Annotated in this window: 108 protein-coding genes, 3 pseudogenes and 2 riboswitches (1 of these 113 only partly in view); of the genes and pseudogenes, 59 read left to right on the top strand and 52 right to left on the bottom strand. The window is 61.6% G+C overall.

Features of this window, described 5'->3' with window-relative positions; translation table 11 throughout:
- The 4 genes from cobM to ACQKEN_RS09165 all read right to left on the bottom strand — a co-directional run.
- On the bottom strand, positions 1-295 hold the 5' portion of the coding sequence (gene cobM / locus ACQKEN_RS09180) for a precorrin-4 C(11)-methyltransferase (RefSeq protein WP_427685191.1). It extends 452 nt beyond the left edge of the window; only the first 295 of its 747 coding nucleotides appear in the window; the start codon lies at positions 293-295; its stop codon lies off the left edge, out of view.
- A 161-nt stretch (positions 296-456) separates the two neighbouring features.
- A complete protein-coding gene (locus tag ACQKEN_RS09175; RefSeq protein ID WP_427685190.1) occupies positions 457-882 on the bottom strand; it encodes a cobalamin biosynthesis protein in 426 nt (141 codons plus the stop codon).
- Complete coding sequence (locus ACQKEN_RS09170; RefSeq protein WP_427685189.1) at positions 879-1598, bottom strand: CbtA family protein; 720 nt, start codon at positions 1596-1598, stop codon at positions 879-881. The genes ACQKEN_RS09175 and ACQKEN_RS09170 overlap by 4 nt, the downstream gene beginning before the upstream one ends.
- An 11-nt stretch (positions 1599-1609) precedes the next feature.
- Complete coding sequence (locus ACQKEN_RS09165; protein ID WP_427685188.1) at positions 1610-1813, bottom strand: CbtB domain-containing protein; 204 nt, start codon at positions 1811-1813, stop codon at positions 1610-1612.
- A 97-nt stretch (positions 1814-1910) separates the two neighbouring features.
- Positions 1911-2142, bottom strand: a riboswitch (cobalamin riboswitch).
- Between the two features lie 125 nt (positions 2143-2267).
- Positions 2268-2492, top strand: a riboswitch (cobalamin riboswitch).
- A gap of 128 nt (positions 2493-2620) precedes the next feature.
- Between ACQKEN_RS09165 and cobW the strand changes: the two genes are divergently transcribed.
- The 4 genes from cobW to ACQKEN_RS09145 all read left to right on the top strand — a co-directional run bounded on the left by cobW (position 2621) and on the right by ACQKEN_RS09145 (position 9295).
- The gene (gene cobW, locus ACQKEN_RS09160) at positions 2621-3712 is read left to right on the top strand and encodes a cobalamin biosynthesis protein CobW (RefSeq protein WP_427685187.1); all 1092 of its coding nucleotides are present in this window, start codon (positions 2621-2623) and stop codon (positions 3710-3712) included.
- Between the two features lie 2 nt (positions 3713-3714).
- Positions 3715-7479 carry a cobaltochelatase subunit CobN gene (cobN, locus tag ACQKEN_RS09155; protein WP_427685186.1) on the top strand — a complete coding sequence of 1255 codons (3765 nt, stop codon included), beginning with the start codon at positions 3715-3717 and terminating at the stop codon, positions 7477-7479.
- A 95-nt stretch (positions 7480-7574) separates the two neighbouring features.
- Positions 7575-8615: an AAA family ATPase gene (locus ACQKEN_RS09150; RefSeq protein WP_427685185.1), complete on the top strand. Its 1041-nt coding sequence runs from the start codon at positions 7575-7577 to the stop codon at positions 8613-8615.
- A 53-nt stretch (positions 8616-8668) separates the two neighbouring features.
- Entirely contained in the window at positions 8669-9295 is a 627-nt protein-coding gene (locus tag ACQKEN_RS09145) for a vWA domain-containing protein (RefSeq protein WP_427685250.1), read from the top strand.
- 36 nt (positions 9296-9331) lie between these two features.
- On the opposite strand, the gene ACQKEN_RS09140 is transcribed toward ACQKEN_RS09145, so the two are convergent.
- On the bottom strand, positions 9332-9598 hold the full coding sequence (locus ACQKEN_RS09140) for a hypothetical protein (RefSeq protein WP_062381945.1): 267 nt from the start codon (positions 9596-9598) through the stop codon (positions 9332-9334).
- A 388-nt stretch (positions 9599-9986) separates the two neighbouring features.
- On the opposite strand from ACQKEN_RS09140, the gene ACQKEN_RS09135 reads away from it, so the two are divergent.
- Positions 9987-11324 carry a sigma 54-interacting transcriptional regulator gene (locus ACQKEN_RS09135; protein WP_427685184.1) on the top strand — a complete coding sequence of 446 codons (1338 nt, stop codon included), beginning with the start codon at positions 9987-9989 and terminating at the stop codon, positions 11322-11324.
- 51 nt (positions 11325-11375) lie between these two features.
- On the opposite strand, the gene ACQKEN_RS09130 is transcribed toward ACQKEN_RS09135, so the two are convergent.
- Entirely contained in the window at positions 11376-11900 is a 525-nt protein-coding gene (locus ACQKEN_RS09130) for an AAA family ATPase (RefSeq protein ID WP_427685183.1), read from the bottom strand.
- A 5-nt stretch (positions 11901-11905) separates the two neighbouring features.
- Positions 11906-12469, bottom strand: coding sequence for a nicotinamide riboside transporter PnuC (gene pnuC / locus ACQKEN_RS09125; protein WP_427685182.1), 564 nt, complete (start codon positions 12467-12469; stop codon positions 11906-11908).
- A 358-nt stretch (positions 12470-12827) separates the two neighbouring features.
- On the opposite strand from pnuC, the gene ACQKEN_RS09120 reads away from it, so the two are divergent.
- Positions 12828-13658 carry an undecaprenyl-diphosphate phosphatase gene (locus ACQKEN_RS09120; protein ID WP_427685181.1) on the top strand — a complete coding sequence of 277 codons (831 nt, stop codon included), beginning with the start codon at positions 12828-12830 and terminating at the stop codon, positions 13656-13658.
- Between the two features lie 7 nt (positions 13659-13665).
- On the top strand, positions 13666-14106 hold the full coding sequence (locus ACQKEN_RS09115) for a DUF1294 domain-containing protein (protein ID WP_427685180.1): 441 nt from the start codon (positions 13666-13668) through the stop codon (positions 14104-14106).
- A gap of 32 nt (positions 14107-14138) precedes the next feature.
- Here ACQKEN_RS09115 and ACQKEN_RS09110 read toward each other — a convergent pair whose 3' ends face one another.
- The 4 genes from ACQKEN_RS09110 to ACQKEN_RS09095 form a co-directional block, all read right to left on the bottom strand.
- Positions 14139-14483 (bottom strand): MmcQ/YjbR family DNA-binding protein, encoded by a 345-nt coding sequence (locus tag ACQKEN_RS09110; protein ID WP_427685179.1) that lies wholly within the window; start codon positions 14481-14483, stop codon positions 14139-14141.
- An 85-nt stretch (positions 14484-14568) separates the two neighbouring features.
- Positions 14569-15156: a cytochrome P460 family protein gene (locus tag ACQKEN_RS09105; RefSeq protein ID WP_427685178.1), complete on the bottom strand. Its 588-nt coding sequence runs from the start codon at positions 15154-15156 to the stop codon at positions 14569-14571.
- A gap of 193 nt (positions 15157-15349) precedes the next feature.
- Positions 15350-15763, bottom strand: coding sequence for a Cu(I)-responsive transcriptional regulator (cueR, locus tag ACQKEN_RS09100; RefSeq protein ID WP_427685177.1), 414 nt, complete (start codon positions 15761-15763; stop codon positions 15350-15352).
- Positions 15760-18042 (bottom strand): heavy metal translocating P-type ATPase, encoded by a 2283-nt coding sequence (locus ACQKEN_RS09095; protein WP_427685176.1) that lies wholly within the window; start codon positions 18040-18042, stop codon positions 15760-15762. The genes cueR and ACQKEN_RS09095 overlap by 4 nt, the downstream gene beginning before the upstream one ends.
- 175 nt (positions 18043-18217) lie before the next feature.
- Between ACQKEN_RS09095 and ACQKEN_RS09090 the strand changes: the two genes are divergently transcribed.
- Positions 18218-19153, top strand: coding sequence for a LysR substrate-binding domain-containing protein (locus ACQKEN_RS09090; protein ID WP_427685249.1), 936 nt, complete (start codon positions 18218-18220; stop codon positions 19151-19153).
- Positions 19154-19243: 90 nt separating this feature from the next.
- On the opposite strand, the gene ACQKEN_RS09085 is transcribed toward ACQKEN_RS09090, so the two are convergent.
- The gene (locus ACQKEN_RS09085) at positions 19244-19762 is read right to left on the bottom strand and encodes an Hcp family type VI secretion system effector (RefSeq protein WP_065988875.1); all 519 of its coding nucleotides are present in this window, start codon (positions 19760-19762) and stop codon (positions 19244-19246) included.
- A gap of 682 nt (positions 19763-20444) precedes the next feature.
- Here ACQKEN_RS09085 and tssA point away from each other — a divergent pair.
- The 16 genes and pseudogenes from tssA (at position 20445) to ACQKEN_RS09005 (ending at position 40927) form a co-directional block, all read left to right on the top strand.
- Positions 20445-22001, top strand: a complete 1557-nt coding sequence (tssA, locus tag ACQKEN_RS09080) for a type VI secretion system protein TssA (protein WP_427685175.1) — start codon at positions 20445-20447, stop codon at positions 21999-22001.
- A gap of 32 nt (positions 22002-22033) precedes the next feature.
- Positions 22034-22537: a type VI secretion system contractile sheath small subunit gene (gene tssB, locus ACQKEN_RS09075; RefSeq protein WP_427685174.1), complete on the top strand. Its 504-nt coding sequence runs from the start codon at positions 22034-22036 to the stop codon at positions 22535-22537.
- 25 nt (positions 22538-22562) lie between these two features.
- The gene (gene tssC / locus ACQKEN_RS09070; RefSeq protein ID WP_237259679.1) at positions 22563-24038 is read left to right on the top strand and encodes a type VI secretion system contractile sheath large subunit; all 1476 of its coding nucleotides are present in this window, start codon (positions 22563-22565) and stop codon (positions 24036-24038) included.
- 13 nt (positions 24039-24051) lie between these two features.
- Positions 24052-24471, top strand: coding sequence for a type VI secretion system baseplate subunit TssE (tssE, locus tag ACQKEN_RS09065; RefSeq protein WP_427685173.1), 420 nt, complete (start codon positions 24052-24054; stop codon positions 24469-24471).
- 107 nt (positions 24472-24578) lie between these two features.
- Positions 24579-26366, top strand: coding sequence for a type VI secretion system baseplate subunit TssF (gene tssF / locus ACQKEN_RS09060; protein WP_427685172.1), 1788 nt, complete (start codon positions 24579-24581; stop codon positions 26364-26366).
- Complete coding sequence (tssG, locus tag ACQKEN_RS09055) at positions 26330-27352, top strand: type VI secretion system baseplate subunit TssG (RefSeq protein WP_427685171.1); 1023 nt, start codon at positions 26330-26332, stop codon at positions 27350-27352. The genes tssF and tssG overlap by 37 nt, the downstream gene beginning before the upstream one ends.
- The gene (tssH, locus tag ACQKEN_RS09050) at positions 27349-29922 is read left to right on the top strand and encodes a type VI secretion system ATPase TssH (protein WP_427685170.1); all 2574 of its coding nucleotides are present in this window, start codon (positions 27349-27351) and stop codon (positions 29920-29922) included. Before tssG ends, tssH begins: the two co-directional genes overlap by 4 nt.
- A 10-nt stretch (positions 29923-29932) precedes the next feature.
- Positions 29933-31450, top strand: a complete 1518-nt coding sequence (locus tag ACQKEN_RS09045; RefSeq protein ID WP_427685169.1) for a sigma-54 interaction domain-containing protein — start codon at positions 29933-29935, stop codon at positions 31448-31450.
- Between the two features lie 78 nt (positions 31451-31528).
- Entirely contained in the window at positions 31529-31669 is a 141-nt protein-coding gene (locus tag ACQKEN_RS09040; RefSeq protein ID WP_427685168.1) for a type VI secretion protein, read from the top strand.
- A gap of 17 nt (positions 31670-31686) precedes the next feature.
- A complete protein-coding gene (tagH, locus tag ACQKEN_RS09035) occupies positions 31687-32892 on the top strand; it encodes a type VI secretion system-associated FHA domain protein TagH (protein ID WP_427685167.1) in 1206 nt (401 codons plus the stop codon).
- Between the two features lie 5 nt (positions 32893-32897).
- Entirely contained in the window at positions 32898-33404 is a 507-nt protein-coding gene (gene tssJ, locus ACQKEN_RS09030) for a type VI secretion system lipoprotein TssJ (protein ID WP_427685248.1), read from the top strand.
- A pseudogene (gene tssK / locus ACQKEN_RS09025) lies at positions 33401-34733 on the top strand (type VI secretion system baseplate subunit TssK). The gene tssJ and the pseudogene tssK overlap by 4 nt, the downstream one beginning before the upstream one ends.
- A gap of 5 nt (positions 34734-34738) precedes the next feature.
- On the top strand, positions 34739-35626 hold the full coding sequence (icmH, locus tag ACQKEN_RS09020) for a type IVB secretion system protein IcmH/DotU (protein WP_427685166.1): 888 nt from the start codon (positions 34739-34741) through the stop codon (positions 35624-35626).
- Between the two features lie 26 nt (positions 35627-35652).
- Positions 35653-39180, top strand: a complete 3528-nt coding sequence (gene tssM, locus ACQKEN_RS09015; RefSeq protein WP_427685165.1) for a type VI secretion system membrane subunit TssM — start codon at positions 35653-35655, stop codon at positions 39178-39180.
- On the top strand, positions 39180-39908 hold the full coding sequence (locus tag ACQKEN_RS09010; RefSeq protein ID WP_427685164.1) for a PP2C family protein-serine/threonine phosphatase: 729 nt from the start codon (positions 39180-39182) through the stop codon (positions 39906-39908). Before tssM ends, ACQKEN_RS09010 begins: the two co-directional genes overlap by 1 nt.
- Positions 39905-40927 (top strand): serine/threonine-protein kinase, encoded by a 1023-nt coding sequence (locus ACQKEN_RS09005; protein WP_427685163.1) that lies wholly within the window; start codon positions 39905-39907, stop codon positions 40925-40927. The genes ACQKEN_RS09010 and ACQKEN_RS09005 overlap by 4 nt, the downstream gene beginning before the upstream one ends.
- A 463-nt stretch (positions 40928-41390) precedes the next feature.
- Here ACQKEN_RS09005 and ACQKEN_RS09000 read toward each other — a convergent pair whose 3' ends face one another.
- From ACQKEN_RS09000 to ACQKEN_RS08960, 9 genes are all read right to left on the bottom strand, one after another.
- Positions 41391-42446, bottom strand: a complete 1056-nt coding sequence (locus ACQKEN_RS09000; protein WP_427685162.1) for a permease — start codon at positions 42444-42446, stop codon at positions 41391-41393.
- Positions 42447-42530: 84 nt separating this feature from the next.
- A complete protein-coding gene (locus ACQKEN_RS08995) occupies positions 42531-44123 on the bottom strand; it encodes an ABC transporter ATP-binding protein (RefSeq protein WP_427685161.1) in 1593 nt (530 codons plus the stop codon).
- A gap of 8 nt (positions 44124-44131) precedes the next feature.
- Entirely contained in the window at positions 44132-45154 is a 1023-nt protein-coding gene (locus ACQKEN_RS08990; RefSeq protein WP_427685160.1) for an ABC transporter permease, read from the bottom strand.
- Positions 45154-46224, bottom strand: a complete 1071-nt coding sequence (locus ACQKEN_RS08985) for a microcin C ABC transporter permease YejB (protein ID WP_427685159.1) — start codon at positions 46222-46224, stop codon at positions 45154-45156. The genes ACQKEN_RS08990 and ACQKEN_RS08985 overlap by 1 nt, the downstream gene beginning before the upstream one ends.
- Position 46225: 1 nt before the next feature.
- Entirely contained in the window at positions 46226-48178 is a 1953-nt protein-coding gene (locus ACQKEN_RS08980; RefSeq protein ID WP_427685158.1) for an extracellular solute-binding protein, read from the bottom strand.
- 149 nt (positions 48179-48327) lie between these two features.
- Positions 48328-51066, bottom strand: a complete 2739-nt coding sequence (locus ACQKEN_RS08975; RefSeq protein WP_427685157.1) for a TonB-dependent receptor — start codon at positions 51064-51066, stop codon at positions 48328-48330.
- Between the two features lie 217 nt (positions 51067-51283).
- A complete protein-coding gene (locus ACQKEN_RS08970; protein ID WP_133771220.1) occupies positions 51284-51685 on the bottom strand; it encodes an ExbD/TolR family protein in 402 nt (133 codons plus the stop codon).
- Positions 51685-52392: a MotA/TolQ/ExbB proton channel family protein gene (locus ACQKEN_RS08965; RefSeq protein WP_427685156.1), complete on the bottom strand. Its 708-nt coding sequence runs from the start codon at positions 52390-52392 to the stop codon at positions 51685-51687. The genes ACQKEN_RS08970 and ACQKEN_RS08965 overlap by 1 nt, the downstream gene beginning before the upstream one ends.
- A gap of 52 nt (positions 52393-52444) precedes the next feature.
- Positions 52445-53299, bottom strand: coding sequence for an energy transducer TonB (locus tag ACQKEN_RS08960; RefSeq protein ID WP_427685155.1), 855 nt, complete (start codon positions 53297-53299; stop codon positions 52445-52447).
- A 1197-nt stretch (positions 53300-54496) separates the two neighbouring features.
- On the opposite strand from ACQKEN_RS08960, the gene ACQKEN_RS08955 reads away from it, so the two are divergent.
- Entirely contained in the window at positions 54497-55612 is a 1116-nt protein-coding gene (locus ACQKEN_RS08955) for a DUF2817 domain-containing protein (protein ID WP_427685154.1), read from the top strand.
- A gap of 72 nt (positions 55613-55684) precedes the next feature.
- Here the strand turns inward: ACQKEN_RS08955 and ACQKEN_RS08950 are convergent, their stop codons facing one another.
- Positions 55685-56527, bottom strand: a complete 843-nt coding sequence (locus ACQKEN_RS08950) for an NAD-dependent protein deacetylase (RefSeq protein ID WP_427685153.1) — start codon at positions 56525-56527, stop codon at positions 55685-55687.
- A 400-nt stretch (positions 56528-56927) separates the two neighbouring features.
- Positions 56928-57752, bottom strand: coding sequence for an HDOD domain-containing protein (locus tag ACQKEN_RS08945; RefSeq protein ID WP_427685152.1), 825 nt, complete (start codon positions 57750-57752; stop codon positions 56928-56930).
- A gap of 280 nt (positions 57753-58032) precedes the next feature.
- On the opposite strand from ACQKEN_RS08945, the gene ACQKEN_RS08940 reads away from it, so the two are divergent.
- Positions 58033-59052 (top strand): branched-chain amino acid aminotransferase, encoded by a 1020-nt coding sequence (locus ACQKEN_RS08940; protein WP_074887490.1) that lies wholly within the window; start codon positions 58033-58035, stop codon positions 59050-59052.
- Positions 59053-59281: 229 nt separating this feature from the next.
- Positions 59282-60526, top strand: coding sequence for a serine hydrolase domain-containing protein (locus tag ACQKEN_RS08935; RefSeq protein WP_427685151.1), 1245 nt, complete (start codon positions 59282-59284; stop codon positions 60524-60526).
- 141 nt (positions 60527-60667) lie between these two features.
- Here ACQKEN_RS08935 and ACQKEN_RS08930 read toward each other — a convergent pair whose 3' ends face one another.
- The 5 genes from ACQKEN_RS08930 to ACQKEN_RS08910 all read right to left on the bottom strand — a co-directional run bounded on the left by ACQKEN_RS08930 (position 60668) and on the right by ACQKEN_RS08910 (position 64429).
- The gene (locus tag ACQKEN_RS08930; RefSeq protein WP_427685150.1) at positions 60668-61594 is read right to left on the bottom strand and encodes a LysR substrate-binding domain-containing protein; all 927 of its coding nucleotides are present in this window, start codon (positions 61592-61594) and stop codon (positions 60668-60670) included.
- Positions 61595-61629: 35 nt separating this feature from the next.
- A complete protein-coding gene (locus ACQKEN_RS08925) occupies positions 61630-62559 on the bottom strand; it encodes an AEC family transporter (protein WP_427685149.1) in 930 nt (309 codons plus the stop codon).
- A gap of 167 nt (positions 62560-62726) precedes the next feature.
- Positions 62727-63047, bottom strand: a complete 321-nt coding sequence (locus ACQKEN_RS08920; protein ID WP_427685148.1) for an RcnB family protein — start codon at positions 63045-63047, stop codon at positions 62727-62729.
- A gap of 95 nt (positions 63048-63142) precedes the next feature.
- The gene (locus ACQKEN_RS08915; protein WP_427685147.1) at positions 63143-63451 is read right to left on the bottom strand and encodes an RcnB family protein; all 309 of its coding nucleotides are present in this window, start codon (positions 63449-63451) and stop codon (positions 63143-63145) included.
- Positions 63452-63571: 120 nt separating this feature from the next.
- Entirely contained in the window at positions 63572-64429 is an 858-nt protein-coding gene (locus ACQKEN_RS08910) for an SDR family oxidoreductase (RefSeq protein WP_427685146.1), read from the bottom strand.
- Positions 64430-64513: 84 nt separating this feature from the next.
- Between ACQKEN_RS08910 and ACQKEN_RS08905 the strand changes: the two genes are divergently transcribed.
- A complete protein-coding gene (locus ACQKEN_RS08905) occupies positions 64514-64927 on the top strand; it encodes a winged helix-turn-helix transcriptional regulator (RefSeq protein WP_427685145.1) in 414 nt (137 codons plus the stop codon).
- A gap of 115 nt (positions 64928-65042) precedes the next feature.
- Here the strand turns inward: ACQKEN_RS08905 and ACQKEN_RS08900 are convergent, their stop codons facing one another.
- Entirely contained in the window at positions 65043-66227 is a 1185-nt protein-coding gene (locus tag ACQKEN_RS08900; RefSeq protein ID WP_427685144.1) for an MFS transporter, read from the bottom strand.
- 106 nt (positions 66228-66333) lie between these two features.
- Here ACQKEN_RS08900 and ACQKEN_RS08895 point away from each other — a divergent pair, with 106 nt between their 5' ends.
- Positions 66334-67275, top strand: coding sequence for a LysR substrate-binding domain-containing protein (locus tag ACQKEN_RS08895; protein WP_427685247.1), 942 nt, complete (start codon positions 66334-66336; stop codon positions 67273-67275).
- Between the two features lie 20 nt (positions 67276-67295).
- Here the strand turns inward: ACQKEN_RS08895 and ACQKEN_RS08890 are convergent, their stop codons facing one another.
- The 9 genes from ACQKEN_RS08890 to ACQKEN_RS08850 all read right to left on the bottom strand — a co-directional run bounded on the left by ACQKEN_RS08890 (position 67296) and on the right by ACQKEN_RS08850 (position 76897).
- Positions 67296-67763, bottom strand: a complete 468-nt coding sequence (locus ACQKEN_RS08890; RefSeq protein WP_427685143.1) for a GNAT family N-acetyltransferase — start codon at positions 67761-67763, stop codon at positions 67296-67298.
- Entirely contained in the window at positions 67760-71419 is a 3660-nt protein-coding gene (locus ACQKEN_RS08885) for a transporter substrate-binding domain-containing protein (RefSeq protein WP_427685142.1), read from the bottom strand. Before ACQKEN_RS08885 ends, ACQKEN_RS08890 begins: the two co-directional genes overlap by 4 nt.
- An 8-nt stretch (positions 71420-71427) precedes the next feature.
- Positions 71428-72054 (bottom strand): response regulator transcription factor, encoded by a 627-nt coding sequence (locus ACQKEN_RS08880; protein ID WP_065991486.1) that lies wholly within the window; start codon positions 72052-72054, stop codon positions 71428-71430.
- Between the two features lie 364 nt (positions 72055-72418).
- A complete protein-coding gene (locus ACQKEN_RS08875; RefSeq protein ID WP_133771186.1) occupies positions 72419-72808 on the bottom strand; it encodes a response regulator in 390 nt (129 codons plus the stop codon).
- Between the two features lie 297 nt (positions 72809-73105).
- Positions 73106-74437, bottom strand: coding sequence for a deoxyguanosinetriphosphate triphosphohydrolase (locus ACQKEN_RS08870; protein ID WP_427685141.1), 1332 nt, complete (start codon positions 74435-74437; stop codon positions 73106-73108).
- A 109-nt stretch (positions 74438-74546) separates the two neighbouring features.
- Positions 74547-75710, bottom strand: coding sequence for an EAL domain-containing protein (locus tag ACQKEN_RS08865; RefSeq protein WP_427685140.1), 1164 nt, complete (start codon positions 75708-75710; stop codon positions 74547-74549).
- Positions 75711-75852: 142 nt separating this feature from the next.
- Positions 75853-76194, bottom strand: coding sequence for a hypothetical protein (locus ACQKEN_RS08860; RefSeq protein WP_427685139.1), 342 nt, complete (start codon positions 76192-76194; stop codon positions 75853-75855).
- On the bottom strand, positions 76191-76577 hold the full coding sequence (locus tag ACQKEN_RS08855; RefSeq protein WP_427685138.1) for a phage holin family protein: 387 nt from the start codon (positions 76575-76577) through the stop codon (positions 76191-76193). Before ACQKEN_RS08855 ends, ACQKEN_RS08860 begins: the two co-directional genes overlap by 4 nt.
- A gap of 5 nt (positions 76578-76582) precedes the next feature.
- Positions 76583-76897: a DUF883 family protein gene (locus ACQKEN_RS08850; RefSeq protein WP_065991492.1), complete on the bottom strand. Its 315-nt coding sequence runs from the start codon at positions 76895-76897 to the stop codon at positions 76583-76585.
- A 260-nt stretch (positions 76898-77157) separates the two neighbouring features.
- Here ACQKEN_RS08850 and ACQKEN_RS08845 point away from each other — a divergent pair, with 260 nt between their 5' ends.
- A complete protein-coding gene (locus ACQKEN_RS08845) occupies positions 77158-77397 on the top strand; it encodes a glutaredoxin family protein (RefSeq protein ID WP_427685137.1) in 240 nt (79 codons plus the stop codon).
- 54 nt (positions 77398-77451) lie between these two features.
- Here ACQKEN_RS08845 and ACQKEN_RS08840 read toward each other — a convergent pair whose 3' ends face one another.
- On the bottom strand, positions 77452-77718 hold the full coding sequence (locus tag ACQKEN_RS08840; RefSeq protein WP_133771176.1) for a hypothetical protein: 267 nt from the start codon (positions 77716-77718) through the stop codon (positions 77452-77454).
- A 408-nt stretch (positions 77719-78126) separates the two neighbouring features.
- On the opposite strand from ACQKEN_RS08840, the gene ACQKEN_RS08835 reads away from it, so the two are divergent.
- Positions 78127-79017, top strand: a complete 891-nt coding sequence (locus ACQKEN_RS08835; protein WP_427685136.1) for an RluA family pseudouridine synthase — start codon at positions 78127-78129, stop codon at positions 79015-79017.
- Positions 79018-79130: 113 nt separating this feature from the next.
- Here ACQKEN_RS08835 and ACQKEN_RS08830 read toward each other — a convergent pair whose 3' ends face one another.
- Together ACQKEN_RS08830 and mobA are read right to left on the bottom strand one after the other, a co-directional pair.
- Entirely contained in the window at positions 79131-79355 is a 225-nt protein-coding gene (locus ACQKEN_RS08830) for a YgdI/YgdR family lipoprotein (RefSeq protein ID WP_074887297.1), read from the bottom strand.
- Between the two features lie 84 nt (positions 79356-79439).
- Positions 79440-80033, bottom strand: a complete 594-nt coding sequence (gene mobA, locus ACQKEN_RS08825) for a molybdenum cofactor guanylyltransferase MobA (protein ID WP_427685135.1) — start codon at positions 80031-80033, stop codon at positions 79440-79442.
- 78 nt (positions 80034-80111) lie between these two features.
- Between mobA and moaB the strand changes: the two genes are divergently transcribed.
- Both moaB and ACQKEN_RS08815 read left to right on the top strand, forming a co-directional pair.
- Positions 80112-80651, top strand: coding sequence for a molybdenum cofactor biosynthesis protein B (moaB, locus tag ACQKEN_RS08820; RefSeq protein WP_065991499.1), 540 nt, complete (start codon positions 80112-80114; stop codon positions 80649-80651).
- Positions 80652-80657: 6 nt separating this feature from the next.
- Positions 80658-81872 carry a molybdopterin molybdotransferase MoeA gene (locus tag ACQKEN_RS08815; protein WP_427685134.1) on the top strand — a complete coding sequence of 405 codons (1215 nt, stop codon included), beginning with the start codon at positions 80658-80660 and terminating at the stop codon, positions 81870-81872.
- A gap of 36 nt (positions 81873-81908) precedes the next feature.
- Here ACQKEN_RS08815 and ACQKEN_RS08810 read toward each other — a convergent pair whose 3' ends face one another.
- The gene (locus ACQKEN_RS08810) at positions 81909-83744 is read right to left on the bottom strand and encodes a monovalent cation:proton antiporter-2 (CPA2) family protein (protein WP_427685133.1); all 1836 of its coding nucleotides are present in this window, start codon (positions 83742-83744) and stop codon (positions 81909-81911) included.
- Positions 83745-83997: 253 nt separating this feature from the next.
- Here ACQKEN_RS08810 and ACQKEN_RS08805 point away from each other — a divergent pair, with 253 nt between their 5' ends.
- The 3 genes from ACQKEN_RS08805 to ACQKEN_RS08795 all read left to right on the top strand — a co-directional run bounded on the left by ACQKEN_RS08805 (position 83998) and on the right by ACQKEN_RS08795 (position 85192).
- Positions 83998-84186, top strand: a complete 189-nt coding sequence (locus ACQKEN_RS08805) for a hypothetical protein (RefSeq protein WP_122538211.1) — start codon at positions 83998-84000, stop codon at positions 84184-84186.
- A 149-nt stretch (positions 84187-84335) separates the two neighbouring features.
- Positions 84336-84602, top strand: coding sequence for a PepSY domain-containing protein (locus tag ACQKEN_RS08800; RefSeq protein WP_133771168.1), 267 nt, complete (start codon positions 84336-84338; stop codon positions 84600-84602).
- A 158-nt stretch (positions 84603-84760) separates the two neighbouring features.
- The gene (locus ACQKEN_RS08795; protein WP_427685132.1) at positions 84761-85192 is read left to right on the top strand and encodes a GNAT family N-acetyltransferase; all 432 of its coding nucleotides are present in this window, start codon (positions 84761-84763) and stop codon (positions 85190-85192) included.
- A gap of 18 nt (positions 85193-85210) precedes the next feature.
- Here ACQKEN_RS08795 and ACQKEN_RS08790 read toward each other — a convergent pair whose 3' ends face one another.
- Positions 85211-86449 carry an NAD(P)/FAD-dependent oxidoreductase gene (locus tag ACQKEN_RS08790; protein WP_427685246.1) on the bottom strand — a complete coding sequence of 413 codons (1239 nt, stop codon included), beginning with the start codon at positions 86447-86449 and terminating at the stop codon, positions 85211-85213.
- Positions 86450-86647: 198 nt separating this feature from the next.
- On the opposite strand from ACQKEN_RS08790, the gene ACQKEN_RS08785 reads away from it, so the two are divergent.
- Together ACQKEN_RS08785 and ACQKEN_RS08780 are read left to right on the top strand one after the other, a co-directional pair.
- The gene (locus ACQKEN_RS08785) at positions 86648-87679 is read left to right on the top strand and encodes an Ldh family oxidoreductase (RefSeq protein ID WP_427685131.1); all 1032 of its coding nucleotides are present in this window, start codon (positions 86648-86650) and stop codon (positions 87677-87679) included.
- Positions 87680-87841: 162 nt separating this feature from the next.
- Positions 87842-88090 carry a hypothetical protein gene (locus ACQKEN_RS08780; protein ID WP_427685130.1) on the top strand — a complete coding sequence of 83 codons (249 nt, stop codon included), beginning with the start codon at positions 87842-87844 and terminating at the stop codon, positions 88088-88090.
- Positions 88091-88131: 41 nt separating this feature from the next.
- Here ACQKEN_RS08780 and ACQKEN_RS08775 read toward each other — a convergent pair whose 3' ends face one another.
- Entirely contained in the window at positions 88132-88287 is a 156-nt protein-coding gene (locus tag ACQKEN_RS08775) for a hypothetical protein (protein WP_427685129.1), read from the bottom strand.
- Between the two features lie 192 nt (positions 88288-88479).
- Here ACQKEN_RS08775 and ACQKEN_RS08770 point away from each other — a divergent pair, with 192 nt between their 5' ends.
- The 3 genes from ACQKEN_RS08770 (at position 88480) to map (ending at position 89963) form a co-directional block, all read left to right on the top strand.
- Positions 88480-88824: a helix-turn-helix domain-containing protein gene (locus tag ACQKEN_RS08770; protein ID WP_427685128.1), complete on the top strand. Its 345-nt coding sequence runs from the start codon at positions 88480-88482 to the stop codon at positions 88822-88824.
- A 102-nt stretch (positions 88825-88926) separates the two neighbouring features.
- A complete protein-coding gene (locus tag ACQKEN_RS08765) occupies positions 88927-89181 on the top strand; it encodes a ParD-like family protein (protein ID WP_108120136.1) in 255 nt (84 codons plus the stop codon).
- Positions 89178-89963, top strand: a complete 786-nt coding sequence (gene map, locus ACQKEN_RS08760) for a type I methionyl aminopeptidase (protein ID WP_427685127.1) — start codon at positions 89178-89180, stop codon at positions 89961-89963. The genes ACQKEN_RS08765 and map overlap by 4 nt, the downstream gene beginning before the upstream one ends.
- Before the next feature lie 228 nt (positions 89964-90191).
- Here map and ACQKEN_RS08755 read toward each other — a convergent pair whose 3' ends face one another.
- Together ACQKEN_RS08755 and ACQKEN_RS08750 are read right to left on the bottom strand one after the other, a co-directional pair.
- Entirely contained in the window at positions 90192-90461 is a 270-nt protein-coding gene (locus ACQKEN_RS08755; protein WP_427685126.1) for a hypothetical protein, read from the bottom strand.
- Between the two features lie 83 nt (positions 90462-90544).
- Complete coding sequence (locus ACQKEN_RS08750; protein WP_427685125.1) at positions 90545-90898, bottom strand: DUF6555 family protein; 354 nt, start codon at positions 90896-90898, stop codon at positions 90545-90547.
- A 351-nt stretch (positions 90899-91249) separates the two neighbouring features.
- Here ACQKEN_RS08750 and ACQKEN_RS08745 point away from each other — a divergent pair, with 351 nt between their 5' ends.
- Positions 91250-91579 carry a hypothetical protein gene (locus ACQKEN_RS08745; RefSeq protein ID WP_427685124.1) on the top strand — a complete coding sequence of 110 codons (330 nt, stop codon included), beginning with the start codon at positions 91250-91252 and terminating at the stop codon, positions 91577-91579.
- Positions 91580-91671: 92 nt separating this feature from the next.
- Here the strand turns inward: ACQKEN_RS08745 and ACQKEN_RS08740 are convergent, their stop codons facing one another.
- Together ACQKEN_RS08740 and ACQKEN_RS08735 are read right to left on the bottom strand one after the other, a co-directional pair.
- Complete coding sequence (locus ACQKEN_RS08740; RefSeq protein WP_427685123.1) at positions 91672-92748, bottom strand: endonuclease/exonuclease/phosphatase family protein; 1077 nt, start codon at positions 92746-92748, stop codon at positions 91672-91674.
- A gap of 43 nt (positions 92749-92791) precedes the next feature.
- Positions 92792-92992: a DUF1654 domain-containing protein gene (locus tag ACQKEN_RS08735; RefSeq protein ID WP_074887522.1), complete on the bottom strand. Its 201-nt coding sequence runs from the start codon at positions 92990-92992 to the stop codon at positions 92792-92794.
- A 268-nt stretch (positions 92993-93260) separates the two neighbouring features.
- Between ACQKEN_RS08735 and ACQKEN_RS08730 the strand changes: the two genes are divergently transcribed.
- Both ACQKEN_RS08730 and ACQKEN_RS08725 read left to right on the top strand, forming a co-directional pair.
- Positions 93261-93485, top strand: a complete 225-nt coding sequence (locus tag ACQKEN_RS08730) for a YgdI/YgdR family lipoprotein (protein WP_037010898.1) — start codon at positions 93261-93263, stop codon at positions 93483-93485.
- 138 nt (positions 93486-93623) lie between these two features.
- Positions 93624-95234, top strand: a pseudogene (locus tag ACQKEN_RS08725) (PAS domain-containing protein); the annotation flags it as partial.
- On the opposite strand, the pseudogene ACQKEN_RS08720 reads toward ACQKEN_RS08725, so the two are convergent.
- Positions 95145-95516, bottom strand: a pseudogene (locus ACQKEN_RS08720) (DUF520 family protein); the annotation flags it as partial. The pseudogenes ACQKEN_RS08725 and ACQKEN_RS08720 overlap by 90 nt on opposite strands.
- Here ACQKEN_RS08720 and ACQKEN_RS08715 point away from each other — a divergent pair.
- Entirely contained in the window at positions 95448-96242 is a 795-nt protein-coding gene (locus ACQKEN_RS08715) for an ATP-binding protein (RefSeq protein ID WP_427685245.1), read from the top strand. The pseudogene ACQKEN_RS08720 and the gene ACQKEN_RS08715 sit on opposite strands and share 69 nt — an antisense overlap.
- A gap of 67 nt (positions 96243-96309) precedes the next feature.
- On the opposite strand, the gene ACQKEN_RS08710 is transcribed toward ACQKEN_RS08715, so the two are convergent.
- Complete coding sequence (locus ACQKEN_RS08710) at positions 96310-96981, bottom strand: lipopolysaccharide kinase InaA family protein (protein WP_427685244.1); 672 nt, start codon at positions 96979-96981, stop codon at positions 96310-96312.
- Between the two features lie 362 nt (positions 96982-97343).
- Between ACQKEN_RS08710 and ACQKEN_RS08705 the strand changes: the two genes are divergently transcribed.
- The 10 genes from ACQKEN_RS08705 to ACQKEN_RS08660 all read left to right on the top strand — a co-directional run bounded on the left by ACQKEN_RS08705 (position 97344) and on the right by ACQKEN_RS08660 (position 105859).
- Positions 97344-97607, top strand: coding sequence for a DUF1652 domain-containing protein (locus ACQKEN_RS08705; protein ID WP_427685122.1), 264 nt, complete (start codon positions 97344-97346; stop codon positions 97605-97607).
- A 264-nt stretch (positions 97608-97871) separates the two neighbouring features.
- Complete coding sequence (locus ACQKEN_RS08700) at positions 97872-98831, top strand: sugar ABC transporter substrate-binding protein (RefSeq protein WP_192171991.1); 960 nt, start codon at positions 97872-97874, stop codon at positions 98829-98831.
- A gap of 91 nt (positions 98832-98922) precedes the next feature.
- On the top strand, positions 98923-100473 hold the full coding sequence (locus ACQKEN_RS08695) for a sugar ABC transporter ATP-binding protein (protein WP_427685121.1): 1551 nt from the start codon (positions 98923-98925) through the stop codon (positions 100471-100473).
- Entirely contained in the window at positions 100473-101468 is a 996-nt protein-coding gene (locus ACQKEN_RS08690; protein WP_065991522.1) for an ABC transporter permease, read from the top strand. The genes ACQKEN_RS08695 and ACQKEN_RS08690 overlap by 1 nt, the downstream gene beginning before the upstream one ends.
- Before the next feature lies 1 nt (position 101469).
- The gene (locus tag ACQKEN_RS08685; RefSeq protein WP_427685120.1) at positions 101470-102492 is read left to right on the top strand and encodes a LacI family DNA-binding transcriptional regulator; all 1023 of its coding nucleotides are present in this window, start codon (positions 101470-101472) and stop codon (positions 102490-102492) included.
- A gap of 47 nt (positions 102493-102539) precedes the next feature.
- A complete protein-coding gene (rbsK, locus tag ACQKEN_RS08680; RefSeq protein WP_427685119.1) occupies positions 102540-103472 on the top strand; it encodes a ribokinase in 933 nt (310 codons plus the stop codon).
- Complete coding sequence (rbsD, locus tag ACQKEN_RS08675) at positions 103469-103873, top strand: D-ribose pyranase (RefSeq protein ID WP_427685118.1); 405 nt, start codon at positions 103469-103471, stop codon at positions 103871-103873. Before rbsK ends, rbsD begins: the two co-directional genes overlap by 4 nt.
- A gap of 43 nt (positions 103874-103916) precedes the next feature.
- On the top strand, positions 103917-104945 hold the full coding sequence (locus ACQKEN_RS08670) for a nucleoside hydrolase (RefSeq protein WP_427685117.1): 1029 nt from the start codon (positions 103917-103919) through the stop codon (positions 104943-104945).
- 63 nt (positions 104946-105008) lie between these two features.
- Positions 105009-105314: a hypothetical protein gene (locus ACQKEN_RS08665; RefSeq protein ID WP_427685116.1), complete on the top strand. Its 306-nt coding sequence runs from the start codon at positions 105009-105011 to the stop codon at positions 105312-105314.
- A 206-nt stretch (positions 105315-105520) separates the two neighbouring features.
- Positions 105521-105859 (top strand): I78 family peptidase inhibitor, encoded by a 339-nt coding sequence (locus ACQKEN_RS08660; protein ID WP_427685115.1) that lies wholly within the window; start codon positions 105521-105523, stop codon positions 105857-105859.
- 71 nt (positions 105860-105930) lie between these two features.
- On the opposite strand, the gene ACQKEN_RS08655 is transcribed toward ACQKEN_RS08660, so the two are convergent.
- Together ACQKEN_RS08655 and ACQKEN_RS08650 are read right to left on the bottom strand one after the other, a co-directional pair.
- On the bottom strand, positions 105931-106143 hold the full coding sequence (locus ACQKEN_RS08655) for a cold-shock protein (protein WP_065991529.1): 213 nt from the start codon (positions 106141-106143) through the stop codon (positions 105931-105933).
- 297 nt (positions 106144-106440) lie between these two features.
- Positions 106441-106755 (bottom strand): hypothetical protein, encoded by a 315-nt coding sequence (locus tag ACQKEN_RS08650; protein WP_427685114.1) that lies wholly within the window; start codon positions 106753-106755, stop codon positions 106441-106443.
- Between the two features lie 400 nt (positions 106756-107155).
- Between ACQKEN_RS08650 and thrS the strand changes: the two genes are divergently transcribed.
- From thrS to ACQKEN_RS08630, 4 genes are all read left to right on the top strand, one after another.
- Complete coding sequence (thrS, locus tag ACQKEN_RS08645) at positions 107156-109078, top strand: threonine--tRNA ligase (RefSeq protein ID WP_427685113.1); 1923 nt, start codon at positions 107156-107158, stop codon at positions 109076-109078.
- A complete protein-coding gene (gene infC / locus ACQKEN_RS08640; RefSeq protein ID WP_172613086.1) occupies positions 109078-109629 on the top strand; it encodes a translation initiation factor IF-3 in 552 nt (183 codons plus the stop codon). The genes thrS and infC overlap by 1 nt, the downstream gene beginning before the upstream one ends.
- A 60-nt stretch (positions 109630-109689) precedes the next feature.
- Positions 109690-109884: a 50S ribosomal protein L35 gene (rpmI, locus tag ACQKEN_RS08635; protein WP_003442181.1), complete on the top strand. Its 195-nt coding sequence runs from the start codon at positions 109690-109692 to the stop codon at positions 109882-109884.
- Between the two features lie 28 nt (positions 109885-109912).
- Positions 109913-110106, top strand: a 194-nt coding sequence (locus tag ACQKEN_RS08630; protein ID WP_427685112.1) for a 50S ribosomal protein L20, incomplete at its 3' end; no start/stop codon positions are given.

Here is a 110106-nt window from a genome sequence, read left to right as displayed (position 1 = left end):
ACGCGCGCAGGCAGCGGATCTGCTCACCAATGGCGCCATACAGGCTCGGATCGCCGGAATGCACCCGCGCCACATCGTGGCCCTGTGCATGAGCGGATTTCATCAGCTCGATGATCTGCTCCAGGTGCAAAGAAGCGCTGTTGGTCACCTGAACCGCCTGATGGCCCTCCAGCACCGCTTCAGGTACCAGAGAACCGGCGTAGATGATCACCGGGCACATGCGGATCAGTCGCTGGCCTTTGACAGTGATCAGGTCCGGATCGCCGGGGCCGGCGCCGATGAAAAAAACAGTCATGGGGTGTCCTGATTGGAATTCATTTGAGCTTCTGTTTTGCTTTCGTGGGACCGGCTTTAGCCGGGAAGGGGCCTGCAGGTACACCCTCACATTTGCATGTGTGACGCCTGACGCCTTCCCGGCTAAAGCCGGTCCCACTAAAAGCCCGCGTCCAGCGCTTATCACGTGTTGGCACGCTGTGCACTCGCCAGCGCAAATGTCGCGTGGGGGCTTTTTCGGCGGGGGATGATCAGCGTCGCCGGCGAGCCGGTCAAACGGGTCGCCATTGCCAGTGCCGCACTTTCAGCCACGCCGTAGCAACCGGTGCGCTCGAAAGCGATCTCCGATCGATGGCTGAGCTGGGTCTCGTAACCTGCCAGTTCAGCCGCACTGAAAAACCCGATCGTCAGGCCCAGCCCATGACCCAGTTCCGTTAACCCCGCTTCATCCGACTTGCCGTCGATCGAGGCAAGGGCGGCAATGTCCTGCGGTTCAAGCCGACACTCCGGCAAACTGTCTTCGATCAATTGCCGAAGCTCCAGTGCCGAACAGCCGCGCTGGCAGCCGAGGCCGACCACCCACAGCTGTCGATCGCGCACATCATTCACAGGGCGGGGTTCAGACCGGGTCGCGTCGCGGGTGCATCACTGCGACGAAACAGCCAGGCGCTGATCCAGCCCAGGGCAATCCAGAACGCAGCATTGGTCAGCAGCGACGCGATCTTGAATTGCGCTTCGAGGGCTTCCGGGGCCAGTGCCGAATGCACCGCCGGCTGCGGCGCGCCGACAATGTGCGGCACCACCAGAATCACTGCACCCACTGCCTTCAGCAGCCAGTGTTGAGCAAACACTATCAGCGCCAGGCCCACAGCCGTGGAAGCGGCAGTGCCGACCCACCAGATCTGCCGCTGCGTCAGGTCCGCCGCGACGGTACCGGGCAGTTCGGGCGGCAGGCCGAGGGTCGGGGCCAGCACGAACACGGCATAACCGGCCAATCCCCAGAGCACGCCTTCTCTAGCGCTCATCGGCGTACGCAGGGTGTACAGCGCTGCCAGCATCAAAGCGAAACCGACTGCCACCACCAGATTGCCGCCCGCGGTCGACAGCACGCGCTGCCAGCCGTTTTCGGGCTCCCACGCCTCTTCGTCATGGACGTGACCGGCCATGGCGCCCTCGGCATGCTCGTGCATTTCGACGGCGGGTGCTTTCTCGTAGGTCTCTCCCTTCAAAATCAAAGGCGCGACCCAGAAGCTTTGCAACAGCGTCAACAACAGGGCAGCGAGCAGTCCGGTGAACCCGGCCGTTTGCGCGATTCGCTTGAACATGGCGGCAGGTCTCAATGGCAGGGGAAGGCGGAGCTGTGACGGGTGTCGTGTGCCGCGTTGTGCACCGCATCGATATGGGAGAAGCCGGCGAAGTAGACCAGAAACGCGCCGAGAAACATCGCGCTGACCGCGGCGACAAGGCGCTGGCTCAGGGTGGCGGTAACAACCGTCGTGATGGTGGTGCCGGACGTCTGGCGGGGTGTGCTGATGGACATGGCGCTTCCCTCTGAAGTGGATTCAGCGGACGGAAAGGCGCGAAGACACCGCAGGCGAAGGCCGGCAGCGATCAACAGCGCCCGCCCACCGCGGGTTGTTAGGTAACGTTATCGGGCCGGTCTCCGGGCTCGCGAGGGGCGCATGCAACAGCCGTTAAGCCGTCGTGCCTTCAAGAATCCCCTTCCCATGTCGTTGCCGACACAGTGGATCTGATTCTTCACTTGCTTACCGTTGCGGGGGCAGCACCGGACTGATACACACCCGAAGGTCTGCACGCACCGGTTTCCCGTTTCACCCTGTGAAGGGCACCCGTAACAAGGTGTGTAGGAGACCACGGGCTGTTTCACGCGTCAATCGACCCGTCAGTCCATGCATCAGTGGATGCGGCGATCGATGCGTAAATTGGCGTAGCAATCGTTGCAACAGCGCGATTGACCGACTTCCAGTCACTGCGTAGCCTTGCGCACTTGAGGTTCGCCGGCCGCCTGGATGAAGGCCACCGGCGCTAAGAAGGGAATGCGGTTTCAAGCCGCAGCTGCCCCCGCAACTGTAAACGGACAGCTTCATTGCACAGCCACTGCGCGAGCGGGAAGGCGCGATGAATGCCAGTCGCCTGACGATGCCTGTCAGCGACCGGCCGCCGTGAGCCAGGAGACCTGCCTCGAATCGGACCGCCTGCAAGCGGCCGAGGAATTCCACTACAACCGGGCGGGGTGATCCGGTGGCGAATCGAACCGCGCGCCTGCTTCCGCCGGCCCTGCGCTGTTTTCGTCCTCGTTGCCCTGCCGCATGCCTGAGGGCAACCGATGAAAACACTGGCCAAACTTCCCGTCACCATCGTCACCGGCTTTCTCGGCTCGGGTAAAACCACCTTGCTGCGGCACATGCTCGACAACGCCGAAGGCCGACGCATCGCCGTCATCGTCAACGAATTCGGCGAGCTGGGCATCGACGGCGACATCCTCAAGCAATGCACCATCGGCTGCACCGAAGAAGAAGCCGTCGGTCGTGTGTACGAACTGGCCAACGGCTGCCTGTGCTGCACCGTTCAGGAAGAGTTCTTCCCGGTGATGCAGGAACTGGTGGCCCGTCGCGGCGACCTCGATCACATCCTCATCGAGACCTCGGGCCTGGCCCTGCCGAAGCCGCTGGTGCAAGCCTTCCAGTGGCCGGAAATCCGCAACGCCTGCACCGTTGACGCCGTGATCACCGTGGTCGACAGCCCGGCCGTGCTCGCCGGCACCTTCGCCGCGTTCCCGGATCAGGTCGACGCCCAGCGCAAACTCGACCCGAACCTGGACCACGAATCGCCGCTGCACGAGCTGTTCGCCGACCAACTGGCGAGTGCCGATCTGGTCGTGCTGAACAAGGCCGACATGCTCGACGCTGACGCGCTCGCCGCCGTGCGCGCGGAAGTCTCGGAAGAACTGCCGCCGGCAGTAAAAATCGTCGAAGCGAACAGGGGCCAGCTGCCGATCAGCGTATTGCTGGGCCTGGGCGCGGAATCCGAGCTGCACATCGATGGCCGCAAGACCCACCACGACCACCACGAAGGCGACGACGCTGACGATCATGACCATGACGCCTTCGACTCGATTTCCATCACACTGCCCCAGGCTGATGAATCGCTGTTGCTCGATGCCCTGACCCAGGCCGTCGTCCAGCACGGCATCCTTCGCGTCAAAGGCTTCGCCGCCATTCCCGGCAAACCCATGCGCCTGCTGGTGCAGGGCGTCGGCACGCGTTTCGACAAGCATTTCGACCGCGCCTGGAAGACAGACGAAGCCCGTGAAACCCATTTGGTGCTGATCGGCCAGGAACTGGACGCTGGCGTGCTCGAAGCGCAATTGCGCGCCGCGGTCTCATTGCGTGACGCGGTCTCTGGGATCAAAGGCTAACCATGCACCTGCTGCGTACACAGCCCGGCGGCTTCGTTCCCGACGACAGCATTGCTGACCTGGGCCAGACGCCCGCCGAGCTGGTGATCCTGTGCAGCGCCGACTCAAATCTGGCGCTGCTGGCCGAAACTGCGCGGCAACTGCCCGACGACTACCCGAGTCTGCGCCTGGCCAATCCGATGCAGGTGCAAAACCATGCATCGGTGGATCTGTACGTCGACGAGGTGCTGCGCCACGCCAAAGTCATCCTGATTTCCCTGCACGGCGGTATCGGCTACTGGCGTTACGGCGTCGAGCGGCTGGTGGAACTGGCGGCGAAAGGGGTGAAGCTGATTCTGGTCCCTGGCTGCGATCGGCCGGACCCCGAGCTGAGCGCGCACAGCACGGAATCTGTCGAAGACCGCGAGCGGCTCTGGCATTACCTGCGTCAGGGCGGCAAGCACAACGCGCAGTCGCTGTTCAACTTCATCGCCACGCGCTGGCTGGGCGGCGACTACCCGTGGGTCGAGCCGCAGACCCTGCCGCGCACCGTGATTTACCACCCGCAGAACGCCAACGCCGACCTGGCCCGGTGGCAGGCCGACTGGCGCACGGATCAGCCGGTCGCTGCCGTGCTGTTCTACCGCTCCCACCTGCAAGCGGCGAACACCGGGTTCATCGATGTGTTCTGCGAGCGCTTGTCGGCCCAGGGCCTGAACCCGTTGCCGATTGCCGTCGCCAGCCTCAAGGAAGCCGGCTGCATGAGCGCGATACAGGACTGGCTCGACGAGGTGGACTGCGAGGTCATTCTCAACACCACCGGCTTCGCCCAATCCAGCCCGGACGCGCCGGATGTACGGCCGTTTCGCCGGGACATCCCGGTCATTCAAGCCATCTGTGCCCAGGACAACGAACCCGCCTGGCAGGCCAGCGCCCAAGGCCTGGGATCTCGCGATCTGGCCATGCACATCGCGTTGCCGGAACTGGACGGGCGCATCATCAGCCGGCCGATCAGCTTCAAGGACCTGGCCTGGCACAGCGAGCGCAGCCAGTCCGACGTGGTCTGCTACCGCGCCCAGCCGGGGCGCATGGATTTCGTCGCCGAACTGGCCCGGCGCTGGGTGCTGCTGGCCCGTACCGCCAACGTCGACAAGCGGGTGGCGCTGATTCTCGCCAACTACCCGACCCGTGACGGGCGCATCGGCAACGGCGTCGGCCTCGACACGCCGGCGGCCGCGCTGAACATTCTCAAGGCCATGCAGGCCCAGGGTTACCCGGTCGAGGACTTGCCCGAGACCGGCACCGCACTGATCCACGCCTTGCTCGGCGGCGTCACCAACGACCCGGACAGCCTCGATCAACGGCCGTGCCATCAGAGCATGGCCATGGACGAGTACAGGGCGGCGTTTCAAGCCCTGCCCGAAGCCAATCGCGATGCCGTCATCGCGCGGTGGGGCGCCCCTGATACCGATCCCATGTGCCGCGACGGGCGGATGATGATCGCCGGCCTGCGTTTCGGCATGACCTTCGTCGGCATTCAACCGGCGCGGGGCTATAACGTAGACCACAGTGCGGTGTATCACGACCCGGATCTGGTCCCGCCCCACGGCTATCTGGCGTTTTACTTCTGGCTGCGCAAACGCTATGGCGCCCACGCCGTCATCCACGTCGGCAAGCATGGCAATCTGGAGTGGCTGCCGGGCAAAGGCGTCGGCCTGTCCGAGCACTGCTGGCCGGACGCAATCCTTGGCCCGATGCCGAACATCTACCCGTTCATCGTCAACGATCCGGGCGAGGGCGCCCAGGCCAAGCGCCGTACCCAGGCGGTGATCATCGACCACCTGATGCCACCGCTGACCCGCGCCGAAACCTACGGGCCGTTGCGCGATCTCGAACTGCTGGCCGACGAATATTACGAAGCGCAGCTGCTTGACCCGCGCCGTGCCCGGGAGCTGCAAACGGACATTCTCAGGCTGGTGCGCGAAACCCATATCGACCGCGAACTGGCGATGGACGGGGATGCCAACAGCGAGGACGACGCCGCCGTGTGGCTGCCGCGTCTGGACACCTATCTGTGTGACCTGAAGGAATCGCAGATCCGCGACGGCCTGCACGTGTTCGGCGAATCGCCCACCGGGCGGCTGCGCATCGACACGCTGTTGGCGATGGTGCGTGTGCCTCGCGGTGATGGTCGCGGCGGTCAGGCCAGTCTGTTGCGAGCGTTGAGTCAGGCGCTGGCGCTGGATTTCGACCCGCTGGACTGTGATCTCGGCGCGCCATGGATCGGCGATAAACCTCAGGCATTACATGAGGTGAGCACTGATCCGTGGCGCACCACGGGCGATACCCGCGAGCGCCTGGAGTTGCTGGCAGCACAGATGATTGAGCAGATTGCCAGCGCATTACCGCTCAGTAATCGCTTCGAAAACAAAGGCTTGTCAGAGGTTGTTCAGTCTCTGCATGAGGTGGTGATTCCGCGCCTGGACGCCTGCGGGCCTGCCGAAATGGCGAACCTGCTTAACGCGCTAAGCGGTCGCTTTGTCCCCGCCGGCCCGAGCGGCGCCCCCAGTCGCGGTCGGCTGGACGTGCTGCCTACCGGACGCAATTTCTTCTCCGTGGACGTCCGCAACCTGCCGACCATGACGGCTTGGCGCATTGGCTTCCAGTCAGCCAATCTGTTACTGGAGAGGCACTTACAGGATCATGGTGACTATTTACGTCAACTTGGGCTTTCGGTCTGGGGCACGGCGACCATGCGCACCGGCGGTGATGACATCGCCCAGGCCATGGCGCTGATGGGCGTGCGTCCGGTGTGGGCGACGGGCAGCCAGCGCGTCGATGACTTCGAAATCCTGCCGCTGAGCCTGCTTGATCGGCCGCGGGTCGACGTGACCCTGCGGGTTTCCGGTTTCTTCCGCGACGCGTTCGCCAACCTGATCCGCCTGTTCGATGCGGCGGTGCAGGCCGTTGCCGCGCTGGACGAGCCCGACGACATGAACCCGCTGGCCGCCCGCGTTCGCCAGGAGCGCGAACAATTGCTGCGCGACGGTGTGGATGCCGAGCAAGCGGCGAAGCAGGCCGGCTGGCGCATCTTCGGCGCTAAGCCAGGGGCCTATGGCGCGGGGGTGCAGAACGCCATCGACGGGCGCTTGTGGCAGAGCCGCGAGGACCTCGCCGAGGTCTACCTGAACTGGGGCGGCTACGCCTACGGCGGCAGCGACGAAGGCACGCCGGCCCGCGATGGTTTTGCCAAGCGGCTGAGCCAGGTCCAGGCCGTGCTGCAGAACCAGGACAACCGCGAGCACGACTTGCTGGATTCCAACGATTACTACCAGTTTCAAGGCGGCATGCTGGCGGCGGTGGAAAGCCTGTCGGGCGAGAAGGTCGCCAGTTATCACGGCGACCACAGCCAGCCCGATCTGCCGAAGATCCGTACGCTGAAGGAAGAGCTCAACCGGGTGGTGCGATCGCGGGCGGCCAATCCGAAGTGGATCGAAGGGGTCAAACGCCATGGCTACAAAGGCGCCTTCGAGATGGCGGCGACGGTGGATTTCCTTTTCGCCTTCGACGCCACCACCGAGCTGATCGACGATCATCAATACGCGCTGCTGGCCGATGCCTATCTGCTGGATGCCTCGACCCGCGAGTTCATCCAGCAGCACAACCCCGACGCGCTGCGGGACATGACTGAGCGCATGCTCGAAGCGCAGCAGCGCGGCTTGTGGCAGGAACCGGGCGAGTACCGCGAGGCGCTGGAGAATCTGTTGCTGGACATCGAAGAGTCATGAGTCAAACGCCAACGCTTACGGCGCGCGCCTACACCTCGTGCGTCGATCATCGACATGCCACGACCTTACTATCAGATGTGTGAACAGAGCCCGACATGACCGACACCCCACATTTCCCCCTGGCCGCTGTCGTCGGTGCCGATGACCTCAAGCTCGCTTTGTGCCTGACCGCCATCGACCCGAAAATTGGTGGCGTGTTGATCGAGGGGCCGCGCGGCATGGCCAAATCGACCCTGGCCCGAGGGCTGGCGGATCTGCTGGCCAGCGGTCAGTTCGTGACGCTGCCGCTGGGGGCGACCGAAGAGCGCCTGGTCGGCACGCTGGACCTTGACGCGGCGCTGGGCGAAGGCCGTGCGGCATTCTCGCCGGGGGTTCTCGCCAAGGCGGACGGCGGCGTGCTGTACGTCGATGAAGTCAATCTGCTGCCGGACCATCTGGTCGATCTGCTGCTGGACGTGGCCGCCAGCGGAGTCAATCTGGTGGAGCGCGATGGCATATCCCATCGCCACGCAGCGCGCTTTGTGCTGATCGGCACCATGAACCCGGAAGAAGGCGAACTGCGCCCGCAGCTGCTCGACCGTTTCGGCCTGAACGTGGCGTTGAGCGGGCAGACAATCCCGGCGCAACGCGGGCAGATCATCCGCCGCCGGCTGGATTTCGACGCCGCCCCTGAAGCGTTCTGTCAGCAATGGGCCGCGCAGCAGCAGGCGTTGAAAGCCCGTTGTGAAACCGCCCGGGGCCTGTTGCCGAACATTGAACTGGATGATGTCAGTCTGGACCTGATTACCGAGCGTTGCTTTGCGGCCGGGGTCGACGGTCTGCGGGCGGACCTGGTCTGGTTGCGGGCGGCCCGAGCCCATGCCGCTTGGCGCGGCGGTTTGCATATCACCGAGGCGGACATCGACGCTGTGGCCGATTTCGCCTTGCGCCACCGTCGGCGCGAACCGCAACCGCCCCACCAGTCACAGTCCGAACCGCCTGCGCCGTCAGAGCAACGTCCGCCGAAACCCGACAACGGTGCTCAGCCGCAGCCTGACTCGGCAGAAAAAGGCGAGGGCAGTTGGGGTGAGTTGCCCGCCCGCAACGTGCAGGCGGGCAATCGCAAAGAAGTGCCCCGCTGGCCAAAAAAGCCCTAGGCATTCGCCCCCGCCTGTCGAAGGGGGCGAATGCCAGCCCTCGACCGGGCACACTGGGCGGCGGCCGAAGCGGCACTGCCCGCCCTGGTGCCGACGGCGCGATTGCGTGGTTGCCGACCTTGCTCCGAGGTCGCCCTCGGGTGCGCAGCGATCTGGTCCATCAGCCCCGCAGTCGCCGGCCGGAGCAGCTCTGGCTGGTGATCGTCGACGCGTCGGCATCGACCCGGCGTAATCAGGCGCTGAGTCAGGCAAAGGGTTTGTTGGCGGGGGTGTTCGATGATGCGTATCGGCAGCGCGCCAGACTGGCGTTGCTCACCGCCAGCGGCAAGGGCGCGCGCTGGCAGCATCAGGGCCTGAAAGCCGGCGCTGCATTGCAGCCCTGGCTGGATGCATTGGGCGCTGGGGGCGGCACGCCGCTGTTCGATGCCATCAATCAGGCAGCGGACTGGTCTTTGCGCCGGTACAAGCGCTACCCGGCGGAACAGCAACGGGTGCTGATTCTCACGGATGGGCGCGTCAAGGACATGCCGGCGCTATCAGCACGACCGGCGCAGCCGCTTGCCATGTTCGGCGGTCCCGTGCTGTTGATCGATATCGAGCGCGGGCCCATTCGACTGGGCCGCGCGCGGGACATCGCCTTGCAGCTAAACGCTGACTACCGCCACATCGACGACTGCTGACAACGCTTCGTCGGCGGGTGCTTCATCAGCAGGCATTCAGGCAGGCATGGTCCACGGCTCAAGGCTGTAGCCTTCGCCGCTGATCTCGGCACGGGCCTGTTCGAGAAACTGCGCCAGTTGTTTCGGATCGGAGTAAGCGCTGCTCGGGATCTGCTTGCGGCCAATGCGGGTGCTGGTGCGGTCGACGACGGTCAGGCTCAGTTCACCGTTGCCATCCTGCGGGGCCCAGGCCACACACTGGAAGGGTTCAAAGGCGTGGCCGGCAATCAGCAAAGCATCGTTGAAGCGCAAGGGGGCGTTCATGGACTGTCCTCAAAGTGCCCGTATACGTTGTGCACCGGCGGCGGGCGTTTCGCTCGGTGGCTACTGGTGTTCCTACTTGTACTGATGACCGTCCCCCACGACTGAGTCACACCCATTCCTGAAATTTCCTGATTTATTTTAATCGGTGCTTTAGCCGCGCTTCCTCCCCATGCCTGGGCCAAACTCAGGCGAGGCCAGCCTTTCCACGGCCAGGATCGCTGGATGACGCACCCAAGCGCTAAGCACGTTTCGATCTTAGGCTTATAGAGAATCGATCCAAGGGTGCGTCAAAAACCTTGCTATGGTGTCAATCGGCCTTCACAAGCCACTGTTTATAAGAACCTTTTCTCCATGATGATTAAGCGACCCCGGCGCCAAGGAAACTCACATGCATGATCTGGCCTCCATACGCCGCCTGCTGATCGTCGAACCGTGCGAGGAATGCCTGCAACTGGTTCCCGGCTTGCGCATCGCCGGTTGGGATGTCGACAGCTGCACCCTCGAAGAAGCGGCGTTGCGTCCCTGTGACGTCGGCCTTATCCGTCTGCTGCCCGAGCACTTCGAACACCCTGAAGTGGTCAAGTCGCTTATCTCCCGAAGCAACACCGAATGGATCGCCGTGCTGAACAGCGAGGACCTGCGCCGCGAGCACATCGGTGATTTCGTCTGCGAGTGGTTCTTCGATTTCCATACCTTGCCCTTCGACGTTGCCCGAGTGCAGGTCACGCTGGGGCGCGCTTACGGCATGGCGCGGCTGCGTGCCAAAGGCGCCAGCTCTGCCAGCGGTGTCCCTCATGGAGAGAACCCTGGCCAGCAACTGCTGGGGGAAAGTCGGCCAATGCGCGAGTTGCGGCGATTGCTGAGCAAGCTGGCGCCCACCGAATCGCCGGTGCTGATCCGCGGCGAAGGCGGCACGGGCAAGGAATTGATTGCACGCACGCTGCATTTGCAGTCCCAGCGCCGCGAGCGGCCTTTTATTACGATCAACTGCGGGGCGACGCCAGAGCATTTGCTGCAGGAGGCGTTGTTCGGCGTACCGGGCGACGGAGTCGACGCGACACGTCAGCGCAAAACGGGGCGCATCGAAGAGGCCAACGGCGGCACGCTGTTTCTCGACGAGATCGGCGATTTGCCGCTGGAGGTCCAGGCGAATTTGCTTCGGTTCCTGCAGGACCGGCATATTGAAGTGGCGGGCGAGCGGATTCCGGTCGATGTGCGCGTGCTGGCGGCGACCCATGTCGACCTGGAAGCGGCCATTCGCATGAAGCGTTTTCGCGAAGACCTGTATTACCGGCTCAACGTGTTGCAGGTGGGCACCTCGCCTCTGCGCGAGCGGCACGGCGATCTGGCCTTGCTGGCCAATCACTTCGCCCAGTTCTACAGCCGGGAAACCGGCCGGCGGGCGCGCAATTTCAGTCAGGACGCACTGGTCGCCATGGGCAAGCACGACTGGCCCGGCAACGTGCGGGAGCTGGAAAACCGGGTGCGTCGCGGGCTGGTGCTGGCGGAAGGGCGGCAGGTCGAAGCGTTCGACCTGGGGCTGCTGGGGGAAGAGGAGTTCAGCTCCAGCATGGCCACCCTGGATGAATACAAATCCCGGGCGGAACGGCAAGCGCTGTGCGATGTGCTGACCCGTCACAGCGATAACCTCAGCGTGGCGGCCAAGGTGCTCGGTATTTCACGGCCGACGTTCTATCGCTTGTTGCACAAACATCAGATTCGTTGAAAGGGCGTCCGGCGATTTATCCGCCGGCGTTCACCGCCGGCGTGTAGGCATTCAGTCGTCAAGCAGCTGGCCGACCCGCTGTAATGCCCGCTCGCTGCGGTCCCGCCAGCTCCCGCCAATCACCTCGAAAGGCTGCCCGTAGTCCACCAGCCATTGCCGGCTGGCCTCGAAGAATGCCTGGCGTTCGCTCAGGTCCGGTTGGCAACGCTGGCCGTCGCCGATCCATTCGACGCCTTCCGGTGACAGCAACAGGTGCAGATCGTACCGGCGTTGGGCGAGGGCGGTTTCGAGCCACGCCGGGCAGTCGTTGAACAACGTGCGACTCCAGAGGATGTTGCTGAGCAAATGGGTGTCGAGGATCAGCAGCGCCGGCCTGATCGCCCGGGCGGCGTCTTCCCACGCCAGTTGCTCATGGGCGATGACATCGATGTCTGCGTAAACGGTGTCTCGCTGGACTTCATCGATGTACTGGCGCACGTACTCGCCCACCAGCACGCCACCGAACTGCCGCTGAATCTCTTCCGCCAGCCAGCTCTTGCCGCTGGACTCGGGCCCCGTCAGTACCAGCACTTTCATCCCGGTCAACGCGCCAGCGCAGGGTCGGCGCGCCAGTCACGCCAGCCTTGCACGGCGAGCAGGGTGAACAGCGCGTAGAGGGCGGCGGTGAGGTACAACGCCTTATACAGAAACAGCCCGACGAAGATCACGTCCAGCAGGATCCACAGCGGCCAGCACTGCACGCGTTTCTGCGCCATCCAGACCTGGGCCACCAGGCTGTAACCGGTCAGTGCGGCGTCCAGCCAGGGTTGTGCAGCATCGGTGAAGTGGGCCATGGCCGCGCCAAGCACAAGGCTGACCACCGCGCCGGCCACCAGACTCAGCAACAGGCTGCCGCTGCCCAGCGAGGTGACGATACGGCCGCTGTCTACCGCGCCACGGCGGGTCCACTGCCACCAGCCATACACTTGCAGCCCGGCGTACACCACCTGCAGCAACATGTCGGAGTAGAGCTTCACGTCAAAGAAGATCCAGGTGTAGAGCAACACCATGATTAAGCCGATCGGCCAGCACCACGGGTTCTGTTTGACTGTCAGCCAGACGGCAATGACACCGAGTGCAGCGGCGAACAGTTCAAGCCCTGACATGGCAACTCCTGAGGAAACGGTGAAAAAACGGGTCGGCGATTGTAGGCGCTTTATCGCCCGAGGTGGGACGCGATGATGCGTCGGACGCGTCTGAACAGGACGTGCAGAAACAGCCAGAGAACCCCGGGGGGTTCATAGAGGAAATGTAACGACGATGAGACAAACGTCAAAGCCTTCGCGCCAGTATTCATGCTAGCGCGTTCGTCAGAAAGGTCTGCTAGCATCGCCGCGCTCATGCCCGAGCCAGACCGCTTCAGCGTTCATGCTTTTTTTACGCGCGACCGTTTATCGTTCGCGCAACAGTTTGTAATACAAATCAAGAGAGCCTTGCCATGAGCAGGTTCCAGCCGGGGGAATGATGGATCTTTGGACCGCCGCACAGGCGCTGATACTTGGGGTTGTAGAAGGGCTGACGGAGTTTTTGCCGATTTCCAGCACGGGCCATCAGATCATCGTCGCGGATCTGATCGGTTTTGGCGGCGAGCGCGCGATGGCGTTCAATATCATTATTCAGCTCGGGGCAATCCTCGCGGTGATGTGGGAGTTTCGCCGCAAAATCCTCGACGTCGTCACCGGTTTGTCCACGCGGCCCGAGGCGCGCCGATTCACCCTCAACCTCATCGTCGGCGTGCTGCCGGCCATGGTCCTCGGGGTGCTGTTTTCCGATCTGATCCACGAATACCTGTTCAACCCGATCACCGTGGCCGTGGCGCTGGTGGTGGGCGGCTTCATCATGCTCTGGGCCGAGCGCCGCGCGCATGTGGTTCACGCCGACACTGTGGATGAGATGACCTGGGTGGATGCGTTGAAGGTCGGCTTCGCACAATGCCTGGCGATGATTCCGGGTACGTCGCGGTCGGGCTCTACCATCATCGGCGGCCTGCTGTTCGGCCTATCGCGCAAGACTGCCACCGAGTTTTCGTTCTTTCTGGCGATGCCGACCATGGTCGCGGCGTCGGTGTACTCGGGGTACAAATACCGCCACCTGTTCCAGCCCGATGACCTGCCGGTGTTCGCCATCGGCTTCATCGCCGCGTTCATCTTCGCCATGATCGCCGTACGCGCCTTGCTCAAGTTCATCGCCACCCACAGCTACGACGTGTTCGCCTGGTACCGCATCGCCTTCGGTTTGCTGATTCTGGCGACCTGGCAATTCGGCTGGGTCGACTGGTCCAGTGTGCAGGGCTGATCTTCCGATGACTCAACGCTCTGAACCGCAAAACCCGGGTCGGCGGGCCGCTGGCACACCTGTCGTGCGCTTTCTGAAACTCAAGCTGCTGGCGCTGCTGTTGCTGTGCGGCTTGCCGGTTTACGGGGTCGTCACGTATTGGACGAGCGGCGTCAGTTGGCTGCCGGCGGCGATCTACGCGCTGATGAGCGTTATCGCCTTTGCCTTGTACGGCTACGACAAGAAGCAGGCCCGGCAAGACGGCCAGCGCACCCCCGAAAAGCTGCTGCACGCCACTGAGCTGCTCGGCGGCTGGCCAGGTGCGCTGCTGGCCCAGCAAGTGTTTCGCCACAAGACCCGCAAGTTTTCGTACCAGTTGGTGTTCTGGCTGATTGTGCTGTTGCACGAACTGTTCTGGATGGACCGCCTGCTGTTCAGCGGTCGACTGATTTCGCGCCACCTTTTCTGAACGGCTCACCTAAAAAAGCCAGGTGAGCGGTTTTACAACTTCAACGCCACTTGCCGGCGCTTCGACAGTTTGCCGACCACCAGCTGGTGGGAGCGGGTCAGCAACTCCTTAAGCTCCGCCTCGCCCATGGCGAACGGGTAGGTGAGGGTGACCCAGTGGGCCCGGGCCAGGTACGGCGCAGGGCGCACCCCGGGACGGTCGACGTAACCGAGGAACAGCTCGGCGCCGACCTTGAACGACAGGTCATTCCCGGCCAGGCCCATCACCGCGAACATCTTGGTGTCCGCGATGGAGAAAACCCTGACGCCGCCCCATTTGTAATCTTCCCGCGCGCCCGGAAGATTCAGGCAGAACGCGGCGACTGCTTCAATTTGCATGGGTGTTCCCGGGTTCGAAAAACGCATTCTGCCACGGGCGAGCCGGCGTGTTGCAGCATGGAGCGGCTCCTTTCGTGCCACGGCATCAGCGGGAATAACGGGTGAAGATCAGGTCGGTCGCAGGCGGCAATTTGTTGTGGCAGGCGAAGCAACTGTTGGCAAGTTTCTCGCTGGGGTTGGCCTTGCCCTCTTCGAATTGCCCATAACCCCAGCCGCCTGTGCTGGAGAAGCGTTTCGAATCCTTGATTTCAATCTGCACGTTGGTCGGGTCGCCCGCGACGAACGACTGTTCGCGCCCGAAGACCGCGTTGTTCTGCGCCGACACCTCGTAGGTGTAGGCAAGGCGGGCAATGATCGCGCCGTCCGGAAACGGCCGCGTGCCGTCTTTGAAGGCTTGCATCGCGATGTCGTTGCCAAGGATGACGCGGATGTCCTGCTTGTCCCCGGCTTCATGGGCAATGCTCACGAATGGCCAGTCGCGGTAGCCCGGTGGCAGCGTTACGCCGAACACCGGCGAGGCTTCAGCTGGCGCGCCTTGGGATGATTCAGCCTTCGCGGTCTGCGCAAGCCCGAGCCCTGGAGGCCCGAGCCCTGAAAGCCCCAACCATGCCAGACCGGCCAGGGCGCAAAGGGCGCTGGCGGTCACCGAGGCAAAACGCATGTTCCGGGTCATCACGGAATCTCCAGAGGTAAACAAAGGCGAACGCAGGGTTGGATGTCGCTTTCGTCGATGGGGTGAGAGCGTCTGACTGATTTATTGCCGCACTACGATCATCCCCCGATCTGAAAGTCGGCGGAATCAGCCAATCGCGCAATCCAGCATTGCACTGGACGAAATGATCCGGCGGCGCGGGTGCTTTGCAGGCTTACGCGGGCTGATCGGTGCGACCGCCATTCGACGCCAGGTCCGCCAGAATCGGGCAGTCCGGCCGGCGGTCGCCCTGGCAGTGGCTGACCAGATTCTGCAGGGTGTCGCGCAGCCCGGCCAGTTCCTCGATCTTCTGATTGAGCTCGACGATGTGCTTGTGGGCCAGCGCCTTGACGTCGGCGCTGGCGCGGCCGCGGTCCTGCCAGAGGGTCAGCAGTTTGCCGACTTCTTCCAGGGAAAACCCCAAGTCCCGCGAGCGTTTGATGAACGCCAGGGTGTGCAACTCGTTCGGGCCGTACAGCCGGTAGCCACTGTCGGTGCGGGTGGCGGCCGGGAGCAGGCCGATGGATTCGTAATAGCGAATCATCTTGGCGCTCAGACCGCTGCGTTTTGCGGCTTGTCCGATGTTCATGACGCGTCTCCGGTGTCGTTGGGCTGGTCTTTGGTCTTGTCTTTGGGTTCGTCTTTAGGTTCGTCTTTAGGTGTCCAGGTTTTCAACAGCAGGGCGTTGCTCACGACGCTGACGCTGGACAGGGCCATGGCGGCGCCCGCCAGCACCGGATTGAGCAGGCCGAACGCGGCCAGCGGAATGCCGATCAGGTTATAGACGAAGGCCCAGAACAGGTTCTGCCGGATCTTCGCGTAGGTCTTGCGGCTGATGTCGAGGGCGGCGGGGATCAACCGGGGGTCGCCGCGCATCAGGGTGATGCCGGCGGCGTGCATGGCCACGTCCGTTCCGCCGCCCATGGCGATGCCGATATCGGCCGCGGCCAGGGCAGGGGCGTCGTTGATGCCGTCACCCACCATCGCCACCACGCCGGTTTTCTTCAGCGCCACGACAATCGCGGCTTTGTCGGCGGGCAACACCTCGGCGTGCACGTCGGTGATGCCCAGCGCCTCGGCGACCACCCTGGCACTGCCGCGATTGTCACCCGTCAGCAGGTGACTGCTGATGTGCCGGGCATTCAGCTGCGCGATGGCCTCGCAGGCGCCGGGCTTGAGCGTGTCGCCGAAGGCAAACAGGCCGAGCACCTGACGCTGCGGGCTCAATTCGATCAGCCAGGACAGCGTGCGGCCTTCGGCTTCCCAAGCCTGAGCCCGCCCGTGCAGGGCGTCCCCGGTCAAGCCGCTTTCCTGCAGCAAGCCGCTTTCTTCCAGCAGGCCGCTTTCTTCCAGCAAACGCCGATTACCCAGCACCAGCTCGCGCCCCTGCAGGGTTCCTGCGATACCGCGTCCGGCCAGCGCGTGGCTGTTGCTGACGGCCTCCAGATTCAGGCCGCGCTCGTTGGTCGCGTCCAGCACCGCTTTGGCCAACGGGTGTTCGCTGCCCCGCTGCAGCGCCCCGGCCTGTTGCAGCAAGGCGTTTTCGTCACCGTCGAGCGCGGCCATGTGAGCAATGCGCGGCGTACCGGAGGTCAGCGTGCCGGTCTTGTCGAAGACCACCGTGGTGACTTCATGGGCGCGTTCCAGGGCTTCGGCGTCCTTGATCAGAATGCCGTGACGTGCAGCCACGCCGGTGCCGGCCATGATCGCGGTCGGCGTGGCCAGCCCCAGCGCACAGGGGCAGGCGATGACCAGCACGGTCACGGCGTTGATCAACGCGGTCTCCAGCGATGCGCCAACCATCAGCCAGCCGGCCAGCGTCGCGACGGCGATCAACAGGACCACGGGCACGAACACCCGACTGACCTTGTCGACCAGCTTCTGGATCGGCGCCTTGGCTGATTGCGCGTCCTCCACCATCCGAATGATGCGCGCCAGCACGGTTTCCGCGCCGAGCGCCCGGGTGATGATCAGCAGGCGACCCTCGCCATTGATCGCGCCGCCGGTGACCCTGTCGCCGGGCTGTTTCGGCACCGGCAGGCTCTCGCCGCTGATCAGGGCTTCGTCGGCGTGGCTCTGGCCTTCGAGCACCTCGCCATCCACCGGAAAGCGCTCGCCGGGTTTTACCACCACACGGTCGCCAACGCTCAGCGCGCTGATGGCGACGTCCACTTCCTGCCCGTCTACCCACTTGATCGCCCGTTCAGGGCGCAATGCCTCCAGCGCCCGAATCGCGCTGGCGGTCTGGCGCTTGGCGTTGCTTTCCAGGTATTTGCCGAGCAGGACCAGCGCGATGACCACCGCCGACGCCTCGAAATACAGGTGCGGCATCGTCCCGGGCGCAGCGCTTAGCCACTGGTAAACGCTCAACCCATAACCGGCGCTGGTGCCTAACGCGACGAGCAGGTCCATATTGCCCGCACCCCCACGCACGGCTTTCCAGGCGGCGAGGTAGAAGCGCGCGCCGAGGAGGAATTGCACGGGGGTTGCCAGGGCGAACTGCAACCACGCCGGCAGCATCCCGTGAACGCCCAGCGGTTGCAGCAGCATCGGCACCACCAGCGGCAGCGCGAGGACAATGGCGAGTATCAGCTGCCAGCGCTCGGTGTCGTGACGTTTGCGTTGGCCGGCTTGCTGGGCGGCTGAATCCTGATCAAGGCTGGCGCTGTAGCCAGCCTTGTCCACGGCAGCCAACAGCAGGGCAGGGTCCACCTGCCCGCTGACCTCGACGTGAGCCCGTTCGTTGGCGAGGTTGACCGTGGCGACCTGGACGCCGGGCACTTTGCGCAACGCCCGCTCGACCCGGCCTGCGCAGCTGGCGCAGGTCATGCCGGTAATGGGCAGATCGAATGTTGCGGGACTGGGCATCGTGGACACTCCGGTAAGTGGATTGTCAGTAAGGATCAACCTTGCCACGCTGGCAAGGTCAAGGGTCGACAGGCCGATGAATGCAATGCGCCCGAGCGTGGTGAGCGCTGCACAGGACAGCCCATTGGCAACCTGCGACAATCGCAGCCCCTTTCGGCCAGGCGAGCGGCATACCGTGTACGACTTCAACGATTTGTACTACTTCGTGCAGGTGGTGGAGAACAAGGGGTTCGCCGCTGCCGCGCGCAAGATCGAGGTGCCGAAGACCAAGCTCAGTCGGCGCATTGCTCAGCTGGAGGATCGGCTCGGGGTGCGGCTGATCCAGCGCACCACGCGCAAGTTCACGGTGACGGAAGTGGGGCTGGATTATTACCGTCATTGTGTGGCGATGCTGGTGGAGGCCGATGCGGCGGAGAAGGTGGTCGAGCAGTCGAGGTCCGAACCTCAAGGCATCGTGCGCATCAGCTGCCCGCCGGCACTGGGTGCGATGGGGGTGAGCGACACGATCGCGAAGTTTCTGGTGCTGCACCCGAAAGTGCAGATTCAGGTGGAAAGCAGCAACCGTCGGGTGGATGTGTTGGGTGAGGGGTATGACATCGCGCTGAGGGTGCGTTTTCCGCCGCTGGACGACGAGAACCTGGTGATGAAGGTGCTGGGCGAGAGCCATCAGCGGTTGGTTGTTCGCCCGTCATTGCTGGAGGGCAGGTCGATTCGAACGCCGGAGGATCTGGTGGGGCTGCCAAGCATGGACCTGGCACCGGCGAACCGTGAGCACCGTTGGGCGTTGATCGGGCCGGGGGATGCGCGGATCGAGGTTGCTCATCAGCCGCGCTTTGTGACGTCGGATCTGGATGCGTTGCACCGCGCAGCGGTTGAGGGGGTGGGGGTCGTGCAGATGCCGGAGATCATGGTTCGGCATTCGTTGCATGAGGGTCGGCTGGTGGAGTTGCTGCCGGGCTTTCGGCCGCCAAGCGGGCTGATTCATGCGGTGTTCCCGTCTCGCCGGGGGTTGTTGCCGTCGGTGCGGGGCCTGGTGGATTTGCTGGCTGAAGATTTTGGCGCGAATGCGAAGGCGGACCGGGAGGCGTGTGAGTTGGCGGGGCACCTGTAAGGCTGGTGTTTTTTAGATCAGGATCAGGGGCGTCTGCCGAGGGCAGACTCGGCCAGCATCGCCGGCCGAGATTTCAAAGGTCAGCTGAACTTAGCCAGCGACCGGGGAGCGCCAGTCATCGGAACCCGAGGTGCCGCATACTTCGTGGGTCCAGGTGATTTTGCGGTAAGTGAACTCCACGTCTTCCAGGTGTGTGAAGTGGGCGTTCGACGGGTCCTGGCAGTTGTGCATGTAGTCTTTAATGTCGACGATAATCGCGTCTTCGAGTTTGGTGGTGTAGTAGTGCTCCTGTGTGCCCGCTGCCGAGGTGCGATACCACTGGATAGTGATTTCGGTCAGGCGTTCGCCCGACGTCAACGCGGCCAGCAACAGTGGCGAGGATTTGTCGAACACCTTGGTGATCTTGACCGGCTTGTGCACACGTTGACCGGTTGGCTGACCCGACTGCGGGTCGCGCGGGATGATCATTTCATGTTGAAAACCTTGCACCATGACCTGATCTTCGTGGCCTTCCTGAAACGTGTTGCCAACCGAATCTGCGGTGAAAGCGCCTGCGGTGATCAGGCCCTGCTTGGTGCCTGTAATGGACATATATGCTGGTGTCGCCATGAAGATGCTCCTTGCATCATAAATTAAAATGCCCAACAGCGAATTCGCCTGATGGGCAGAAGTGTTATTTCAAGCTTCGTGCCAAGTCAGTAATTGTCCATGTGTAACTTAGGTTTGATGGGTGTTTGACGACGTCTTGCCGTATCGGAAATGACTGTGTGGCGTGAATGTGCGCAAGAAGTTGCACAGCGTTGCGCAACTTCTTGCGCACTCGCCTGCGAGGCCCACGCTATAAGGGCTGCACGGTCTCAGTAAGCGGCTTTTCGATCAGGAAGTGCGCAAGTTCTTGCGCATGGAGGCCACGTGCTATTGCTTTTCGCGAGTGACTGCAGGGCAGTTGAAGAAGAATGCTCGATCGCCCTTACATCTGTTTGCATAATCGAGAGATGCACACGCCTGTGCTCTGGACGGGTGCTCCCCCGCCGCTTAAGCATCGACAGAGAAAGGTACGTGTAAGAAGCTGCTCTGAAGCTCGATTTCTAAAGAAACTTCCTACAACTAGAGTGGAATTATCGCGTTTATAGAAAGCTTGATAGTGTAATTGGCCCTGAGTATTATTCCCGGCCTCTGAGGGGTAGACGTTTTGTTACATATCAAACTGCCCAACTAGCGCTTATTAGTTTCGTTATGCTCGCCGATTTAATTGTCGGTGCCTGGTACGGTTTTACACTGAAGATCTCGAATGTCTTTCTCAAGTCAACTTTCTGAATATTATCTTGAAGCTGCTGGAGCCTCTATAACCACCGAGAGCTTCGCGGGTGAAGACGTTCGTTTTTCAAATGAATACGAGGCGTTGGAAAGTGAAGTCAGCAAAGCTCAATCCATGCACGAAGCGGTTCAGATCGACTGGCTGAAAGTGCGTGAACAAAGTGAACACCTGCTTCGCACCCAATCCAAAGATCTCCGCGTCGCGGCCTGGCTTACGTGGGCCTTGCATCAGCGTGAATCGTTTCAGGGACTGTTGGCAGGACTTGAGCTTCTTCACCATCTTTGCATGCGCCATTGGGATGACGTTTATCCCGTCAAGGCCCGTACCCGTTCCGCAGCCATCGGCTGGCTGCTCCCCCGTCTTGAGCAAGTGCTTTTTGATCACGTTGCAATCAAGGCGCAGTTACCGCTGTTCAGTCGCCTCGTCGAGATACTCGAAGACCTTGATACGGTGTTTACACAGCACATGGGCGACGACGCACCTTTGCTGTTGCCAATCTCCCGGCGTTTGAAAAATATGGCCCAACGCGCGGTTCACGATCTCCCCGACGCCGGGATGGTCGGGAGCGCCGACGCGCCAGTCAAGCCGCCTGCTACCCAGTCACTCCTCCCAAATGCGCCGATCGACAACGAGAAAGATGCGCACAAGTCGCTGCGACTTCAGCAGGACAGCGCGCGCTCGTTGTGTGCCTGGTGGCTCAAGCAGAAAGCCAGCGACCTGCGTGCCCTGCGCCTGAATCGGACACTGCTGTGGTTGCCTGTCGAGGCACTGCCAGAGCGCAACGCAGAGCATATCACCGCGCTGCGCGGGCTTCCGGCAGACAAGCTCAAGGGCTATCGAGACCAATACGATCAGGGCAACTACGCCGATCTGCTTGTCGAACTGGAGGCGAGTGTGGCTAAGGCGCCGTTCTGGTTCGATGGCCAGCGAATGGTCTGGGAGTGTCTGCACGCGATGAACGCCGAGCCGGCAATGCGCGAGGTAGAAGTTCAATTTGCGCTCTTGATTCAGCGGCTGCCGGGAGTGATCGAACTTCGCTTTCACGACGGCACCCCGTTTGCGGATCCGGCGACTCGCGCCTGGATTGGCGCCAGCGTCATGCCTCGCCTGCAGGCCGCCAGTGCGCCTCGCAACGTCGAACCCACCGATGAACCGCCGGCCTGGGAATCCGCCCTGGAGAGCGCGGTCCCGGTATTGCGCAATGACGGACTCAGAGCCGCTGTGCAGCTCCTGAAGCAAGGCCTGCACAGCGCCCGGGGCGCGCGTGCACGATTTTTCTGGCAGTTCGCCCTGGCGCGGCTGTGCTTCACCGCCAGGAAATACGAACTCGCCAAGACCCAGCTCGAAACCCTCGACCAAACCCTGCAGGACTCTGGCATCAATGCCTGGGAACCTGATCTCGCGCTGCAGGTGCTGCATCTCTTGCACAGCTGTTTCGAATTGCTGCCTCAGGGTCATGGATCCCGGGAGCGCAAGGACGAGGTCTATCGCAGGCTCTGCCACCTCGACCTAGAAGTCGTACTTGAATAGGCCTCTGGGCCCTAATTACCAGGAGAACGGCCATGGCCAAAGAAGGATCGGTAGCCCCCAAAGAACGCATCAATGTCACGTTCAAACCCGCCACGGGTGGTGCGCAGGAAGAGATCGAGCTGCCGCTGAAGCTGCTCGCAATCGGTGATTACACCCTGCGTAAAGACGAGCGAAAAGTCGAAGAGCGCAAGCCCATCAGCATCGACAAGATGACGTTTGACGAGGTGCTGGCGAAACAGGCCCTGAGCCTGACGCTGAGCGTGCCAAACCGTCTGCAGGAGGTTGAGAGCAACGAAGAGCTGGCGGTGCAACTGCACGTCAAGTCGATGAAGGACTTCAATCCGGCCTCGCTGGTTGACCAGATACCCGAACTGAAAAAACTCATGGAACTGCGCGACGCCCTGGTGGCGCTCAAAGGACCGCTGGGTAATGCGCCCGCTTTTCGCAAAGCCATCGAAGGCGTTCTCGCCAACGACGAGTCCCGCGGTCGCGTGCTCGGCGAGCTGGGTTTGAACGCAGCCGCCCAGGACACCTGAGTCCATCCGCCAAGGAACCAACATCATGAGTACTACACCTGCTCAGCAGCAGAGCAAAGAATCCGGCGAGTTCAGCATTCTCGACAGCATCATCGCCGAAACCCGTCTGCCTCGAGACGAGGATGCGTATGGCATCGCCAAGCGCGGCGTGTCGGCGTTTATCGAAGAGCTGCTCAAACCCCAAAACGCGGGTGAGCCGGTCAAGAAGGCAATGGTTGACCGCATGATCGCCGAAATCGATGCCAAGCTTGGCCGCCAGATGGACGAAATTTTGCACCACCCGGACTTCCAGTCTCTGGAGTCTTCCTGGCGTGGGCTGCAATTGCTGGTCGAGCGGACCGACTTCCGCGAGAACATCAAGATTGAAATCCTCAACGTGTCCAAAGAGGACTTGCTGGAAGATTTCGAAGACTCGCCCGAAGTCATGCAGGCCGGCCTCTACAAACATATCTACACCGCCGAGTACGGCCAGTTCGGTGGGCAGCCTGTGGGGGCGATCATCGCCAACTACTTCATGTCCCCAAGTTCACCGGACGTGAAGCTGATGCAGTACGTTTCCAGCGTCGCCTGCATGTCCCACGCGCCGTTCATCGCCGCCGCCGGCCCCAGATTCTTTGGCCTGGAAAGCTTCACCGGCCTGCCAGACCTGAAAGACTTGAAGGATCATTTCGAGGGCCCGCAGTTCGCCAAATGGCAGAGCTTCCGTCAGTCGGAAGATGCCCGTTACGTCGGCCTGACCGTACCGCGCTTCCTGCTGCGCAACCCGTACGACCCGGAAGAGAACCCGGTCAAGTCGTTCGTCTACAAGGAAACCGTTGCCAACAGCCATGAGCACTATCTGTGGGGTAACACGGCGTACGCCTTCGGTACGAAGCTGACCGACAGCTTCGCCAAATTCCGCTGGTGCCCGAACATCATCGGCCCGCAGAGCGGTGGCGCAGTCGAGGATTTGCCGCTGCATCACTTCGAAAGCATGGGTGAAATCGAAACCAAGATCCCTACTGAAGTACTGGTCAGCGATCGGCGTGAATACGAACTGGCGGAGGAGGGTTTCATCTCCCTGACCATGCGCAAGGGCTCAGACAACGCGGCGTTCTTCTCCGCCAGCTCGGTACAGAAACCGAAGTTTTTCGGCACCAGCGCGGAAGGCAAGGCGGCGGAGCTGAACTACAAACTCGGCACCCAGCTGCCCTACATGATGATCGTCAACCGTCTTGCTCACTATTTGAAAGTTCTGCAACGCGAGCAGCTGGGTTCCTGGAAAGAACGCACCGACCTGGAGCTTGAACTGAACAAATGGATCCGCCAGTACGTTGCCGATCAGGAGAACCCGAGCGCTGAAGTCCGTGGGCGTCGTCCCCTGCGTGCCGCGCAGATCATCGTCAGTGACGTGGAAGGCGAGCCCGGCTGGTATCGCGTCAGCCTGAACGTGCGCCCGCATTTCAAATACATGGGCGCCGATTTCACCCTGTCGCTGGTGGGCAAGCTGGACAAAGAGTGAAGGGATTCGATGCATGACTGGATACGGCAGCCTTTTCGAACGCCTGGGTGGCGACGCAGACAAGCGCGTCGGCTGGAGCCGCGAAGACGCTGCGACGGCGTCGGTGGCTGCCCATCTGGCCAAGATGCTCAGTACCCGGGCGGGCAGCGTTCAGACGCTTTCGGACTACGGGCTGCCGGATCTCAATGACATGCGGTTGAGCCTTCATGACGCTCTGACGAAGGCACGGCTCGCTATCGAGGTCTTCATCGAAACCTACGAGCCCCGTCTCAGCAGCGTCCGGGTTGTCTCACTGCCCCACGACAACGACCCGCTTCGCCTCGCCTTCACGATCGAAGGGTGGCTGGAAGTTGAGGGTTTCAAGCGTCAGGTGACTTTCGCGGCACGTCTGGAGGGTGGCGGTCAGGTACAGGTCAACCACAGAAAAACCTGATGTCAGGAACCCGCTGCCTGGGGTTGCACTGATGACATAAGGCGCCAGCAGACGGTGTTTCCGCACGCCCACCCTTGAACCAAACAGCTCTGCCCGAAGGTAATGCCATGTCCTTTAACCACTACTACCAAAGCGAACTCACCGCGCTTCGCCAGTTAGGTCGTCGATTCGCCGAGCGCAGTCCGGCGTTAGCGCCTTTTCTGGGGCAGGCCGGGCGAGATCCGGACGTGGAACGGTTGCTGGAGGGTTTTGCGTTCCTGACCGGACGCCTGCGGCAGAAGCTCGATGACGAGCTGCCTGAGCTCAGCCATTCGCTGATGCAACTGCTGTGGCCCAATTACATGCAGCCACTGCCGGCCTTCAGCATTCTCCAGTTTGACCCCTTGAAGCTGGCAGGGCCTGCGCTGAGGGTAGAGCGGGATACGCCGGTGGACAGCGTGCCGATCGATGGCGTGCAGTGCCGCTTTCGCACGTGCTACCCAACCGACGTCCAGGCGCTGGATCTGGTGGAACTGACGTACTCGGTCAAGGGCGAGGGCTCGCTGTTGAGTTTGCGTCTGGAGATGAGCGGCGAAGGCCATTTTGGTGAGTTGGAATTAAGCCGTTTGCGCCTGCATTTTGCTGGCGAGCGCTACATCAGCCAGATGCTCTATCTAAGCCTTCTGCGCAATCTGGAGAGCATAGAACTGGTGCCGCTGGACGGGGACGGCAAGTCCCTACACGGCGTTAACGGAATGCCCTTGGCATTCAAAGTGCCTGGGGATCGTGTCCAGCCCGTTGGGTTTGCCGAAGACGAAGCGCTGATTCCGTATCCGCTGAATACCTTTCGCGGCTATCGCTACCTGCAGGAGTACTTCGCCTTCCAGGACAAGTTTCTGTTCGTGGACGTGAATGGCCTGAACGTGCTCGCCGGGTTGCCGGAAGCCAGGCTCAAACAAGTGCGCGGGCTTGCATTGCGTTTCGACATTCGCAAGAGCGGCGTCCTGCGGCTGCGCCCGACGCTGGACAACGTGAAGCTTCATTGCACGCCCATCGTGAATCTGTTCAAGCATGATGCCTCGCCGATACGCCTTGAGGGCAGACAGGACGAGTACCTGTTGATGCCGTCGCTCTACAGCCCGGAAAATTGCGGCGTGTTTTCGGTCGAATCCGTGATCGGCTGGAAGCCCGGGGGCTTGGGTTACGAGGCCTACGTGCCCTTCGAATCCTTCGAGCATGACCCCAGTTTCGATGTGCCGAACCGCCGTGCCCATTACAGCATTCGCCAGCGTTCATCGTCGCTGCACGATGGCCTCGACACCTATCTGAGCTTCGGCATCCGTCACACCGAAGCCTCTGAAACGCTGTCGGTCGAGATGATGTGCACCAATCAGAACCTGCCGCGCAGGCTCAAGCTGGGTGACATTTGCATCGCCTGCGAGCAGACACCGGAATTTCTGACCTTCCGCAATATCACCCCGGCCACACCCAGTTATGCGCCGCCGCTGAACCGGGACTTTCTGTGGAAGCTGATCAGCAATATGTCGCTTAACTACCTGTCCCTGGCGGACGTCAACGCCTTGAAGGTGATCCTCGAAACATACGACCTGCCTCGCTATTACGACCCCCACGCAGAAAAGGTGAGCAAGCGCCTGCTCGGCGGGCTCAAGTCGATCAGGCACCAGCATGTCGACCGGCTGCACAGAGGGCTGCCGGTACGCGGATTGCGCACCGAGCTGACCATCGACCCGCAAGGCTATATCGGCGAGGGCGATGTGTTCGTGTTCGCCTCTGTTCTCAATGAGTTTTTTGCGCTTTACGCCAGCCTTAATTCGTATCACGAGCTGCGCGTGAAGAGCACACAGGGAGAGGTGTACCGATGGACACCCCGTATGGGCCTGCAGCCCCTGCTTTGAGCGGGCTGATCCAAGGCATACGCGAATACTCGCTGTTTCAGGCCGTCTTGCTGGTCATCGACCGGCTGCGCACTGCGCACCCGCATCTGAACGATGACGACTTGTACGACCTGCTGGAATTCCAGGCCAACCCGAGCCTGGGCTTTCCGGGCAGTGATGTGGACCGTGTGGAGTTTTTTGAAGAGTCCGGGCTGATGCGCGCGCGCCTGCGCTTAAACCCGCTGGGCCTTTTCGGGTCCGGATCACCCTTGCCTGCGTTTTATAGCGAGCAGGCACTGGGCGACAACGAGGAGGGGAATCCGACCCGCCAGTTCCTCGATCTGTTTCACCATCGCCTGCATCGGCTGATGCTGCCGATCTGGAAGAAATATCGCTACCGCGCCTGTTTTGAAAGCGGCGCAACCGATCCGTTTTCGTCGCAGCTGTTCTCGCTGATCGGACTGGGCAGCGTGGAGATTCGAAGTGCGCGGGAGCTGAACTGGAAGCGCCTGCTGCCGTACCTGGGGTTGCTCAGCCTGCGCGCACATTCGGCAGCGCTGATCGAGGCGGTGCTGCGGTACTACTTCAAACATGCCGAGCTGACGATCGAACAGTGCATGGAGCGTCGCGTGGGCATTCTCGAAGAGCAACGCAACAGCCTTGGCCGAACCAATAGCCAGTTGGGGGAAGACCTGGTGCTCGGCGAACACGTTCGCGACCGCAGTGGCAAATTCCGCATTCATGTCCGAGAGCTTGGCTGGCAGCGTTTCCACGAGTTCCTGCCAATCGGCACGGGTTACCAGCCGCTGTGCGCATTGGTGCGATTCACGCTGCGTGACCCACTTGATTACGACGTCCGCCTGGCGCTGCGTCAGGAAGAAATTCGCGAACTGCGCCTGGCCGGACAGAACGCATGTCGCCTGGGATGGACCAGTTGGCTGGGCCGCGAACGTGCGGACGGCATGGTGACCCTGGGTAGTCAATCATTAAGGACAGCCGAACGATGAGTAACGTCAACCTGCAACATCTTATTCAGGCGCTCGACGCCGAAAGCCGTCGCGACCTTGAGCACGCCGCCGAACGCTGTGTGGGACGCGGCGGCAGCAAGGTCCTTGTCGAGGACCTGTTGCTGTGCTTGCTGGAGCGCCCACAGGGCCTGCTGTTCCGCGCACTGCAGGATGCCGGTGTGGACGCGGGCGAATTCGGCGCCGCGTTGCAGATGCGGCTGGAAAACAGCGCGTCCCGCAACCCGGTATTTGCGCCGGAACTGGTGCAGTGGCTGCAGGATGCGTTGCTTGCGGCCAGCCTTGAACTGGGCCAGACCCAGGTTGAGCAAGGGGCGCTGATCCTTGCGCTGTTGCGCAACCCCATGCGCTACGCAGGCAGCCGTTATCAGGCATTGCTCGCCCGACTGAATCTCGAGCGACTGAAAGCTTTCGCCTTGTCGCAGAAGGTGCACTCAGACACAGGCAAACATGGTGCGGCCGGCGAGTCATTACTGATGCGCTTCACCCATAACCTCACCCAACAGGCCCGGGACGGCAAACTCGACCCGGTGCTGTGCCGAGACGACGCCATTCGGCAAATGGTGGATATTCTCGCTCGCCGGCGGAAAAACAATCCGATCGTCGTGGGTGAGGCCGGTGTCGGCAAGACGGCGATCGTTGAAGGGCTGGCGTCGCGCATCATCGCAGGGGAAGTGCCGCAGGCCATAAAGGGCGTTGAGCTGCTGTCGCTGGACATGGGGCTGTTGCAGGCCGGCGCCAGTGTCAAAGGGGAGTTCGAACGTCGCCTCAAGGGCGTGATCGACGAGGTCAAGGCGTCGCCCAGGCCGATCATATTATTCATCGACGAGGCCCACACCCTGATTGGGGCCGGAGGCGATGCGGGCGGTTCCGATGCGGCCAACCTGCTCAAGCCGGCCTTGGCGCGCGGCGAACTGCGCACCATCGCGGCGACCACCTGGAGCGAGTACAAAAAATACTTCGAGAAAGACCCGGCACTGGCCCGTCGGTTTCAGCCGGTGCGGCTGCACGAACCGACGGTCGATGAGGCAGTGACCATTCTGCGGGGCCTTGCTCCCGTCTACGAACGGAGCCATGGCATCTATTTGCGGGACGACGCAGTGGTGGCGGCCGCTGAGTTGTCTGCTCGCTATCTCGCCGGCCGCCAGTTGCCGGACAAGGCCGTCGATGTGCTCGACACGGCGTGCGCCCGCGTTCGCATCAGCCTCGCCGCCGCGCCACAACCTCTTGAGCGTCTGCGCAACGAACTGGCTGAAGGCAGCCGCGAGCGTCAGGCGTTGCGTCGTGACGCCGAAGCCGGTTTGCTCATCGATCATTCGGCACTGGACGCATTGGAAAACCGTCTGCGCGCTGCGGATGCAGAACGCCTTGCGCTCGAATCCCTCTGGCTGGAACAGAAAGGCCTGGCCGAGCGCCTGCTGGATGTGCGCCAGAAACTGGCGCAGGCCCGTGATGCCGATGAAACGCCAGGCCTCGAAGACCTGCAAACCGCGCGTGACGAGATTCACCGCGCCCTGACTCAGGCCCAGGAGCGGCTGGTGAGCTTCGAAGTCTGTCCGCGTCTTGTCGCCGAAGTGATCAGTGCCTGGACCGGCGTGCCCCTGGCGCAATTGGCGCGAGAGCACAACGCCAAAGTCGCCACCTTTGCAACTGACCTGCGTGCCCGCATTCGCGGTCAGGAGCAAGCTGTTCACGCCCTTGATCGCTCGGTGCGTGCCACCGCAGCCGGCCTTAACAACGCTGACGCACCCGTGGGCGTGTTCCTGTTGGTCGGGCCGAGCGGCGTGGGCAAGACAGAAACCGCGCTGGCGCTCGCCGACTTGCTGTACGGCGGCGAGCGGTTCATCACCACCATCAACATGTCCGAGTTTCAGGAGAAACACACCGTCTCGCGCCTGATTGGCGCGCCGCCCGGCTACGTCGGTTACGGCGAAGGCGGCATGCTCACCGAAGCGGTGCGGCAGAAACCGTATTCCGTGGTCCTGCTCGATGAAGTCGAAAAAGCTGATCCGGACGTGCTGAACCTGTTCTATCAAATCTTTGACAAGGGCGTGGCCAATGACGGGGAGGGGCGGGAGATCAATTTCCGCAACACGCTGATCCTGATGACCTCGAACCTTGGAAGCGATCTCATCCATGACCTCTGCGCCGATGGCGCGCGCCCCTCTGCGCAGGTGCTTGAGGAACGTATCCGTCCGGTCCTCGCCAGCCACTTCAAACCGGCGCTGCTGGCACGCATGCGTGTCGTCCCTTATTACCCGGTGAGCGGTTCGGTGCTGCGTGAACTGATCGAGATCAAACTGGGAAGTCTGAGAGAGCGCCTGAACCGCCGTCAGCTGGCGTTCAGCTTTTCCGAGGCGTTGGTCGATCATCTGGCTGAGCGCTGCAGCCAAAGTGACAGCGGCGCACGTCTGATCGACCACTTGCTGGACCTTCACGTTGTGCCCCGGGTGGCTGACCGGTTGCTCGACGCGATGGCGGCAGGTCAACGTCTCACGTCTGTGCACGCAACGCTTGATCACGAAGCCGCCGTGACCTGCGAGTTTGCCTGAGGTGGGCGCGATGTTCATTCAGGTTCCGCAGCCGCTGGCCTACGCAGAAGCGTTGCTGGAGCAATTCGCCCGGCTTGCGTGCGCCGCCGACGATGCTGCGCTGCTGGGCGGCTTCGTGCATGGACTCGCCGAATTGAGCGGCTGCGAGCTGACACAGCTTTATCTTCTGGACGCAGCCCATACGTGTCTGGGCCTGACCGCCGAGTGCCTTGACGGCAGCGTGCAACCCCGTAAGGGACAAAGCCTGCCCGCCGATTACAACGGTGAGCAATTGCTGCAGTTTGCGCTGTGCCAAAACCGCGTTGTGTGCCTTGCCGATTTACCGGGCAGCCTTCACGAAACTAGCTTTCTGCCGACCATGGCCGTGCCCTGGCAGTCGCTGTTGTGCGTGCCCATCGTCAGTGATCAGCAGACGGTGGAAGGCCTGCTCGTCTGCGCGAGCAGTCGACATATCGAGCTGCAGGCCTTTGCCGATTCCCTGGGGCGGCTGGGCACGTTCGTGCTGCGTCAATTGCGCCTGCTTCAGCGCTTGAGGCGACGTACGGATGATTCACAAACCGTGCGCATCAGTGTGCCAAGCATCAGCGCCTACGGATTGATCGGCAGAAGCGCACCCATGCGCCAGACCTGTTCGATGATCAGTAAAGTCCTGCACAGCCCGTATACCGTTTTACTGCGCGGAGAGACAGGCACCGGCAAGGAAGTGGTGGCCCGTGCCATCCACGACTATGGTCCGCGTCGCTCGCAGGCCTTTATCGTGCAGAACTGCGCGGCACTGCCTGAAAGCCTGCTGGAAAGTGAGCTGTTCGGCTACAGCAAGGGGGCATTCACTGGCGCTCTGCGTAATCGCGCCGGACTCTTCGACGCAGCCAACGGCGGCACCCTGTTGCTCGATGAAGTCGGCGACATGCCGCTGTCGCTGCAGGCCAAGCTGCTGCGCGTGCTGCAGGAGGGCGAGATACGCCCGTTGGGCTCAAACGATACGCACAAGATAGACGTGCGCATCCTTGCCGCGACCCATCGGGATTTGTCGGTCATGGTCAGCGAAGGCACGTTTCGCGAGGACCTTTACTACCGCCTCTCGCAATTCCCCATCGAGCTGCCCGCCCTTCGCCAGCGAGGCGATGACATCGTCGATCTCGCCCGACATTTCGCCGACAAGGCCTGCGCATTTTTGCAACGCGATGCACTGTGCTGGTCGGACGCGGCGCTTGACCACCTGTGCGGCTATGCCTTCCCCGGCAACGTTCGAGAGCTCAAGGGGCTGGTCGAACGTGCCGTTCTGCTGTGCGAAGGGGGCGAATTGCTTCCCGAGCATTTCGCCCTCCGCGCGGAGGCTTCCCCTGGCGATGTCCGCCTCAATCTGCGCGAACGCCTGGAGCAGGTCGAACGCGGCTTGCTGCTCGATTGCCTGCGTAAAAACGATGGTAATCAGAGCCTGTCCGCCCGCGAACTCGGCTTGCCCAGGCGCACGCTGCTGTACCGCCTGGGCCGCCTCAATATCAATCTGGGTGAAGTCAATGCGTAGGCATGAACGACTTCTTTCCCACTCGCTTTCCATCGCGCCAACCGTCGGCGCCTTGTGCTCACCTCTGGAGACCCTCTGATGTCTGCTCGTCACCGGCACGCTGTTCTGCTGACCCTTGTTCTTCTCTGCGGCCTGTCGGGCTGCAGGGGCAATTACACGTTCAACGACAACGCCTATCGCCCGCTGGGTGATCCCCAGGTTGCCAACCCCGATAACTGACCGCCAGGAGGATGACCATGGAACTGGTTTTCGAAATGCTGAGCGCCCGGCAGTTTGTGCCTGTGGAGCAGTGCCAGAAGACTTTCAGGCAGGCGGGCGGCGTGATCGGACGGGGTGCGGACTGCGACTGGGTTATTCCCGATCGCAATCGGCACGTGTCCCACCACCACATCACGATCAGCTACCGCGATGGCGGGTTTTATCTTACCGACACCAGCAGCAATGGCGTGCTGAGCGGGGAGAGCAGGGCGCGCCTGCCCAAGGGGCAAGCCGTTCGCATCGAGCATGGCAGTCTGTACGTGCTGGGCGATTTCGAGCTGCGCGCCCGGCTCATAGGTGACCCGTCCTCATTTGACGGTGACGTGGGTCATATTTATGCGGCCGGCAGCATCATCCCGGACGACTCGTTTCTGGACCTCGACCCGCTGAATGCGCTTGACCAGCAGGAGCGCGCGCACTCGGACATCGACGAACTGATTTCGCCAGGCGCCACCATCAAGACCGGCCAACAGCGTACGGACTATGCGCGGGTGGACATGGAAAGCCTGCGCGTGCCCGAGCTGGTCGAAGATCCCGCAGCACAGCCCGATCCGGCACCCGCGCCTGCAGCCAGTGAGGTCGAGCACCAGACCGATGATTTCTGGAGCCGGTTTGCCGAAGCGCTGGGCATCGAATTCGACGAGCTGGATCAGGATGCCCGGGAGGCGCTGGCGCTCAATGCCGGCCGTTTGCTCAGGCAGTGCGTCGGCGGTCTGCAGCAGAACCTGCACACGCGCAGCGAGCTGAAAAATGAATTGCGTCTGTCGCAGACAACCGTGCAGGGCGCCCAACGCAACCCGCTGAAGTCAGCGGTCGATGCTGGCCAGGCGTTGTCGGCGTTGTTGCGACCTGGCAAGCCCGGGCAACTGCCCGCCGAGCTGGCGGTAAGCCGAGCCTTCCATGACGTGCAGGCGCACCAGGTCGCCTTGCTCGCCGCCAGTCGCGCAGCAAGCCGCGCCACGCTTGAGCATTTTTCACCGGAGCAACTGACCCTGCGATTCGAACGCGACAACCCGCCACTGCTCGCGACCTCTGGCAGTCGCTGGAGAGCCTATGGCCGCTATTACCAGGCGTTGCGTCAGGACAATGACTGGAGCGAACGTTTGCTGGCGCGAGACTTCGCTCAGGCCTACGAAGAGCAAATTCGTCTGATTTCCACCCTCCATACAGATCACTTGGGATGAAGCGCATGTTTCGCTGTTCAACCGTCTTTCTACACACGCTGACTGCATTGATTGCTGTCCTCATGCTGGCAGGTTGCTCAACGCTGTCGCCGTATTCACACCTGACCAAACTCAACCTCAGGCTCACGGCCAGTGATCAGCTGAACCCCGATCTGAACGGCCGGCCGTCACCGATCGTGGTCCGCCTGTACGAACTCAAGCATGCGGCGGCCTTCGAGAACGCTGACTTTTTCAGCCTGTATGAGCGGGCCAAAGAGTCCCTGGCCCCGGACATGGTCGCCACCGAAGAGCTTGAGCTGCGTCCGGGCGAAACGGTCGATCTAAAACTCAGTGTGCAGAAGGACAGTCGCTATGTCGGCGTTGTGGCGGCGTACCGCGACCTGTCACAAGCCTCGTGGCGCTCCACGCTTTACCTCGCACCGCAAACCGCTACCGACGTCGATCTGACTCTTGATGGAAGCGGCATTCGGCCGTCACATGAAGTGCTCGCCGAGGCGGTTGACCAGCCATGAATACTCACAAAGTCATCTGGCAGGAGGGCATGCTGCTGCGTCCGCAGCACTTCCAGCACAACGACCGCTATTACGATCACCAGTTGAAGGTCCGTACTCGATTAACGGGTGGCTATGCCTGGGGATTCCTCACGCTGGAGATCGACCTGCCGTTTCTCAATATGGGCAAACTGGTGATCAGCCAGGCGTCCGGCATCCTCCCTGACGGCAGCGTGTTCGAGCTGGGCGGCAACGCAGAGTCATTGGCCCTCGACATACCGCCCAATACCGGCAACACGCCTGTTTACCTGGCGTTGCCGCTGGTCACCGGCAATCACGTGGAGGCCCGGCGTGCGGAGCAGTCCGATGTGCTGGCGCGTTACACCGCGTATGAAGCGCAAGTCGCCGATTCAAATGCAGGTGATGACGCGGCGTGTCAGGTCAGCTGCGGTCGTCCCGATTTCAGATTACTGCTGGGCGAACAGCAGAGCGACCACGCGTACGTCAGGCTGAAGATCTGCGATGTGCTCGACACCTCCCCAGGCGGGGTGGTCAGCCTCGCCCCGGATTTCGTGCCCACCTACCTTCAGGCCCACGCCTCCAGCTATCTGCTGTCCTGCCTGAAGGAAGTCATCAGCATGCTCAGTCACCGGGGCGACAGCATTGCCGAACGTATCCGCTCCAGCGGCACGGTCGCGGGCGCCGAAGTGGGCGACTTCATGATGCTTCAACTGATCAATCGTGCCGAACTGCTGCTGCGTCATTACCTGGGGCTGGAGCATGTGCATCCGGAAGCACTCTACCGCGCGTTGCTGACCCTGCTGGGCGATCTGGCGACCTTCTCGAGTGACAGCAAGCGACCGCGTCTGGACAGCCGATATCGACACAGCGATCAAGGAGAAAGCTTTCGCAGGTTGATGGAAGCGCTGCGGCAGATGCTGTCGATGGTGTTGGAGCAACACGCTAATCGAGCTGGTGCTGCAGCCGCGTCAATACGGCATCACCGTTTCTCCGCTGCACGATCGCACGCTGCTCGGTTCGGCCTCCTTTGTGTTGGCGGCGAGTGCCAATTGCGACTCCGAGGAACTGCGCCATCGTCTGCCCGCACATTTCAAGGTCGCACCGGTGGAGCGTATCCGCCAGTTGGTGAACCTGCACCTGCCCGGCATCAAGCTCACCCCGTTGCCGGTGGCGCCGCGGCAAATTGCGTTTCATTCGAACAAAACCTACTTCGTCCTCGAACTCAGCGCCGAGGACCTGACGCAGCTCGAGCGCTCCGGCGGTTTCGCGTTCCACGTATCCGGTGAGTTCGCCGAGCTTGAGCTCAAATTCTGGGCCATCAGGAACTGACCGCCATGATCAGGGATAACGATTACAGCCAGGACCACAAAACCGTGCTGGTCAGCCGGCAGGGTCACGGCCCGGCATCGAAGCCGATCACGGATTCCACGCCGCCGCCGCGCTTCGAGCAACTGGAGGAACGCATGATCTACGCCGCGCATCTGCGCCCGGCGCAGACGTTCAATGTCGGCATGAACCCGCTTGTGGCCGCTGCATCGGAGTTGTTGTCCGAAGTTGTGCGGCTCAAGAACGGTGACCTCCCCCAGGACATGAGCGCGCTCCATGAGCATCTGAGCCGCGTGATGAAATCCTTTGAAGCCCGCGCACTGCACAACGGCGCCGAGAGCAGTCAGGTCGCGGGCGCTCGCTATGTGCTCTGCACGGCGCTGGATGAGGCCGTGGTCACGAGTGGTTGGGGCAACGAAAGCGAGTGGTCGCAGATGAGCCTGCTCAGCCGGTTTCATCAGGAAACTTTCGGCGGCGAAAAGTTCTTCCAGCTGCTGGATCGACTCTCGAAAAACCCGGTGAAGCATCTGTCGATGCTGGAGCTGATGTACCTGTGCCTGTCGCTGGGTTTCGAAGGCCGCTACCGGGTGCAGACCCGTGGCGTGCAGGAACTCGAGAACATTCGCGACGCGGTCTATCGGCAAATTCGTCAGCTGCGCGGAGATGCGCCTCGCGAGCTGTCGCCCCACTGGGAAGGCCTGAGCAACCAGCGCCGCAACCTGGTGCGCATCGTACCCACCTGGATGGTGGTGGGCTTCACCCTGATCTGTCTGATCGTGATGTATTCGGGCTTCGCCTGGGTGCTGGGCGAGCACCGCAATGCCGTCCTGCAACCTTATCAGCCGTTTGATCAGCCTGTCGTTCACCCGCAATCCGAGCCGCAAGCGCAATCGTAGCCGCCGCCGTAAAACAGAGACGTTTGATGAAAAACCTTTTCAAGAAAACCGGCGCGCTTTTGCGTCAGACATGGGCGTGGACGCTGCTGCTGGTATTACTCGTGGCGCTGATGGTCTGGATCATCGGGCCGGCCCTCGCGGTCGACGACCGAAAGTTCTGGGAGGGTTCAACCTCTCGGCTGTTGACCATCAGTTCGCTGTTCCTGCTCTGGGGCCTTGCCATGGTCTATGTCAGCTGGCGTGCCGGAGAGCGCAAGAAGGCGGTCGAGGACAGCGAGGATGGCCAGGCGCGCCTCCTGCGCGACGATCAGATCCACGAGGAGCAGGCTGAACTGACGGCACGTTTCAAGGACGCGCTGAAAACACTGAAGACCTCAAGCCTGTATCGCGGCCGCAGCGAACACTGGCGCACCGAGCTGCCGTGGTACCTGCTGATCGGACCCGAGGGCAGCGGCAAGACCAGCCTGCTGGACTTTTCAGGGCTCGAGTTTCCGCTCAACAAGGTCGAGCGGACAGTCACCCGTGACCCTCGAGGCACTCGCCATTGCGACTGGTATTTTGGAAACAACGCCGTGCTCGTCGACACCGCCGGTCGCTACCTGACCCAGCCGAGTGCCGACATCGACCGCAGCGCCTGGTGCACACTGCTTGACCTGCTGCGCAGATATCGCCGCAACCGACCTCTGAATGGCGTACTCGTCACACTCCCTGTCGACACGCTGCTCCACGGCAGCGACCTTGAGCTCGAAATCCTCGCCCGACACGTGCGTACCCGTTTGCAGGAGGTGCATCAGAAGCTGCACGTCGAGGTGCCGGTCTACCTTGTGTTGAGCAAAGCCGACAGCCTTCCGGGCTTCGACGCGTTTTTCGATCAACTGACCCGTGAGGAACGTGATCAGGTCCTCGGTACCACCTTCCGGAACGGGCAGAGCGGCACCGACGCTGAAGTACTGCGCAACGAATTCGGCGAACTGCTGGTTCGGCTCAACAGTCAGGTGATCACCCGCATCCACCAGGAACGCGATACATCGCGCCGTGGGGGCATTCTTGACTTCCCCCACCAGCTCAGTCGAATCGGCGAGCGTGTGTGCATGTTTGTGGAACTGGCGTTCACGGGCAATCGCTATCAGTCGGCCAGCCACTTGCGGGGCTTCTACCTGACCAGCGCGCCCGGCTTTGAACAGGACAGGCACGCGCCCGATGTCGGCAGGGGAGTGAGTCCGGGGATGAGCACGGGCACGCTGCCGACCTTCGGCAGCGGCCGATCGCGTTTCATCAATCACCTGCTCAGCAGGGTCATCTTCCCGGAGGCGGACCTTGCCGGGCTGGACATGCGCGAGCGCAGCCGTATCCATTGGGCCCAGCGCGCTCTATATGCAGGCGCGTTGGGGTCACTCGCGCTGTTCGGCAGCCTCTGGGCCGTGAGCTTTTCCGGCAACTATGAACGGCTCGACGGTGTGAGTGCCCTTGCCAGAACCTGGGCCGAGCAGCGGTCGGCGAAAAAGGCCCAGGATGACCTTTTCGCAGCACTGAAAGTGTTAGACACCGGCTATGCAGCGACCCAGGTTTTCCCGGGCAAAGGGGAGGTCGGTTATCAGGCACGTGGTGGCCTTTATCAAGGCGACGCGGTGAACCCGGTCGTCGAAGGCGCTTACGAGCGTGAGCTGGAACGGCTGCTTCTGCCTCAGGTGGCGACGCTGCTGGAAGGGCAAATTGCCGCCAACCTTGAGAGTCGCGAGGGCCTGCTCAAAAGCCTGCGTGCCTATTTGATGCTGGGCATGAAAGACCGGCGTGATGCGGCGTGGCTGAAGGAACGGGTCGCCGCTGGCTGGTCAGAGCTGTACCCCGGCAACGCCGCGGCACAAGGCGGGCTGAACAGTCACTTCGAACGGTTGCTGGAGCTGCCCTTCGTCCATGTCCTAAATGATCAGCGCGTGGCGCAGGCACGGCAGGTGCTGCGCGGTGAGTCCCTGGCGAACGTCGTCTACCGGATGCTGCGCGAGCAGGCCAGCAACTTGCCGGACTACAGCTTCGACCAGCATATCGGGCCGCAGGCGGCGCTGTTCGTCGGCGCCGACTATGCGATTCCGGGGTTCTATACCCGACAGGGCTACGAGCAGTACTTTTCGGTGCAAGGCGCCCGAGTGGTGGCCGATATCCTGCGGGACAATTGGGTGCTGGGCGAAGGATCCGGTCTCAGCGACATGGACATGCGGCGTCTGATGGTTGAACTCGAGCAGCTTTACTTCCGCGATTACGCCGACTACTGGGGCGAGGCGGTGAGCGCGGTCGAGCTGCCCGGGCCGTACGATTTTGCCGACAGTGCCGAGCAGCTGGCGGGCCTGACGTCGGCCCATTCGCCGGTGATCAACCTGCTCAGGGAAGTTCGCGAGCACACCCGCTTCTCGCCTGTCGCCGAGGCACTGACAACTGCCGTGGATGCCACCGCGCTGCTGGTGGACAAGGGGGGCAAAGCCGGCAAACTGGCGATCGCCGCGTCCGGTAAAGCCTCCGAAGGGCTGAGTGCATCCCTCCCGGATACCGCGCGCAAATCACTGCAGAACCGGTTCGATCCGTTGCACCGCTTGCTCGACGAAAAAGACGGCCCGGCTGCAGATCTGATGCCCGTTCTGGCCGTGCTCAACGAGCTGCAGATGCAAATGGCCAGTCTGGGCAGGGCCAGCTCGCCGGAGCAGGCTGCGTTCGACATGGCCAAATCACGCATGGGCGGGCAGCGTGACGCGCTGGGCACTTTGCGTGCGGCATCCATTCGCCTGCCACGCCCGGTGAGCGGGTGGTTCAACACCCTGGCCGAGGACGCATGGCGGCTGGTCCTTCGCGACGCCTATCAACACGTGAACCAGCACTACCAGAGTGAGGTGTACAGTTTCTACGCCAAGGCGATCAGCAAGCGTTATCCGTTCAAGGCCGACAGTGCCAGCGAGGTCGCACTCGGTGACTTTCGCGAGTTCTTCAAGGTTCAGGGCGTTGCAGACCGCTTCTTCGACGGATTCCTTCGGCCGTTCGTGACCGGAGAGAAGGGCAGTTACCGTCTGCGCAGTGTCGACGGGCAAAGCTTGCCCATCTCTCGGCCGTATCTCGATCAGATGAGCGCTGCTCGGGTCATTCGACAGGGGTTCTTCGCGGACAACCCGGCCGAGCCTCAGGTGCAGTTCAAACTTGAGCCTCATTCCCTGGACTCTTCTGTCAGCCGTTCCGAATTCAAGCTGGGCGACAAGACCCTGGAGTATCGCCACGGCCCGATTGTCCCGGTGTCATTCAAGTGGCCAACCGATGCGCAGGCCGGTCGAACCAGTCTGGTGCTCGACAGAATGGCTGGCCGCCCATTGGGCATCGAAGAAAGCTCAGGGCCGTGGTCGTTGTTCCGTTTGCTGGAGTCGATGCAGCGCGAGGACTTGAAGGGTCGCGACGTGCTTGTACTGAAGGCCGACGTGGGGGGACTGCGTGCCAGCTACCTGTTGACGAGCCAGCGCTCGCCGAACCCGTTTGACATGACCGTGCTGCGCAGCTTCCGTATGCCGGCACAACTCTGATGCCAGTCGCCGGCCATTGGCGCAGCGCTGCGCGGACCCACACCGGCAAGGTGCGGAAACGTAACGAAGATGCGTATCTGGAGTGCCCCGAGCACGGACTGTGGGTGGTCGCCGATGGTATGGGCGGTCATCAGGGGGGCGATATCGCCAGCCAGATGATCGTCGCCAGTCTGGCGGAGCTGCCTGTGCACGAAAACTTCGATGACAGGCTTATCGGCATAAGACACTGCCTGCACTGGCTGAATCGCCGGCTGGGCCAGGAGCTGACCGTCAATGCAGGCCGACAGGACAGCATCATCGGCAGCACGGTGGTCGCACTGCTCGTGGAAGGAAACCGGGCGGCGTGCGTGTGGGCGGGCGACAGCCGCTGCTATTTGTGGCGCGGTCAGCGGCTGTACCAGCTGTCCAGGGACCATTCGCTGGAACAGCAGCTGATCGACGAACGTCAGATGAATCCTCGACAGGCCCGGGCCTACCCTGGCGGCCACGCCTTGACCCGCGCGGTGGGCGCTGCCGAGCAACTGACGCTGGAGGTGCTGGAACTTGAGGTGTTTCCGGGCGATGCGTTCTTGCTGTGCAGCGACGGTTTGTATCAGGGGTTGAGCAGCGATGCACTGGGCCGCGCATTGGACGTCGCTCTGCCGGCAATGGCACTCAAGCGCCTTTTCGATGACGCATTGCGTGGCGCGGCCCGAGATAACCTGACGGCGGTGGTGATTCGCGGATGACTGATCCTCTGCAAACAGATCCCGATGGACCGGCGCTCGTTGCTCCCCCCAGCGATGACCAGCCCGGCGATCTCACCTATTACGCCTTCGCTCAGTCGAAAAATCGTGAACCTGCTCGCCTGTCGGCCCCATCGGCCTTCAGCACGATGCCCGACGTTCTCGCAGGCCGTTACTGCATTGAGCGTTTGCTTGGCGCCGGTGGCATGGGAGCGGTCTACCGCGCCCGCGATCTGCTGGCCGAGCAGTACGGCGATCCCGATCCCTACGTTGCAATCAAAGTCCTCAACGAAGACTTCGTCGAATCGCCGGACGCCAGCGCCGTGCTCTACAGCGAGTTCTGCCTCACCCGCTACCTGCGCCATGACAACGTGCTGCGTGTGCACGGGTTTCACGTCGACACCGCCTGCGAGCGCGCTTTCATCACCATGGAACTGATGCGAGGCCTGACGCTGGACAAACTGCTCTGCGAGCGGCCTTTGGGTCTGCCGTGGAAAGAACTGCGACACATCGTGCTGCCCATGCTGGACGCATTGGCGTACGCCCACGCCTGCGGCATTGTTCACGGGGACATTAAACCGAGCAACGTCATGCTCAGCGAGAAGGGCGTGCGCCTGTTCGACTTCGGTCTTGGCAGGGCCGAGGAGGGCGCACTGCCCGGCCTGCCGCACCTGAGCCGCGAACGTTTCAACGCCTGGACGCCGGGTTACGCCGCACCTGAACTGCTTGAACACCGGCAGCTTTCGGCACGCGCTGATATCTACGCAGTGGCGTGTGTGATCTACGAACTGGCAAGCGGCAAACACCCCTTTCGCCACCTGCCTTCGACCCAGGCCCGGGATGAACATCTCGACGTCGGCTTGCAGGCGCCAGCCCGTCTACCGAAACGTTGCTGGCCTGCCCTGCGAACCGCGCTGGCTTTTGACGCCGATACGCGCACGATAACGGCGGGGCAAATGCGTGACGCTTTCACCGGCACCTCGTCCTGGCCGTGGTGCAGGAAAATCCGCCCAGCCTGGTAAGAAAAGCTCGCGGCTGAAGCCGGTCCTGCAGTGCGAACGCGGTACTTTCAGTGGGACCGGCTTTAGCCGGGAATGGACGCAGACCGTCCTGGGATGCATACCCACGCAGAGCGTGGGCACGATCAGAGGATCATGGGCGCTCGGCTTTTGCGTTTGATCTTGATCTTGATCTTCAACCGAGATAGTTCAAACACCGCAAAATGCGACTTTGGTGCAGGCCGAACGCAGACGACGCGCAGTGGGCCGAGCCGCATGGATGCGGCGAGAGCGGCGTCAGGACATGGATGTCCGTTCGGCGCGGGCCCACGGAGCGTCGTCGGAGTGAAGGAACCCTGACGAAGGAAGGGCCAAACCGAGAGCAAGCACTTTTGGTTACTTTTGGTGCTTTTTAAAAGTAACTCGCCGAAGGCGAAACAGTCTGCCCCCAGGCAGACGCTCTTGATCTTGGTCTTGATCTACCCGTTTACAACAAAGCGGCGCCTACCAACCCACTTACCACGCCGACCAGCATGGTCAACAACCCAACGGTCACCAGCACCTTGGCGTCGAAGGATTTGCGCAGCATCAGCAGCGACGGCAGGCTCACGCTCGGCAGGGTCATGAGCAATGCCACGGCCGGCGCGGTGCCCAGGCCCAACGTCAGCAGCGTCTGCACGATCGGAATTTCCGCTGCCGTTGGGATCACAAACAACGTGCCGACGATCGCCAACGGCACCAGCCACAACAGGCTGTTGCCCATCGCGCCGTCAACATGGGGGAACAGCCAGACCCGCGCGGCGCCCAGGATCAGCACGGCGATGACGTAGATCGGGATGGTGGTCCAGAACAACTGCCAGAGCGTCTTGCCCCAACGCACCAGCAGGCTGCCTTCCTCCGGCGTCTCGGCAATGGCCACCGCTTCCAGCGCCTGTTCAGGCACAACTTCCGGACGCGAGATGCGTTGCGCCACCAGCGAAACACCGATCACTAAAACAAGGCCCGCCACCAGTCGCAGCGCGGTGAACCCCCAGCCCAGCACGAAGCCCATGAACACCAGCGTCGCCGGGTTGAGCACCGGGTTGGCGATCCAGAAGGCCAGCGCCGCGCCCACCGAGACGTTCTGCTTGCGCAAGCCTGCTGCCACCGGCGCGGCGCAGCAGCTGCACATCATGCCGGGCAGGGCGAACAGGCCGCCGCGAATGGTCGAACCCAGCCCGGCGCGGCCGAACAGTTTCAGCAGCCAGTCCCGGGGAATCAGCACCTGCAACAGCGAACCGAGGATCACTGCCAGCACGGCGGCTTTCCAGATCGCCAGGAAGTAGACCTGCGCATAGGCCAGAGCGGCGGCCCACGGCGTGGCCGGGTTGTCGTTGATGATCGAGCCGCCAATGTTATGGGTGTCGGCAGCGATGAAGGACTTGAGGTAATACGGCGACCACTTGACGTAGTACAAGCCGATGGCGGCCACCAGCAGGAACGCCAGGGGTTTCCACCAGAACGACCAGCCGCGGCGTTCGGAAGTGAGCGGGAGGGCAGTCATGACAGGCACCAGAGCAGGAAATCGTGGGGGCGGGATGATACGCCGTGGCCGGGCATTATAGTAGGTGTCGCAAGGTATGTTGGCTCACGCCCGTCCGCCGAAATCCAGCCCGGAAGCGCGCAGCAGTTCCTGGGTGTAGGGCTGCCGCGGGTTGCCGAAGATCTCCCGTGCCGGTCCTTGCTCGACCACTTTACCGTCCTTGATCACCAGCACGTCGTGGGCCAATGCGTGAACCACCGCCAGGTCATGGCTGATGAACAGATAACTGAGGCCGTGACGAATCTGCAGATCCCGCAGCAAGGCGATGATCTGTTTTTGCACGGTGCGGTCCAGCGCCGAGGTGGGTTCGTCGAGGAGGATTAGCTCCGGCTCCAGCACCAGCGCCCGGGCAATGGCCACGCGCTGGCGCTGACCGCCGGAGAATTCGTGGGGGTAGCGATGGCGGCTGTCCGGGTCCAGGCCGACTTCCCCGAGCACGCGGATCACCGTCTGTTCACGCTGGGCCGGGGTGCCGATGCCGTGGGTCAGCAACCCTTCGGCGATGATCTGCTGCACCGTCATGCGCGGACTCAGGCTGCCGAAGGGGTCCTGAAACACCACCTGAATGCGCTTGCGCAGCGGCCGCATCAACTGCTGGCTGCGCAGGCTCAGCTCCTTGTTACCAAAGCGGATGCTGCCTTCGGAATCGATCAGCCGCAGGATCGCCTGACCCAGGGTCGATTTGCCCGACCCTGACTCGCCGACGATGCCCAGAGTCTGACCTTTCAACAGCTCGAAACTTATCCCATCCACCGCCTTGATGTACTGCCGCTCGCGCCGCAACAACGGCTTGGGCAGGGGAAACCAGACCTTCAGCGCGTCCACCGACAGCAGCGTCTCGGTGTGCTCGCCGGGCACCGGTTCGCCGTCGGGTTCGGCGTTAATCAGCAAGCGGCTGTAAGGGTGTTGCGGAGCGGCGAACAGCGTCTGGCAGTCAGCCTGCTCGGCGATCTCGCCAGCACGCATCACGCAGACCCGCTGGGCAACGCGCCGCACCAGATTGAGGTCATGGCTGATCAGCAGCAGCGACATGCCCAGCCGTTGTTGCAGGGATTTGAGCAGCTCAAGAATCTTCAGCTGCACCGTGACGTCCAGCGCCGTGGTCGGCTCGTCCGCGATCAGCAGCTCGGGTTCGTTGGCCAGGGCCATGGCGATCATCACCCGCTGGCGCTGGCCGCCGGACAGTTGATGGGGCAGGGCCTTGAGCCGCTGCGGCGGGTTCTGAATGCCCACCAAGCCGAGCAGCTCCAGGGTGCGCTCGCGGGCGGCCTTGCCCTTCAGGCCCTTGTGCATGGCGAGGATTTCGCCGATCTGCTTCTCCACGCTGTGCAGCGGGTTCAGCGAGGTCATCGGCTCCTGAAAGATCATGGCGATGCGGTTGCCGCGCAGGCCACGCAGGGCTTTATCGCTGGCGTGCAGCAGATCGACGCCCTTGTAGCGAATGCTGCCCTGGGTGCTCACGGATTTGGCGGGCAGCAGGCGCAGGATCGAGTGGGCGGTCACCGACTTGCCCGAACCGGACTCGCCGACCAGCGCCAGACACTCGCCGGGCTGGATGTCGAGGTCGATGCCGTGCACCACTTCGGCGCCGTTGAAGGCCACGCGCAGGTTGCGGATCTGGATCAAAGGGTCAGTCATGGCGGCGCTCAAGTCCGTGGGTCGAAAGTGTCACGGCAGGCTTCGCCGATGAACACCAGTAACGTGAGGATCAGCGCCAGGGCGCAGAACGCCGTGACGCCCAGCCATGGCGCCTGCAAGTTGCGTTTGGCCTGGCCGATCAGTTCGCCGAGGGACGCGCTTTCGGCGGGCATGCCGAAGCCGAGGAAATCCAGCGCGGTCAGTGTGGCGATGGCGCCGGTGACGATGAACGGCAGGTAGGTGAGGGTGCTGGTCATGGCATTGGGCAGAATGTGCCGCCACATCAGCGCGCCGTCGCTGAGGCCCAGGGCGCGGGCGGCTTTGACGTATTCCAGATTGCGCCCACGGAGGAATTCAGCGCGGACCACGTCGACCAGCGCCAGCCAGGAAAACAGCGACATGATCCCCAGCAGCCACCAGAAATCCGGCTCGACGAAACCGGACAGAATGATCAGCAGGTACAGCACCGGCAGCCCCGACCAGACCTCCTGCAAGCGCTGCCCGATCAAATCCGCCAATCCGCCGTAATAGCCCTGAATGGCCCCGGCGAACACACCGATCACGGTGCTGATGGCCGTCAGCGCCAACGCAAACAGAATCGACACGCGGGTGCCGAACAACACCCGCGCCATCACGTCCCGGGCCTGGTCGTCGGTGCCCAGCCAGTTGCGCGCGCTGGGCGGGCTGGGCGAGGGCTCGCGGAGTTCGTAATTGACCGTGTCGTAGCTGAACGGGATCGGCGCGAAGAGCATCCAGCCGCCCTTGTCGGCGATCAGCCTGCGCACGTAGTCGCTTGAATAGTCCGGCTCGAAAGGCAGTTCGCCGCCGAAGTCGGATTCCAGGTACTGATGCAGGGCCGGGAAGTACAGGTCGCCCTGATAGCTGACGATCAAGGGCTTGTCGTTGGCGATCAGCTCGCCGCACAGGCAGATGACCAACAGCGCCACGAACAGCCACAGCGACCACCAGCCACGCCGATTGGCCTTGAAGTTGGCAATGCGGCGCTGGTTTTGCGGGGAAAACTCGAACATCAGGCGCTCCTCGCGGAAAAGTCGATGCGCGGGTCGACCAGGGTGTAGCACAGGTCGCCCACCAGCTTGATCAACAGGCCGAACAGGGTGAACAGAAACAGCGTGCCGAAGACCACCGGGTAATCCCGGGACACCGCCGCTTCGTAGCTCATGCGGCCGATGCCATCGAGGCCGAAGATGGTTTCGATCAGCAGCGACCCGGCGAAGAACACCTCGATCAGCGCCTGGGGAATGCCCGCCACCACCAGCAGCATGGCGTTGCGGAACACGTGGCCGTAGAGCACCCGCTGTTCGCTGAGGCCCTTGGCCCGGGCGGTGACCACATACTGGCGGCCGATCTCGTTGAGGAAGCTGTTTTTGGTGAGGATGGTCAGGGTCGCGAAGCCGCCGATGACCAGCGCGCTGACCGGCAGCACCAGATGCCACAGGTAATCGCGCAGCTTGCCCAGCGGCGAGAGGCTGGCGAAGTCGTCCGAGAACAGACCCTGGGCCGGAAACCAGCTCCAGTAGCTGCCGCCGGCAAACACCACGATCAGCAGAATGGCGAACAGGAACGCCGGGATGGCGTAGCCGATGATGATCACCGTGCTGCTCCAGACATCAAAGCGGCTGCCATGCAGCACGGCCTTGCGGATGCCCAGCGGGATCGAGATCAGGTACGTGATCAGAGTTGCCCAGAGCCCGAGGGATAGCGTCACCGGCAGCTTTTGCAGAATCAGCCCGGTCACCGTGGCGCCGCGAAAAAAGCTGCTGCCGAAGTCCAGCTGCACGTAGCGGGTCAGCATCAGCCACAGGCGCTCGTGCAGCGGCTTGTCGAAACCGTATTGGTGCTTGATCGCTTCGACCAGCTCGGGGTCCAGACCTTGGGCGCCCCGGCTGATCCCGCCCGTAGCCGCGACTTCGCCACCGCCGCCCCCAATCCCGCCCGTTGGACTCATCCCCTGAACCCGGGCGATGGCTTGCTCCACGGGACCGCCCGGCGCGGCCTGCACGATGAGGAAATTGACCACCAGAATGCACAGCAGCGTGGGAATGATCAGCAGCAGGCGACGCAGGGTGTAGGCGAGCATGTCACTGGCCCTCCGTCATTGGCGCTTTGGAGGTATTCGCCACGGTGCTTTGTGGCCCCACGCGCGCGGCCATTTGCGCGGCCATCTGCACGTTGCTCAGCGGCACGCGGCTGATTTCCCACCAGCTTTCCAGGCCGACGTCGTAGATCGGCTCGATGGCCGGTTTGCCAAAGCGGTTGGCATAGACCACCGGCGTGCCTTGGGAGTAATAGTTCGGAATCATGTAGAAACCCCAGAGCAGGACCCGATCCAGCGCCCGCGCGTAGTGCAGCATGTCGTTGCGGTTGTTGGCCGCGACCAGGCCATCGATAAGGCGATCGACCGCCGGGTTGCGCAGGACCATGGCGTTGGAACTGCCAACCTGCCGCGCGCTTTGCGAGCCGAACAGGTTGTACAGCTCACGGCCGGGGGAGAGGATCGGATTGCCGTTGGCGGGCAGCGTGACCACGATCATGTCGTAGTCCCGGGCGTTCAATCGGTTCATGTACTGAGCCGAGTCCACGCGACGAAAATTCAGGGTGATGCCGATCTGCGCCAGCACGCGCTTGTACGGCAGCACCAGCCGCTCGAAACCGCCCTGGCCGTCGAGGAAGGAAAATTCCAGCGGCTGACCCGCAGCGTTCACCAGCCGGTTGTTCTTCGCGTGCCAGCCAGCGTCGGCCAGCAGCTTGAGGGCCTTGAGCTGCTTGTCGCGGATGTAGCCGCTGCCGTCGGTCTTCGGTGCGCGCCAGACCTGATCGAATACTTCGTCCGGCACCTGCCCGCGCAGGGGCTCGAGAAGGCTCAGCTCTTGGGCATCGGGCAGCTCGGTGGCGGCCATCTCGCTCTTCGGGAAATAGCTTTGGTCGCGCACATAGAAGTTGCGCATGATCTGCCCGTTGACCCACTCGAAATCCCAGAGCATGGCCAAGGCTTCGCGCACACGGCGGTCCTGAAACATCGGTTTGTCGAGATTGAACACAAAACCCTGACCGGCCACCGGGCGGCGTTTGGCCAGAATGGTCTTTTGCAGACGGCCGTCCTGCAGGCTCGGCGCGGTGTAGCCGACGACATAGCCTGCCGAAGAGAACTCGCGGTTGTAATCGAAGTTGCCGGCCTGGACCAATTGACGGGCCACATCGGTGTCGCCGTAGAAATTCACCGTCAGCCCGTCGAAGTTGTAGAGCCCGCGGCTGACCGGCAGGTCTTTGCCCCACCAGTTCTTGACCCGCTCGAAGCTGACGCTGCGCCCGGCATCGACCCGCGAGACCCGATACGGCCCGCTGCCCAGTGGCGGTTCGAAGCCGCCGCCCTTGGTGAAGTCGCGGGTTTTCCACCAGTGCTCGGGCAGGATACGCAGGCTGGCCAGATCCAGTGCGAGGGTGCGGTTGGTGCCGGTCTTGAAGTCGAAACGGATCTGCCCGGGCGCTTCGATGACCGCGTCCTTGACGTCGGCGTACAGCGGTCGATAGCTGAAGCTGCCTTGGGTGATCAGGGTTTGCCAGGTGTAGCGCACGTCTTCGGCGGTGATGGGCGTGCCGTCATCGAAACGCGCCTTGGGGTTCAGATAGAAACGCACCCACAGATTGTCGGGGTCGCGTTCCATTTTCTCGGCGACCAGCCCGTACACCGTGTAGGGCTCGTCCAGTGAGCGATAGGCCAGCGGCGCATACACCCACGTGTCGATCTGGCTCACGGAAATGCCCTGATCGACATAGGGCGTGAGGTAGTTGAACTGGCCGATCTCCTCGGACGCGCGGCTCATCGAACCGCCTTTGGGCGCGTCAGGGTCGACGTAATCGAAGTGCTGGAAATCAGCGGCGTATTTCGGCGCTTCGCCATAGACGGTGAGCGCGTGCACCGGCCCGGCAAACACCTGAGGAATGCCCAGCAGCAGCGAAGTAAAAAACAGCACCGTGTACAGCAAGGCCTCGCCCGGCAACAGGCGCGGCAATGAAAGAGGAGGGGTGCACATGGGCGGACAATCCTTGAGTGCAAGTCGAGGCATCAGTGGCGCCGCGAAAAATCCCCTGACCCGTTCCCGTGGACGAGGCCGGGTCAGGGGGCGCGATTGCGCAGAAGCCGCCCGACGCGCCGGAGCATTAGCGCGTCAGGTGGTGATGCTTAGAAGTGATACGTCGCCCGCGCGAACAGCGTGCGGCCCAGTGGATCGGCGTAACGAGGGTCATAACCGGACTGGAAGTTGTACGCCTGGTTGGTGAACGGCGGGTCGCGGTCGAACAGGTTGCGCACGCCGGCATCGACGTCCAGCACCTTCTCGAAGGTGTGGCCCACCGACAGGTCCCACAGCGAATACGACGGCACGGTGCCGTTGGTGCTGCGGTCGTAGTCGTTGTAGCCACTGGTGAAGCGGTTGGTCAGCGAGGCACGGCTGTCGCCGAGGGTCCAGCTGCCGATCAACACGTGTTTCCAGCGCGCAATCACGCCATCACCCTGGAAGTCGCCGACCTTGTCGGTGTACGGACCGTCGATGATGTTCTGGAAGTCGTAGCGGTTGACGTAGGTCCCGGTCAGTCCCAGACCGAACTGGCCATACGGCGTGTTCGGGAAGCGGTAGTCCAGGGTCACGTCGACACCGTTGGTCTTGACGATGCCCAGGTTGGAGTTGCCGGTGACAATGTTGGCGATGGAGCCGTCGGCGTTGCGGATGATGCGGTCGCCGTACAGGTCCGACTGATCGAACACGGTGGATTCAGGAAACGACTGAATCTGGTTGGAGATGTGAATCCACCAGAAATCCAGGCCCATGGAGAGGTTGTTCATCGGCTGATAAACGAAGCCCAGGGTCACGTTGCGGGCTTTCTCCGGGGACAGGCTCGCGTTGCCGCCGCTGCGGTTGAGGAATTGCTGATTGCAGTCACGCCCGGCCTGACCCCCCGGTTGCACGGTACCGCCCGCGCAAAGCGTCGGATCATCGTAGTAACCCTGGCTGTAGGCCAGGCTTTGCGGGGCATACAGCTCGTACAGCGACGGCGCACGGAAACCTTCACTGTACGCGCCGCGCATGACCAGCTCTTTGAACGGCTGGAAGCGGAACGAGTATTTCGGGTTGGTGGTGCTGCCGAAGTCGCTGTATTTGTCGTGGCGCACGGCAGCGGTCAGTTCGAGGCTGTCGATGACGGGAACGTTCAGCTCGGCGTATTCGGCCTTCACGCTGCGATCGCCGGAGACCGAGCCGGCCGAATCGAGGCCCAGGCTGTCGATGTCGTCGACGAAGTCCTCGTAGTTCTGGTGCAGCTTTTCCTTGCGGTATTCGCCGCCCAGCGCGAGGCCGGATTCGCCGGCACCGAACCAGTTGCCGATCTCGCGGCTGATGCGCCCGTCCACCCCGTAGACACGGCCGACGGCGGTGGAGTATTCGCCGTGGTACGCGGCGTCGTCGATGTACTGCTGACCCGCCGCCGATTGCGCGCCAAACGGGTTGAGCAGACCGCTGGCCAGGCCCGCCTTGAGGGCGGCGTCGCTGGCGTAACCCGAAGTCACGCTGGAAACGACCTTGCTCTGGTTGTAGTTGGCGCCCAGGTTGTAATCCCAGCCGCCGACGGTGCCGTCGAAGGTCAGCAGCAAGCGCTGGTTGGTGTTCTGGTCCTTGCTGCCACGGGGGCCGGCGGCGGTCTCACGCCAGGCGGTGTCCACCGGCTGGGTCGGGTCGAGGGCGAAGTTGTTCGGGCCGGGGGTAATGCCGTTGCCGGGGTAATACGGGGAGGACGGGTCGATGCTCAGGCCGGTCAACGGCGCCGGGCCGATGCTGGTGGCGTTGTTGTTGCGGGCGAAGAAGTATTCGAGGCTGACGTTGTGGTCTTCGGCCAGCTTGCCGGTGGCGCGACCGAAGAACGAGGTCTTCTCGGTCTGCGGCACCAGGTCGATGTAATCGCGGGTGCTGAACCGGCACAGCCCGTTCACGCTCACCAGACCCGGTCCGGCACAGTTGGGCGCGAGGGGGTTGGTGCTGTTGTTGCCCTGGTAGTAGTTGCCGGGGTAAGCGGTGCCCGAGGTCTGGTTGAGGCCGCGGCCCGGGACGTAATCCTTGTCGAACGAACGGTCGTTGGCGTCGAGGTTCTGCTGCTTGTTGTAGTTGAACACGCCCATGACGTTGAAGCGGTCTTCGTCCAGATCGCCGAAACCCCAGCTGGCGCTGACGTCTTTACTGGCGCCGCCACCGCTGGCGGTCGGGGTGTCGCCGCCGAGGCTCAGGGTGCCGTCGGTCAAAGACTTCTTGGTGATGAAGTTAATCACGCCGCCGATGGCGTCGGTGCCGTACAGCGCCGAGGCACCGTCGCGCAGTACTTCGATGCGGTCGATGGCGGCGAACGGAATCATGTTCAGGTCGATGGCACTGCCGTTGGGCGTGCCGACGCCGGACAAGGCGTTGTTGGCCAGACGACGGCCGTTGAGCAGTATGAGCGTTTTGTTGGCGCCGATGCCGCGCATGTCGGCATAGGACGCGCCACCGGTGGACGCGCCGACCGAGCCTGCGCTGTTCATCATCGACTGGCTGCCGGTGATGCGCTGGACCATCTGTTCGGTGGTGGTCACGCCCTGTTTCTTCAGCTCGTCGGCGCGCAGGATGGTCACCGGCACGGCGGTTTCCGCGTCGGCCCGGCGCACGGCCGAACCGGTCACTTCCACCCGTTTGAGCTGGGTGGTCGCCGGCGCCGCAGCCACCGCTGCAGCGGGGACAGCGGCTTCACTGCCGGTCGCGGCATCGGCGGCGCTGTCCGTGCTGTCGGCGCCATAGGCGGGGCTCATGCCGACCGCCAGTGCGCAAATCAGCGCACGGGGGTGGCGTTGTACGGCAACAACAAGGGGCTTGAGGGTAAAACCGGGAAAGCTCATCAGCATGGTAGTTTCCGACTTATTCCAGATGTTATTGAAATGGCCTTGTGAGCCCTCGTTGCTCCGACGCGGTGATGGCGGTCGGGAATTTCCTTATTTCAAGCAAGCCGCTCCCCTCCGGGGCAAAACCCCGGACGGCGGTGAATCGGGAGTAGGGTGAGCGGCGCCGCAGCGGGGTGCGGCGCCTGCTTCAGGTGCAGATCAACTGCGGGTCATGGGCCGATCATTTCGAGGTCATCACTGAAATTTTGGTGATGCCCGAGCGCTCGATCGACGCCATCGCCTTGGCCACCTGGCCGTAGTTGACGTTGGTGTCGGCCTGCAGCTGTACACGGACCTCCGGGTCCTTGGCCTTGACGTCCTTGAGGCTGAGCTCCAGGGATTCGGGCGCGACTTCGGATTTGGCCAGGTAGAACTTGCCGTCCTGGTCGACGCTGACCACCACCGGGTCTTTCTTGTCGGCGGGGGCGACGGCGTCGGTTTTCGGCAGGTTGACCTTGATGGCGTTGGTCATCAGCGGCGCGGTGACGATGAACACCACCAGCAGCACGAGCATCACGTCCACCAGCGGCGTGACGTTCATTTCGCTGAGCACTTCATCGCTGTCTTGGGTGGAGAACGACATCAGCTCGCCTCCCGCACAGCCTGGCTGTGCTTGCTGGCGATGGCCTGACGGTTGATGGCGAAGGCGCTGCGTTGTGCGAGGGCGTCGAAGTCGTGGGCGAAATCATCCATGTCGGCGACGGCGAGCTTGAGGCGGCGCAGGAAGAAGTTGTAGATCAGCACCGCCGGGACCGCGACGGCGATGCCGACACCGGTGGCAATCAGGGCGTGACCGATGGGGCCGGCCACGGTTTCCAGGCTCGCCGAACCGCTGGCGCCGATGCTTTGCAGTGCTTCCATGATCCCCCAGACCGTACCGAACAGGCCAATGAACGGCGCCGTGCTGCCGATACTGGCGAGGATGGCCTGGCCGGCTTCCAGGGCGCGGCGTTCCTTCTGGATCTGCTGGCGCAGGTTGCGCTCCAGGCGGTCCGAGCGGTTGATGGTGTGGGCGAGCTGCTGGGTGTTGCGCGGCGTCTCATCGACTGCCATGGCTTCGAAACCGCTGTTGGCGATGCGCGCCAGTGAGCCCGGGTATTGGCTGGAATGCTCGGCGGCGGTGAGCAGATCCGGCGCCGCCCAGAAGGCTTTGGTGAACTGTTTGTTCTGGGTCTTTAAGCGTAAGTACTGTGCGGATTTGATCAGCAACAGTCCCCAGCTCAGCACGGAAAACACCACCAGCGCCCAGAGTACGCCGGGGACAATCATCGAAGAGATCGATTCGTTCATGGTTACACCTCACCCGCTATATAAAGAGTTGTTGTTGATCGGCTGACCGGGTTCATTCGGGCAGCTTGAAGTCGATGGTTTGCGTCGCGAACCCTTCGATCGGCGTGTCGCCGCGCTTGGCCGGAATAAACTTCCAGTTGCGCACCGCCTCCACCGCCGCATCGTCCAGCACCTGTTTGCCGCTGGATTTGGTCACCTCGACCGTGCCGGCGCGGCCGTTGGGCAATACCTTGATGCGCAGGATCACGCGGCCTTCCATGCCCTTGCGCAGCGCCGCACCGGGGTATTCCGGTGGCGGGTTACCCAGGCTGGCAAGCCCGGAAATCGCCGCCGATTCCTTGGCCGGTGCCGCAGGTGCCGCAGCAGCCGGGGCCGGTGGGGCGGGCGACGGTGATGGTGCAGCAGGCGCAGGCGGGCTCGGCGCAGCGGGTGCAGCAGGCACGGGCGGGGTGGGCTTTTTCACCGGTTCAGGCTTCTTGACCGGCTTGGGCTTCTCGACCTTGGGTTTTTCCACCGGCTTCTCGACAGGCTTTTCCACCGGTTTCGGCGGCGGCTTGGCAGCGTCGGGGTCCTCGACCGGTTGCTCCGGCTCAGGGGGCGGCGGTGGCGGCTCGGGCGGAGGCGGCGCGGGTGGTGGCTCCGGCGTTGGCTGTGTCGGGCTGGTCAGTTCCACGGTCATCTCGGGCACTTGCGGCGCAACTTCCGGAACGTCGGCTTTGGCGGTCTGCATATACCACCAGATGCCGCCGTGAATAAGGACCGAGGCGGCAATCAATATCAACACGTGCGTCCTGCTAAGTTCACCAGGGCGCGACGTATTTTCCTTGAAAGGAATACGTGGCCAGGCCATGGACAGTGCGTCCGGTGCCGGGTCAGGTATGGCTTTCGCTTTTACCGCGTCATTCATTAAAGCTCCCTCGGGTGGTTGAAGGGCAATAAGGGTCCGTTCAAACAAGTCACCCTGTTTGAAGTTGACGTCCGTGCTTTCGCAACGCACGAGGCCTGGGGAGCAGGTCGTTGAAGAACCACTCTTATAACTGCCGTTACAGCATGAGTTATGGAGACGACATTGCAGGTTCCTGATTTCTTGTTGAGTACAAAGAAGTACGTCTTTATTTCAGAATGACTACGTAACGATCATCGCTATTGCAACCGCTATGCCAGCGCAGCGCTCTAGCCTGCTGTTTCTGGCCTTTGGTGTATGGATGTCGCATTCCTGTAACTTTTTAGCGAATTTCATTAGGTCGGGGCCTGTTCGCTCTATTCAGACGGGGTAAGTTGCTGAACCAAGGGGCGAACCTATCCATTCAGGTTCACCGCGTGTTTGCAAGGTGACCTGTTCCGATTCAATCAGAAGTGCGTTGCACCAAACGTGATTAAGTGGGTGCAAGTTGGTGCGTGAGTGCTTAGGTGATCATTGTGATACGTCCTGAAAGTGTGACTTGTCAGTCATGGCGTGAAGTGTGATTAACGGTGGCGCACACGTCCTGAAATGATCACTGATCATTTTTAGTGTGTGTGGATCAACAGCGATCCCGCCGGCGCGTTATTCAAAACCTTATTTGAGCAGACGCATCTGTGCCGAAAAGAAACAATAAAAAGTAGCCGCCGAATCGCTATGAAAGCGACAGCCATTGAAGCGAAAAAAATGTCGGGCACTGCAGCAAATTAATGCTGGGTTTCAGCCGGAACGCTGAAGGGAGATGGGGCGGATGGCTGGCTCGCTGACGGATGCGTGCAGCGGAAAAGGCAAGGCGCAATGTGGACGGATCGGGTGTGAAATACGCATGTCTGGCACGAATCGAATTCCTTATCGACGGACGCCAGACTTCTGGTCGGCGTCCTGCACTGTTTCGGACGGGATAGTGTCCGGTTCCTGCACAAGGGTGCGTGGTGCGCACCGTTTGGCAGCGTAGACTCACGGCAGCCGGGGCTGGACGCGAAGCGTTTCGTGGTACTGACGTTCCACAAGAGAAATACTAGAAAGAAGTGTGCCAAAACGTGTCCGGTTGTAACATTTCTGACGCAGTGTCCTTTTTGCGCGGTATTCGGGCGGACTGGTAAGGGCCTGCAAGCGGGATGTGATCAATTTTGGAGCGCTTCAATGAGCCACTTTTTTCCTGATCGTCCGGGTTATCGCCAGCTTCGCGAACGCTTCATGGCGGCAGCGACCGCCGCTGGCGCGCGGTTGAGCGAGTACCTCCACCCGTTGCCGGGGCCTTTTGGCGAGACGCTGGCCACGGATGTCGCCTGGCTAGGCGATCCGCAGGCGCGGCGGGTGTTGGTGGCGCTGAGCGGTACCCATGGCGTCGAGGGCTATTACGGTTCCGATTGCCAGAGCCGCTGGCTTAAAGGTTTTGACCCACGCTCGCTGCCCGAGGGCGTGTCGATCCTGATGATTCACCTGATCAACCCCTGGGGCACGGCGTGGATGCGCCGGGTCAATGAGGACAACCTCGATCAGAACCGCAACTACCTAGACTTCAGCCGGCCGCTGCCGGACAACCGCGCCTATACCGACGTCCACGGGATTTACGCGTGCGAGCAGTTGCGCGGGCCAAAGCGCGATCAGGCTGATGCGTTGTTTCAGGCAGCGATCGACGCGCGGGGTTGGGCAGGGTTGATGTCGGTGGTGGAGGCGGGGCAATACGCTTTCCCCGATGGCCTGTTTTTCGGCGGCAGTGAGCCGAGCTGGTCCAATCGCACGCTGCGCAGCATCGTCGGCCAGCACTTGCAGCACGCCAAGGTGGTGACCTGCTTCGACCTGCACACCGGCGCCGGGGATTACGGTCATCCGATGCTGATGAGCATTGTGGAGTCAGCCTACCCGGCGCTGGAGGATGCGAAAGCGTTGTTCGGGCCGTGGCTGTTCACGCTGATCACCGGCGCCAATCGCGTCAGCGAAACCGGTGTGGCGGCGACGTCCACCGGCTACACCTCGCAGATGCTCCTCGACGCGCTGCCGGGTGTGCACCTGATGCCGTTTGTCATTGAATGCGGCACGTACCCGGGCGCAGACGTGCATGGGCATTTGCGTGATGATCACTGGCTGCACCTGCACGGCGACCCGCTTGACCAGGCCGGTCGGCGGATCAAGGAGGGGCTGCTGGAGCAGTTTTATCCGGCGGACCCGGACTGGCAGGAAGTGGCGTGGGTCAGGACGCGGCAGGTGTGGGACAGAGCATTGGCGGCGTTGCCGGCGATTCGTGCTACCCGATGACAGATCGAGCCATGCAGGAGTGAGCTTGCTCGCGAAAGGGCTCTCTCTGCACACGGAGATACGGAAGATTCATCAGGCTCTCAACAGCCGCTGCGCCAAGGCCGGCAACAGCACCTCGCACGACGCTTCGATCTTGAGATTCAACAGATCATCGGCCCGGGTTTTGCCGAGGTTGATGGCGATCAGCGGTTTGCCCTGATCCTTGATCGCGCGGCACAGGCGAAACGCCGAGAACGCCATCAGCGACGATCCCACCACCAGCAGGCCTTGAGCGTCTTCCACGCGCTGCATGGCCTTGGCCGCCGTGGGTGGTGCGACGTTCTCACCAAAAAATACCACGTCAGGTTTCATGCGATCACCCCCGCAGTGGGGGCAGTGGGGCACCTGGAAGCGTTCTTCGAAGGCCGGGTCGAGCAAGGTATCGCCATCGGGCGCCTGGACCGCATCGACGCCCGCCAGATACGGATTTTGCTCGACCAGAGCCAGCTGAATGATGTCGCGCTCGGTGCGCTGGCGGCAGTCCAGGCACAGCACCCAATGCAGGCTGCCGTGCAATTCCACCACGTCATGACTGCCGGCCTGATCGTGCAAGGTGTCGACGTTTTGGGTGATGACGCCGCTGATGAGGTCATGCTGCTGCAAGCGCGCAATCGCTTCGTGGGCCGCGTTGGGTTGCGCGACGCGAACCCGCGGCCAGCCCAGCATCGCCCTTGCCCAGTAGCGACGCCGGGCCTCGGGCGCATTGAGGAATTCCTGAAACATCATCGGCTGCCGACCCCGACGCACGCCCTCGCTGTCGCGGTAATCCGGAATCCCGGAAGAGGTGCTGATCCCGGCGCCGGTCAGCACGACGAACGAGCGGTCGTGCATCCATTCCAGCAGGGTATCAACGTGGGTGTCAGAAACATCAGGCATGCACAGGTCCTCAGGAGCGGCTGTGCGCTGATACTAGTGGGACCGGCTTCAGCCGGGAAGAGGCCCGGGTGAGCGCCAGCAATTTTGCAGCGAGGCACCTAGTGCCTTCCCGGCTAAAGCCGGTCCCACAGTCGAGGTCACCTTCATTTTCTCTGGGTACATGCGATCCATTAGTGGGACCGGCTTCAGCCGGGAAGGGGCCCGAGTGAGCGCCAGCAATTTTGCAGCGAGGCACCTGGTGCCATGACCCTGTAGGAGCCGGCTTGCTGGCGAACGCGGTTTTTCAGTCGCCCTTGCTGTGGCTGAACGGACGCTCTCGCCAGCAAGCCGGCTCCTACAGATGTGTGTATCCAAAAGATTTCCGCTGCCTCATCGCGTATGGACGTGAGTCAGTCGCCCCCTAGCTCAACAACTCCGCAAACGCCTTGTCATCTTCCAGCACCTTCGGCAACGCCGCGAACACCGCATCCAGATCAACACCCTCCAGCAACGGGCCGTCCACTTCCTGCTTCGCCTGCGCGGAGGCACCGCCGTGATTTTCCAGGGCGGCCGAGATCGTCAATGCCTGGGCAACAATCCTTGGCTGGGTGGCATCCCCCGGCGCCTGCATGGGCCGCGCCTGATAGGCGATGGCGTTCTGGATGACCTCGGGCAATCCCCAGCGTCGGGCCAGTTCCGCGCCGACTTCCGGGTAACCAAAGCCCAGCTGCAACGTCTCAATCGCCGCACGGCCGGTCGTGCCGGTCTTGGTCACGCTGTTGATGCGCTCGGCAACGGCCGGCGCGCCGGTCTGGATCAGCAGTTCGCCGATGTCGTGCATGACCCCGCAGGTGAAGGCGATTTCCGCATCAGCACCGGACTGTTTCGCCAGCAGACGGCAGATCCCGGCCACCTGAAAGCTCTTCAGCCAGAAGCCCTTCAGATCAAAACTTGGCCCTGCCTTGAACGCGCCGGTCACCGCCGACGCCAGCACCAGTGTGCGCAAGGTGTTGAAGCCAAGACGCATGGCCGCATCCTCGATGCTCGACGACTCCCGCGCCCCGCGAAAGCGCGCGGAGTTGGCCAGCCGCAGAATCTTCGCCGCGATCACCGGGTCTTTTTCGATGTTGCCGGCAATGCTGCCCAGGTCCGAAGACGGACTGTCGAACTGCTTGATCAGGTCCTGCGCCACCTTGGGAATGCTGGGAAGACTGCTCAAACCGGCGAACAACTGATCGATACCCATGGGTGCTGCTCCTGTCTCAGACGATTTACACACCATAGGCAACATTGGCGAATCTGCACACGTCCGGCAGCTGTTTTGCTACAGACGGCACAAACCAGGAGGCTTGAATCGGGCGACAGTGGATCTTTTTCAGCTCATCTGCCGCCGAGGCGGTTTGCCGGGAGAAAAATCAGTAATATGGCGTCACACCGGAACGGGTCGCGTCCTGTACCGGGCCTTATCGATGAAACGCCAGACGCCGGAAACTCCCGGCCGCGCTGGCCTGGACATAGAGGGTGTCATGGGTAACGAAAGCATTAACTGGGACAAGCTCGGCTTCGACTACATCAAGACCGACAAACGCTACCTGGCTCACTGGCGCGATGGCGCGTGGGACCAAGGCACCCTGACCGAAGACAACGTGCTGCACATCAGCGAAGGCTCGACCGCGCTGCATTACGGCCAGCAATGCTTCGAAGGCCTCAAGGCTTATCGCGCCAAAGACGGCTCGATCAACCTGTTCCGTCCCGACCAGAACGCCGCACGCATGCAGCGCAGTTGCAGCCGCCTGCTGATGCCCCACGTCCCGACCGAGCAGTTCATCGAAGCGTGCAAGCAGGTGGTCCGCGCCAACGAGCGTTTCATCCCGCCGTACGGCACCGGCGGCGCGTTGTACCTGCGTCCGTTCGTGATCGGCGTCGGCGACAACATCGGCGTGCGCGCTGCGCCCGAGTTCATCTTCTCGGTGTTCTGCATCCCGGTGGGCCCGTACTTCAAGGGCGGCATGAAACCCCACAACTTCGTGATCTCCAGCTATGACCGCGCCGCGCCACAAGGCACCGGCGCTGCGAAAGTCGGCGGTAATTACGCGGCCAGCATGATGCCGGGTGCCGAGGCCAAGAAGGCCAACTTCGCCGATGCCATCTACCTCGATCCGTTGACCCACACCAAGATCGAAGAAGTCGGCTCGGCCAACTTCTTCGGGATCACCCACGACGACCAGTTCATCACGCCGAAATCGCCGTCCGTGCTGCCGGGCATCACCCGTCTGTCGCTGATCGAACTGGCGCAGAGCCGTCTGGGCCTGAAGGTCACCGAAGGCGAGGTGTTCATCGACAAGCTCGACCTCTTCAAAGAGGCCGGCGCGTGCGGCACCGCAGCGGTGATCACCCCGATTGGCGGCATCAGCTACAAAGACAAACTGCACGTGTTCCACAGCGAAACCGAGGTCGGTCCCGTGACCCAGCGCTTGTACAAAGAGCTGACGGGCATTCAGTCCGGCGACATCGAAGGCCCGGCGGGCTGGATCGTCAAGGTCTGATCCGACGCGTCCTGCACGCCTGAAAACCACCGCCTTGGCGCGGTGGTTTTTTTTCGCCTTCGATTCGGTTACGTACCCGATCGCAGACGCCAGGGTACGGAACGACTGAACTGATCGCCCGGTGCAATGCCGGCGGGTGGGCTATGGTTCAAGCGCGCACGTTCTTTCAGTGGGACCGGCTTTAGCCGGGAGTTCAGCGTCCATCGACGACAACAAAAAAGGATACGTCATGCACTCATCCGACTTTTCCCGTCCCACCGCCTTCAACCGGCCGCTGACCCTGTCCCTCGGCCTACTGGCTGCCACGCTGGTTTCCAGCGCATGGGCCGACGACTACCCCCACGCCCAAGAGCCCATCGGCACGGTCGAGCAGATCTACGACGGCGCCATGCTTCCGGACCTGGCGGTCAGCACCTATCGCAATATCGGCCGGCTGTTTCCCACCCACACCATTCAGGCGGGCGATCAGCCCTATGCGCTGCCGAAGTCGGACCGGCAACTGCCCAATGTGCGCTTCACGGTCGAGGGTAAAAAGTACGACCTGTATGACTTCGTGGCGCTGGACAGCATCACCGCGATGCTGGTGATCAAGGACGGCAAGATCGTCTTCGAGACCTATCAGCGCGGCAACACCGAAAAAACCCGCTGGATGTCGATGTCGATGGCCAAGTCCATCACCTCGACGCTGACGGCAGCGGCGATCAAGGATGGCTTGATCAAAGGCCTGGATGCCCAGGTGGTGGATTACGTGCCGGCCCTCAAAGGCAGCGCCTACGACGGGGTGACCGTGCGTAACGTGCTGATGATGTCGTCGGGGGTGAAGTGGAACGAGACCTACACCGATCCGGCATCGGACCGGCGGGCGCTGCTCAAGGCGCAGATTTCTCAGCAGCCCCATTCGGCCATGGCGCTGATGGCGAGCCTGCCGCGTGCGGCGGAACCGGGCACCGTGAACAACTACAGCACCGGTGAAACCCAGGTCCTCGGCGAGATTGTGCGGGGTGCGGTGAAGATGCCGCTGGCTGAGTACCTGTCGAAAAAGATCTGGCAGCCGTTCGGCATGGAAAGCGACGCGACCTGGTGGCTGGATTCCCCTGACGGCGTGGAAATCGGCGGCAGCGGGATCAGCGCAACGCTGCGGGATTACGGGCGCTTCGGGCTGTTCTTCATGAACGACGGCAAGATCAACGGCACCTCGATTCTGCCGGATGGCTGGGTCAGGGAAGCAACGCTGCCCACTACGCTCAAGGGCGGCAAGAGCCTGGATTACGGCTACATGTGGTGGACCGCCTGGACCGCTCCGTCGGTGAAAGATGGCGCTTATTCCGCAGTCGGCATCCAGGGGCAGAACATCTACGTCAACCCGGCCAACAACGTGGTGATCGTCACCTTCGGCGCGCAACCCAAGCCGGTGGACAAAGAGCCCATCGACCCGATGGCGTTCTTCGATGCAGTGGTCGCGGCGTTGAAGTGATTCCAGGTGTGAGAAGGTCCACTCGATGTACGCGATCCCAGTGGGACCGGCTTCAGCCGGGAAGAGGACTGTGCAAACGACATCATTTTTGCGGAGTCCTCGCAGACGCCTTCCCGGCTAAAGCCGGTCCTACCCGCCCGGCTAACGCCGGTCCCGGGAGCCCTTGCGCTCAACCCCATATTCGCCGAGCAACTCCTCCAGCCAATCCATGAACACCCGGCACCGCTGTGGCAGGTGCCGGCGATGGGCGTAAAGCAGTGAAACCGGCATTGCGGTCGGCCGGTACTCGGGGAGGATTTCGATCAAGTCGCCCCGTTGCTGCTGGTAAGCGTCGGCCAGGCGCGGAATCTGGATGATCCCGAGCCCGCCGACACACGCCGCCTCATAGGCTTCGATGTTGTTCACCGTCACGCTGCAGGGCATCGGCACATGAAAATCCTTGCCCTCGCGGCAATACTCGAATAACGATTCGGCAGCGCCGAAAGCCGGTGCGTAGTTGATGAGCCGATGCTGCTGCAGGTCTTCCAGATTTTGCGGAATGCCGAAGCGGTCGGCGTAGCCCTGGCTCACGCAGTTGATCATCCGAAACAGGCCCACCGTGCGCGCGACCAGCGGCGTGTCCGGCAATGTGCCGATGCGCAACACGCAATCAAAGCCCTCGCGGACCAGATCGACGCGCCGGTCCGTGCTGCTGATTTCAAGTTCGATCCGCGGATGCCGCTCAAGGAATTCGCTCAGCCGTGGTATCACCAGCCGCCGCGCAATGGCGGTGGGCATGTCCACCCGCAGACGCCCGCTCAGCGCCGAGTTGTCCTGGCGGAACAGCCCTTCAAGCTCGTCCATCTGACTGAGCAGGTCCTTGCTGCGTTCATACAGCGCCTGGCCGTCGGGCGTTACTTGCACCTTGCGCGTGGTTCGCAACAGCAGTCGTGCGCCGAGCAACCCTTCGAGGCTGCGCACATGCTCCGACACCGTCGAACGCGGCAGGCCCAAGGCGTCGCCGGCATGGGTGAAGCTCGACAGCTCGGCGACCCTGACGAAGGTTTTCAGCAAATCCAGCTTGTTCATTTCGACGCACCTGCCTTATGCCCGACGTCAGCCCGTCAACCGTTGATGTAGTAAATGCACAGCGACAGCGTCACCAGCGAGCCCAGCGTCGAAATCAGAATCGCGCTCGACACCACCGACGCCTCGCGCTTGTAGTACTCGGCCAGCATGAACGGCCCGGTGCCGGTGGGCAGGGCGCTCAACAGCAGGGCAGAGTTGGCCCACAGCGGCGGCAGGTGAAACACCCGAAACGCCAGAAACCACGTCAGCAGCGGGTGGGCAATCAGCTTGATCAGCACCAGCAGCGTGGTGCCCTCACGGGGGCCTTGCTGTTTCTGAGCGAGAAACAGGCCCAGGGAAATCAGCGCACAAGGCGTCGTCGCAGCACCCAGCAGACTGAGGAATTTGTCCAGCGCGCCTGGCAATGCCACGCCGGTCGATGCCCAGCAGGCGCCGAGGATCGGTGATACCACCAAGGGGTTTTTTGCCAGCGCCAGCAGCACTTTGAGAACGATGCGGTGCACCCGGGCCTCGCTTTGCAGCCCGATTTCAATGCACACCAGGGCGATGCCAAACACCACACAGACCACCAGCAGCGACGCGATGAGGGCCGGTTCCAGTCCGTCCTGTCCCAGCACCATGATGCACAGTGGAATGCCGATATAGCCGGTGTTGGCGTAGGAGGCGCTGAGGGCGTCAATACTGGCATCGGCAAAGTGCCCGGCCTTTCGGCGCCGCAGCAGCAAGGTAATGACGAACATCGCCAGGGTCGACAGGGTGAAGGTCAGTACAAAGCCGGGGTGCCAGATCTGCGCCCAGGTGGCATGGGCAGTGGCGGTGAACAGCAGCGCCGGCAAGCACAGCCAGACCACCATCCGGTTGATTTCCGACGCGGCGCTCGGCCCGAGGCGGTTGGTACGGCGACAGAGGTAGCCCACGAGGATGAGCGCGAAGATCGGCAGCAAGACATTCAAAACGGAAGACATCGAACCCGGGCCTATGGCGCAACAAACGAGAGGCGCAGAGTAGAGGGCGCGATCGTTAGGGTGCAACCTTTCTTGTCAGCGAAAAGCAGAAGGGCCGGGCGTCTGGATAGAGGGCTGGCAACGCGATGCCCGACGGGTGTCGGGCACGGTGACAGGCGTAGCAGTGATTACTTTTTCAGCGGTTTAAGGTTGCCCGGCGCGATGTCGAGGACCTTGCCGTCTTCCATGTTGATCAGCGCATATTTATCGCTGATCAGCACCCATTGCGTGCCTTCTTTGGGCGCGGTCAGTCCCTTGCCTTGCCAGTCCTTGACGCCAACGCGCTCGTCTTTGTACAGGTCATGGGTGGTATCGCCGACCTTGTACTGTTCATTGGTGTGCTCCGCCTGCACGCTTTTGGTTGCAGGGGTTTGCGCCATCGCTGTGAAGCTGGCCCCGCCCAGGCAAGTGACCACTGCCGCGCACGCCATCAGTTTTTTCATGTTCATGGGAATTCCTTTGGTCGTTCTTAGAGTTCTTTCTCAACACACTTCTTGAGTTGGCGCGCGCCCCTAAACCCGACGCGCCGGGTCAATCCCCCGGCTTATTTTTCGATGGGGACAATCTTGGTGATCTGGCCGTTGGTGGTCTGCACTTCGACGTATTTATCGTTGATGCGCACCCACTGACTCATCTTGGCCGGTTCTTCCAGGCCCTTTGCTTTCCAGTCCTTTAGCGCCGCCTCTGGACGCTGAAATTCCTGCGGCGAACGGCTGCCGACTTCGAGCTCCCGCATGTTGTCTCTTGAAGGTTGAATGGTCGGCTCCGTCGCGTTGGCGGCCTGCGCCGTAAAACTTGCAACGGAAACGCTACCCAGAATCGCCAGACAGGCAATGAGCGATTTGCTGTTCATTCGAAACTCCTTGGCCAGCGCGTCGTGCGCTGTCATTAGTTTCGACCCTGGGGGGCGCAAATCATTCAGTGCCCATGCTGGCACGCCGCCCGCCTGCTGTTGCGGGGGCGACAGCGAATGTTATTGAGACAGTGCTTCAGCGATGCGGGTGGAGAGCGGCGTGCTCGGCCGGCCAATCAGGCGGCTCAACTGGCGACTGTCATCAAAAAGGGCACCTTTGGCCGCGGCGGCATCGGAGTTGGCGAGCAATTCGGCCACAAACTCCGGGAGTCCTGCCTGCAGCAGCGCAGCCTTGTAATCGGCCTGGGGAAGATCGGTGTACACGACAGGCTTGCCGGATTGCTGCGCAATTTGAGCGGCGAACTCCTTGAGCGTGTAAGACTCGTCGCCGGCCAGTTCGTACACCTTGCCCGCCTGATCCTCAGTCGACGTCAGGACCACGGCCGCCGCCGCTGCGTAGTCCGCCCGCGCCGCAGAACTGATTTGGCCTTCACCCGCGGCGCCGTAATGCGCGCCGTTCGCCACTGCGTGGGCCACGCCCGCCGTGTAGTTTTCGTGGTACCAGCCATTGCGCAGCACCACCGCGGGAACACCGGATTGCGCCAGCGCCGCCTCGGTCTGCTTGTGTTCCTCGGCCAGGCCCAGCGCCGAGGTGTCGGCGTGGAGCACGCTGGTGTAGCCCAGCAGTTTCACGCCGGCGCGTTTCGCCGCGTCGATTACCGCCTGATGCTGAGCGAGCCGCTGACCCACTTCACTGGACGAGATCAGCAGGACCTTCTCGGCGCCTGCAAGGGCGCGGTCCAGCGTGTCTGGATGTGAGTAGTCGGCCTGGCGAACCTGCACGCCCTTGGCGGCGAGGTCAGCCACTTTCTCCGGGTCACGGGCGGCCGCGACGATCTGCGAGGCAGGCACGGTTTCCAGCAGTCGAGCGATGACGAGGCGGCCCAGTTGGCCTGATGCTCCAGTGATGACGATCATGATGATTACCGAACGAGGTGGAATGAGCGAACAGCATAGTCACCGTGCTAACCTTTCGTAAGTACGTACGAAAAGGTAAGTGTGATGAACGATATTGTCTCTCCCTCTGCAGGCAGCGTCTCGTTGCTGGAGCGAATCCGTACCGGTGAGGTGCTGGCCCGGGATTGCCCGTCGCGGGAAATCCTCAACCATGTGTGCAGCCGCTGGGGCGTACTGGTGCTGGTGGTGTTGCTGGACGGCATGCACCGGTTCAGCGAGCTGCGGCGCAAGATCGGCGGGGTGAGCGAAAAGATGCTGTCGCAGACACTTCAGAGCCTGGAACAGGATGGGTTCGTCGAGCGCAAGGCGCTGCCGGTGGTGCCGCCCCACGTTGAATACCGACTGACGGCGATGGGCGAGGAGGTTGCCTTGCAGGTGGACGGGCTGACGTCCTGGATCGAAGACAATCTGCCGCGCATTCTGGCGGCGCGGGAAGGGAAAGCGTCAGCGCCTGACTAACCGGTTCTTATCATTGCAGACCCGGAATGCCGCGCTCAAACAGCGGCATCCCGACTGTGCCCGTTCTGCCCGGCAAGACAGCAGCCCATTGTTGCTTAACTGCCAGAGCGAATCCTTAACGCTTACGCATCATCAGCAGCGCAACCACGATCGCCAAGGCAGCGATCCCGGTAGCAATCCAGCCCAGCGACCCCAGTCCGAAGTGGCCGATACCCAAGCCGCCAAAAATCGCACCCAGACCAATGCCAGCGTTGGCCGCCGAGATATTCATGGTCGCCGCCAACGCCTGAGCCTTGGCACCGGCTTGCATGACACGCACCTGACACACCGGGAACAGTGCGGTGTACGCAATGCCCCACAGGACCAGCGCGGCGATCAGCCAGAGGTGCTCAGTGGCCAGTGGAATGGCGGCGGCCATGCCGATACTCAGGATCACCAGGAACAACACCATCGCGCCCAGCGGGCTGCGATCGACCAGCTTTCCGCCCCATTGGTTGCCGATCATGCCGACCGCGCCGAAGCCCATCAGCCACCAGCCGACTTGATTGGTCGGAACGCCGGCCAGGGTCTGGAGGATATCGGCCAGGTAGGTGTAAGCCGTGAACATCGCCGTGAACGCCAGCACCGACAGCAACACATGGGCGATAAAGCGCGGCTGTTTGAGGATGTCGGTCTGCTTCTCGCCGTGCTTGGCAGGCGAGGAGGGCAAGGTTGGCATGCACAGTTGCATCAGGACGGCGATGACCAGGGAGATGACGGCCAGCACCCAGAAGCTGCCGCGCCAGCCGAGGGTATCGGCAGCAACGGTGCCCAGCGGCACGCCGAACACCAGGGCGGCGGAAATGCCCAGATAAACCCGCGAAACAGCCTGCCCCGATTTGCCGGGCGCTGCCAGCTGCCCGGCGGTTTCGCTGGCGGTGCCCCAGAACACAGGCAAGCCCAGCGCCGGAATGAAGCGCGCGAGGGCCATGACCCAGATGTTGGTGGACAGCGCCGCCAGCACGTTGGACGCGGCAAACACCAGCAGGATGATGGTGAACAGCTTTTTGCGCTCGACGCCGGCCAGCTTTGCCGTCAGGAACGGCCCGAACAACATCACGGTAAAAGCGAACAGCGTCACCACCTGGCCAGCCACGGCGATGGAAACGCCGAGGTCTTGGGCCATGGCCGGCAGCAGTCCAACGATCAGGAATTCGGTGGTGACGATGATGAATGCAGCGATCGCCATGATCAGGATCTGTACCCCTGATCGAGACGTGGCATCCGGCGCGGACGCCGTTGCGGAATGTGAGGGTTGCATAGAAGAAGCTCCAAAAGTCGATGCCATAGCCTATTGGAGATCTGTGTTCTCATCCGCGACATAAATGACTTACTATCGCGAACTCAGTTCAGTAATGGTGTCCGCTGTGTTTTCGTCCGAGCGCCTCAAGGGCATTGACGTATTTGTGGCCGTGGCCGATTTGGGCAGCTTCGCCAATGCGGCACTGAAGCTGAACCTGACAGCGTCAGCGGTCAGTAAAAGCATCGCCCGTCTGGAGCAGCGATTGGGTCAACGCCTGTTCACTCGCACCACACGCCGCCTGGCCCTCACCGAAGCCGGTGTGAAGTTCTACGCCACCTGCAGCGGCGTGCTGGCTGACCTCGAAGAAGCCGAACTGGCGCTCGCGTCAGAGCGGCATGAGCCCCATGGCCGGGTGCGGATTGATTTGCCTGCGTCCTACGGACGTCTTCATGTGTTGCCGCTGATTCTTAATTTCGTCAGGGAATACCCGCTGCTGCAGCCGCACATTTCGTTTTCCGACCGGTTCATCGACCCGGTGCATGAAGGCATCGATATCGTGGTCAGGATCGGCGGGCGCGACGCCTGGGCCGCAGGGCTGGGGCATCGCTTCATCGGCGCCCAGCGACTGGTGTTCTGTGCCGCGCCGAGTTACCTCGCCGAGCACGGTCGGCCCGAGACAGACGCGGATCTCGAGCACCATCATTGCATCGCCTACGGTCAGTCCGACGGGCAGGTCGGGCCCTGGTATTTTCGTGGGCGCGTGCCGGGTGATCAGGAGCGTCGCGTCATTCATCCGCGCATTGCCGTCGGCGACGGCGAGGGCGAAGTATCGGCCACCCTGGCCGGGCATGGGATCGCCCAGCTACCGACCTGGCTGGTGCAAACCCACCTCAACGAAGGCCGGCTGGTGGAAGTGCTGCCGGAGCTTGCCACCGACGGACTGCCGATGAACCTGGTCTGGCTGAAAGCCCGAGAGGCGCTGCCGAAGGTGAGCATTCTGCTGAAATACCTGAGCGAACACCTGGCGCCGTACGGCAGCGTCGATGCTGCTACCGGTCCGGCCTGATCCGGGGACACACAGGCGGGCTATAAATCCTTGCCCATGGTGATTTCACAGGGAGCCATCCCTGAGGTCTCGTACAGTGTCCGCGCGGCAACGTTGTCAGAAAACACGTTCAGCTCCAGACGGCGAATGCCGCGCTCGATGGCCCACGCTTCGACGGCGTTCAGTGCCTGCCTGCCCAGCCCCTGACGTCTGAAGGCCGGATCAATCTCCAGGTCGTAGACGAACAGTCGGGTGGGCAACGGCGGGTTCTCCACCACCCCTATCCAGAGGCTGCCCACCTCAACATCATCGCCGATGCACAAGCGGTAGAAGTAATGCCCCTCGGTTTCCAGGCCGTCTTCCAAGAGTTCATTGAAGTCAGCGTTGGCGCTGGTGAAGGCCGGCGGGTCGGGCAGCCCGTAGGTGCGGGCAATATCCCGGGCATAACCGGCGACTGAACGGGCGGCAAACGCCTGAAAATCATCAGCGCTCATGGCCATCAGCTTCATGCCGGCGGCCCTCCCTGTGGCGCGGGTGTTTCACTGCGATACGCCACCAACGCCTGCTCCAGCGCTTCCATCGCCAGATCAAGTGTTGAATGCCGCTCGCTGATAATGGCGGCCGGCGCGTCAGCGTCGCAGGCAGTTTCCAGCGCTTCACAGCCCTCGATGACGGCCGTCGCGGAAATGATGTTCGCGGCGCCGCGCACTTTGTGCCCGATGTCTTTCAGCTGCTCCGGAAGACGGGTCGCGTTCAGTTCGGCACGGTCCTGACGAATGCTGGCGATGAGTTGATCGAGCAGCCGCGCATTCATGTCGGCCCTGCCACCGGTCAGCGCTTCGATGGTTTGCGGGTCGAACACGGCCGGCGGCGGCTGAACATGCACGGTTGGGAGCGCCGGCAGTGGCAGGATCTGGCTCAAACAGTCGTTCAACGCCGTCAGGCTGATGGGTTTGAACAGGCAGTCGTCCATGCCCGCATCACGGCAGCGCTGCTTTTCCTCCGGCTGCGCATTGGCGGTGTAGCCCAGCACGGTGCAACGCGGACGTGCTTCGCTTTGCTCCTGCTGGCGGATGGCCCGGACCAGATCGTAGCCGTTCATCACCGGCATGTTGCAGTCCGCGATCACCAGATCGAAACGCTCGGTACGCCAGCGCTCCAGCGCTTCGGCGCCCTGTACCGCCATGTCGCAGCGATGCCCCAGAAAGCACAGTTGCTCAAACAGCAGCAGGCGGTTCGCCGGGTGATCGTCAACGATCAGGATGTGCAGCTGGCTTGACGCGTGGGGGGCTGCTTCGCGGGCGATGCTTTTCGCATCAAGCGGCTCGAGGGTGGTGAACTCGAAGGTCATTTCGATTCGCGTGCCATCTCCGGGACGGCTGCTCAGCGTCAGGGTTCCGCCCATCATTTCGCACAGGCTGCGACAGATCACCAGGCCAAGACCGGCGCCGGTGCGCGCCAGTTGCCCTGACTGATCGACCTGGGCAAAGGGCGCAAACAGCCGCTGCTGGTCCTGCTCGGTGATGCCGATGCCACTGTCGTGAATCACCACTTGCACGCGCATTTGCTGGGGACTGCGGCCGGCTTCGGTCTGCAGGCTGATCTTGACCTGACCCCTCTCGGTGAATTTGATGGCGTTGCTGATGAGATTGGAGAGGATCTGCTTGAAGCGCAGCGGGTCGATCAGCACATCCGTGTTGGTCCGAGCGTCAAGATCCAGTGCCAGGGTGAGGCTTTTTTGCCGGGCCAGGCCGTCGAACACCCGCACCACGGATTCGACCAGTTGGCGCAGATTGGCGCGCTCGGGGCTCAGGCTCAGTCGGCCCGACTCGATGCGGGCGATGTCGAGAATATCGCCGATCAGCTCCAGCAAATCCTTCGCCGAGCTGTAGGCCACTTCGATGGCGGGGCGGTCCAGATGGCCTTGGTCCGCACGCTTCAGGGCCAGCTCGAGCATGCCGATGACGGCGTTCATCGGCGTGCGGATCTCATGGCTCATGGTCGCCAGGAAGGTGCTTTTCGCGCGGTTGGCATCGTCCGCCAGATCCTTGGCCGTCTGCAGTTGTTCGATCAATTGCCGCCTTTCGCTGATGTCGATCCAGCCGCCGATGATGCCCTGGACTTTGCCGAGGGAGTCGCGGAACGGCAGGATCCAGTGGTAGATGGTCAGCTCGCGGCCGCCGATGTGCAGCGAACGATCAAGAATCAGGGGCTCGTCCTCGGCCATGACGCGCTTGTAATCGTCGACGTAGCCCAGAGCCTCTTCGGTATTGCTCAAGATGCCGTCCAGAATACTTTTGCCGATCACGTCCTCGCGCCGCGCGGCGAAGGCGGTGAGGTAGCTTTCGTTGCACATTTTCAGCAGGCCGTCGCGGTCGCGGACATAGATTGGATGAGGCGTGCCGTTGACCAAAGCGCCCATGAATTCAACCTGATCGTTGAGCGCACGCTCGGCTCGCTCGCGCTGCTTGATCTGGCGGCGCATCCAGGCATTCCAGGCCAGTGAGCCCAGCAGCAACAGGCCCGCACCGGCGATGATCTGATAAATCACCAACTGATAGTCATGCCACGCGCCGCTGCCCCTCGGTGTGTAAGTGCGCCAGCGATTATTGATCGCGGCCAGGTCCTCAGGGGCAATGCTGGAAAGCGCCTTGTCAAGAATCGAGGTCAGTTCAGGGGCATTGCGTGAGGTCGCCATGGCGATGCGAGCAGGCTCCTGCCCGACCGTCACGCGCATCTGCAGCGTGTCGTTCAGTCCTCGGGAGGAGAGAAAATAACTGGCGCTGAACAACGAGGTGATGGCGCCCTCCGCCCGACCGTGAGCGAGCAGGTCCAGGGCCTGCGCGGGGTTATCGACCTCTACCGGATAAATGCCGGTGTACTGCTCGTGCAGAAAGGGCAGAATCGGGCTCCCGAGCGTGAGCGCAACGCGTTTGCCGTCCAGCTGATCGAGATTGGAGGGCGCAGAAGTTTCCTTGCGCGTCACCAGCACGAACACGTTGTCCAGATACGGACGGCTGAAGTTGAAGCGGTTCTGCCGCTCTTCGCTGGGGATCATCGCGCCGATCAGGTCGGCCTGGCCCTGGTTCAGCTGGTGGGTCATGTCGTTCATGCTGGCGGCACGGCTGACCTTGAACGTGAGCCCGGTGCGCAGGCGGATGAGTTCGAGCAAGTCGGCGGTCACCCCGCTGAAATTGCCGGCCGCATCAAAGAACGTGAGGGGCGCATAGGCTTCGTTGAAGACCACGCGAACAGTCGGGTGCTGAGCGATCCAGCGTTCTTCGCGTTGATTGAGCTGCAGCTTCTGGTCAGTGAGCATCAGGTCGCTGCCGGCGCCCCAGCGTTTGGAAATGGCGATGCGCTCTTCCACCGGAATGCCCTTGAGCACCCGGTTGACGATGTCCAGCAGCGTCGGGTTGGAGGCCTGCACGGCGAAGCTGAAACCGTTGGCCTCGTGCTTGCCGAAATTGGCCATCTGCACGTTGTTCAGATAGCCCTTGTTGATGACGTAGTGGGTGGAAATCGTGTCGCCCAGAAACACGTCGGCCTGATTGAACGCCACGGCGTTGATCGCGCTCTGGAAGGAGGGAAAGGTCTGCAGGCGCGCCTTGGGATAAAGCGCGGCGATTACGTCGGGCGGCAGGTAGTGATAAGCCATGCTCAGGCGCAAACCGTTGAGGTCGCCGTTCAGGGGGCGGGCCTCTCCGGCACGTGTGACCAGGACCGGCTGGTCAACGGCGTAGGGCGTGGACAGCACGATACCGCTCGACGCCGCCTCATAGCCATTGGCGCTGCCCAGCAGGTCGATTTCGCCGTTGTTCAGCGCCTGGACCGCCTCGTCGCGGCTGGCGAAACGCAGGACCTTGACCGGCAGGTCGAGCACGCGTCCGAGAATGCCGATGTAATCGGCGGTAAAGCCTTCGTAGTCGTGCCCGGTGAGGGTCATGTCGAAGGGCGGATAGTCCGGCGCGGAGGTGCCGACCACCAGCTCGCGCTTGTTGCGCACCCATTGCCACTGGGCGCGCTCCAGCGTCACGTCCATGTGCGCCGGGTTGGAGCGGCTCAGCAGCGAATAGCGTTCCGGCGCCAGGGTATCTGCCTGGGTATCAAAGCCAAGGCAGACAATCACGGCTGCTATCCAATAGTCCTTTAACGCCTTTGGCATCCTGTTTCTCACACTAGCGAATTGCGTTTTGCCATCTCGATAAGTTCTACCAGAGTCTTGGCCTTGAGTTTTTGCATCAAGCGGGTTTTGTAAGTGCTGACCGTTTTGTTGCTGAGGAACATGCCCTTGGCGATTTCCTTGTTTGTCCGCCCTTGGGCAAACAGTTGCAACACCATCAGTTCACGGTCATTGACGAGTTTGAAGCGCTCAAGCTCGTTGGGGTCACCCTCTTTTTTGATCGACGCGGCAAGGGCCTGACTGGGAAAGTAATTGTAGCCGGATAATACCGCCTTCACCGAGCTGACAAGTTCGCTGAGATCTTCCTGCTTGCACACATAACCCGAGGCGCCCGACTGCATGCATCGGATGGCGAACAGGCTCGGCGCCTGAGCGGTCAGTACGAGAATCTTCGAGGGCAGGTTCATGGCGTTGAAGCGGGCGAGGACTTCGAGCCCGTCCAGCTTGGGGATGCTGATGTCCAGGATGATGAGGTCGGGCATGCACTCTCGGACCATCTGCATGGCGTCAACGCCGTTGTCGGTCTCTCCGACCACCTCGTAATTCTCGTTTTCCAGAAGCATACGTATGGCCATTCGTATGACCGGGTGGTCGTCGATAATAAAAATAGAGTTCATGATCAATCCATAACGGGTGGCAAGAAAGCGCGCACCTTATCCCAGATGTTCAAAGGCGCACATAAAGAGATCATGCCCGAAGCGCTATATAGGAATGTTCCTACAGAAATAAGCGTATGTGCGTACATGATTACACGCAGCGGTCATGAATGTTTAATACGTAACAGCATTTACCGTTGACTAATATGCCTTTCAGAACGCGTGTTTATTTCGAATCGGAATAAACCTGCGCATTCGTTAAACTGCACCTGCCGGTATAAACACGTCGGTTCAACGATATCAACGGCACAGTGGAAACGCGCGTTCCGCAGCGGCCTGGATCGGTACCGGGACGTCCCCGGAAAAGACCGGCATGCAGACGAAGTTACTTGGGCGTGGACAGCAGGCCGATCAGCTCCAGAGTGTTGAGCGGTTTACTCAGGCAACCCAGCAGTGGCAGGCCCATCGCCCTGGCTTCGGACTCGAGGGTCGCCAGCGGATCCGCATCGAGGCCGCTGAGCAGCACGGCGCGCTGGACCAGGCCGCGCTGGCTCGCCGTCTGTATCAGCTCCAGGCCGCACATGCCCGGCAGACGCTGGTCGCAGAGCAGCAGGTCATAGGGCTCGGCGCTGCGCTCCATGGCGCCGAGTGCTTCGCTGGCATTGAGCGCCGGCGTGACGCGGTACAGACCATGGTTGTTCAGCAGGATCTGCAAGGCGATCAACTGAAACGGATGATCCTCAACCAGCAGGATTCGGAAATCTTTAGTGAACATCGGCGGTTCCAGACGTAGGGGGAGTGAGCGCGTCCGCGTAACGGCGGACCGGCGGCGCACTCGCAGGCGGGGCGGTGTCTTCGGGAGGTAATGGGTCCGGTTGTCCCAAGGCGCGGGATGGCGCGGATTATTCGGCAGGGATGTACGACCAGCGATAAGGGCATTCCGACGGTTGTGTAGGAAATATCCGAAGTTGCTGTTGGATTTCCTGAAGCCCCAATGAGAAAAGCCCGAATACCGGCTGGTATTCGGGCTGTCTCAAGCGTCCTCGAACAGGCGCCACGGCCAAAGGCGGTGCTAGACGGGGCTGGAGTGTCCCGTCATCTCGCGGGCCATTTCGCTGGCGTAACTGTCGGTCATGCCGGCGATGAAATCGATGACCCTGAGAAAGGACGTGTGCAGCGGCCAGCTCGGGTCGGGCGCGTTATTACCGAGCAGATCGAGAATGCGCCGGCTCTTGAACGAAGGCTCATGCCCGCCGAACTGCTCCAGCGCCGCGCCGCAGAACGCATTCAGCAGAATCTCCAGGGTGGTGTAGGCGCCGATTTCGTGCAGCGTCTTGCGCTTGTCCTGAAAGATCTTCTTGCGCGCCATGTCCTTGGCATTGAGCACGCAGCGCTTGGCCGGCCCGTGCATGTGTTCGACCAGATCACCGTGCAGCGTGCCGGCCAGCAGCGCGTCCTGCTGTTCGACGAAAGCGCGGGCGGCGGCGTTGGTCAGGTGCTCGATGGCCTTGCCGCGCAGAATCGCCAGCTTGCGACGCCGCGAGTCATTGGGGCCCAACTGGCGATAGGTTTCCGGCAGATCATCGCCTACCAGACCCAGCAGCAGCGACTCGACCTCGTCGTAGGTGAGCAACTCCATTTCAAGGCCGTCTTCAAGATCGATCAGCGCGTAGCAGATGTCGTCGGCGGCCTCCATCAGGTACACCAGCGGATGCCGGGCCCAGCGTTGGTCCTCGAGCTGCGGCAGACCGAGTTTGCCGGCGATTTGCTCGAGGATCGGCAGCTCGCTCTGGTAGCAGCCGAACTTGTGTTTCTTGTAACCCAGGGAGTCGGCGTGACGCGCCGTCCACGGGTATTTCAGATAGGTGCCAAGGGTCGCGTAGGTCAGCCGTGTGCCGCCCTCGAACTGGTGGTATTCCAGCTGAGTCAGGACGCGAAAGCCTTGGGCGTTGCCTTCGAAATTGAGAAAGTCATTTCGCTCGACCTCGCTCATCGCGTCGAGCCAGCCGCGGCCTGCGGCCTGTTTGAACCAGTTGCGAATGGCGTCTTCGCCAGAGTGGCCGAACGGCGGGTTACCGATGTCGTGGGCCAGGCAGGCCGATTGCACGACCATGCCCAGATCGCTGGGGTCACACCAGTCGGGCAGGGCGCTGCGCAGGGTTTCGCCGACGCGCATGCCCAGCGAGCGGCCGACGCAGCTGACTTCCAGCGAGTGGGTCAGGCGCGTATGAATGTGGTCGTTGCTGGTGACCGGGTGAACCTGGGTCTTGCGGCCGAGACGGCGAAAGGCGCCGGAGAAAATGATCCGGTCGTGATCCTTGTGGAACGGGCTGCGCCCCAGTTCTTCAGGACTGTGCAGGGTCTTGCCAAGGCGCTCGCGGGTGAGCAGGGTTTGCCAATCCAAGGCCGGTACTCCGTCGGGTGATTACCGCGCTAGCTTCCCGGTTCGCCCCGCACGCTGCAAGTACAAGATCGCTGAGCGTGCATTCAATGGGCGAGGTCGAGCGGCCTCATCAAAATCCGGCCGCGTCGACATCGATCAGCAACAGTCGCTCGCCGTTATCGAAGAACTGCCCGGCCGTCAGGCAATACTGATTGCTGGTGGCGTCGCGGTAGGTGCTCGACAGCCTCAGGCGCCGCTCGTGCCAGCCCTCGGCAAGCAGGTGATAGAAATAGGGGCGCCATGACCAGTTATGGCCCAGGTACCGGTCGTCTGCGGTCCACGCACCGTTTCGCCACTCCAGATTGGGCGTGAGCTGCGTGCCGTGGCGGTCGCACTGATAAAAGCGCAGCAACCACGGGAAGTCGGTGACCTGAGGCAAATCACTCAGCGGCGCATTGCCTTCGGCCCAGCGCTGCAGCCGGGACATCAACTGGGTGAGTTGCTTGCGCAGGGTCATCAGCTGTTCACGTTCGCCGACTTTCTTCATCACGTAACGATCACGCAGGGCCGCGAAGCGGTCGACGAACGCATCGGCTTCAAAGAAATCCAGCTGCGCTGCGGCGAACAGATAGCCCTGCACGTAACGCGAGCCGCATTCCAGGGCGAAGTCCAGCTCGGCTTCGGTCTCGACGCCCTCGGCGATGATCCAGCAGCCGGTTTTCTCCGCCATCTGCGCGAGGGCCTTGACCACATCGCTACTCGGACCGCCCCGCGCGGCGGCCTGAAACAGGCGCATGTCGAGCTTGAGGATGTCGGGCTGCAACGCCAGAACCCGGTCCAGCTGCGAATAACCGGCGCCGAAATCATCGATGGCAATCCGCGCGCCGGCGTCCCGATAACGGGCCACCACCTCGTTGAGGCGCTGGCCATCACCGCTCAACTCAGTGATCTCGAAGACGATCCGTTCTGCGGGAATGCCGTGTGTTTGCAGCTGTTGGAGGCTGGGCGGCGATTCGTCGGGACGCAGGCGACTGATCCAGCGCGGGGAGATGTTCAGGCTGAGGAACCAGTCGCTCGGCGCCTCGTGAAAGCGGCTCAAGGCATTGTCGCGAACCTGACGATCCAGCCGGCGCAATTGCACGGCCGGGCGGCGTGGGTCCGCAAACAGCGGGCCGACCGATTGCAGGCTGCCGTCCGACTGGCGCAGGCGGCCCAGTGCTTCGATGCCGGCGATGCGGCCGGTCGCGGTGTCGATGAACGGCTGAAAACAGGCGAGGGGTTGCCCATCGAACACATGGCCTCCTTAGTGGCGATTGATTGGAGTGGCGTTGGCGAGGGATTGGCGGCGGGCAGTCGTTCGACAAGCACCGTCGCCTCACCCGATACGTATATCGGGCAAGGCGGGGTTTGTTAGCAAGAATGCAGCCAGAAGGCTTTTAGCGACGGCGGGACGAGTTTTGCAGGGCCATTTTGATCAACGGCAAAACGGTGGCACTTAACTTGATCAGCCGGGTGACGCTGCCGGTTTTTTTGCTGCGCGTGCCCTTGCCGGTGAGAAACCCGAGCAGGGTAACGACACCGACGCCCCACAGCGGCCCATGCTTGATGCCGAGGGAACCGGGCAGGTCGGAGGCCATGCCGCGCATGCGTTGCAGGGGATGCATCAATCGCGAGGACTCCTGACGGATCTCTTGACGATGCATCTCCATGCGCAGGCGGATCAATGCCTTGCGCAGCTCGCGACGATTGTGGGTCTGGGGCAATTGAGGTGTGCTCATGGCATCAGTCGCTCGCGGTCATTAGCCAGTTCTTCCAGTGTCGAATGGAAGGGTGAAGACTCATCGAAAACAGCTGCCTTGAGCCGCATTGCACAGAAAATCGCCGCCAGGGTGTAGAACCCGCACAGGCCGATGATCCCGTAGAGGCGATAGCTGTCCCAGACGAGAATCAGCAGCAGCGCGGAGAGGCCGATGAGCAACAGCAGAGCGAAAACCAGCGCCAGGCCTGCAAACAGCAGCAGGCTGACGGTACGCGCCTTTTGTTCCTGAAGCTCGATGCCGAACAGCTCGACATGGGTGTGCAACAGCCCCAGAAAGGCCGCACCCAGACGCCGTGGCGAAGAGGATTGATCGGTCCCGGTTGGACCTGTCGGCTGCGTCATGGCCGTTAGCGCCGGGTGGCCAGCAGGCCCAGCAGGAAGCCGACGCCAGCTGCGATGCCTACCGATTGCCATGGATTGTTCTGGACATAATCCTCAGTGACGATGACCGCTTCCTTGCCGCGTGCGCGCAGGGTTTCTTCGGTCAGTTTGAGGGTTTCGCGGGCACGCAGCAGGCTTTCGCGAATCTGCTCACGCAATTCGTCAGCCTGTTCACCGGCCAGGGAGGCCGTGTGTGCCAGCAGTTTTTCCGTATCGGCAACCAGCGTCTGGAAGTCAGACATCAAAATGTCCTGGGCTTTTTCTGCTGTAGGTCGAGCCATGGTTTTCTCCTTAGGGGATGACGATATGGGGTTTCGAGTATGGCGCATTCCTGAAGGTTCATTCCAATCGCGAGAACAAGGCTGCCGTTTCGCCCGAGTGGTTTCTGCGCCGTTCCGGTGCGCCCGCCGAGCGTCGCGCTCCAGTGTGGGTGGGCGACAGGAGGGAGGGCGGGAAGCGTGGGGCAGCTCGACGATACTGGGGGTCAGTTCTAGACTTGCCGATCAAACCCTTGGAATCGCCGCCACAGAGGGGCCGAGCCATGCCACCGGAATGTCAGCTGTTCGGAACGTTGGGGTGTCACTTGTGCGAGGTGGCCGAAGCCGAATTGATGCCGCTCGTGGAGCACGGCTTGATGGTGGAGCTGGTCGACATTGCCGAGACCGAGGCGCACTACGAAACCTATAGCCTGAGGATTCCCGTCCTGAGGCGGGCAGACACCGGTGCCGAACTGGACTGGCCGTTCGACACCGATCAGGTCGTGCTGTTTCTGAGCGACTGACGCGTGCGATCAGGGCACAAGGCCGCGCGTCAGCGTGGCATCAGAGATTGCGTGTCAGAGATACTGCGTGTCGACCACCATGGCTTGAGCGACGGCAGCTTTCTGCTCATCGGTCATGCCGTCCCAGACGTGTACTTTGGCGTAGTAGCCCAGGCCGGCGACGATGTACAGGCTCAGGGTAAGGACGATGAACACCGACATGAATGTCCAGCGACCCACGTCGTGGTCTTCGTTGGAAAAGGACTGGGAGTAGTTTTCGTCGTTCTGCGATGAAGTCCCGGTGGAGAGACGTTTGATCCATTGGAAGAATTGAACCAGCATGGGCGTAACCTCAAAGTTGCGAAAGGAAATAGTCGTAGGCAGTGGCGCTCAACGCGCGGAACAAATCCTGAAAACGAAAAAAGCCCGTCGATGACGGGCTTTCTTTTTATGGTTTCAGGTCTGGCAGGCGTTTTCGATTTCAGTCACGAGAGTGTTCGTGTCCGCTCGGATTCGCGCCTGCGTGCCGATTTCGAAACATTTTAGGACAATTCATTTTGCGCATCCAGCGCTGTACCGTAGTTGTCAGACAACTGGCGCCGGTTTTCCGTGCGACATAACGTCGCGCACTTCCGTGTGGCGCGGGCTAGAGCCTTCCGGCAAAACCGACATTAGCCCGGTCGCGCAAAGGTTCTTCGGCGTAGATAATGCCAGCCTTGCCGCCATCACCCTTTTTATTCTGAGCCGTTTATGTCCGCACCCGTGTTTACCGCCGCCCACCGACAAGCCAGCACGTTGTATCTGCCGCCAGGGCCTTGGCAGACAGTGCTCGACTGCCTGTGCGAGCGCTTCAGTGCCATCAGCCGCGAGCAATGGCTGGACCGGATCGCGCGGGGCAAGGTGCTCGACGCCGACGGCCAGCCGATCGCAGCGGACCTTGCGTACCGCGAAGGCCTGCGTATCCATTACTTTCGCGAAGTGCCCAACGAGACGCCGATCCCGGTGCAGGAGTCGATTTTGTATGCCGACGAGCATCTGGTGGTCGCCGACAAGCCGCACTTTCTGCCCGTCACCCCCGCGGGCGAGTACGTCGAGCAGACCCTGCTGCGGCGTCTGATCCGTACCCTCGACAACCCCGATCTGGTGCCTTTGCATCGCATTGACCGGCACACGGCAGGGCTGGTGCTGTTCTCGGCCAACAAGCAGACGCGGTCGGCCTATCAGGCGCTGTTTCCAACCCGCCAGATTGAAAAGCGCTACGAGGCGATCGCGCCTGCGCTCCCGGACGTGGCGTTTCCGCGCGTGCACAAAAGCCGCCTGGTCGATGGTGAACCGTTCTTTCGCATGCAGGAGGGGGAGGGCCCGAGCAACACGGAAACCCGCGTGGAAGTCAGCGAAAAAAATGGCGCGCTCTGGCGCTATGCGCTGTATCCGGTGACCGGCAAAAAACATCAACTGCGCGTGCACATGGCCGCCCTGGGCGCCGGCATCTGCAACGACCCGTTCTATCCCGACGTGCTCAAGGATGCCGTGGACGACTACGCCCACCCGCTCAAACTGCTTGCCCGGGGATTGCGTTTCATCGACCCGGTGACCGGGCAGGAGCGGGTGTTTGAAAGCCGGATCACACTGGATTGGTAGCCCGACCTGGGCCCGGTGCGTCGGGATTATCCAGGCAAAAAAAGACCCGCTCGATTGGCGGGTCTTTTTGCTTGCGGCGGCGGTCTTTTCAAACCCTCGCGATCAAGCCGGTATCACAGTTCTTTAACGGTACGAACCTGATCTTTGTTGATGCGGGTTTCTTTGCCGTCAAGCTGTTTGAACTCATAGAAGCCCGACTCTTCGTCGTACTTCGGCTCGTCCGTGGCCTGGATTTCACGGCCGTCGTTCAGCGTGATCACCGTTGGCGAGGAGCAACCGGCCAGAGAGGCGAGGCTCAGTGCGAGCAGGAAGGCGGCAGGAAGAGTCCGTTGTTTCATTGCTGTGTCTCCGGGGTATTTTGTTTAGTGATGTGTCTGACGCAGAGTGTAACGGCAAAGTTCCATGAAACCTGCCCGTTGCGCTCAGGGCTTGATCTCGGTCAATAGCTCTGGCGTGTTGAGGTTGGCCAGACGCGGGTCGTCGGCCTCGCACTGCAACGCCACGGCGTGCAATTCTGCCAGAGTTCGGCGCGGGCTGCGCTGGCCTTGCTGCCAATGCTGCTCGAACACAGTCGCGTGATGGGTGGGAATGCAACATAACAGCGGCTCCCACTGCTCGCCCTGGCGAACCATGACCGGGGCGCCGGGATTCGCAGCAGCGGTCTGGCGCAGACCATCGAGCAGCGCGCGATCCAGCAGCGGCATGTCACAGGGCATGACCAGCAGGTATTGATGCTTCGCCACGGCGAGGCCTGCGCGAATACCCGCGTAGGGGCCGGGGAAATCCTGTTGCTCGTCCTCGACCAGTTGATCGGCGTAGGGGGCGTACTGCTCGCGGTTGCGGTTGCACGAAACGATCACATCATCTGTGAACGGGCGCACCAGCCCATGCAAATGTTCAATAAAAGGCTTGTCGCGCCAGACGATCAGGCCTTTGTCACGCCCGCCCATGCGCCGTCCCTCACCGCCGGCGAGCAGCAGGATGGAGCAGGGCGGGAGGGCGTCGTAAGGGGTCATGATCAGCTCGGTTGGCGCGGCAAAAAACAGGTGCTGTGATATAACACCGCCCTGTTTCCTCTACAACCGGACCTCGCCATGAAAGCCAAGGCAGACTCGCCTTTCGTACCCCTGAACATCGCTGTTCTGACGGTCAGTGACACCCGTACTTTTGAAACCGATACCTCCGGCCAGATGTTCGTCGACCGCCTGACCACCGCCGGTCACGGCCTGATCGAACGCGTGCTGCTCAAGGATGACCTGTACAAGATCCGCGCCCAGGTAGCGACCTGGATCGCCGATGACGAAGTGCAAGTCGTGCTGATCACCGGCGGCACCGGCTTTACCGGCCGCGACAGCACCCCGGAAGCCGTGGCCTGCCTGCTGGACAAACAGGTGGACGGTTTTGGCGAGCTGTTCCGCCAGATTTCCCTGCCCGACATCGGCACTTCGACGATTCAATCCCGCGCCCTTGCCGGTCTGGCCAACGGCACGCTGGTCTGCTGCCTGCCGGGCTCGACCAACGCGGTGCGCACGGGCTGGGACGGCATTCTTGCTGATCAGTTGAACAACAGCTTTCGCCCGTGCAATTTCGTGCCGCACCTGAAGAAGGCCGAACCCTGCGCGACTCGCGGGTGAGCCTTTATGAGCGCACCTGAAATGAGTCGCCTGATGCCGGTCGAAGAGGCCATGCAGCGCTTGATGGACCTCGCTGCCGCCGCGCCGATCATCGAGCGTGAAACTGTGGCGCTGGCCGATGCCCTGGGGCGCGTACTGGCTGAGGATCTGGTTTCGACGCTGGATTTGCCGCCTTGGCCCAACAGCGCCATGGACGGCTACGCGATGCGGGTCGGGGACTGGACCGGTGAGCCGTTGCCGGTGAGCCAGCGCATCTTCGCCGGGCATGCGCCCGAGCCACTCCAACCCGGGACCTGCGCGCGAATATTCACTGGCGCGCCGGTACCGGAAGGGGCTGACTGCGTCGAGATGCAGGAGAACGCCGAAGTCCAGGCCGACGCGACAGTGCGCTTTCTCGAACCGTTGAGCGCCGGCCAGAATATTCGTCCGAAGGGGCAGGAGACCACGGTCGGGGACAAGGTGCTGGATGCCGGCACGGTCATGAACCCGATTGAGCTGGGTCTGGCTGCGAGCATGGGCTTTGGCCACTTGCAGGTGATGCGCCGCGCCCGGGTCGCTGTGCTGTCCACGGGCGATGAGTTGATCGAGCCGGGGCAGCCGCTGGGCCCGGGGCAGATCTACAACAGCAATCGCGTGTTGCTGTGCAGCTGGCTGACGCGGCTGGGCTGTGAAGTGGTCGATGCGGGCATCCTTCCCGACAATCTGGAGAAAACGCGCGCGGCGCTGGGCAGCCTGGACAACGTCGACCTGATCCTCTCCACGGGCGGCGTGTCCGTCGGCGAAGCGGATTTTCTCGGCCACGCGCTGCGTGAAGAAGGCGAGATCGCCCTGTGGAAACTGGCGATCAAACCCGGCAAGCCGCTGACCTTTGGCCATTTCCGTGGCGTGCCGGTGATCGGCCTTCCGGGCAATCCGGCCTCGACGCTGGTGACCTTCGCGTTACTTGCCCGACCTTATCTGCTCAGGCGACTGGGCGTGCAGGCCGTCAAGCCGCTGCAGTTCCAGGTGCCGGCTGCATTCACCTGGACCAAACCGGGGAACCGGCGCGAATACCTGCGCGGACGCCTTGAACAGGGCCGGCTGGTTGCCTACCGCAACCAGAGTTCAGGTGTGCTGCGCAGCGCCGCCTGGGCCGACGGGCTGATCGAGATTGTGGAAGGCACCACGGTGGCGGAGGGCGACCTGCTCAACTTCATCCCGCTGAGCGAGGTCATGGGCTGAAGAGGTGAGCCTTCTTCAGAAGGCTCACCCGTGGAGCTACTGTTTTTTAGCCTTCAACGAAGGCAGCGCATCACTCGCTTCCTCGTCCATCCGGTCGGACTCGAACAGTTCGGACAGTTCAGTCCGGGCTTCCAGCGCGCTTTGCATGACCTTCGCGGCATCGTCGTAGATCAAGTGCTGGCGATTGAGCACTTGTTCGTCATGGCGCTTGAAGCGATCGATGCGCGCGGCCGCCTGGGCTTCGCTCAGGCCCAGCCCGATCAACGTGCGGCGGGTCATTTCCAGGCTTGAATAGAACGTCTCCCGCACCGCCTCGGCGTCCAGATCCAGCAGGCGGTGGACGTGCTGACGGTTACGGGCCCGGGCAATGATCTTCATGTGCGGATACAGCCTGCGCACCAGCTCGGCGGTTTTGATGTTGGTGTCCGGGTCATCCGTGGCGATGACGAAATATTCGGCCTGATCCACTTTGGCAGCGCGGAGGATTTCGGGGCGCAGGGGGTCACCGTAGAACACCGGCACATTACCGAAGCTGCGGGTGAACTCGATGGTTTCCACCGACGTGTCCAGCGCAATGAACGGGATGTTCTGCGCGCGCAGGATACGTGCAACGATCTGCCCCATCCGGCCCATGCCGGCGATGACCACGCGAGGGTTGTCGGATTCGATTTCCTTGTACTCGGCCGGCACTTCCTTGACCACCGGCCTGGGTTTCAGCCAGCGTGACATGACCAGCAGCAACAGCGGCGTCAGCGCCATCGACAAGGTGATCGTCAGCACCAGCGTGTCGTACAGTGCGGCATCGAACAGACCCTGATCGCGGCCGATCTTGAACACCACGAAAGCGAATTCACCGCCTGCCGCCAGCACCAGTCCGAGACGCAGCGCGCTTTGCTTGCCCAGCCCGCCCGCCAGACGACCGACGAAAAACAGCAGCGGCAGTTTCAAGCCGATCAGCAGCAGCGTCAGGCCCAGCACGGTGAACGGGGCGTTGATCAGCAGGCCGATGTTGGCGCCCATGCCGACACTGATGAAGAACAGCCCCAGCAACAAACCCTTGAACGGCTCGATTTGCGCTTCCAGCTCATGACGGTATTCAGAGTCCGCCAGCAGCAGGCCGGCAAGAAACGCCCCCAGCGCCATGGACACGCCCACCAGATCCATCAGCCACGCCGTGCCGATCACCACCAGCAGGGCGGTCGCGGTGGACACTTCCTGCAGTTTGGTTTTGGCGACGATGCGGAACACCGGACGCAGCAGGTAGCGACCGCCGACCACGACAATGGCGATGCCACCCAGCACTTGCAGGCCATGGCGCAGGGAATCGCCGGAACCGGCCTCGTGGGAACCACCCGCCAGCATCGGCACCAGAGCGATCAGCGGAATGGCTGCGATGTCCTGAAACAGCAGAATGGCGAAGGCCAGGCGACCGTGGGGCGCATTGAGCTCCTTGCGCTCGGCCAGGCTTTGCAGGCCAAAGGCGGTCGACGACAGCGCCAGCCCCAGACCCAGCACCACGGCGCTGTTGAGCGGCTGATCGAAGCCCAGCAACGCGACCGCGCCAATGGCCACCCCCGTGAACAGCACCTGGGCCAGGCCGACACCGAACACCGATTTGCGCATGGTCCAGAGGCGTCGGGGCGACAACTCCAGGCCAATGATGAACAACAGCAGCACCACGCCCAGCTCGGAAATATGCGCCACGCTTTGCGGATCGCCGATCAGGCCGAGGCAAGACGGGCCGATGATCACGCCCGCGATCAGGTAGCCAATCACGGCGCCCAGTTGCAGGCGCTTGGCCAGGGGAACCGTGAGAACGGCGGCGAGCAGGAACACGACTGCGGCCTGCAACAGGCTGCCTTCATGGGGCATTGGGGACTCCTTGTTGAAAGAGGGTATAGGCAGCGTTCCGCTGTGTGGGCAGATACGTCCTAAAGACCTGAAAACGCTTGAGCGACTGAAAAGTTCGCGTATTAAACCACGTGAAAGTGACGGACAGCAGCGGCCGAGACGCTTCGCCGCAGGCCTCGGGCGGGTGGTGGCGTGTCAGCATCGACGTGAGCGGGTACCATGTCCGCACAGCTTCACCGCGCCCACATCTCCACCGGTTTTCAGGAATCCCGCAATGACCAACAAACAGCGTCTGATTTATTCGATCATCATCGCCTTGAGCGTTCTGGCGATCATGCTTGGCCTGTCCCATCTGCAGACCACCGGCGTGCTCAGCGAAAAGACCTTTCAGTACATCGCGATCTTTGTCGCCGTCGTTGTGGTGGTGCTGAACGGCGTGCTGCGCCGCAAGGTCAAGCGCTGATTGGCGTGAGCCCAGCATTCAGCGGGTGTCAGCGGTGGTATTCATTCGGCAGCATCAAGCGGTTACAAAACCCCGAATGAACTATTTTTTTGGTCAACAACTCCAAAAAATCGCATTCAAAAGCCCGAAAAGGGAAATGGAGTTCAACCATGATCAAGAAACTTACCGCTGCCGTTCTCGCCACCGCTGCCCTGACCACCGCACAGTTCGCCCTGGCGGACAAACCGGGCGCTGGCTGGATCACCATCGAAAAAGCGATCGAAAAAGCCAAGTCGGCGGGTTACACCCAGATCTACAAGATCGAAGCCGATGACAATGGCTACTGGGAAGGCGAAGGCCGCAAGGCGGACAGCCTGACGTACGAATTCCGCATCGACGGCACCTCCGGCAATGTCCTGCGTGATCAGAAAGACTGATCAACCCAGCGCCTGAGCGCGTGTGGAAGCCCCCGGGCTTCCACGTCCATTTACACCCAAGCCCTCGCTACTTTTTTGTTTTAACCCTTCGCAGCTTTACTCCCTCCTGTATATCCGACAACCTTGGCGTCCCCATTTCCGTCAGCAGGAAGCGACGCATGAGTGTCCGGATCGAATTCAAATCCAACCCCTCCGAAGAAGAACGTCTGCAGATCCTCGAGCCATTGAGGGATTACAACGCAGCCATGGCCGGCGACGGCAAGCACGAAAAGTTTGCCCTGTTTGTCCGCGATGAGCAGACCGATGCCGTGCTCGGCGGCCTGCATGGCCGCATCCTCTACGGTTGGCTGTTCATTGAACTGCTCGTGGTGCCTGAACAGGTCCGGGGCCAGCGCATGGGCAGCCAGTTGATGAAGATGGCCGAGGACCTCGCCCGCGAGCGTGGCTGCGTCGGCGTGTGGCTCGACACCTTTGATTTCCAGGCGCCCGATTTCTATCGCAAGCATGGGTATGAGCAGTTTGGTCAGCTGGATGACTATCCGCCCGGGCACCAGCGGCTGTTCTTCCAGAAACGCTTGCAGGCGGAGTAGTCAGCGGCGTGCTGAGGTTTACCTGAATCGGGCCGGGCTGTAAGGCGCGGGATCCGTGAACGGCGTGGCGCCAGTCATCATTTCCGCCAGCAGTCGGCCCGTGACCGGCCCGAGGGTCAGGCCATGGTGGGCGTGCCCGAAGTTGAACCACAGCCCTTTGTGGGACGCCGCCGGCCCGATGACCGGGCGCATGTCCGGCAAGCAGGGCCGGCGACCCAGCCAGGGTTCAGCGTCCAGACGCTCGCCCAAGGGATAGAGCTTTCGGGCGATGGCTTCGCAGCGGCGCAGCTGGATCTCGTTGATGGGCGCGTCCGGCGCGGCGAACTCAACGCCGGTGGTCAGGCGAATCCCCCGCGCCATGGGCGCCAGCACATACCCCGCCTGGGCGTCGATGATCGAGTGCTGCAACGGTGCATCCGGGTGTGCCGCGTAATGCATGTGATAGCCGCGCTTGATCCCCAGGGGGATGCGGTATCCAAAGCGGGCCGTCACCTCTGCCGATTGCGGCCCCAGCGCCACCACTGCGTTTTGCGCCTGCACGAGCCCCTCGCGGGTCTCCACCTGCCAGCCGTCGTTGTGCTGACGAAGGCTGCCTGCGTCGCCCGTGAGCAACACGCCGCCGCCCTCGACGAACAGCGCGGCATAACCGCGGACCAATGCACCGGGATCGCTCACGCTTTTCGGGTCGAGCCAGTGAATGGCGCCCTGCGCACCACTCAGATGAGGCTCGCGCTGGCGCAACTGGCTCGCATCAAGTACCTCGTAACGCAGCCCGTGACGGTCATAAGTGCGGGCGTCGGCCACCGCCAGATCCAATTCCTCCTGGTCGCGATGGAACTCTATCCAGCCCTTGGCGCGGATCAGCGAGGTCATGCCTGACGCCTCGGCCAGCCGGTCATGCTCGCTGACGCAGCGCTCGATCAGCGGCAGCATTGCGCGGCTGGCGCTGGCCATGTTGGCGGGCGAAGAGTTCTGCCAGTACTGAAACAGCCAGGGCGCGATCTTCGGCAGCCAGGCCGGGCTGAAGCGCATGGAGGATTGGCGGTTCAGCGCATAACGCGCCAGCCGCGACCATTCACGGGGAAAGGCGTACGGGACGATGCTGGAGCGCTCGATCAGGCCGGCATTGCCATGGCTGGTGCCAGCGCCCGGCTCATCCCGATCCAGCAGGACGACCCGCTGGCCTGCCGCTTGCAGGTGCAACGCACAACAGACGCCGACGATACCGGCGCCGAGGACGACGGTCTGGCAATTCAGGGTCTGGCTATCGGCGGTCAGCGAATCCATCGAGCGGTCCTTGTTCGGTTGAGGGCAGGGCGGTCATCGCGCGAGGCTTGCAGTTTACCCGCTTGTTACTGCGCATTACTCTTAAACGCGAGTTCTCCAGAACGAGACCTCCAGACGCCCGCCGATTCTGTTTCGCTTCCACTTCCTATAATCACAACGGAGCTTCAGATGCCTTCAACGCATGACAGCCGGGTCACCCGGACGATTTCCTTTGCCGATCTGACAGAGCTGCTGCGGCAGATCTTCGTGCGCCACGGCGCCTCGCCCGAAGTCGCGCGGGTACTGTCCGCCAACTGCGCGGCCGCCGAGCGCGATGGCTCCCACAGCCACGGCATCTTCCGCATCAAGGGCTATCTGTCGTCGCTGGCAGCCGGTTGGGTTGACGGCCAGGCCGAACCGAAGGTCGAGGACGTGGGCGCAGCGTTTGTGCGCGTCGATGCCATGGGCGGCTTTGCCCAGCCGGCCATGCAGGCGGCCAAGGCCCTTGTGATAGAAAAGGCGCGGAGCGCAGGGATCGCCATTCTGGCCATTCGCAACTCCCATCACTTTGCCGCGTTGTGGCCGGATGTCGAGCCGTTCGCCCAAGAAGGGTTGGTGGCATTGAGCGTGGTCAACAGCATGACCTGCGTCGTGCCCCACGATGCGCAAAAACCCCTGTTCGGCACCAACCCCATCGCGTTCGCCGCGCCACGCGCCGGCGGTCAGCCCATCGTTTTCGATATGGCCACCAGCGCCATCGCCCACGGCGATGTGCAGATTGCCGCCAGAGAGGGCCGCATGCTCCCGCCGGGGATGGGCGTCGATCGCAACGGCGAGCCGACCGAAGACCCGAAAGCCATCCTCGACGGCGGTGCACTGTTGCCATTCGGGGGGTACAAGGGATCGGCGCTGTCGATGATGGTAGAGCTGCTTTCCGCCGCGCTCACCGGCGGTCATTTCTCCTTCGAGTTCGACATGTCGAAGTCTCCCGGGGCGCAAACCCCCTGGACCGGTCAGGTGATCATCGTCATCGATCCGGACAAGGGCAGCGGTCAGGCATTTGCCGAGCGCAGCGAGGAACTGGTCCGGCAGATGCACGGCGTCGGCCAGCAGCGCATGCCGGGCGATCGCCGTTATCGTCAGCGTGAGCGTTCGTTGAAGGACGGGATTATGGTGTCGGCAGATGATCTTGATCGGATCGAGGCGCTGGCCCGGGTTTAAGCGTCCGGGTTTGGATCAAGCACGCGTAACGGAAGGAAGACGGCTGGGGCTGGCCACAATGTCCGCGCTCATCCACATGACCATTCGTCGCGACAGGACTTGCGCTCGAGGGGCGTTGAAAATACTGTATGTTTAAACAGTATCGAGAAGAAGAGAGCGGCCATGCAGACCAATCAAGCCAACACCCGTCAGGAATTCGCTGCGCAGAAGAACGAATCGTCGTTCAGCAGCGTATGGGGCAACGAGATGCAGCGTGAGGATTTTCTTGCCTTGGCATCGGGACTTCGTCAGTTCAGCGCCAGTCAGGCCGACCTGGCGTTTGTGCCATCCAGCGCTGGCTATGCGACGGGCTATGCCACGGGCAACGCAAGTGGCTATGCGGCTGAACAGGGTCAGCTCGCAGGGGAGTGATCTCGAACGGCGTGCTCCCGGCGAGGCCGCCGGGACGGGATTCAGGGCTTGAACCGGACCAGCACCGGGACGGGCGTCTGACTTGCCACCGTGTCGTCTGCGTCAGGCTGGCGCATTTTACCGGTGCGAATCATCGCCAGGGCAACCAGTGTGCCCACGGTCGATAGCGCCGACCAACCCAGTAAGAAAGAAATCATTGTCTGGTTCTCCGAACTACAGAAATCGGGCTGCCATTCAAAAGAATAGCGGTACATCAGAACCTATCGGCCATCAAAGGGATTTCTTGAGCCGTCAATTCGGAAGATTGACCAAATGAGCCCAAGGGCGCAACTCCCTCGGACCAATGGGGTCTTGCTCTTTGAACACAGTCAACTTCAGGACCCTCGTTTATGAAAGATCTCGGCTCACGTCTGAAAGAAGAACGCAAACGGCTCGGGCTGTCGCAACAGGACTTCGGCGCCATCGGTGGCGTAGAGGCCAATGCCCAAGGCAAATATGAAAGCGGTGAACGTATTCCGCGTTCTGATTACCTGGCGGCCCTTGGCAAAAAAGGCATCGACGTCATGTACGTGCTCTCGGGTGAGCGAACGCCGATCGCCACCGACACGCTGAACGAGGCGGAACGGGCGGTCATAACGCATTACCGAGCGCTCAGTGAAGAGGATCGCGAGGCCATTTCGCAGTTGGCTACGTCGCTTTCCGAGTGCGCGACGGAGTTTTCCCGCTCAGCCTAGGGTCGCGTTATAGGGTCGCGTTCTGCGTAGAAGAATAATCAGGGCCGGTTGCGAGAAAATATACGGAACGTATATGATCCGTATATTCTTCGAGAGGTCGCTATGGGACTGGTAAAAATTTCCGAACAGATGCACGCCAACATTCGTTGCGCCAGCGCGGCGTTGAGTCGCTCGATCAATGCTCAGGCCGAGCACTGGATGCGAGTGGGCATGCTCGCCGAGCTGCACCCCGGCCTGAATTACAGCGAGATCTGTCAGCTGCTGATACGCGCTGAAACGTCCGGCGGCGCCGTGTTGAGCCTTCAGCCCTGCGACCTCGTACCGGATCTGGCCCCGGCCAGGGCGGTGTCCCAATGAGCATCAGTCTCAAGACCGAAGCCGACCTGGTCGGGCTGCGTGTGGCCGGGCGTCTGGCCGCAGACGTGCTGGCGATGATTGCCGAGCACGTCAAGCCGGGCATCAGCACCGAGGCGCTGGATGACATCTGCAACGCCTACATCGTCAACGAGCTGAAAGTGATCCCTGCCAACGTTGGCTATCACGGGTTCACCAAAACCACTTGTATCTCGCCCAACACGGTCGTTTGTCACGGCATCCCCTCAGCCGAAGATGTGCTCAAAGACGGCGACATCGTCAATATCGACGTCGCGGTTATCAAGGATGGCTGGTTCGGCGATACCAGCCGCATGTACTACGTCGGGGAGATCAGTCCGCTCGCCCGGCGCCTGGTCGAAACCACGTACGAGGCTACGCTGGCGGGGATACACGCAGTCAAACCTGGCGCGACGCTGGGCGACATCGGCAATGCCATCCAGAGCGTGGCGTACCGCGAGGGCTTCAGCGTGGTTCGCGAATACTGCGGTCATGGCATCGGTCGTAAATACCACGAAGAGCCGCAAGTGCTGCATTACGGCGCGGCGGGCAAAGGGCTGAAACTCAAGACCGGCATGGTCTTCACTATCGAGCCGATGATCAACGCCGGTAAACCGGGCACCTATGTGCTGGACGATGGATGGACCGTGCTCACCCGCGACCAGTCGTTGTCGGCGCAGTGGGAACACATGGTTGCGGTGACTGAGACCGGCTTTGAGCTGCTGACACCGTGGCCCGACGGCACGGGCGGCTATCCGGCGGTCTGAGCGCAGGTGTTGAGAAAGAGCCAGGGCGAGAGGGATGGACGCATAAAGTCACAATAGCGGGCGTGACGAAAATGAGACTTAGCTTGTAGGCTCCTTCTCGTTCCCCTGTGGTGCTGCTTCCTGACAGGCTTACGATGATCAGTGCAGGTAGCGCCAGGGGAGAACACCACTTTCTCGATCACCTAAAAAAACCGGCCTGGGCCGGTTTTTTATTGCGCGCATGAATCTTCAGTGCCTGGACTGCTCAGCCTCCAACTGCTTGGCCGCCTCAACGCCGGACGAACTGAGTTTGATGGGGTACTTCAGAGACCGATCCCCTTCACTGGCGTGATGGACGCAGCCGTCGTGAATCAACCCGGCCGTCTGCAAATGCTCAAGGGTGTCGGCGACTGCATTCTCCCCCCTGTAGTTGTCCAGAACTTCTTTGCCCAGGCCTGCCGGGTGGGCATGCAGCAATCGGGTCAGGACTTCCTGTTTCAATGCGTTGTCGATGGTCATGTTTACCTCGCTTTGCTGGTGTGATGAGCGCTGCTTGTAAATTCCGACCACGTGAATCAGGGTTTGTTTGCAGTTTTCCCAGGTCAAGTGCGTTTCCATTGCACCTGCGTGACGCCCAGGCCTTCGGCGTAAAGCAGCGCAAGTCTCACCGGACCCGCGCAGATGTGGCCCTCGATTGCACCCACCCCTGCGTGCAACGTCGCAAAATGCAGCGCGTCGCTTTCGCACATATGCTTGCCTTGATGATTGAAGTGCCGCGGCTCACCTTGAAACCGGTAATGGATTTCAAAATCCTTATAGTCATTCATCGTTTTGGCCTGTAGGGGCGTGCGGCGACGCCCGGTGAATGAGGGCTTCCCTGATGTACCTGACAGCCTGCGCGTCGACTGCATCGGCATTGCTGTCACTTCATTTCGAGATCGATACAGGCTGATCAACTCTCAATGGGCCTTGGATCGTAATGCATCTCTACCTGAGACGGGTCATCCGCAATCGGGTTGCGAAGCGACCGACCGGACGCAGAATTGCACACCTTCATGAGCGTTTAAAATCACGGGCCGATGGGCGGCCATGTGCCATATCGATATGGATATTTGCCCTATATCCAGACGCATTGAATGGATGAATAGTGCGCTTTCGAGGGGACGCTGCGGATCAAGTCAGCCCGCGAAGGTGACCACCGGAGCGGTGGAAAATGTTTTGTGCGGAAAAGGCAAATTGATGGCCCGCATCGACTGGCTTTTCTGGAAAAATCCTTTCTTTATCAATTGATTCCGGGATGAGTGTGTATGCGCAGTGTGGGCTTGACCGTGGTGGCGGCTTTTCTGGCAGCGGTGTCCGTCACCGCGCACGCCAAGGACCTCAGCAAGAACGACCTGCAGGTCTGTAAGTGGGGAGCGGGAGTCGCGGGAGCGGCGCAGCAGTCCAAGCTCTCTGGCACCACCCTCTACAGCGCGCGCAAAAAGCTGCAGAGCCGTAAGTTCGCAAAACCGTGGATGAGCAAGATGGCGCTGGGCATCACGGAGCAGACCTACAAAAGTCCGTCGAAGCTTAAACCCGCCGCGGTGAAGCAGACCTATTACGAGGGCTGCATCCAGCACGATCTGGCGCGTAAATGACCAGGGAAGTTATTCGGCGTTAGACAGCCCATTCAGTCGCCTGGCACTGGAGGCAGGCGACTGAAGCAAGGATCAGTGTGCGCCGCTGCGGATCAATGGCAGTTGCCTGCCAAGTGGTAATGCTGCGCTTCGGCCGCCGCCGGGCTGTTGAACTCGACCCGGTTTTTCTCGGCAATCGCGTTGTACGAAGGGCAGTCGGGGCGGTGGTAAACCATGGTCTTCCTGTTCCCGCGAATCGCCAGCGTCAGATTGGCCGGTGTGCCGCCGGCACTTGCCGCGGGCTTCATCGGATTGCTCGCCGTGGGTCGGGCTTGCGCGGTGACAGCCGACGCGCTGGCTGCGCCGTTTCCACCGCTCAGATTGGCGCTGAGGAAAATCGGTGCATGGTCGGACACGCTGTCACGGCCCTTGGCGTGGGTCAGTCCGAGGAATTTCGGGTAATCGAACACCTCGACCTTGTTCACTCGGATCGCCGACTGCTTGCTGATGAAGATGTTGTCATAGAGGTTGGCGAATTTGCCGTCCTTGGTCGACAGGGTGCTGGCGCCGTCAAGCACCAGCGGCCTGGCGCTGGTGTCGAGCTTGTCCCACGCGGGCGAGTTGGGCGGGGTGTTGAAGTCGCCCATCAACATGATCTGGTTGTTGCCGGGGTAGGTTTGCTGCAGCCAGGTCCAGTAATGGGACAGCGCGACGATCTCCGAAGCGCGGTCCGCCTGGTTCTTGCCGTACAGGACGTGCACGGTGGCTACAACGAAGGTCTTGCCGTCCTTGAGCGAGCGGAACTGTGCGGAGTAGGGCTCGCGCTCGAAGGTGTCGCTGCGGTCCAGGTAGCTGACGGCACCGTCTTCGTACGCGACAACATCATCGCGCCAGACGAACCCGTACATCTCCTTGTAGGAAGAGCGGCCCACGGCATGGGATGCCATCGAACTCCAGTGCTTGCCGGTTTGCCGGGTCAGTTCCTTGGCCAGCGCCTCCAGCGCGTCTTCGCTCATCAATTCCTGAACGGCGAGAAAGTCGACCTTCCGGGCGACCTTGGCGATGCCCTGGAAGTCCTTGTTCGGGCGCACGCTCAAGTGCTCCAGGTTCCAGGTGCCAATGTTGACGTCAGCCGAGGCGGTTTGCAGGAAGGTAAAAGCTAAAAGCAGTGCGACACAAAATCTAAGCATGTTTTCCAACTGGGTTGTTCATAGAGGGGATTCAGGTAGAAGCTCAATCTTCCTTGGGCACCGTCCAGAAAATCTGCACGCCGCCGTCGTCTCGCCACGCCAGGGTCACGTTGTCGTTCTCGTCGATCTCTTCCAACAACTGTTTCCAGTCGTCCTCAAGTTCGTCCGCAAGCCGGAAAATCAGCGCGGCGCGGGCTTTCTGCGCACTTTGCGAGTTGATGATTTTCTGCACCCGCACGGCCATGCGCTCGTAGTGCCCTGGCGATGCTTCGGTTGATGCGTTGGTGTCAGACACGAAGTGACCCTCCTGTTGGCTGTATGCGCATACAGTATTTGAGTGTCGGACGTTTCGCAACAGCGTATCGGACAAAAACCTGCTTCGGTCCAAGTCGCTGATTTTTCGGCCGATTGTCCGGGACGCGAACCAAACTCGATCACGCTGATCTGATCTGCTAGATGACAATTGAGCGCTTGAGCGTCCGACGCTTGAGCCACACCCACCTGGAGGCTTTATGAAGATTCAATCACTGCTGATGCCGGTCGCGTTCGCCTGCTGTGCAGCATTGGCGGGCTGCTCCACGTCGACCGTGGTCACCCTGCAAAACGGTACGCAGTACGTGACCAAGGATGCGCCGAAGACCAAGAGCAAAGACGGCTTTTATGAGTTCGAGGACATCTCCGGCAAAACCATCCGCGTACGCGCCGATGAAGTAGCCACCGTCAAAGAAGAAGACTGAGAAACGGCAGGGTCCGGCTGACATCACGACCGGGCCCATCTGTATGCAAGCTCGTCCCGATCTGAATGGAACGTCTTCGCATTGCTGTCGCTCTAAACGAGGCTAGCTGCTCACGATATTTCCTGTCAGGCCTTAATTATGGATACCCCACCCAACACCGGGATCAGCGCAGCGCCCCTGCGTTTCCTTGCCAACGGCGGTGCGGTCGGTGATCTGCTTCAGTCCCCGTTGATGGATGGCTCGCCCCTCGGCGCGCCTTCCAACTGGCCGGACAGTCTGAAAGCCCTGATGGGCACGATTCTCCCTGTGCAGGCGCAGATCGTGCTGTTCTGGGGCGCTGAATTTGTGGCGCTCTATAACGACGCCTATGCGCCGAGCATCGGCGAGAAACATCCACGCGCCCTCGGTCGTCCTGCGATCGAAAACTGGCGCGAACTGTGGGACGACCTCGAACCGCTGCTGCGCGGTGTACGGGAAACCGGGCAAACCTTTGCAGCCAAGGACCGAGCGTTCTATATCGAGAGGCATGGCTACGGTGAAACCGTCTACTTCGATGTTTCTTATTCTGCGGTGTACCAGAACGACGGGGCTGTCGGCGGCGTGCTCTGCGTTGTCACTGAAACCACCGAGCGGGTGCATTTCGAGCGTCGTCAGGCGCTGCTGCTCGAGCTGGGTCAAGCCTTCCCCTCCATTCGCGAACCTGAGCAGATCGAAGCGGACGTCATCCGGCGTATCGGTCGCGAGCTGGGCGCCGCCCGTGTCCATCTTGCGGAAGCTGACGAGGAGAAGGGCGATTTCATCATTCGCCGTGAATACTGTCAGGGCGACGTGGCGGTCAGATCGGGGCTGATCTCCGTCAGCGATGACACCTGTTCTGCGTTGCGCCAGGGCGTCACCGTGCAAGCGGTGACAAGGGCGGGTTCCGTTCTTGCTGACCCTCATGCCGTTGTATCCCGGCCAGACGGTACAGTGAGCCTGGCCGTGCATGTCCCGTTGATGCGCCATGACACATTGGCCGGCGTGTTCACCGTCGAGTTCGAAGGGGAGCGGATCTGCAGCCCCCATGACATCCACATCATTGAAGAAACAGCCAAGCTGGGCTGGCAATGGATCAACCACACGCGGGCTGAATCGGCGCTGCACGCCAGCTCCGCGCAACTGGCCGGGATGTTCGAACAGGCAGGCGCCGGCATTGCGCTATGTGACCACCGAGGCGTGTTTCAGCAGGTCAATGATCGCTACTGCGACATCATGGGGCTGCAGCGTCAGGCAATCGCCGGCCGCTCTATCCTGGAGTTGCAGAGCGATCTGGCAGCCAACGCGCAGCCCATGTTTTACGAGAACTTCCTGACCGCCGAGGCGCCTTTCGAGCTAACCCAGCGCCACATGCGCGAAAACGGTTCCGTGGTCTGGGTGCAGACCCACGTCACGCCGTTGCTCGATGCGCAGCAGCAGGCGAGCGGGCTGCTGTTTGTGTGCGTGGATATCTCCGCGCGGGTTGGCGCTGAACATCAGTTGATCGAACTCAATGAAAGCCTCGAACAACGCGTCGCCACCATGGTGGCCGAACGTGAGGCGGCGATTTCGCTGCTGCACGAGTCGCGCAAGATCGAGATGGTTGGCCAGCTGGGCGGCGGCATCGCCCATGACTTCAATAACCTGCTCACGCCGATCATGACGTCGCTGGAGTTGCTGAGACGCCAGCCGGTCAGCAATGACCGCTCCCATCGGCTGATCGATGCCGCGCTGCAAGCGGCGGACCGCGCGCGAATTCTGGTGGGTCGTCTGCTGACCTTTGCCCGCAGGCAGACACTCAAACCTCAGGTCGTGGCGCTGGACAGCCTGGTCAACGACATGCGTGACCTGATCCAGCGCTCGCTGGGCCCGACCATCGAAGTGATTGTCGAGATTCCTGCAGGTCTGCCGAACATTCTCATTGATCCCCATCAGCTTGAACTGGGTGTGCTCAATCTGGCGGTCAACGCCCGTGACGCAATTGCCGAACGTGGCTACCTGAAAATCAGCGCTCATCCCGAGGTCATTGCCGACAGTCCGGGGCTGGGCCCGGCGCCGGCGCAGGGTTGCTACGTGAGGCTCACGGTGTCGGACAATGGCAGCGGCATGAGCGAGGAGGTGCTCCAACGCTGCGTTGAGCCGTTCTACTCAACCAAAGGCGTCGGCAAGGGCACCGGTCTTGGATTGTCGATGGTGCAAGGGCTCGCCCTGCAATCCGGCGGTGGTTTTGATATTCAGTCGACGCCAGGTATCGGCACGCGCGTTGACATCTGGCTGCCGGTTTCAAGCGCTGATGTGCTGACGCCGGCGCAAGGCGAGGGCGATTCAACGCCCGGCGCTGAACACCCTTTTCACGTGCTGGTGGTGGACGACGAGGAACTGGTCCGCTACACCGTCGCGCTGCAACTGCGTGACCTGGGCTATCGGGTAACCGAAGCGGCATCGCCGTCCGCTGCCGAGCAGATGGTCAGCGCCGGGTTGCGGCCGGACGTTCTGATCACCGATCAGTTGATGGCAGAAAAAAGCGGCACGCAGCTCGCCCTGAGCCTGCGCGAAGTGCTGCCCGCGCTGCCAGTACTGGTCGTCACGGGCTATACCAGCGAATCGTCGATGCAGATTGCCGGCTTCGAGGTGCTGGCCAAGCCCTTTAGCCGCTCCGACATTGCGTCGAAAGTGGCGAAGGTCATCAACGAGCGGAAAGTGCCGGCATTGATCAGCGAGCAGGCCGGTCAAGCTTCTTGACGAGACAAGCCCCTCACGCCGGGTATTACCTTGCCTGAAGGGGCTTTGCTCAACGTAGCCGCTTCGCCTAAACGGCTCTGCCGATGGCCTGCTCGTAGCACGACAGAAAATACTGCCACTGGGACTCGTCCCAGAATGAGTGCCTTCTGAGCTGCGGAATGTCGTGACGCGCGGCGCCCATGGTGGTGATCCGGCCGTGGGATTTTTCCAGATCCAGCAGCGCCAGTTCGAAGTCAAAGCGCGTGTCAGTGACCGTCGCCTTGATGAAGATGTGTTTGGAGCGCATGCAGCCGTGTTGCCACTTGCCAAGGTGCATCTTCGCCAGCGTTTCAGCGAGACGCTTGAAGAGTCGCTGATGTTGCTCGGTGCTCAGTGTGGCGGCGCCGCCCTGGGCGTACCAGGTGTCGAGATCGATAAAGCCGCCCAGATCCTTGGTGACCAACAAACCCTGCCACACACCGGCAACCTTGCGGGCGCCGTAAAACACGGGACGTGGCGCGTTGACGCCGAGTTCCTCGAGTTTTGTCAGGGCGATGCCTTCACGCAGCGCAGTCGGGCGCCCGGTGGGGTAGCGCAAGCTGCGAAACAAATGACCGGTCTGGCGTTTGACATAAAGCGTCTTGCCATCGTGCACCACGCGCTGAACGCCGCTGGTGCCGCTGCGGCGTACATTCGGCGGCTCGACCCAAGGCCCCGATGTGCCCCACCAGAATTCAAATTCGTTGTTGCCCCGACCCATCATGCGCTCCAGATACTGTAGAAATCTTGCTTGTGCAGTGACTGCCATGTTGCAGCTCGCGGCCCTCAGGCCGTCACCGGCTTAATAAGTTCACTGCCGCTCACGGATATTGGCGAATGGCCATTTTTCGAGGCGCCTAGCTTACTGCCTCAGGGCACTCGCGCACCCATCAAACCCGTGCCATTTACGCCATCCAACAGGTCGTATATGCAGCGCCGGTCTGAGTCCTCACCTCCGTCCGCTACCCATAGAAGCGGCTCACTTGAGCGGGGTCATGCCCGTTCGTCTTCTTCATGACAAGCTCTCGGAATTGCTGGAGCCATGGGACATCCACCGTTCATAACTAAATAAGGAAATTTGCCATGATCTCCACACTCGAACTCTGCCATATCGTCGAATCCGGTTTCTTGCCTGCCAAGTGCGAATGCACCATCGATGCCAATGATCACATCATCGTCCAGATATTTGATCGCGAACGGGGGCACGCGGATTTGCTCGCTGCGGGCATTCCGGTCAGTTCGCTCAATTCCAGCCGTGCCATTGCCAACCTGATCGCCAAATTGAAAGACGATCTGAAGCTCCACGCCGCTGGCCGCCGCGCGACCGCTCATCAGGAACGTGCGTAATTCATCAGCAACCTCCATGACCTGGGCGGCACGATTCGCCTTCCGTTCTATCCTCCGATTCGGGGTGCAGGCCCTACGCCCTGTAACGGCAATCGGAGGAGCAGGGCGACACCGCCCCGATCTGTTTTTCCTTGCGTTGCGGAGTTGACAAACGCCCAAACGATTCCCATAGTTTCGCTCACGCAAACGTTTGCGATTCCGTTGATCCTTCCCTCGACGCGTAAACGCTGCCGATAACAACAATCATAATGTCGGAGTGATCCCATGAAGCTGCCATTCGCTGCACGCCTTCTTGCTGTTGCCATGCTCACCGCTTCCGCTGCAACCTTGCCTCTCTCATCCGCCTTTGCCGACGACGCGAAAAAGCCGACCGTCGCGCTGGTGATGAAATCCCTCGCCAACGAATTCTTCCTGACCATGGAGGACGGCGCGAAGGTCTATCAGAAAGAGCATTCCGCTGACTTTGACCTCATCTCCAACGGCATCAAGAACGAGTCCGACACGGCCGCGCAGATCGACATCGTCAATCAGATGATCGTCAAGAAAGTCGACGCGCTGGTGATCGCCCCGGCTGATTCCAAGGCATTGGCGTCGGTCCTGAAAAAGGCCATGGACGCGGGGATCAAAGTCGTCAACATCGACAACCAGCTCGACGCCGATGTGCTGAAAAGCAAGGGCATGGAAGTGCCTTTCGTAGGCCCTAACAACCGCAAGGGCGCCAAGCTGGTGGGCGACTACCTGGCCAAGCAGCTGACGGCGGGTGATGAAGTCGGCATCATCGAAGGCGTGCCGACCACCACCAACGCGCAGCAACGCACCGCAGGCTTCAAGGACGCGATGGACGCTGCACAGATGAAGATCGTTTCCACCCAGTCCGGCAACTGGGAGATCGACAAGGGCAACGCGGTCGCGTCCGCCATGCTCAACGAATACCCAAACCTGAAAGCGCTGCTGGCCGGTAACGACAGCATGGCGCTCGGCGCGGTCTCTGCAGTACGTGCGGCAGGCAAGGCGGGCAAGGTTCAGGTCGTCGGCTATGACAACATCAATGCCATCAAGCCGATGCTGAAGGACGGTCGCATTCTGGCCACCGCCGACCAGTTCGCTGCGCGTCAGGCTGTGTTCGGTATCGACACCGCCTTGAAGATGGTCAAGGGCGAGAAGCTCGAGATCACCAACGGCGTGATCGAAACCCCGGTCGAGCTGGTGACCAAGCCGCAATAAGCCGGCCTGGTTTCTCAGCCCACACATTCCGAACCCGCAGTTTTCCAAATATGTACCGCCTGCCCGTGAGGGCAGGTGCGTGGAGATCGTTATGTCAGCGTCTGCTCAGGCCGCTGTTCTATCTGTCAGTGGTATTGGCAAAACCTACGCCCAACCCGTACTCGGTGACATCGACCTGACGCTGATGCGCGGGGAAGTGCTCGCCTTGACCGGGGAAAACGGCGCCGGCAAAAGCACGCTGTCGAAAATCATCGGCGGGCTGGTCACGCCGACCACCGGCCAGATGCAATTCCAGGGGCAACCCTACCAGCCTGCCAGTCGCACCCAGGCCGAAAAGCTCGGCGTGCGCATGGTCATGCAAGAACTCAATCTGCTGCCGACGCTGTCGGTGGCGGAAAACCTGTTTCTCGACAACCTGCCCAGCCGCGCCGGTTTCATCAATCGCCGCAAGCTGCGCGAAGATGCGATCAAGGCCATGGCGCAAGTCGGCCTTGAGGCCATCGACCCGGACACGCTGGTCAGCGAACTGGGCATCGGCCATCAACAGATGGTCGAAATCGCCCGCAACCTCATCGGCGACTGCCACGTGCTGATCCTCGACGAGCCGACGGCGATGCTCACGGCCCGCGAGGTGGAAATGCTCTTCGAGCAGATCACCCGCCTGCAGGACCGTGGCGTTTCCATCATCTACATCTCCCATCGCCTTGAAGAACTGGCCCGCGTTGCCCAGCGCATCGCGGTCTTGCGCGACGGCAAGCTGGTCTGCGTCGACTTCATGGCCAATTACAACAGCGAGCAGTTGGTCACGCTGATGGTTGGCCGTGAACTGGGCGAGAAAATCGACCTGGGCGTGCGCAAGATCGGCGCGGTGGCGTTGTCGGTCAAAGGCCTTAATCGCTCGGACAAGGTACGCGACGTTTCCTTCGATGTGCGGGTCGGGGAAATCTTCGGGATTTCCGGCCTGATCGGCGCCGGGCGCACCGAGTTGCTGCGGCTGATCTACGGCGCCGATGTGGCCGACAGCGGCACCATCGAAGTCGGCAGCCCGCTGCGCAGCGTGCAGATCAAATCGCCGGTGGACGCCGTGGGTCATGGCATTGCCTTGATCACCGAAGACCGCAAGGGCGAAGGCCTGCTGCTGTCGCAATCGATCAGCGCCAACATCGCGCTGGGCAACATGGAAGCCATTTCCAGTGCCGGCGTGGTCAACGGCAATTCGGAGATCGCTCTGGCTCAACGCCAGGTGGGCGCCATGCGCATTCGCAGTTCCAGCCCCACGCAACTGGTGTCGGAACTGTCGGGCGGCAATCAGCAGAAGGTGGTGATCGGCCGCTGGCTGGAGCGCGACTGCCAAGTGATGTTGTTCGACGAACCCACGCGCGGCATCGACGTCGGCGCCAAGTTCGACATCTACGCGCTGCTCGGTGAACTGACCCGTCAGGGCAGGGCGCTGGTGGTGGTCTCCAGTGATCTGCGCGAGCTGATGCTGATCTGCGACCGCATTGGCGTGCTGTCTGCCGGGCGCTTGATCGACACCTTCGAGCGCGACACCTGGACCCAGGACGAACTGCTTGCCGCTGCCTTCGCGGGCTATCAAAAACGTGACGCGCTGCTGTCTGAAGCCGCGCCCAGGATCGACTGATGAAAACTTCTACTACTCCTGCCGCGCTGCCGTCTCCGGGCAAGCGCAGCGGCAACTATTTCGGCCTGGGCACTTACCTGGGGCTGGCAGGCGCATTGCTGGCGATGATCGTGTTGTTCTCGCTGCTCAGCGATCATTTCCTGTCGTACGAAACCTTCAGCACCCTGGCCAACCAGATTCCCGACCTGATGGTGCTGGCAGTCGGCATGACGTTCATCCTGATCATCGGCGGCATCGACCTGTCGGTGGGCTCGGTGCTCGCGCTGGCCGCCTCGGCGGTCAGTGTCGCCATGCTCGGCTGGGGTTGGGGCGTGTTCCCGTCGGCGTTGCTGGGCATCGCCTGCGCAACAGCGGCCGGTACGCTGACCGGCTCGATCACCGTAGCGTGGCGCATTCCCTCGTTCATCGTTTCCCTCGGCGTGCTGGAAATGGCGCGCGGCGTGGCGTACCAACTGACCGACTCGCGCACCGCGTACATCGGTGATTCGTTTGCGTGGCTGTCCAATCCCTTCGCCTTTGGCATCTCGCCGTCGTTCGTCATCGCGCTGATCGTCATCTTCGCGGCCCAGGCCGTGCTGACGCGCACCGTGTTCGGCCGCTACCTGATCGGCATCGGCACCAACGAGGAAGCCGTACGTCTGGCAGGCATCAATCCCAAGCCGTACAAGATCCTGGTGTTTTCGCTGATGGGCCTGCTGGCGGGCGTTGCCGCCCTGTTCCAGATTTCACGCCTGGAAGCCGCTGACCCTAACGCCGGCTCGGGCCTTGAACTGCAAGTGATTGCGGCGGTGGTCATCGGCGGTACCAGCCTGATGGGTGGGCGCGGTTCGGTGATCAGCACCTTTTTCGGCGTGCTGATCATTTCGGTCCTGGCCGCTGGCCTGGCGCAGATCGGTGCTACCGAGCCGACCAAACGCATCATCACCGGCGCCGTGATCGTCGTCGCAGTGGTCCTCGACACCTACCGCAGCAACCGCGCGCGGCGGCGCGGCTGACATGGCCACCATCAAGGACGTAGCGGCAATTGCCGGGATTTCCTACACCACGGTGTCCCATGTCCTTAACCGCACCCGACCGGTCAGCGAAGAGGTGCGCAAAAAGGTCGAGGCTGCCATCGTGCAGCTCGACTACGTGCCCAGCGCCGTTGCGCGGTCGCTCAAGGCTAAGGCCACGGCGACCATCGGCCTGTTGATTCCCAACGGCATCAACCCGTACTTCGCCGAACTGGCCCGGGGCATCGAGGATTACTGCGAGCGCAACGGCTTCTGCGTGATCCTCTGCAACTCCGATGACAACCCCGACAAGCAGCGCAGCTATCTGCGCGTGCTCCTGGAGAAACGCGTCGACGGCCTGATCGTGTCGTCGGTGGGCGGCGGAGACAGCCTGGTCGAGGGCCTGTCTGCGGTGCGTACACCGTTGGTCATCGTCGACCGGGACCTGGACGGCGTGACGGCTGATCTGGTGCGCATCGACCATGAGCTGGGCGCGTACCTGGCGACGTCGCATCTGCTGTCCCTCGGCCACCGTCACATCGCCTGTATTTGCGGCCCGGCGCAGACCAGCGTGGCGAAGATGCGTCTGGCGGGGTATCACCGCGCCATGCAGGAAGCCTCGGTGGACGTGCCGGAAAGCTGGGTGGTGGAAAGCGATTTCACCGGCCCCAGTGGCTATCTCGCAGCGGTCAAGCTGCTTGAGCAGGATCGGCCGACGGCGATTTTCGCGGCCAACGACATGGTCGGCATCGGCGTGTTGCGCGCCGCCGCCGAGCGTAACGTGCGTGTGCCAGCCGATCTTTCGGTGATTGGCTTCGACGACATCCAGATGAGCCAGTACGTTTACCCGGCCCTGACCACCGTCGGCCAATCCATTCTGCAACTGGGCGAACGCGCTGCCGAGATGCTGCTGCGGCGGATCTCGACGCGGGGCGAAACCGCTGTCGAACACCTGGTTGTTGCGCCGAGTATCGTGCTGCGCGAATCCACCGCGCCGCCACCCCAAGTATTTACCGAATTTCGTTAAGCCGAGCGCTTCGCCCGGTCTGAAAAACGTTCCGAAGAGTAGACGTCATGCAAGCAAAAGTAGTGATAATGGGCAGCCTGAACATGGACCTGGTAACGCGCGCGCCGCGTTTGCCACGTGCCGGAGAAACCCTGGCCGGGCAGTCGTTCGTCACCGTGCCGGGCGGCAAGGGCGCCAATCAGGCCGTGGCGGCAGCGCGACTGGGCGCCAGTGTCGCGATGGTCGGCTGCGTCGGCGATGACGCTTACGGCGAACAACTTCGCACCGCGCTGCTCGCCGAGGGCATCGATTGCCAGGCAGTCACCCGCATCGACGGCGAGTCCACCGGCGTCGCGCTGATCGTCGTCGATGACAGCAGCCAGAACGCCATCGTCATCGTGGCCGGCGGCAACGGCCACGTCACCGCGTCCGTGGTGGACAGCTTCGATGCGTTGCTGTCCGGGGCCGAAGTCATCATTTGCCAGCTCGAAGTGCCGCTCGACACCGTCGGCCACGTGCTCAAGCGCGGCCACGAACTGGGCAAGACCGTCATCCTCAACCCGGCGCCGGCCAGTGGCCCGCTGCCAGCCGAATGGTTCGCCTGGATCGATTACCTGATCCCCAACGAAAGCGAGGCGACCGCGCTGACCGGTCTGCCAGTCGACAGCACCGCCAGCGCAGACGCCGCTGCATCAGCATTGCTGAAAGCCGGCGTCAGCAAGGTGATCGTCACGCTGGGCGAGCAGGGCGCCTTGTTCGCCAGTCCGTCGCGCTCCGAGCACTTCCCGGCGCCCAAGGTGCAGCCCGTTGACACCACGGCGGCAGGCGATACCTTTGTCGGCGGCTTCGCGGCGGCGTTGGCCGATGGCAAATCCGAATCCGATGCCATTCGCTTCGGTCAGGTCGCAGCGGCGCTGTCCGTGACCCGGTCCGGCGCCCAGCCTTCCATTCCGACGTTCGCCGAGGTTCAGGCCTCCGCTTCACAAGGGCATTCATCATGAAAAAAACGCCACTGCTCAACATCGCCTTGTCCCGCGCCATTGCGTCTCTCGGCCACGGCGACATCCTGATGATCGTCGATGCAGGCATGCCTGTGCCGGCCGGCGTCGAACTGATCGATCTGGCGCTGACCCACGGTGTGCCCGATTTCCTCAGCGTGCTGAATGTGGTGCTGACTGAAATGCAGGTCGAGAGTCATGTCCTCGCCGAAGAGATGCTGTCGAAACGGCCGCCAGCCCTGGCGGAGGTCACGGCCTTGCATGCCTCGGGCGGACTGGGCGAGCAGCGCCTGGTGAGTCATGACGCACTTAAACACCTCAGCCGTGGCGCTCGGGCTATCATCCGCACCGGCGAATGCCAGCCGTACACCAACATCGCGCTGGTGGCGGGTGTGGTTTTTTAATCGCTCGTCTTTCGTATCGAGCACGACGGAACAAGGAGTTCCCATGAGGACACATCGTCAATTTTTCACCGGACTGATCAGGAGTGCCGCGCTGTTGGCCATTTTATCCGCCACGTCGGTGCATGCCGCCGAAAAGCGCGACGTCATCATAGACACTGACCCGGGCGCCGACGATGTCGTTGCCTTACTGCTGGCGCTGGCGTCGCCGCAAGAACTCAATGTCATGGCGATCACCACCGTGGCCGGCAACGTGCGCATCGACAAGACCTCGCGCAATGCCCGGCTGGCCCGGGAATGGGCCGGTCGCGAAGAGGTGCCGGTTTACGCCGGCGCGGGCAAGCCGCTGGTGCGAACGCCGATCTACGCCGAGAACATCCACGGCAAGGAGGGCCTGCCGGGCGTGGAAGTGCACGAGCCGAAAAAGCCGTTGGCTGAAGGCAATGCCGTGCAATACCTGGTCGACACCCTGAAGAAGGCTGCGCCCCACAGCATCACCATCGCCATGCTCGGACCGCAGACCAATCTGGCACTCGCGCTGATTCAGGCGCCGGAGATCACACAAGGCATCAAGGAAGTCGTGGTCATGGGCGGCGCCCACTTCAACGGCGGTAACATCACCCCGGTGGCTGAATTCAATCTTTACGCCGACCCCGATGCAGCGAAAGTGGTGCTGGCCAGTGGCGTGAAGCTGACCTACGTGCCGCTGGACGTTACTCACAAGATCCTCACCAGCGAAGCGCGCATCAAGCAGATCGATGGCCTGAACAATCAGGCGGGCAAGCTGGTCAGCGCCATCCTCAACGAGTACGTCAAGGCTGACATGGTCCATTACGGCCTGCCCGGCGGGCCGGTACACGATGCGAGCGTGATTGCCTGGCTGATCAAGCCGGAGCTGTTCAGCGGCAGGCAGGTCAATCTGGTGATCGATAACCGTGAGGGTGTGACCCACGGCCAGACCATTGCCGACTGGTACGACACCCTCGCTCAGAACAAAAATGTGTTCTGGGTCGAAAACGGCGATGCCCAAGGCTTTTTTGACCTGTTGACTCAGCGTCTCGGTCTTTTGAAGTAAATCTGCAGTGCTGCGCCGCGTGGCATCCCGCTGCGGGGCGCAGAGCAATCAAGGTGCAAAACCGTGTCTATCGATCTCAATAACCCCGACTCCTTCACCCACGACGCTGTCCGGCAAATGATCGCGGCTGCGCGGGATGGCGTGCACAACCAGCTGCGGGTCAGTCGCGATGGCCGTGCGTGGATCTCCAGCGACGCGGTGGGCGGCGTAGACATTGGTGGACTGCTGTTTCGCCTGGAAACCTGGGCCGCCGGTTCCGGTTGCGTGGGTCCGGTGGCGGCCAGCGATGCCGTGTGGGTGACGCAGATCTACAACGCCCTGCGGGATAACTGGGCCAATCCCACCACGGATTACGTCGACGTCTATTGAGTCTCGCCCGCCCTGTTCAGCACGTCCTGCGGGCGCGGTTTAAACGTTTTGTCACGATTGAATGCGCCGGGCAGGCGATGCCTGGGGCAGACTCCTGCGCTGTCCTCGACAGGGGTGGTGTGCTTGCCTTGGCTTACGCCTGGCGAAACGAAGCCGCCAGACCGCTGTCGCAGAGGTTCTGCTTCGGATAAACGTTAGGAGGTTGTATGCCCTGGAAATACGCATCATCAGGTCTGGTGCTCGCCGCAGCGCTGCTGGCCGGTTGCAGCAGCACGTCGGAGTCTACGAGTCAGCCTGAGGAGAGCGTCGCCAGTTCCCCGGCCAGTTCCGCGGGTGGGTATGCCCGTTGTGACGCGGCAGCGGTGCAGTTCGCTGTCGGCAAGCCGGCGTCGGCGGCATTGCTGGACCAGGCAAAGGCCAAGGCCGGCGCGCAGACCGCCAGAGTGCTCGGGCCCAATGACATCGTGACGCTGGAATACCGCTCGGACCGTCTGAACCTGAACACTGATGATTCAGGGAGGGTGAACCGCGTCAATTGCGGGTAACGTTACCGCGAGATGAAATCGCAGGCATAAAAAAACCCCGTCAGTGACGGGGTTTTTTCAGATCGCTGGAATTACTCCGCGCGAACCTGAGCAGCTTGCATGCCCTTTTGGCCTTTCTCAGCCACGAAGGAAACAGTCTGGCCTTCTTTCAAGCTTTTGAAACCGTCGGATTCAATGGCTTTGAAATGTACAAAAAGGTCGTCGCCGCCACCCTGTGGGGTGATGAAGCCGAAGCCTTTTTCATCGTTGAACCATTTTACGGTGCCGGATTGGCGATTAGACATGGTGTATCTCCAGGAACATAATTTTCAGTAGTGCTGTGTTGCTCAGGCCAACTGGGCACACGAGCGCTATCATAGTCGAATTGTGTGAATGCTGGACTTTTTCAATTAGAACTTTGCGCCAGCAGCCTCAATATAACGCTCCAAATGGGCCTTTCAGGCCTGTTCAGCCCCATTGGCGCGCCTGGCATCGAACCCTTTCCTCAGGCCTGAAACCCGCTGAATTCGCGGGCTTCAGGGCGTCAGTCGTTTCGCGTTTCTTTACACCCCGGTCCGGGGTATCAAGGAAATGTAAATTTTTTATTTTTTGCCATTCAGGCAGTTTTTGCTCACTGCAGCCTGCAGGCGAGAGGTCATATCGGTACTGGGAGGCGTCGTTTTGTCATTCAGAGACGCGATCTCCTTGTCCGAGAAGTTCTGGTTGATCTGCTGAGCGCCGCACTCGCAGTGCGCTTTGACTGCGCTGGCGTCCATCGACGGGTTGCTCTGGGTGGCTGCGCTGGTGCATTCGTTCATGTAGCTGGTCTTGGTCTTCGCATCCATCGCGGCATGAGCGCTGAGGGGCAGGGTCAGGGCCAGCGGGGCGAGGAGGGCGGCAACGCGTAGAAGCTTCATGGTGGATTCCTTTATGTCGGTTTTGTCGTTGGGCCGTTGAGTTTGTCAGGCACAGAACGTGTACTACCGATAATGTGAGGTCTTCGACGCCCGCCAGTTCCGTGGCGCCGCTGTGGCTCGTCTCAATTGCTGATCCGCATGCGGTGCCGCGCACCCTTTAGCTGACCCTGCCGTAACGCTGTGATAGCATGCGCGCCTGCAGATTAGCGCGCGTCTCGCGGGGCACCCTTGCCCTGCTGCAAGTTCTGTCGATTTCGTAAGTTCCAGTCACTCTGGTTCGGTCTTCAGGTTGGCCTTCGGGCTCCTGCCACTGTGAGGCAGGCATACCACCGAATCGCGTACTGGCTCTATCCCACCCACGTGACCTTTGGTAGGGGTCACCACTAGGAGAGGAGGCGCCATGCCAACTATTACTCTTCCCGACGGCAGTCAACGTTCTTTCGATCACCCGGTATCCGTAGCCGAGGTCGCAGCCTCCATTGGTGCAGGCCTGGCCAAGGCCACCGTTGCCGGTAAGGTCAACGGTCAACTGGTTGATGCCAGCGACATCATCGACACCGATGCGAGCCTGCAAATCATCACCCCTAAGGATCAGGAAGGCCTGGAGATCATTCGTCACTCCTGCGCGCACCTGGTCGGCCATGCCGTCAAGCAGCTCTATCCGACTGCAAAGATGGTGATCGGCCCGGTCATCGATGACGGCTTCTATTACGACATCGCGTATGAGCGTCCTTTCACGCCCGACGACATGGCGGCGATCGAGCAGCGCATGCAGCAGCTCATCGAAAAAGATTACGACGTCATCAAGAAAGTCACACCGCGCGCGGAAGTGATCGAGGTGTTCACGGCCCGTGGCGAAGACTACAAGCTGCGTCTGGTCGAAGACATGCCGAACGAGCAGGCCATGGGCCTGTATTACCACGAAGAATACGTCGACATGTGCCGCGGTCCGCACGTGCCGAACACGCGTTTTCTCAAGTCATTCAAGCTGACCAAGTTGTCTGGCGCCTACTGGCGCGGCGATGCCAAGAACGAGCAGCTGCAGCGCGTTTATGGCACGGCGTGGGCCGACAAGAAGCAGCTGGCTGCTTACATCCAGCGCATCGAAGAAGCCGAGAAACGCGATCACCGCAAGATCGGCAAGCGTCTGGGCCTGTTCCATACCCAGGAAGAAGCGCCGGGCATGGTCTTCTGGCACCCGAACGGCTGGACGCTCTACCAGGTTCTCGAGCAGTACATGCGTAAGACCCAGCGCGAGAACGGCTACCTGGAGATCAAGACGCCTCAGGTCGTCGACCGCTCCCTGTGGGAGAAATCCGGTCACTGGGCGAACTACGCCGAGAACATGTTCACCACTGAGTCGGAAAACCGCGACTACGCCATCAAGCCGATGAACTGCCCGTGCCACGTACAGGTGTTCAATCAGGGCCTGAAAAGCTACCGCGAGTTGCCGCTGCGTCTGGCCGAATTCGGTGCCTGCCACCGTAACGAGCCTTCGGGCGCGCTGCACGGCATCATGCGCGTGCGGGCGTTCACCCAAGACGACGCGCACATCTTCTGCACCGAAGAACAGATGCAGGCTGAATCGGCCGCGTTCATCAAGCTGACCATGGCGGTCTACGCCGATTTCGGTTTCAAAGACATCGAAATGAAGCTGTCGACCCGTCCGGAGAAGCGTGTCGGTTCCGATGAGTTGTGGGATCGCGCCGAGTCTGCATTGGCTGCAGCCCTTGACAGCGCTGGTCTGCCGTACGATCTGCAACCGGGCGAGGGCGCGTTCTATGGTCCGAAGATCGAATTTTCTCTCAAGGATTGCTTGGGTCGCGTGTGGCAATGCGGTACTCTGCAGCTCGATTTCAACCTGCCGATCCGTCTGGGCGCCGAATTCGTGTCGGAAGACAACGGCCGTAAGCACCCAGTCATGTTGCACCGCGCAATTCTTGGCTCCTTCGAGCGCTTCATCGGAATCCTGATCGAGCATTACGAAGGCGCCTTCCCGGCGTGGCTTGCTCCAACTCAAGCAGTGATCATGAATATCACTGATAAACAGGCTGATTTTGCCCTTGAGGTGGAAAAAAAATTGGCGCAAAGCGGATTCCGTGCCAAGTCCGACTTGAGAAATGAAAAGATCGGCTTTAAAATCCGCGAGCATACGTTGCTCAAAATTCCGTATCTCCTCGTGATTGGGGATCGGGAGGTTGAAACACAAACTGTCGCTGTGCGTACACGTGAAGGCGCAGACCTTGGCTCGATGCCGGTCGCCCAGTTCTCGGAGTTCCTTGCACAAGCGGTTTCCCGGCGTGGTCGCCAAGATTCGGAGTAATTATTATTAAGCGTGAAATGAGACAAGATAAACGAGCTGCACCGAAAGCCCCGATCAACGAGAATATCTCGGCACGTGAGGTTCGTTTAATTGGGGCTGAGGGTGAGCAGCTTGGGATTGTGTCAATTGAAGACGCGCTTCTTAAGGCTGAAGAGGCCAAGCTGGATCTGGTGGAAATTTCCGCCGATGCAGTACCCCCTGTTTGCAAACTGATGGACTACGGCAAATCGATCTTCGAGAAGAAGAAACAGGTTGCTGCCGCCAAGAAGAATCAGAAGCAGATCCAGGTTAAAGAAATCAAGTTTCGTCCAGGGACGGAGGAAGGGGATTACCAGGTAAAACTACGCAACCTGGTACGTTTCCTGAGTGACGGGGACAGGGCCAAGATTTCCTTGAGATTTCGCGGTCGTGAGATGGCCCACCAGGAGCTGGGGATGGAGCTGTTGAAGCGGGTTGAAGCTGACCTGCTCGAATACGGCTCGGTCGAACAGCATCCTAAGATGGAAGGACGCCAGCTGATCATGGTCATCGCCCCGAAAAAGAAGAAATAACCACCAGGGCACGGCAGGCCTTGCGGTTATGTTTATCAACTGAATGCGGAGTATCCGAACATGCCAAAGATGAAGACTAAAAGTGGTGCAGCTAAACGGTTTTTGAAAACCGCGAATGGCATCAAGCACAAGCACGCTTTCAAGAGCCACATCCTGACCAAAATGTCGACAAAGCGTAAGCGTCAATTGCGTGGAAGCAGCTTGCTGCATCCGTCCGACGTGGCAAAAGTCAAGCGCATGCTGCGCCTTTGCTAATTTTGATCAAGAACAGAGGAATTAACTCATGGCTCGTGTAAAGCGTGGCGTCATTGCCCGTAAGCGTCACAAAAAAATTCTGAAACTTGCTAAAGGCTACTACGGCGCGCGTTCACGCGTATTCCGTGTTGCCAAGCAAGCGGTAATCAAGGCTGGCCAATACGCCGGAAGAGCAACGCACCCTGCCCCTTTGGCGTGTTTTCCGCCACCACATGGGCGAAC

It is taken from the genome of Pseudomonas sp. NPDC078416 (genome assembly GCF_050268485.1).
In the GTDB taxonomy this organism is placed as follows: Bacteria; Pseudomonadota; Gammaproteobacteria; order Pseudomonadales; family Pseudomonadaceae; genus Aquipseudomonas.
Note: the sequence above shows the minus strand (reverse complement) of the source record. Positions and strands in the feature narration are given on the sequence as shown.

What these genes read in the sequence shown, in the direction of transcription:
- ACQKEN_RS08670 (WP_427685117.1), top strand. Translation starts at nt 103,917, where the DNA reads ATGAGGACACATCGTCAATTTTTCACCGGACTGATCAGGAGTGCCGCG.
- ACQKEN_RS08975 (WP_427685157.1), bottom strand. Translation starts at nt 51,066, where the DNA reads ATGCTGATGAGCTTTCCCGGTTTTACCCTCAAGCCCCTTGTTGTTGCC.
- ACQKEN_RS08915 (WP_427685147.1), bottom strand. Translation starts at nt 63,451, where the DNA reads ATGAACAGCAAATCGCTCATTGCCTGTCTGGCGATTCTGGGTAGCGTT.
- tssA (WP_427685175.1), top strand. Translation starts at nt 20,445, where the DNA reads ATGTCTTTCTCAAGTCAACTTTCTGAATATTATCTTGAAGCTGCTGGA.
- ACQKEN_RS08880 (WP_065991486.1), bottom strand. Translation starts at nt 72,054, where the DNA reads ATGAACTCTATTTTTATTATCGACGACCACCCGGTCATACGAATGGCC.
- ACQKEN_RS08685 (WP_427685120.1), top strand. Translation starts at nt 101,470, where the DNA reads ATGGCCACCATCAAGGACGTAGCGGCAATTGCCGGGATTTCCTACACC.
- ACQKEN_RS08980 (WP_427685158.1), bottom strand. Translation starts at nt 48,178, where the DNA reads ATGTGCACCCCTCCTCTTTCATTGCCGCGCCTGTTGCCGGGCGAGGCC.
- thrS (WP_427685113.1), top strand. Translation starts at nt 107,156, where the DNA reads ATGCCAACTATTACTCTTCCCGACGGCAGTCAACGTTCTTTCGATCAC.
- ACQKEN_RS09110 (WP_427685179.1), bottom strand. Translation starts at nt 14,483, where the DNA reads ATGCAAATTGAAGCAGTCGCCGCGTTCTGCCTGAATCTTCCGGGCGCG.
- cueR (WP_427685177.1), bottom strand. Translation starts at nt 15,763, where the DNA reads ATGAACATCGGACAAGCCGCAAAACGCAGCGGTCTGAGCGCCAAGATG.
- ACQKEN_RS09170 (WP_427685189.1), bottom strand. Translation starts at nt 1,598, where the DNA reads ATGTTCAAGCGAATCGCGCAAACGGCCGGGTTCACCGGACTGCTCGCT.
- cobN (WP_427685186.1), top strand. Translation starts at nt 3,715, where the DNA reads ATGCACCTGCTGCGTACACAGCCCGGCGGCTTCGTTCCCGACGACAGC.
- tssM (WP_427685165.1), top strand. Translation starts at nt 35,653, where the DNA reads ATGAAAAACCTTTTCAAGAAAACCGGCGCGCTTTTGCGTCAGACATGG.
- ACQKEN_RS08905 (WP_427685145.1), top strand. Translation starts at nt 64,514, where the DNA reads ATGAACGATATTGTCTCTCCCTCTGCAGGCAGCGTCTCGTTGCTGGAG.
- ACQKEN_RS08835 (WP_427685136.1), top strand. Translation starts at nt 78,127, where the DNA reads ATGTCCGCACCCGTGTTTACCGCCGCCCACCGACAAGCCAGCACGTTG.
- ACQKEN_RS08730 (WP_037010898.1), top strand. Translation starts at nt 93,261, where the DNA reads ATGAAGATTCAATCACTGCTGATGCCGGTCGCGTTCGCCTGCTGTGCA.
- ACQKEN_RS08990 (WP_427685160.1), bottom strand. Translation starts at nt 45,154, where the DNA reads ATGTTCGAGTTTTCCCCGCAAAACCAGCGCCGCATTGCCAACTTCAAG.
- ACQKEN_RS08755 (WP_427685126.1), bottom strand. Translation starts at nt 90,461, where the DNA reads ATGACCATCGACAACGCATTGAAACAGGAAGTCCTGACCCGATTGCTG.
- cobW (WP_427685187.1), top strand. Translation starts at nt 2,621, where the DNA reads ATGAAAACACTGGCCAAACTTCCCGTCACCATCGTCACCGGCTTTCTC.
- ACQKEN_RS08800 (WP_133771168.1), top strand. Translation starts at nt 84,336, where the DNA reads ATGATCAAGAAACTTACCGCTGCCGTTCTCGCCACCGCTGCCCTGACC.
- ACQKEN_RS09130 (WP_427685183.1), bottom strand. Translation starts at nt 11,900, where the DNA reads ATGAAAGTGCTGGTACTGACGGGGCCCGAGTCCAGCGGCAAGAGCTGG.
- ACQKEN_RS08695 (WP_427685121.1), top strand. Translation starts at nt 98,923, where the DNA reads ATGTCAGCGTCTGCTCAGGCCGCTGTTCTATCTGTCAGTGGTATTGGC.
- ACQKEN_RS08940 (WP_074887490.1), top strand. Translation starts at nt 58,033, where the DNA reads ATGGGTAACGAAAGCATTAACTGGGACAAGCTCGGCTTCGACTACATC.
- ACQKEN_RS08660 (WP_427685115.1), top strand. Translation starts at nt 105,521, where the DNA reads ATGCCCTGGAAATACGCATCATCAGGTCTGGTGCTCGCCGCAGCGCTG.
- tssC (WP_237259679.1), top strand. Translation starts at nt 22,563, where the DNA reads ATGAGTACTACACCTGCTCAGCAGCAGAGCAAAGAATCCGGCGAGTTC.
- ACQKEN_RS08965 (WP_427685156.1), bottom strand. Translation starts at nt 52,392, where the DNA reads ATGAACGAATCGATCTCTTCGATGATTGTCCCCGGCGTACTCTGGGCG.
- ACQKEN_RS08705 (WP_427685122.1), top strand. Translation starts at nt 97,344, where the DNA reads ATGATCTCCACACTCGAACTCTGCCATATCGTCGAATCCGGTTTCTTG.
- ACQKEN_RS09000 (WP_427685162.1), bottom strand. Translation starts at nt 42,446, where the DNA reads ATGACTGCCCTCCCGCTCACTTCCGAACGCCGCGGCTGGTCGTTCTGG.
- ACQKEN_RS09140 (WP_062381945.1), bottom strand. Translation starts at nt 9,598, where the DNA reads ATGAACGCCCCCTTGCGCTTCAACGATGCTTTGCTGATTGCCGGCCAC.
- ACQKEN_RS09135 (WP_427685184.1), top strand. Translation starts at nt 9,987, where the DNA reads ATGCATGATCTGGCCTCCATACGCCGCCTGCTGATCGTCGAACCGTGC.
- ACQKEN_RS08815 (WP_427685134.1), top strand. Translation starts at nt 80,658, where the DNA reads ATGAGCGCACCTGAAATGAGTCGCCTGATGCCGGTCGAAGAGGCCATG.
- ACQKEN_RS08920 (WP_427685148.1), bottom strand. Translation starts at nt 63,047, where the DNA reads ATGAACATGAAAAAACTGATGGCGTGCGCGGCAGTGGTCACTTGCCTG.
- ACQKEN_RS08950 (WP_427685153.1), bottom strand. Translation starts at nt 56,527, where the DNA reads ATGCCTGATGTTTCTGACACCCACGTTGATACCCTGCTGGAATGGATG.
- ACQKEN_RS08735 (WP_074887522.1), bottom strand. Translation starts at nt 92,992, where the DNA reads ATGGCCGTGCGGGTGCAGAAAATCATCAACTCGCAAAGTGCGCAGAAA.
- ACQKEN_RS08700 (WP_192171991.1), top strand. Translation starts at nt 97,872, where the DNA reads ATGAAGCTGCCATTCGCTGCACGCCTTCTTGCTGTTGCCATGCTCACC.
- ACQKEN_RS09095 (WP_427685176.1), bottom strand. Translation starts at nt 18,042, where the DNA reads ATGCCCAGTCCCGCAACATTCGATCTGCCCATTACCGGCATGACCTGC.
- ACQKEN_RS08985 (WP_427685159.1), bottom strand. Translation starts at nt 46,224, where the DNA reads ATGCTCGCCTACACCCTGCGTCGCCTGCTGCTGATCATTCCCACGCTG.
- ACQKEN_RS08885 (WP_427685142.1), bottom strand. Translation starts at nt 71,419, where the DNA reads ATGCCAAAGGCGTTAAAGGACTATTGGATAGCAGCCGTGATTGTCTGC.
- ACQKEN_RS09105 (WP_427685178.1), bottom strand. Translation starts at nt 15,156, where the DNA reads ATGACCCGGAACATGCGTTTTGCCTCGGTGACCGCCAGCGCCCTTTGC.
- tagH (WP_427685167.1), top strand. Translation starts at nt 31,687, where the DNA reads ATGGAACTGGTTTTCGAAATGCTGAGCGCCCGGCAGTTTGTGCCTGTG.
- rbsD (WP_427685118.1), top strand. Translation starts at nt 103,469, where the DNA reads ATGAAAAAAACGCCACTGCTCAACATCGCCTTGTCCCGCGCCATTGCG.
- rpmI (WP_003442181.1), top strand. Translation starts at nt 109,690, where the DNA reads ATGCCAAAGATGAAGACTAAAAGTGGTGCAGCTAAACGGTTTTTGAAA.
- map (WP_427685127.1), top strand. Translation starts at nt 89,178, where the DNA reads ATGAGCATCAGTCTCAAGACCGAAGCCGACCTGGTCGGGCTGCGTGTG.
- tssB (WP_427685174.1), top strand. Translation starts at nt 22,034, where the DNA reads ATGGCCAAAGAAGGATCGGTAGCCCCCAAAGAACGCATCAATGTCACG.
- ACQKEN_RS08770 (WP_427685128.1), top strand. Translation starts at nt 88,480, where the DNA reads ATGAAAGATCTCGGCTCACGTCTGAAAGAAGAACGCAAACGGCTCGGG.
- tssG (WP_427685171.1), top strand. Translation starts at nt 26,330, where the DNA reads ATGGACACCCCGTATGGGCCTGCAGCCCCTGCTTTGAGCGGGCTGATC.
- ACQKEN_RS08655 (WP_065991529.1), bottom strand. Translation starts at nt 106,143, where the DNA reads ATGTCTAATCGCCAATCCGGCACCGTAAAATGGTTCAACGATGAAAAA.
- ACQKEN_RS08910 (WP_427685146.1), bottom strand. Translation starts at nt 64,429, where the DNA reads ATGATCGTCATCACTGGAGCATCAGGCCAACTGGGCCGCCTCGTCATC.
- tssE (WP_427685173.1), top strand. Translation starts at nt 24,052, where the DNA reads ATGACTGGATACGGCAGCCTTTTCGAACGCCTGGGTGGCGACGCAGAC.
- ACQKEN_RS08650 (WP_427685114.1), bottom strand. Translation starts at nt 106,755, where the DNA reads ATGAAGCTTCTACGCGTTGCCGCCCTCCTCGCCCCGCTGGCCCTGACC.
- ACQKEN_RS09120 (WP_427685181.1), top strand. Translation starts at nt 12,828, where the DNA reads ATGGATCTTTGGACCGCCGCACAGGCGCTGATACTTGGGGTTGTAGAA.
- ACQKEN_RS08690 (WP_065991522.1), top strand. Translation starts at nt 100,473, where the DNA reads ATGAAAACTTCTACTACTCCTGCCGCGCTGCCGTCTCCGGGCAAGCGC.
- tssJ (WP_427685248.1), top strand. Translation starts at nt 32,898, where the DNA reads ATGTTTCGCTGTTCAACCGTCTTTCTACACACGCTGACTGCATTGATT.
- ACQKEN_RS08955 (WP_427685154.1), top strand. Translation starts at nt 54,497, where the DNA reads ATGAGCCACTTTTTTCCTGATCGTCCGGGTTATCGCCAGCTTCGCGAA.
- ACQKEN_RS08960 (WP_427685155.1), bottom strand. Translation starts at nt 53,299, where the DNA reads ATGAATGACGCGGTAAAAGCGAAAGCCATACCTGACCCGGCACCGGAC.
- ACQKEN_RS08810 (WP_427685133.1), bottom strand. Translation starts at nt 83,744, where the DNA reads ATGCCCCATGAAGGCAGCCTGTTGCAGGCCGCAGTCGTGTTCCTGCTC.
- tssF (WP_427685172.1), top strand. Translation starts at nt 24,579, where the DNA reads ATGTCCTTTAACCACTACTACCAAAGCGAACTCACCGCGCTTCGCCAG.
- ACQKEN_RS09005 (WP_427685163.1), top strand. Translation starts at nt 39,905, where the DNA reads ATGACTGATCCTCTGCAAACAGATCCCGATGGACCGGCGCTCGTTGCT.
- ACQKEN_RS08930 (WP_427685150.1), bottom strand. Translation starts at nt 61,594, where the DNA reads ATGAACAAGCTGGATTTGCTGAAAACCTTCGTCAGGGTCGCCGAGCTG.
- ACQKEN_RS08875 (WP_133771186.1), bottom strand. Translation starts at nt 72,808, where the DNA reads ATGTTCACTAAAGATTTCCGAATCCTGCTGGTTGAGGATCATCCGTTT.
- ACQKEN_RS08805 (WP_122538211.1), top strand. Translation starts at nt 83,998, where the DNA reads ATGACCAACAAACAGCGTCTGATTTATTCGATCATCATCGCCTTGAGC.
- ACQKEN_RS08860 (WP_427685139.1), bottom strand. Translation starts at nt 76,194, where the DNA reads ATGAGCACACCTCAATTGCCCCAGACCCACAATCGTCGCGAGCTGCGC.
- ACQKEN_RS08935 (WP_427685151.1), top strand. Translation starts at nt 59,282, where the DNA reads ATGCACTCATCCGACTTTTCCCGTCCCACCGCCTTCAACCGGCCGCTG.
- ACQKEN_RS09150 (WP_427685185.1), top strand. Translation starts at nt 7,575, where the DNA reads ATGACCGACACCCCACATTTCCCCCTGGCCGCTGTCGTCGGTGCCGAT.
- moaB (WP_065991499.1), top strand. Translation starts at nt 80,112, where the DNA reads ATGAAAGCCAAGGCAGACTCGCCTTTCGTACCCCTGAACATCGCTGTT.
- ACQKEN_RS08945 (WP_427685152.1), bottom strand. Translation starts at nt 57,752, where the DNA reads ATGGGTATCGATCAGTTGTTCGCCGGTTTGAGCAGTCTTCCCAGCATT.
- ACQKEN_RS08925 (WP_427685149.1), bottom strand. Translation starts at nt 62,559, where the DNA reads ATGTCTTCCGTTTTGAATGTCTTGCTGCCGATCTTCGCGCTCATCCTC.
- ACQKEN_RS08785 (WP_427685131.1), top strand. Translation starts at nt 86,648, where the DNA reads ATGCCTTCAACGCATGACAGCCGGGTCACCCGGACGATTTCCTTTGCC.
- tssH (WP_427685170.1), top strand. Translation starts at nt 27,349, where the DNA reads ATGAGTAACGTCAACCTGCAACATCTTATTCAGGCGCTCGACGCCGAA.
- ACQKEN_RS08740 (WP_427685123.1), bottom strand. Translation starts at nt 92,748, where the DNA reads ATGCTTAGATTTTGTGTCGCACTGCTTTTAGCTTTTACCTTCCTGCAA.
- ACQKEN_RS09045 (WP_427685169.1), top strand. Translation starts at nt 29,933, where the DNA reads ATGTTCATTCAGGTTCCGCAGCCGCTGGCCTACGCAGAAGCGTTGCTG.
- ACQKEN_RS08830 (WP_074887297.1), bottom strand. Translation starts at nt 79,355, where the DNA reads ATGAAACAACGGACTCTTCCTGCCGCCTTCCTGCTCGCACTGAGCCTC.
- ACQKEN_RS08745 (WP_427685124.1), top strand. Translation starts at nt 91,250, where the DNA reads ATGCGCAGTGTGGGCTTGACCGTGGTGGCGGCTTTTCTGGCAGCGGTG.
- ACQKEN_RS08775 (WP_427685129.1), bottom strand. Translation starts at nt 88,287, where the DNA reads ATGATTTCTTTCTTACTGGGTTGGTCGGCGCTATCGACCGTGGGCACA.
- ACQKEN_RS08710 (WP_427685244.1), bottom strand. Translation starts at nt 96,981, where the DNA reads ATGGGTCGGGGCAACAACGAATTTGAATTCTGGTGGGGCACATCGGGG.
- ACQKEN_RS08845 (WP_427685137.1), top strand. Translation starts at nt 77,158, where the DNA reads ATGCCACCGGAATGTCAGCTGTTCGGAACGTTGGGGTGTCACTTGTGC.
- ACQKEN_RS08765 (WP_108120136.1), top strand. Translation starts at nt 88,927, where the DNA reads ATGGGACTGGTAAAAATTTCCGAACAGATGCACGCCAACATTCGTTGC.
- ACQKEN_RS09085 (WP_065988875.1), bottom strand. Translation starts at nt 19,762, where the DNA reads ATGGCGACACCAGCATATATGTCCATTACAGGCACCAAGCAGGGCCTG.
- ACQKEN_RS08855 (WP_427685138.1), bottom strand. Translation starts at nt 76,577, where the DNA reads ATGACGCAGCCGACAGGTCCAACCGGGACCGATCAATCCTCTTCGCCA.
- ACQKEN_RS09165 (WP_427685188.1), bottom strand. Translation starts at nt 1,813, where the DNA reads ATGTCCATCAGCACACCCCGCCAGACGTCCGGCACCACCATCACGACG.
- ACQKEN_RS09115 (WP_427685180.1), top strand. Translation starts at nt 13,666, where the DNA reads ATGACTCAACGCTCTGAACCGCAAAACCCGGGTCGGCGGGCCGCTGGC.
- ACQKEN_RS08795 (WP_427685132.1), top strand. Translation starts at nt 84,761, where the DNA reads ATGAGTGTCCGGATCGAATTCAAATCCAACCCCTCCGAAGAAGAACGT.
- ACQKEN_RS08840 (WP_133771176.1), bottom strand. Translation starts at nt 77,718, where the DNA reads ATGCTGGTTCAATTCTTCCAATGGATCAAACGTCTCTCCACCGGGACT.
- ACQKEN_RS08890 (WP_427685143.1), bottom strand. Translation starts at nt 67,763, where the DNA reads ATGAAGCTGATGGCCATGAGCGCTGATGATTTTCAGGCGTTTGCCGCC.
- pnuC (WP_427685182.1), bottom strand. Translation starts at nt 12,469, where the DNA reads ATGTCAGGGCTTGAACTGTTCGCCGCTGCACTCGGTGTCATTGCCGTC.
- ACQKEN_RS08780 (WP_427685130.1), top strand. Translation starts at nt 87,842, where the DNA reads ATGCAGACCAATCAAGCCAACACCCGTCAGGAATTCGCTGCGCAGAAG.
- ACQKEN_RS09010 (WP_427685164.1), top strand. Translation starts at nt 39,180, where the DNA reads ATGCCAGTCGCCGGCCATTGGCGCAGCGCTGCGCGGACCCACACCGGC.
- ACQKEN_RS09040 (WP_427685168.1), top strand. Translation starts at nt 31,529, where the DNA reads ATGTCTGCTCGTCACCGGCACGCTGTTCTGCTGACCCTTGTTCTTCTC.
- rbsK (WP_427685119.1), top strand. Translation starts at nt 102,540, where the DNA reads ATGCAAGCAAAAGTAGTGATAATGGGCAGCCTGAACATGGACCTGGTA.
- ACQKEN_RS08970 (WP_133771220.1), bottom strand. Translation starts at nt 51,685, where the DNA reads ATGTCGTTCTCCACCCAAGACAGCGATGAAGTGCTCAGCGAAATGAAC.
- ACQKEN_RS08850 (WP_065991492.1), bottom strand. Translation starts at nt 76,897, where the DNA reads ATGGCTCGACCTACAGCAGAAAAAGCCCAGGACATTTTGATGTCTGAC.
- mobA (WP_427685135.1), bottom strand. Translation starts at nt 80,033, where the DNA reads ATGACCCCTTACGACGCCCTCCCGCCCTGCTCCATCCTGCTGCTCGCC.
- ACQKEN_RS08995 (WP_427685161.1), bottom strand. Translation starts at nt 44,123, where the DNA reads ATGACTGACCCTTTGATCCAGATCCGCAACCTGCGCGTGGCCTTCAAC.
- icmH (WP_427685166.1), top strand. Translation starts at nt 34,739, where the DNA reads ATGATCAGGGATAACGATTACAGCCAGGACCACAAAACCGTGCTGGTC.
- ACQKEN_RS08900 (WP_427685144.1), bottom strand. Translation starts at nt 66,227, where the DNA reads ATGCAACCCTCACATTCCGCAACGGCGTCCGCGCCGGATGCCACGTCT.